The sequence below is a fragment of the Nocardioides sp. NPDC087217 genome (genome assembly GCF_044744805.1).
GTDB lineage: Bacteria > Actinomycetota > Actinomycetes > Propionibacteriales > Nocardioidaceae > Nocardioides.
The window spans coordinates 221,990-330,261 of sequence record NZ_JBIUZB010000001.1 but is presented as its reverse complement, the minus strand read 5'-3'; the positions used below and the strand labels follow the sequence as shown (position 1 = coordinate 330,261).

Sequence of the window (108,272 nt, the reverse complement as noted above, 5' to 3'; positions counted from 1 at the left end):
CGGCTCGCGTGACGGCTACCGCGACGCCGAGCCCGAGGCACGGGCCCTGGCCTCGGCGCTGACCGGCAACACGCCTGAGGCATTCTCCTGCGTCGTCAAGGGCGGTTCCGAGGAGGTCCCGGACAGGCTCAGCGGCGCCGGGCTCACCTCGCGTGCGGAGGCGCTGCGCGAGGACGTACGCAATGTCTACGGGGGCCTCCCCGAAGGCGGCTTCCAGCCCGGCGGGGTGACGACCGGACACATGGTCGGCTCGGCCCACTACGAGGGCCGCGCGGTCGACTACTTCTTCCGGCCCGTCAACGCCCGCAACAACATCAGGGGCTGGTCCCTGGCGCAGTACCTCGTCGCCAACGCCGACCGCCTCGACATCGAGACCGTCATCTACGACGACCGCATCTGGACCAAGTTCCGCTCCGGCGCCGGCTGGCGCGACTACGAGGTTCCGCCCCGCGGCGGCGACCAAGCCATCCTCGAGCACCGCGACCACGTCCACGTCGACGTAGCCGACTGACGCCGAGGCGTCACGTACGTCGGCCGAGAGGTCGCTCGCGTCGGCCGAGTGGGCACCCAGATGCCATCTCGTCCGACCGGGGTGACGCCTCGACCGACGGGGGTGACGCCTCGGCGGGTGGGGTCAGGCGAGGGTGACGACGATCTGGTCGCTGGTGACCTTGGGGGTGTCGGCCCACTCCTCGTCCTTGCCGGCGGACCAGGTGCGGCCGTCGTAGGCGATGGAGGTGGCGCCGAACTCGCTGGCCCGGGCGAGTACGTAGTGGGCGACGGCCCAGCCGTTGCGCTGGCCGGTCTCGCCGGCGTCGACGGGGATGACCACCGTGCTGCCGTCGACCCGGGCGCGGCCGACCATCTGGCCGAGCAGCTGGTTGACCTCGGTCTTGGTCGCCTGGGGCTTTCCGGAGCCGGCCTCGGGCTCGTCGATCCGGCAGGTCAGCGCGGCGGGGGAGTAGCCGCTGATCGCGGAGGCGATCGCGCGGCCCTCGCCCTCGTGGTCGGCGTACGCCTCGGGGTAGGCCGAGCGCTGCACCTCCTGCGCCGCCTCCGTGACCACCATGTCCTCGTAGCCCTCGATCTTCACCAGCGCGTCGTAGAACTTGTTGGTGGCGTAGACGGGGTCCTGGACCTGCTCCTCGGTGCCCCAGCCCATCGACGGGCGCTGCTGGAAGAGGCCGAGCGAGTCCCGGTCACCGTGGCTGATGTTGTAGAGCTTCGACTCCTGGATCGCGGTCGCGATCGCGATCGTGGCCGCCCGGGCGGGCAGGCCGCGCTTGAGCCCGAGCGCCGTGATCACGGCGGCATTGCCCATCTGCTCGGGGTCGAAGCGCGCCTCGTACTCGCCCGCGACCGCCGTGCACTGCTGCAGGTCGGGCAAGATCGAGTCCAGCTTGTCCGTCGCGGCCTGGACGACCCAGTAGATGCCGCCGGCGATCACGCTGAGCACCACCACGGCGGTGAGAAGCTTCTTCAAATCGGCACTCTGCTCTTCGGTGAGTGTCAGTTGGCGTGGAGAGCGGCGTTGAGCTCGATGCCCTCGCCCTTCCACGGAACTGCCTCGATGGCGCCGCTGACGGAGTTGCGGCGGAAGAGGATGTTGGAGGCGCCGGAGAGCTCGCCGGCCTTCGTCACGGTGCCGTCGGGAAGCGTGACCTTGGTTCCGTACGTCACGTAGCACCCGGCCTCGACGACGGCGTCGTCGCCCAGAGAGATGCCGATACCGGAGTTGGCACCGAGCAGGCAGCGCTGGCCGATGGAGATGACGGCCTTGCCGCCACCGGAGAGGGTGCCCATGATCGATGCGCCGCCACCGACGTCGGAGCCGTCGCCGACGACGACACCGCCGGAGATCCGGCCCTCGACCATCGAGGCGCCCAGGGTGCCGGCGTTGAAGTTGACGAAGCCCTCGTGCATCACGGTGGTGCCGGAGGCCAGGTGGGCGCCGAGGCGGACGCGGTCGGCGTCACCGATCCGGATGCCGCTCGGGACGACGTAGTCGACCATCCGCGGGAACTTGTCCACGCCGTAGACGGTCACGTGCTGGCCCGCGGCACGCAGCCGGGCGCGGGTCAGCTCGAAGTCCTCGACGGCGCACGGGCCGGCGCTGGTCCACACCACGTTGGTGAGCAGGCCGAAGATGCCGTCGAGGTTCTGCCCGTGCGGCTGCACGAGGCGGTGGGAGAGGAGGTGGAGCCGCAGCCAGACGTCCTCGGTGGTCTCGGGCGCCGTGTCGAGGTCCTTGACCTCGACGAGGGCGACCCGCTGGGTGACCTGACGCACCTCGTCGGCGCCCTCGAGCGCGGTCAGCTCGGCCGGCGCCGTCGCGTCGGCGGGCTTCTCGCCCAGCTGCGGCGCGGGGAACCACACGTCGAGCACAGAGTTGTCGGCGGCGTACGTCACGAGGCCGAAGCCCCAAGCTGCATTCGTCACGGGGCGCAGTCTAGTGGCCGAGCCTGAGCGGTCCCTTATCGACGGTCTCGACGTGCGAACATGTGGTGGTGAGCGAGCGTCAGCGAGTGAACCGACAAAACAACACGCGACCGCGTCCGTATTCTGGCGCTTGCGCTACGGAGGTGGTCGCGTGAGTAAGAAGAGCGCGCCGCCGATGCCCCAGCTCCTCCAGGCCGACGACGGCACCTGGACCCTGGAGATCCCCGGGGTGGCGACCAGCAAGGGGCACCCGGCGCCGGAGTGGGCGATGGCGAAGGGTGTGGAGGTCGTCCGCCGCGCCGCCTCCGACATCGTCCGCAGCTGGATCAACGGCAAGCCGGTGAGCGACGCCGAGAAGCAGGTGGTCCTGCTTGTCACCCGAGGTGACTCGCAGGTCTACGCCTGGCTCGACGCCGCCTTCGCCGACGACAGCCCCCGCTAGACCGCTAGCAGCAGCGCGCCTGCGGGTTGTGCTCCTTCTCGTCGGCCCGGTGGCGTTCGAACGCGCGCCGGCTCATCGGCTCGACGCCCTCGCGCTCGCACCGGGTGACGTACTCGTCCCACTTCGCCTCCCCGGTCGCCTGGCGGAGCAGCCGCCAGGCGCCGGAGAAGCGATCGGAGACACGCTCGGCGAGCAGACTCATGAGACCGGCGTCTTCTGGGACGCCTCCCACTCGCGTACGGCTTCCTTCTCCTCCTTGGTGGCGAAGAAGTCAGAGGGCGCGACGATCTTCGACTCGACCTTCGGGACCTCGGTGGTCGGCAGCGAACCGCCGGCGCGGATCGCCTTGACCACAGTCACCGCGGCACCGGCGACGATCACGATCACCAGCACGGCGAACGCTGCCTGCAAGATGCCGCTCTGGGTCGAGTTGTAGATGATCTGATCGACGTCCCCGGGGGTCTTCGCAACCCCGTAGAGCTCACCGGCGTCGCGTGCCTCGCGCGCGGCAGAGGCCTGGGCGAAGTAGCCGATCGCGGGGTTGTCGCTGAACACCTTCTGCCAGCTCGCCGTCATGGTGACGATGAGGTCCCAGACCAGCGGGATGCCAGGCACCCACGCGAACTTGGCCAGACCGTGCTTGAACATCAGCACCGTGGCCAGGGTCAGGGCGACGGCGGCGAGCAGCTGGTTGGCGATGCCGAAGAGCGGGAACAGCTGGTTGATCCCGCCGAGCGGGTCACCGACGCCGATCCAGAGCATGTAGCCCCAGGCCAGTACGACCAACGCGGAGGCCGACCAGGCCGCCGGCCGCCAGGAGGTGTCGGCGTAGCGCTTCCAGACGTTGCCGATCGTGTCCTGGAGCATGAACCGGCCCACGCGGGTGCCGGCGTCGACGGCGGTCAGGATGAAGAGCGCCTCGAACATGATCGCGAAGTGGTACCAGAAGGCGGCCAGGCCGCCACCGAACGCCTCGCTGAAGATCAGCGACATCCCGAACGCCAGGGTCGGGGCGCCACCGGTGCGGGAGATGATCGTCTCCTCCACGCTGGCCGCGGCTGCCTCGAGCTCGGCCGGGGTGATCGTGAAACCGAGCCCGTTGACGAAGGCGGCCGCGGTCTCCGGGGTGCCTCCGGTCGCGCCGGCGGCGGCGTTCATCGAGAAGTAGATGCCCTGGTCGATGACCGAGGCCGCGATGAGGGCCGAGATCGCCACGAACGACTCCATCAGCATGCCGCCGTAGCCGATCATCCGGACGTGGCTCTCCTTGGCGACCATCTTCGGCGTGGTGCCGGACGAGATGAGCGCGTGGAAGCCGGAGAGGGCGCCGCAGGCGATGGTGATGAAGACGAACGGGAACAGCTTGCCGGCGAAGACCGGACCCTCGCCGTTGGTGGCGAAGTCGGTGACGGCCTCGTTCTGCAGCACCGGAGCGGCGAGGATCAGGCCGACGGCCAGCAGCACGATGACGCCCACCTTCATGAAGGTGGAGAGGTAGTCACGCGGGGTGAGCAGCATCCACACCGGGAGGATCGAGGCGATGAAACCGTAGACGACCAGGCAGATCACCAGCGTCTCGTGGGAGAGGGTGAGGGCGTTTGCCAGGCCCATCTCCTCGACGTACCCACCGCCGATGATGGCCAGCAGCAGCAGCGCGACGCCGATGACGGTCACCTCGCTGACGCGGCCGGGACGCAGGTAGCGCAGGTAGAAGCCCATGAAGAGCGCGATCGGGATGGTGAGGCCGATCGAGAAGACACCCCACGGCGACTCCGCGAGCGCATTGACGACGACCAGCGCGAGCACCGCCAGGATGATGATCATGATCGCGAAGACGGCGATCAGCGCGGCCACGCCGGCGACGGTGCCGATCTCCTCGCGCACCATCTGACCGAGGCTCTTGCCGTCGCGGCGCATCGAGAAGAACATCACGACCATGTCCTGCACGGCCCCGGCGAAGATGACGCCGACGATGATCCAGATCGTGCCGGGCAGGTAACCCATCTGCGCGGCCAGCACCGGGCCGACCAGTGGGCCGGCGCCGGCGATCGCGGCGAAGTGGTGCCCGAAGAGCACGCGCCGGTCGGTGACGTCGAAGTCCTGCCCGTTCTCCAGCCGCTCGGCCGGGGTGGCCCGGGTGTCGTCGACCTTCAGCACCTTGTTGGCGATGAACTTCGAGTAGAACCGGTAGGCGATCGCGTACGAGGCCAGCGCGGCGAACAGGATCCACAGCGCCGAGACCTCCTCGCCTCGGGACAGGGCGAGCACGGCCCAGCAGACGGCGCCGACGACAGCGACGGCGCTCCAGATGACAACAGACTTCACGTTGGGCCCGGTCCGTGGGCCCGGGCTGGTGGGGTTGGCGGTCGACGTCGACATGGTCTCCCTCTGATTCAGCGCGCGGTAACGGTCGTTGTGACCGCTGTCTCAGCCTAGTCTCAGGAAACCGCCTGGTGGGCGGGGGAGGGGCTACTGCCCGGTACGCCCGTCGATGACCTCGCGCAGCAGGTCGGCGTGACCCGCGTGGCGGGCGTACTCCTCGATCATGTGGACCAGGATGTCGCGGATGCTGGTCGACTCGTCGTCGCGGCCGAGGTCACGGGTCTCGCCGAGCATCGTGTCGTCGATCGAGTCGAGCCACTCGTCGGCCGCCGCGACCTGCTCACGCCAGCTCGCGAACGCCTCGTCGACCGACTCCTGGGTCGGCTCCACCTTGTGGAACCCACCAGTGGGGTCGTCGGCGTCGAGGCGGGGGATCTCGAGGTTCTCCTTGAGTACGCGCTCGAACCAGCCGTGCTCGACCCGCGCCATGTGCCGGATCAGCCCGAGCAGGCTCAGGTCGCTCGGCGGCACGCTCTGCTTGGCCAGGTCCTCCGGACCGAGGTCCTGGCACTTGAGCTCGAGGGTGAGCCGGTAATGGCGCAGGTAGTCCCGGTACGTCGCCAGCTCTCCGACGGCCTGCTGGTCCTGGTGGCGTGGATCCTCGCCCTCGGGAAGCCAGATTCCGTCGAAGCCCACCTGTCGCTGATCACTGCTCATGGGCTCACCCTTGCGGAACGAGCGCCTTTCGGCCAATGATTTCAGCCGGAGAAGCTGGGCGGCCGCTTCTCCAGGAACGCGTTGATGCCCTCGCGGCCGGAGGCCGAGCCCCCGAGCGCGGAGATCGACTGCGCCTCGCGGCGCAGCCTCGACTCGGGGTTGGGGTCGGCGACGTCGCGGATCAGGTGCTTGGTGCTCGCCAGCGCCTCGGGGGAGCCGGCGAGGAGGGTCGCGACGACCTCGTCGACCGCGGCGGCGAGCTCCTCGGCCGATACGACGCGGGCGACCAGTCCGGCCTCGAGCGCCTCGGTCGCGGAGAGCATGTCCCCCAGCAGGGTCAGCCGGAGCACCCGGTGCAGGCCCAGGGTGTGCACGAGGAGCGACCCGCCGCCGTCGACCGACAGCCCGACCTTGGCGTACGCGAGGCTGAACTTCGCCTTGTCGGCGGCGATCACGATGTCGGCGGCCGCCGCCAGCGGGAACCCGACCCCTGCGGCGGTGCCCTGGACGGCGCTGACCACGATCGCGTCGCAGCGGACGAGCTCGGTGATGATCCGGTTGGCGCCCTCGGCGAGCTCGAGGATGAACGGCCCCAGGTCGTCGGCGGCGGCAAACCCGGCCAGGTCACCCCCGACGGAGAAGTACTTCCCCTCCGCCGCCAGCACGATCACCCGCGCCGAGTCTGCCTTCGCGCGCAGGATCGCCGCCAGCATCTCCGCGCCCGCCTCGGGCGTGAAGACGTTGCCCCGGTCCGGGTTGGTCATCGTGATGCGCGCGCAACCGTCGGCGTACTCGTAGCGAATCAGGCTCATGCGCGCATCCTGCCAGGTGCCGAGGTGGCTTTCAGGCCGGGCGGGTGAATTCTCCTCTGCCGTCGTCGCGCGTCGTTATCGTCGCTCCGTGGCATCACCATCCGAGTTCACCGTCGCCCCGATCCCAGCCTCTGACACCTACCCGCTGCGAGCGGCGGTGCTCCACGGAGGTGCACCTCCCGAGGCTGCGAAGGTGGCCGGTGACGACCATCCTGGCGTGATCACTTTCGCTGCTCGGGATGTCGACGGTGTCGTGGTCGGGTGTGCTGGATTGTTCCCGGAACGGTGCCCTGATCTGCCCGATCACCAGGGCCAGGGGTGGCGCGTCCGGAGGGTAGCGACGGCGCCCGAGTGGCGAGGCCGAGGCGTGGGCGCCGCCGTCGTGAGCGCGGCGATCGCCCATGCCGCAGATCGCGGCCCGGGCCTGGTGTGGTGCAACGCGACGACGTCCGGTCAACGCCTCTTCGCGCGTGCGGGATTCGAGCAGCTCGGTGAGCCGTGGGTGGACCAAGAGTTCGGGCCGAACGTGCGTATGTGGCGAACGGTCTCAATCCCGCCTGGGACAGAGGGTCCGACCTCGTGAATCTGTTCACGAGGTCGGACCCTCTGTCATAGGAAGCGCGGCTAGGGTCATCGCGTGATCTCGGACGAGCGATTCACGGTCAGGCGGGTTCCCGTCGAGGACACCTATGGGCTGCGGGCGAAGGTGTTGCGCAACGGAGGGCCGCCGGAGGCAGCGAGAGTGCCCGGGGATGACGGTCCCGAGGTCGCCACGTACGCGGCGGTGGATGTGGACGGGAGTCTGATCGGGTGCGTCGGGCTCTTCCCGGAAGCATGCCCTGACCTGGCCGAACACCCCGGGAAGGGGTGGCGGATCCGGGGGATGGCGACGGCGGACGGGTGGCGCGGCAAGGGTGTCGGAGCCGAGGTGCTGCGGGCCGCGCTGGACCATGTCGCGGCCAGAGGCGGTGGGCTGGTCTGGTGCAACGCACGTACGCCGGAGGTGCCGTTCTACAAGAGGGCCGGGTTCGTCGAGATCGGCGAGCCGTGGGACGACCCGGAGATCGGTCCGCACGTGCGGATGTGGCGCGCGGTGTAATCGGGTTCGCGTGGCGGGCGCCGGGCGGCGTACTCTCTTCCTTACAGGCGTTTGAGCCGTCATCAGCGGCGAGCCCCGGGAAGAAAGCCTCCAGGTGGATCGAAGGCAAGTAGAACCCGGCGGGAGTGGCCCGTCATAGCCGAGAATGAGTGGCCCTGGTTTCGACAAGCTCAACCACCGGTGGAGCGTGGCCGACCAGGGCAAGCAGGGTGGTACCGCGGTCGAAAAGATCGTCCCTGTGGTGAAGACAAGCCCACTACCACCCAGCAGGAGATGCGTCGATGGCCTATCCGAAGGTCAACTCAGCCACAGTCCCGGCCAGCCCACGCTTCCCGGAGATCGAGACGCAGATTCTCGATTACTGGAAGAAGGACGGGACCTTCCAGGCGAGCATCGACAACCGTGATGCCGGCGAGAACGGCGAGAACGAGTTCGTCTTCTACGACGGCCCGCCGTTCGCCAACGGCCTGCCGCACTACGGCCACCTGCTGACCGGCTACGTGAAGGACATCGTCCCGCGCTACCAGACGATGCGCGGCAAGCGCGTCGAGCGGCGCTTCGGGTGGGACACCCACGGCCTGCCCGCCGAACTCGAGGCGATGCGCCAGCTCGGCCTGAAGACCACCGACGAGATCGTCGAGATGGGCATCGACAAGTTCAACGCGGCCAGCCGTGCCTCGGTGCTGAAGTACACCGGCGAGTGGCGCGACTACGTCACCCGCCAGGCGCGCTGGGTGGACTTCGACAACGACTACAAGACCCTCAACCCCGACTACATGGAGTCGGTGATCTGGGCGTTCAAGACGCTCTACGACAAGGGCCTGGTCTACGAGGGCTTCCGCGTCCTGCCCTACTGCTGGCAGGACGAGACCCCACTGTCCAACCATGAGCTGCGGATGGACGACGACGTCTACAAGGACCGCCAGGACCCCGCGGTCACCGTCGGCTACGCGCTCGATGCCACCGGTGAGGACGAGGTCCTCGACAACGCCCACATCCTGATCTGGACCACCACGCCCTGGACCCTGCCGTCCAACCTCGCCGTCATGGTCGGCTCCGAGATCGACTACGTCGTGGTCGAGGGCCCGGTCCCGGGCACCGACAAGACGGCCAAGTACCTCCTCGCGGAGGCTCGCCTCGCGGCGTACCAGAAGGAGCTCGCTCTGCCCGATAAGGAGGGCGACGCCGACGAGCCGACGATCCTCGGACGATACAAGGGAGCCGAGCTGCTCGGCCGCACCTACCAGCCGCCGTTCTCCTACTACGCCGGTCACCAGAACGCCTTCCGGATCGTGGCCGCCGACGACGCCGTCACCACCACGGACGGCACCGGGGTCGTCCACACCGCCGGTGCGTTCGGTGAGGTCGACAAGGAGGTGACCGACCGCGAGAACATCGAGGCGGTCATGCCGGTCGGCAAGGACGGACGCTTCACCGCGCCGGTGGTCGACTACGCCGGTGTCCAGGTCTTCGACGCCAACCTGCAGATCATCGACCACCTCAAGGCGGTCACCCGCGGCGAGACCGGGGGATCGGTGACCGCGGGCACGATCCTGCTGCGGCGCGAGTCCTACAACCACTCCTACCCGCACTGCTGGCGCTGCCGTCAGCCGCTGATCTACAAGGGCGTCTCGAGCTGGTTCGTCGAGGTCACCAAGATCAAGGACCGGATGCTCGAGCTCAATCAGCAGATCCGCTGGGTGCCCGAGCACATCCAGGACGGCCAGTTCGGCAAGTGGCTGGAGAACGCCCGCGACTGGTCGATCACCCGCAACCGCTTCTGGGGCTCGCCGGTGCCGGTGTGGAAGTCCGACGACCCGGCCTACCCACGCCTGGACGTATACGGCTCGTTCGCGGAGCTGGAGCGCGACTTCGGCACCCTGCCGAAGGACGCCGAGGGCAATCCCGACCTGCACCGGCCGTACGTCGACGACCTGGTCCGTCCCAACCCGGACGACCCGACGGGCAAGTCGATGATGCGCCGGGTCTCCGACGTCCTCGACGTCTGGTTCGACTCCGGGTCGATGTCGTTCGCCCAGAACCATGTTCCGTTCGAGAACGAGGAGTGGTTCCAGCACCACTTCCCGGGCGACTTCATCGTCGAGTACATCGGCCAGACCCGCGGCTGGTTCTACACCCTGCACATCCTGGCGACCGCGCTCTTCGACCGCCCGGCGTTCTCGAGCTGCATCAGCCACGGCATCGTGCTGGGCTCCGACGGCCAGAAGATGTCCAAGTCGCTTCGCAACTACCCGGACGTCAACGAGGTCTTCGACCGCGACGGCGCCGACGCGATGCGCTGGTTCCTGATGTCCTCGCCCATCCTTCGCGGCGGCAACCTGGTCGTCACCGAGCAGGGCATCCGGGACTCCGTACGCCAGGTGATGATCCCGCTGTGGAACAGCTGGTACTTCTTCCAGCTCTACGCCAACGCGGCCGACCTGGAGACCACCGGCTCGACGGCGTCCGAGGACCCGCTGGACCGCTACGTCCTCGCCAAGCTGCGCGACTACGTCGCCGAGATGACCTCGGCGATGGACGACTACTACGTCGCCGAGGCCTGCGAGGCGACCCAGCGGTTCATCGATGTGCTCACGAACTGGTACATCCGGCGGAGCCGGGAGCGGTTCTGGAACGAGGACAAGGCCGCCTTCGACACCCTCTACACGGTGCTGGAGACGGTGACCCGTCTGGTCGCGCCGCTGCTGCCGCTGACCACTGAGGAGATCTGGCGTGGTCTCACCGGTGGCCGCTCGGTGCACCTGGCCGACTACCCGGTCGTCGAGGATCTGCCGGCCGACGCCGACCTGGTCGCCCGGATGGACGCGGTGCGCACGGTCTGCTCCTCGACCTCCGCCCTGCGCAAGGCGCGCAAGCTCCGCAACCGCCTTCCGCTCGGTGGCCTGACGGTCGTCGGTGCCGACATCGCCGGCTTCGAGGAGATCGTCGCCGACGAGGTCAACGTCAAGTCCGTACGGCTGCTCGCCGCCGACTCGGAGGAGGCCGGCACCTACGGCATCGAGCAGCGGCTCGCCGTCAACGCCCGTGCCGCCGGTCCGCGGTTGGGCAAGGACGTCCAGAAGGCCATCAAGGGCTCCAAGTCCGGTGACTGGTCGGTCTCCGAGTCCGGCGAGGTCGTCGCCGGTGGCCTGGCGCTGGTCGAGGGTGAGTACACCCTGGAGACCGTCGCCGGTGCCGCCTCCGACGACATCGCCGTCTCGATGCTGCCCAGCGGTTTCATCGTCCTGGACACGGTCGTCACCCCCGAGCTCGCCGCCGAGGGCCTCGCCCGCGACCTGATCCGCGCCGTCCAGCAGGCCCGCAAGGACTCCGGCCTCAACGTCGAGGACCGCATCACCCTCTCGGTGACCGGCTCCGAGACCGTACGCCAGGCAGCCACCACCCATGCCGACCTCATCTCCCGCGAGACCCTCGCCACGACGTACGACGTCGTCGACTCGCTCGAGGGCAACCCGGTCGACCTGGGCGACGGTGAAAAGGCCCAGATCGCGGTCACCAAGGTCTGAGCCTGCGACCCTGCGACGAAGGAGCAGGGTCGCAACGCGAAGAGACGAAGCGGGTCGAGATCCGCAGCGGCACAACCTAGGAGGGCCGGGGCCATATATCGGCTCCAGCCCTCCTAGGTTTCTGAGCGAACGGTGTCGGTGGGCACCGTTAGCGTCATCGGTGTGGGTGCTGTTGCCGACCTCGAGTGGTACTCGACCCTCCTGCAACTGCAGGCAGGGCTGGTCTCGCGCGCCCAGCTGACCGAGTCCGGCTGGACGAAGTCGGACATCAGGAGCGCCGTACGCCACAACGAGCTGCGCCGCGTGCACCCACGTGTCTATGTGAACCACACCGGCCCGCTGACGTTCGAGCAGCGCAGCTGGGCGGCGATCCTCTACGCCGGCAGGTCGGCGATCTGCGGGCCCACGTTGGCGGCGCCAGGGACGCAGCGGGAGAGCGATCCGATCCATGTCGCCATCGACCAGCAGCGCCGGGTCGACCCACAGCCGGGGATCGTTCTTCATCGCATGGTCGACCTCGCCGACCACATGTTCCCCGATGTCCTGCCTCGGTTGCGGCTTGAGGACAACCTTCTGCTGATGGCCGGCGAGGCCAACGACGAGATCGATGTGATCGGGGTGCTCGGTCGCGGCATCGGGCGCCGCGGCGTGAGCGTCGGCGAAATACGCATGGCGCTGAACCGGTTTCCGAGGCTCCGCCGACGTGCCTGGATTGCGGATGTGCTCAACGATCTCGCGACAGGAGCCGACTCGGTCCTCGAGCACGGCTACCTCGCCAAGGTGGAACGCGCCCACGGGCTTCCGCTCGGCACTCGCCAAGCGCTCAGACGCACATCGGGCGGCAACCAGTTCCGCGACATCGACTACGAGGCGTACGGGCTGGTGGTCGAGCTTGACGGTCGTATCGGTCACGACTCATGGGACGACCAGGGAAACGACGCCGACAGGGACCTCGACGACCTCGCCCTGGCGAACCGCATGACGGCCAGACTGCGCTGGCGGCAGATCTACGGGACGCCATGTCGCACAGCGACGAGGATCGCCAGAATCCTGGCGAGAAACGGCTGGAAGGAGCGCCCGACCCCCTGCGGCGACGACTGCCAGCTAGGAACCTAGGAGGGCTGTAGCCCATATCCGGCTCCTACCCTCCTAGGTCGGGCTAGGTTTGTCGCGTGCAGGGGCCGACGTTTCGTGAGCTGGCGATCCAGGCGTTGTCGTCGGTGGAGCGCGGCTACGACCTGCTGGCGCCGAAGTTCGACGCGACGCCGTTCCGGACGCCGGACTGGATGCTGGCCGCGACGATCACAGCGCTGCGGGAGTACGGGCCGTTCGAGCGAGGGCTCGACGTGTGCACCGGCACCGGGGCGGGGCTGGAGATGCTCGCGGAGGCGACCGCGGAGCGGCCGACGGGGGTCGACTTCAGCGTGGGGATGCTCGAGCAGGCCAGGGTGGCGCACCCCGACGCCGACCTGGTGCGGGCGGATGCTCGCGCGCTGCCGTTCGAGGCTGCGTACGACCTGGTGGTGAGCTTCGGGGCGCTGGGGCACTTCCTGCCGGAGGAGCGGCCGGAGCTCTTCGACGGCATCCATCGGGCGCTGAGGCCGGGCGGGGTGTTCGCGCTGCCGGTGAGTCGGGCGCCGGGGCCGACCCATCCGGCGTACTGGCTGCTCTCCGGCTTCGACCTGGTGATGCGGGTGCGCAACGCGGTGTGGCGGCCGAAGTTCGTCATGTACTACCGAACCCATCCCAGGCCGGCGCTCTTCGCCGACCTGGCCAACGCCGGGTTCATGGTCGAGACGACGCCGATGCCCGGTGTCGGCGAGCTGATCATCGCTCGCCGACCACCGGGCTGACGTCCGCTGACACCTCAGGCGCGGCGCGGGTTGCGCTCCGCCAGCCGGGCGGCGATGACGGGGACGATCACTACCGCGGCGATGAGGTGGGAGATCACCAGCATGATGTTGGTGGCGTAGGAGTCGGTGACCGCGATCAGGCTGGGGACGCACGAGAGCGCCGTCAGGGTCCAGGCGGTGCGCTTCCAGGTCGAGCGCGGACGCTTGGCGAAGCGGGCCAGGCAGACGGCGATGATGATGCCGATCAGGCCGAGCTCGGCGGCGGCCCAAGCGAGTCCGGTCGCGGGGATCGCGGCGGGATCGACTCCGGTGCCGGGCAACGCGACGTTGAACGGCACGCCGACCGCGCGGGCGATGAACTCGTAGACGCCGGTGACCAGGGCGCCGACAAGGACGGCGGTGACGCTGACGAGCCAGACCGGCATCCGCGCAGCGAACTGACCGCGGGAGGTGGTCGTGGCCTGGGTGTAGGTGCTGGTGCTCATGATGGTGCCTCTCGTCCGGTGGTGGTTTGTCGCGGTCCGTACGGCCGCTTCTCACTCACTCCACGAACGGCTCGACACCGATCCGACAGGTTCCGCGAAAAAAGTTCTGCACGACGAAGATCACACCCGTCATGTCTATGATTCAAACGTAAACCAAGTGAGCCTTGGTCGGCATGACCCGCAAACCTCGGATCGCGAAGCTGCTGAGCCCCCTGATCGGGCTGTTCGGCCTCCTGTTCATCGCCAGTGGCGCTGCCACCTACTACATGGCCCACACCCAGCTGAAGGCGCAGGAGATCACCGTCGCCGACGACGCCTCCTTCCTCGCCGGAGACAACGTCGACGGCCCGTTCTCGGCCTACGCCCAGGCGGCCACCGTCGAGAAGCACGCCCTCGGGATCACCAAGGGCAAGACGTACGCCGAGCTCGACCAGGAGGACCCGATCCGCGCAGTCGCCGCGGAGTCGTCGTTCGTACGCGCCTCCCTGCTGACCGCGGTGACCGCCTTCGGCCTCTCGGCGCTGGTCGCGGGCCTGGGCGTCGTCCTGCTCTTCGTCGCCTTCGCACTCGGGTCGCTGACCCGGGCCTTCGCGCCGGTGAAGGAGAAGGCCGAGGACGAGACCGACGGCCTCGAGCCGGCCACCGCCTGACCCCCCACCCATTCGCCAACGGGCCCGGGAAGGCATCGCCTTCCCGGGCCCGTTCTCCCGTTCTCAGCCCAGGCGCCGGAACGCGCGGACGGAGAGCGGGACGAAGATCGCCAGCAGGACGGCCGGCCAGGCGAGCGCCAACAGGGTGGCGTGGTCGGCGAGCACGCCGGAGGTGATCCCGGTCGGGTTGCCGAAGAGGTCGCGGCAGGCGGTGGCGGTCGCCGAGACCGGGTTCCAGGCGGCCAGGAAACCGAGCCATCCGGGCATCGTCTCGGGCGAGACGAACAGGCTCGAGCAGAACCCCAGCGGCCACACCAGCACCTGCACCATCGTCAGCGCACCCTCCATCCGCAGGGTCAGGCCGAGGAAGATGCCCAGCCACAGCATCGCCAGCCGCAGCCAGAGGAGGAGCCCGACCGCGGCGACCGCCTCGAGGAAGGAGCCCTCGATCCGCCACCCGATCAGCAGCCCGCCGAGCATGAGGACGCCCAGCTGGACCGCCGAGTTGCCCAGGTCGGCGATCGCCCGCCCCAGCGGCACCGCGAGACCGCTCATCGGCAGGGACCGGAACCGGTTGGTGACGCCGCGCTTGGTGTCCTCGGTGACCACGGCCATGGTGCCGTCGATGCCGAACATCATCGTCAGCGCGAGCACACCGGGCAGCAGATAGGGCAGGTACGACCCGCCGCCCGGCATCTCGATCGCGCCGCCGAACAGGTAGCCGAAGATCAGCAGCATCATGATCGCGAACAGGATCCCGAAGACCGGTCCCCACGGCTCGCGCTGCCAGTGCTTGAGGTCGCGGAGCGTGATCACCCAGGTCTGCGTCACGGTCTGTCGCAGGGTGGAGGCGATGGCGGTCATCGGGCGGCTCCTTCAGGATCGGGTACGTGGCCGGGGGTGGTCAGGTGGAGGAACACCTCGTCCAGGGTCGGTCGGCGCAGCAGCACGTCGTCGACGGCGATGCCGGCGGAGTCGAGAGTGCGTACGACCTCCACGACCGCGGCACCGCCGCCCGCCGTGCCCGCCTCGACGGTGACCTCGTGTCGGTCGGGGTCGACGACGGCGGCGGAGCCGAGGACGCCGGCCATCCGGGCGAGGTCGTCCGGGCCGGTCGCGGTGATGATCACCCGGTCGCCGCCCAGATCGCTCTTGAGTGCCGACGGGGTGCCCTCGGCGATCACCCGGCCCGCGCCGAGCACGGTGACCATGCCGGCGAGCTGGTCGGCCTCGTCCAGGTACTGCGTGGTCAGCAGCACCGTCGTCCCGTCGGCGACCACCTGCCGCACCATCTCCCAGACCTCGTGACGGCCGCGCGGGTCCAGCCCGGTGGTCGGCTCGTCGAGGAAGAGGATCCGCGGACGGGTGACCAGGCCGGCGGCGATGTCGAGGCGCCGCCGCATCCCGCCGGAGTATCCCGAGACCTTCCGGTCGCCGGCCTCGGTGAGGCCGAACGCGTCGAGGAGCTCCCCGGCGCGGCGTACGGCATCGGGCTTCGAGAGGCCGTGCAGACGGCCGAACATCACCAGGTTCTCCCGGCCGTGAAGTGCCTCGTCGAGCGCGGCGCTCTGCCCGACCAGGCCGATCGTGGAGCGGACCCGGGCGGGGTGGCGTACGGCATCGTGGCCGCCGACGCGCACCTCACCGGTGTCGGGCCGGGTCAGGGTCGCGAAGACGTTCACCGCGGTCGACTTGCCGGCGCCGTTGGGCCCCAGCAGCGCGTGCACGGTGCCGGCGGCGACCTCGAGGTCGAGACCGTCGAGCGACTGGGTGTCGCGGTAGCGCTTGCGCACGCCGCGTGCGGACAGAGGACTCGAGGTCATCGGCCCACCTCGATCCGGAACACGCCGCAGCGGCCGGCGACCGCCTCGAACGCCTCCGGTGTCACCGCCGTGACCACGCCGGCGTCGAGCATGATCTTCGCGCCGTCCGTCATCCGCTCCGGCCAGGCGCGGAGCACGGTCAGCGCCTCCTCGCGCTCCACCTCCACAAGACGCACCTCCTCGGTGGCCTTGCCGATCCGGAGAGTCGCTCGACCGGCGGCGGCACGTACGTTGCGGGCCCAGTCGGCTCCCGGAAAGCCCTCGAGCAGATAGCGGCGTCCGTCCAGGTCCAGGACCGAGAGCGGGGTGCTGCGGGGTTTGCCGCTCGCGCGGCCCGGCACGGTGAGCACCGGCAGCTCCTTCATCCCGAGCCCGGTCTTCGACAGGGTCATGAAGACCTTGTTCATCGGCTTGAGCCAGCGCGGCGGGACCGGCTTCGCGTCGTTCGGCATACACGTTCCTCCAATTTCGTACGTTGTACGAAGATGTCAACGGAGTGACTGTAGCATTTGTTCCGTACGACGTACGAAATTATTTCGGATGAGGTTACGATGAGCGACGTGCCGGACCAGCCAGACCAGTCGGATCCCTCCCTGCGCCTGCTGTGGCGCCATCGGGCGGGTGCGCGCGAGGAGCCGAAGACCAAGCGCGGCCCGAAGCAGAAGGTGAGCGTCGACGAGATCGTCGACGCCGCGATCGACCTCGCCGACGCCGAGGGTCTGGCCGCCGTCACGATGCGCGCGATCGCCCAGCGCTTCGGTCTGGGGACGATGACGCTCTACTCCTACGTGCCCAACCGGGACGCGCTGCTGGTCCTCATGGCCGACCAGGTGACCGGCCGCGCCGAGCTGCCGGAGCTGCCGGAGGATCCGCGCAAGCGCCTCGAGCTGGTCGCCCACCTCACCCACGACGAGCTCCGGGCCCATCCGTGGCTGCTCGAAGTGCAGGACGTACGCCCCTGGCTGGGTCCCAACATGAGCGACCGCTACGAGTGGCAGCTACAGGCCGTCGACGGTCTCGGGCTCTCGGACCTGGAGATGGACCAGACGGTCGCCGTGCTGGTCGGCTTCGCGGGCAACATCGTCCGCAGCGAGCTCATGAAGCGCCGCGCCGAGCAGGTCACCGGGATGACCGAGGCAGAGTGGTGGGAGGCCAACTACGACACGCTGAGCGAGGTCATGGCGGGCAGCCACTATCCGCTGGCCAACCGGGTCGGCACCGCCGCCGGCGAGGCCTACCAGGCGGCCACCGACCCCGCCCGCGAGCTCGACTACGGGCTGGCCCGGATCATCGACGGGGTGCTCGCGCACGCGGGCCGTTAGCCGACGCTGCGGCGGGCAGGGTCGGCGAGCTGCTGCGACAGGTGGGCCACCAGGTCGGCGGAGTCGTCGCGAGCGCCGTCGATGTACGTCGAGCGCCGGCGCCGCAGCACCGGGAGCCCGGTGACGTAGAGGCCAGGCAGGTCGGTGACGCCGCCGTCGTGGCGGATCGCAGCCTTGTGGTCGAAGACGTCGGCGTCGAGGAAGCGGTGGTCGGGCTTGATGCCGGTCGCCCAGACGACGGAGCCGATCTCGCCCGAGGTCAGCGAGAGCGACAGCAGCGGTTCGGGCACGCGGGTCGGCTCGAGCCGCTCGCCGGAGCCGCCGAAGGCATGGTCGATGCCGTTGAGCAGTCGGTTGGCTTTGAGGTCGGCAAGAGCCGCCGTGTTGGTCAGCGAGCCCGAGAAGAGCGCCTCGCCGTCGCGCAGTGCGGCCAGCTTGCCGACAACGCGTACGCCGGCGTCCTGCAGTGTGTTGAGGTCGAGCGTGGTGGTGCCGCCGACGAGCTGGAAGGAGGAGAGCCGTCGGGCGCGAGTGATGTCGTCGAGCTCGTCCCAGCGCTCGTCGAGGATGCCGGCCTCCTCGATCCAGGCGAAGATGTCGCGCCCGCGGTAGCGGCGCGGCACCCGAACGTGCTCGCCGACCGCGAGGGTGACCTGGCGACCCGATGCCTGCAGCTCCGCCGCGATCTGTACGCCGCTGGCTGCCGCCCCGACCACCAGCACGCCGCCGGGCGGGAGCTGCGAGGGGCGCCGGTAGTCGATGGCGTGCACCGACGGCAGTCCGCGTGGGAGCTCGGCGGCGGGGGCGGGCACGACGCCGCGTACGGATCCGGTGGCGAGCACGACCTGCTCCACCGACCACGGACCCGCGGAGGTCTCGACCAGAAAGCCGCTCCGGCTGGGGGAGAGGCGGCGGACCTCGACGTTCTCGTGCACCGGCGCCGCGATCACGCCGGCATAGCCGGTGACCAGCGAGGCGACCTGGGCGGCGGTGAGGAACTCGTCGGCCTCGGCGGGGCCGAGCAGCGGGTCGGCGAGCCCGGGAAGCCGGTTCATCCAGCCCGGGGTCAGCAGGCGGAGCGAGTCCCAGCGCTGGGTGCGCCACGAGTGAGCGACCTGCCCGCGCTCGAGGACGACATGGTCGATCCCTTCGGCGCTGAGCCGGTGGCTCACTGCGAGGCCGCTGTGCCCCGCCCCGATCACCGCGACGGTGGTGCGGCGAGACGAGGCACTCATCCTCACGAGACCGAGACGCTGACCGCGGTCGGGTTGGTGAGGATGTCGAAGACGGCCGAGCGCTTCTGCGACTGCGCGACCAGCGCCTCGACGTCCTCGGGGGAGGCGTCGGCGTCGATCGAGTAGTTCACGCGGACGCCGGTGAAGCCGTTGCGTACGTCCGCGTCGGCGCCGAGGATGCCACGGATGTCGTGGTCGCCCTCGATGGTCGCGGTGACGGAGTTGAGCTGGATGCCCCGCTGCTGGGCGACGGCGGCGACGCCGGCCGTCAGGCAGCCGCCGAGCGCGACCAGGACTGTCTCGACCGGCGTGGGGCCCTGGTTGTCGGCGGCGAACTGGGGCGGGTGGTCGCCGTCGGACTCGAACGAGCGCTCGGACTCCTGCTCCTCGCCGAGGCCGAAGAAGCCCTCGACCTTGCTCTTGGAGTGGGTGCCCTTGATCCACGTGTTGGTGGCGCGCCAGGTGAACTTGGCCGCCTCCGGCGTCTCCTGGAGGGCGGCGCGTGCGCCGAGCAGTGCGGCGACGTTGACGCCGTTGTCGACGGTGGTCTCTGTCATGTTGGTTCCTCGTTTCGATGGGTCTGGATGGGTCTGGATGGGTGTGGACGGGCGGTGGCGGCGAGTCAGGCCAGCGAGACGTTGACCGGGACCGCGCTGCGGAGCGTGTGGCCGACGGGCGAGCTGGCGAGCACCTTGGCGTGGAGCGCCTCGAGCTCCTCGCGGGATGCCTCGGAGGCGATGGTGACCACGGCGTCGATCGTGTCGAAGCCGGCGTGGCCCTCGGCGAGGCCGAGGAAGACCTTGAGGTCGACGTCGCCCTTGAGGTCGATGCGCAGGTCGTCGAGCTCGATCCCAGCGACCGAGGCGTTCGCGGCGTAGCCGACGGCGAGGCAGTTGCCCAGGGCGCCGAGAAGCTGCTCGACGGGGTTGGCGGCGGTGTCGCCGCCGCCCAGACCTGAGGGCTCGTCGGACTGCGTGGGCTCGAAGGATCGGATCTTCGCCTCGGACGCGAAGGCACCCTTCCAGGTCACGTGTGCAGCCCAGGTGGTGCGCGCCTTGGCGGGATCGTCCTGGATCGCCTGGACGAGGTTGCCGACGGCGGCGAGGTCGACGTCGTTGAGCTGTGTCGTTGAATCGATGCTCATGGGAACACTCCGGAGTCGAGGGAATGGCTTAATCGAGATATTAGACTAACTAACTCGACTAACGAAGGAATCTCACCGCGCGGTCCGGCGTGAGGTGATCAACCCGGTGTCGAACCCGGCCAGGTGCAGGCCGCCGTGGAAGCGGGCGTGCTCGATCTTGAGGCAGCGGTTCTGGACGACGGTCAGTCCTGCCGCGCGCGCCGCCTCCGCAGCCTCGTCGTTGGTCAGCCCGAGTTGGAACCACACGACCGGCGAGCCCAGCGCGACCACCTCGTCGACGACCGCGGGCAGGTCGCTCGCGCGCCGGAAGACGTCGACGATGTCGGGAGTCTCCGGGAGATCCGCCAGGCTCGAGTAGACCGGCTGGCCGAGCACCTCGCGACCCGCGGCGTTCGGGTTGATGAAGTAGAGCCGGTAGTCGGTGTCCTGGGTGAGGTAGGTGGCGACGTAGTAGCTCGACCGCGCGGTGTTGGGGGAGAAGCCGACGATCGCGATCGACCTCGTGGCCTGCAGCAGACCCTGCCGCTCGCGTGCGCTCGGCTCGTGGGGAATCTGTGGGATGGCCATCAGATCTCCTTCCTGGTCGAAGCGAAGCCCGAGACGGTTGGTACGGCGGCGGTCAGCGCCTGGTCGAGGTCGTAGATGATGTCGTCGGCGTCCTCGATGCCGACGCTGATCCGCACCAGCCCGGGGGCGACGCCGGCCTCGGCCAGTCGCGACTCGCTGAGCTGGCGGTGGGTCGTCGAGGCGGGGTGGATCACCAGGGTCTTGGCGTCGCCGATGTTGGCCAGATGGCTGGCGAGCTCGACCGACTCGATGAACCGCTCGCCGGCGGCGCGACCGCCCCGGACGTCGAAGGAGAAGACGCTGCCGGGACCCTTGGGCAGATACTTCTGCGCCCGCGCATGGTGCGGGTGCGAGGGCAGGCCGGCCCAGCGTACGTTCTCGACCCGGTCGTCGGCATCGAGCCACTCGGCGACGACCCGTGCGTTCTCCACGTGCCGCTGGACCCGCAGCGCCAGGGTCTCGACGCCGAGGGCGAGCTGCCAGGCGGACTGCGGGCTCAGCGTCGCGCCGACGTTGCGCAGGTGCTCGGCGCGGAGCCGGGTGAGGAAGGCGTACTCGCCGAAGTTGCCCCACCACGACAGGCCGCCGTAGTGCTCGACCGGCTCGTGGAAGAGCGGGAACCGCTCCGGCGAGTACTCGAACCGGCCGGACTCGACGACGACTCCGCCGAGCGTGGTCCCGTGTCCGCCGAGGAACTTGGTGGCCGAGTGCACCACGATGTCGGCGCCCCACTGGATCGGCCGAGACAGGTACGGCGTCGGGATCGTCGAGTCGACGACGAACGGCACCCCGTGCGCGTGCGCGACGTCGGCCAGCCCCTCCAGGTCGGCGATGTCGCCTGATGGGTTGGCGACGGTCTCGGCGAAGACGAGCTTGGTCTCGGGGCGGATCGCCGCGGCGTACGCCTCCGGATCGGTCGAGGAGACGAAGGTCGTGGAGACGCCGAAGCGGCGCAGGGTGACGTCGAGCTGGGTGACCGAGCCGCCGTAGAGCTGGGCGGAGGCGACGATGTGGTCGCCGGCGCCGGCGAGGGATGCGAAGGTGACGAACTCGGCAGAGAGTCCCGAGGCGGTGGCGACCGCCCCGATGCCCCCTTCCAGGGAGGCGAGCCGCTCCTCGAGCGCGGCCACGGTCGGGTTGCCGACGCGGGTGTAGATGTTGCCGTACTTCTGCAGCGCGAAGCGCGCCGCGGCGTCGGCGGTGTCGTCGAAGACGAACGACGCCGTCTGGTAGATCGGCAGCGCCCGGGCGCCGCTGACGCCGTCGGGGATGTTGCCGGCGTGGATCGCACGGGTGTTGAAGCCGTACGCGTGGTCACTCATGAACCAACTCCAGTTCGATCGTTGAGGAAGCTCCGGACGAGGTCGAGATAGCCGGGCGGGTCGAGCAGGAACGAGTCGTGACCCCAGGTCGAGGCGATCTCGTGGCGCTCGACGTCGACGCCGGCGCAGCGCAGCTCCTTCTCGATCAGGACCGAGTGGGACGTGGGGAAGCGCCAGTCGGAGTCGAAGGAGATGACCTGGAACCGGGTGCCCCGGATCCGCTCGGCGAAACCCTCCGAGGCGAACGGGTCGAAGTAGTCGAGGAGGCGGGAGAGATAGAGGTAGGAGAGCGCGTCGAAGCGGTCGACGAACGACCTCGCCTGGTGGTCGAGATAGCTCTCCACTTCGAAGTCGATCCCGAATCCCGGGGTGGCGCCGCGCCGCGACCGGCCGAACTTCTCCTCCAGCCCGGGCTCGGAGACGTACGTGACATGGCCCAGCATCCTCGCCACCGAGAGGCCGTCGGCGGGGACCACGCCGTGGTCCGGGTAGCGTCCGCCGAGGAAGTCGGGGTCGCGCAGGATCGCCTGCCGGGCGACGTTCGAGAGCGCGATGTTCTGAGCGCTCAACCGGGCCGAGGCGGCGACCAGGACCGCCCGCTCGATCTGGCCGGGGGCGTCGGCGGCCCACTGCAGGACCTGCATGCCGCCGAGCGATCCGCCGATGGCGGCGTGGAGCTTCTCGATGCCGAGGTGGGCCAGCAGCCGGCGGTGGACCGTGACCAGGTCGGCGACCGAGATCAGTGGGAAGTCGAGCCCCCAGGCGCGGCCGGTGGCGGGATCGGTCGAGGACGGACCGGTGGTGCCTCGGCAACCGCCGAGGAGGTTGGCGCAGACCACGAAGAACCGGTCCGTGTCGACCGGTCTCCCGGGGCCCACCATCGTCGGCCACCACTCCGTGACCTCGGCGTCGCCGGTGAGCGCATGGGCGATGAAGACGACGTTGTCGCGGGCGGGTGCCAGCTCGCCGTAGGTGGCGTAGGCGACGTCGACGGATCCCAGCGTGTCGCCGCCGGCCAGGTGTAGCGGGTCGGCCTCGTCGAAGAGGCGGGCGTGCCGCACGGTGGTCATCGACACCCTCTCTCCATTAAGTCGAGTCGTTAACTACAGAATGTAGCGTGCGTGTCGAGCCCGCGGATGGATGTCCGGCATCCAGGCAGCCAGGTCCCCCGCGTGATCTCTCATGGACGGCTGGTTGACTAGCGCCTGTGACAACCAGTCCTGACACTCCCGAGATCGACCTGACGACCGACGTGGTGACGCTGACCCGGCAGCTGATGGACATCAACTCGGTGAGCCTCAACGAGCTCGAGCTGGCCGACGCCGTGGAGCGGGCGCTGGCTGCGTACGACCACCTCGTCGTCGAGCGGCGGGGCAACTCGATCGTGGCGCGCACCGACCTCGGTCTCCCCGAGCGCGTGGTCATCGCGGGCCACCTCGACACGGTGCCGGTCAACGGCAACTTCCCGAGCCGCCTCGACGAGGCCACCGGCATCCTGCACGGCCTCGGCGCGTGCGACATGAAGTCGGGCGACGCGGTCATCCTCAAGCTCGCCGCGACGCTCCGGACGCCCAACCGCGACGTGACGTACGTCTTCTACGACGCGGAGGAGATCGAGGCCGTCCACAACGGTCTCGGCAAGCTCGCGGCCAGCGAGCCGGACCTGCTCGCCGGGGACTTCGCGATCCTGATGGAGCCCTCCAACGCCGGCGTCGAGGCCGGCTGCCAGGGCACCCTGCGGGTCGAGGTGCGCACCACCGGCGAGCGCTCCCACAGTGCCCGTTCCTGGCGCGGCGTCAACGCGATCCACAAGGCCGGCGAGGTGCTCCGCCGCCTGGAGTCGTACGTCCCGCGCAAGCCGGTCATCGACGGGCTGGAGTATCACGAGGGCCTCAACGCGGTCTTCGTCGCCGGGGGAGTGGCGGGCAACGTGATCCCCGACGAGTGCGTGGTGACGGTCAACTACCGCTTCGCGCCGGACCGGAGCGAGGAGGAGGCGCTGGCGTTCGTGACCGAGTTCTTCGAGGGCTACGACGTCACCCTGACCGACTCGGCCCCGGGCGCGCTGCCCGGCCTGGACCGCCCGGCGGCCAAGGCCTTCATCGAGGCGGTCGGCGGTGAGGTCGGACCCAAGTTCGGCTGGACCGATGTGGCGCGGTTCACGGTTCTCGGCATACCGGCGGTCAACTATGGTCCAGGTGACCCGATGTTCGCCCACAAAGCCGACGAGCACGTACGGATCTCCGAGATCACCGCGTGCGAGCAGGCCCTTCGTGATTGGTTGACCGCATGACCCGACGCAGCGGCTCCGGCCCACGCCCCACCAAGGGGCGCCCCGCCGGCAGCACCACCGACCAGCGACTGCTGGACAGCTCCGGCCACGGCGACTGGGTCCACACCGATCCGTGGCGGGTCATGAAGATCCAGGCCGAGTTCGTCGAGGGGTTCAACGACCTCTCCGAGGTCGGCCCAGCGGTTTCGGTCTTCGGGTCGGCGCGCACGCCGAAGGACCACCCGACCTATGCGCAGGCCGAGGCTGTCGGCCGAGGTCTGGCGGAAGCGGGCTTCGTGGTGATCACCGGCGGCGGTCCGGGCACGATGGAGGCGGCCAACAAGGGCGCCCTCGAGGCCGGTGGGGAGTCGATCGGCCTCGGCATCGAGCTGCCCTTCGAGGCCAGGCTCAACGACTACGTCAGCTTCGGGCTCAACTTCCGCTACTTCTTCGTGCGGAAGATGATGTTCGTGAAGTACTCCCAGGGCTACGTCGTCATGCCCGGCGGTCTCGGCACCATGGACGAGCTCTTCGAGGCGATGACGCTCTCCCAGACCAAGAAGATCACCCAGTTCCCGGTCGTGCTCATGGGCGTGAAGCATTGGGAGGGGCTGCTCGACTGGATGCGCGAGACGATGCTGGCCGACGGCCGGATCAAGCAGAGCGACCTGGACATGATCACCCTCACCGACGACGTGGACGAGGCGGTCGAGCTGATGTTGAAGGCGCGTGACTGACGCATGGGTTGGATCTTCGCGGCACTCATCGTGCTGGCTCTCGGAGGAGTCGCCCTCGTAGCCGCCGGGACAGGCGCGCCGATGGGGGAGGAGTACGGCGACCAGCCCGACGCTCTGGTGCCCCGCGACCGCGTCCTGGAGGCGGCAGACCTGCGTCACGTACGTTTCTCGGTGGCCTTCCGCGGCTACCGGATGGACGAGGTGGACGCTCTGATCGCCCGCCTTGCCGAGGAGGCAGAATGGCGTGAGTCGACCGCGGCCGGGGATGCCGGTGCCGAGGTCGGAGTCGGGGGACTCAGATCACATACGCCCGAGCCCGATTCGGGCTCGCCCGACGTCTAGGACAGAATCGCTGCCGTGAGCTTCGCTGCCGTACTCGTCTACGCCGTGACCGCCCTGGTCGCGGTGATCGTCGCGCTCACCTATCTGAAGCCACATCTCCTGCAGCCGCAGGAGGCGGGGCTGCCGTCCAAGATCCACCTGTACGCCGGTGCAGCCGGCCTCCTGGTCTGGGTCCTCTTCCTCGCCTCGCCGTCGTCGTTCTTCCTCGGCGGTGACATCCCGGGCGTGATCGGGCTCTTCGGGATCTGGCTCGCCGCGATCGCGGGTCTCTACCTGCTCGCCCGCCGGCTCAAGGAGCAGCGCGCCGCAGCCTCCGGTCACGACGACTACGGCTATGGCGACTACGACGACTACGCCGATGAGTACGCCGAGGACGGCTACGGCTACGACGAGGCCGGCTATGCCGAGCCCGGTTACGACGACTACACCGAGCCTGACGGCCGGGCGGGCTACGCGGACCCGCGCCGACCGGTCCAGCAGCCTGTTCAGCCTGTTCCTCAGCCGGTCGCCCAGCAGGGACGCCCTGCCGAACGCCGGCCCGAGCCCCGGCGAGCAGCCTCGGGTGTCGACGAGACCGCGGTGATGGCGCCGATCGAGCGTGACCCCTCGCCTGCGCCGCCGCCAGCCCCGGCCCCTGCTCCGGCCCCCGCCCCCGCCCCGGCTCCGACGCGGGACGGGCAGATCGGTCGCCGCGTGGCCGGGCGGCAGACACCGCCCCCGCCCGCACCGCAGCCCGCCCCGCAGCCGGCACCGCAGCCCCAGCCGTCGCCGCAGCGGCCTCCCCGGCGTGCTGCCGCGCCCCAGCCGCCGGCGCCCCAGCCGGCGCCGCAGCAGCCCGTACGTCACCAGCCCGTGCCCCAGCCGCCGGCCCCGGCGGGTCCCGCCCGGCCACGGCAGGACCGCCCTGCTCCCGCTCGACCCGCGCAGGAGCGGCGAGCCCCGGAGCAGCCGATGCGCGAGCGTCCGGCGCCTCAGCGTCCCGCCCCTCAGCGTCCGGCGCCTCAGCGGCCGGCGCCCGAGCAGCCCCAGCCGGGCCAGGGCGAGCCGGGCCGGAGCGGCCAGGACCCGTGGGGTCGCCGTCAGGAGCCGCCGCAGCGCCGCTCGCGCGGCTACGACGATCGCTACGACGACCGCCGCAACGACAGCCACGACGAGTTCGCCGACCGCCGCTACCGGCGCGACAGCAGCTACTCCGACTACCCGGGCCAGCAGCAGCCGAGCCCGCCGCGCGCACCGCGGCCCGCGCCCCGGCCCGCGCCCCAACCGGCACCCCAGCCCGCACCCCGGCCCGCGCCCCAACCGGCACCCCAGCCCGCACCCGCGCCTGCGCCGCCGCCCGCGCCGAGCCGGCCCGCCGGCCGCCAGCCGGGGCAGCGGCCCGAGACGTACGATCCCTACTCGTTCGAGTCCTACGGCCCCCGGGACCGGGGCCGCGACCGGACCGAGCCTCCTGCTCCGACCCCGCCCGCGCCCGAGGCGCAGCCGCGTCGACGGCAGCGGGGCCAGGGCTACGACGAGCCGGCCCACGCGGGCTACGACCAGGGCTACGACCAGGCGTACGCACAGGGCTACGACTACGACGAGGCCTACGACCGTGGCTATGACGATCGCTACGACGAGCGCTACGACGATGCCTACGACCGGCCCGCCGGAGGCGACCGTCGGGACCCGGACGGAGCCTTCCACGAGTCCTCCGGAGCGGCCATCGTGGTGCACCTCACGCTGGTGATCCTCGCGATCTGGCTGACCTGGGCCTACGGAACCTCGGTCATCTGACAGGTTCGAAGGCAGGTCAACCCGCCGAAACTCGCACCTTGCCGTCAGGTCTGCTGACCTGATGAGGGATAATGGACGTGCAATGCGCGCTCCGAGGCCATCCGGCAGGTGAGCGCCGACACGCGAGACACGGAAGAAGGTGCCGCATGGCGGCGATGAAGCCGCGGACGGGAGACGGTCCGCTGGAGGTCACCAAGGAAGGTCGGGGCATCGTGATGCGCGTCCCGCTCGAAGGTGGTGGCCGGTTGGTCGTCGAACTGAACGCCGAAGAGGCCGCCGCGCTCGGCGAAGAGATCAAAGGCCTTGGGCTGAACGCGTAGATGACCACAACGCTGCCGTCACCGGCTCTGCCGTCGCAGGTCGGGCCGCCCACCTTCACGCTCAATCCGCTCGGCCCGGAGAGCCTGGATGCCGAGATCATCGCGCTACCGGTCATCCCGGGCGAGGACGAGTTGGTCATCGGTCCCGGGGCCGCCGACCTCGGCGACCAACACGATCTCCTGGGTCATCTCGAGTTCGAAGGTGCCACCGGCAGTGCCGGTGAGGTGACGACGTACGCCGTCACCGGCTCCGGCACCCTGCGACAGATCCTCCTGATCGGTGTCGGCGCGCAACGTCGCGACGACTTCCGGCGGGCGGGGGCCGCGCTGGCACGCGCCGTGCGGGATCGGTCCGAGGTGGTCACGACCATCCCGGCGGCCGACCCGGAGGTCGGGCTGGAGCCGTTCGTGGCCGGTGCGACGCTGGGGTCCTTCCTCTTCCACTGGCGCTCCGAGGGGGCGCCGTGGAAACCGGTGGAGACGATCACTCTGGCCGACCTCGGCGACGACCAGGCGGCAGCGTTGGACCGGGCCCAGGCGATCGCGCGCGCCAGCTGGCGCGCGCGGTTCTTCTCCTCGGTCCCGAGCAACTTGAAGAATCCGGCCTGGCTCGCAGAGCAGGCGACGACACTGGCAGCCGAGACCGGCCTGAAGGTCACCGTCTGGGACGAGGACCAGCTCGCGGCCGAGGGCTTCGGAGGCATCGTCGCGGTCGGCCAGGGCTCGGCGACCCCGCCGAGGCTGATCCGGCTCGACTACACGCCCCGCAAGACGGGGCGGCTGAACTCGTTGAAGACGGTGCCGACGGTGGTGCTGGTCGGCAAGGGCATCACCTTCGACACCGGCGGGCTCAACATCAAGCCCGGCGACGGCATGCTCAACATGAAGCGCGACATGACCGGCGGTGCGGTGGTGCTCGCGGTGATGTCGGCGCTGGCCGAGATCGGCTGCCCGGTCAAGGTGGTCGGCCTCATCGCCGCCGCCGAGAACGCCATCTCCGGCTCGGCACTGCGCCCCGGCGACGTGGTCACCCACTACGGCGGCCGCACCTCCGAGGTCACCAACACCGACGCGGAGGGCCGCCTCGTGCTGGCCGACGCGATGGCGTACGCCGTGGACAAGCTCAAGCCGGCCGCCCTGGTCGACATCGCCACCCTCACCGGTGCGATGCGGGTGGCGCTCGGGCAGACGATGGCCGGCTACTTCGCCGACGACGACGCGCTGGCCACGCTGCTGGCCGAGGCGTCCGATGTCTCCGGTGAGACGCTGTGGCGGATGCCGTTGGTCGCCGACTACGAGGACAAGCTCTCCTCGAAGGTCGCCGACGCCGACAACGCACCCGGCGGGCCCGGCGCCATCACTGCCGCGCTCTTCCTCCACCACTTCACCGGTGGCATCCCGTGGGCCCACATCGACGTCGCCTGCGGTGATGCGTACGCCGACGTCCACGAGCTCACTCCCGGCCCCACCGGTTTCGGCGCCCGGGTCCTCCTCACCTGGCTCGCCGATGAGGATCCGCTGGCGCGCGTAGGCTCCTGACGCCCGCGAACCGGTCGCGACCCTGGGGAGGGTGATCCGAACGCTGTTCGGACAACCCTCCCCAGGGTTCGGCTACGGGTGGGTACGGGCGAGCTACGGGTGCGCCAGCACACTCGGTCCTGCGAACGTGGGTCGACCTCGGACCGTAGGTCACCTCTGTCGAAAGGACTCTTCATGAGAGCCAGACTTCTGGTGCTCGCCGCCGCATTGCTGCTTCCGCTCGGACTGCTCACGATGGCGTCGCAGCCGGCGCAGGCTGCGAGCGGGATCAGTGTGAACCTCGCCGAGATCAAGCAGTCGAACGCGGCGATGACCAGCAAGTACTCGTACTTGAGTTCACACCGCACTTGGACGGCGTGGAAGCCTCGTATCGCGCCCGTCAGCAACGAGATTTCCGATGTCCAGCAGGCCATCGGCTCCGGGCAGGCTGCTCAGACGGTCGCAAGCGCTCGCTCCGCATTCGTCACCTACGCCCGTGCGCATCGCTATGCCAAGGCGCTCAGCGTGCTTCGAAAGCTGATCGCGGCGGTCAACCGGATGATCGACAGCCACGACCGAGCCGACTGGTGCGCCACCCACTGGTGCTGACCTGAGCCCCTGTCCGGAAGCAGGCTCAGGCTTCGAGCTTCCGGGCGAGCAGGAGGCCGTCGCCCACCGGGAGCAGCAGCGGGATGAGGCCGTCGTTGTCGGCGACCTGCTGGTTGAGCTCGCGGATGGTGGCGGTCTCCTCGTCGCGTACGGACGGGTCCGCCACGCGGTCGTGCCACAGCGCGTTGTCGAAGGCGACGACGCCGCCGGGACGGAGCAGGCGCAGCGCTTCCTTGAGGTAGGCCGAGTATTCGGTCTTGTCGCCGTCGACGAACACCAGGTCGTAGTGGTTGTCCGTGAGCCGGGGGAGCACGTCGAGGGCGGCGCCGGCGATGCACCGCGCCTGCCGCTGGCCGAAACCGGCCTCGGTGAAGCTCTGCCGGGCCAGCCGCTGGTGCTCGGTCTCGATGTCGACGGTGGTCAGGACCCCCTCGGGGCGCATGCCGCGCAGCAGCCACAGCCCCGAGACACCGGTGCCGGTGCCGACCTCGACCACGTTCTTCGCATCCAGGACGGAGGCGAGGAAGCGCAGCGCCGCACCGCCGCCCGGCCCGATGGGTGCGACTCCGACCTCCTCGGCCCGGGATCGGGCGGCTGCGAGGAGGTCGTCCTCCGCGACGAACTCGTCGGCGTAGGTCCAACTTGCGGTCGAGACAGGGCTGGTCACACCGCAAAACCTAACCTGTTTCGCGTAACGGTGCGGGAACGCCTGATCCAACTTGTGCGTTGGAAGAGCACAGGAAGAGGAAAAATAGGAGCCTCACAGGCAACTCTCAGCCCTTCCGGTCCCAGGGGATCTACCGTAGGAGATGTCAGCGATCAGCGAGACAGACGACAGGAGCACCATGACCGCGGAGCCCACGCAGACCCCGACCCAAGAGCCGGGTGTTCCGACGTGGGACGAGATCGTGGAGAAGCACTCCGACCGGGTCTACCGGCTCGCTTACCGTCTCACCGGCAACCGCCACGACGCGGAGGACCTCACCCAAGAGGTCTTCGTGCGCGTCTTCCGCTCTCTCGACACCTACAGCCCCGGCACCTTCGAGGGCTGGCTGCACCGGATCACCACCAACCTCTTCCTCGACCAGGCCCGTCGTAAGCAGCGGATCCGCTTCGATGCCCTCTCCGACGAGCGCGCCTCGCGCTTGACGAGCAGCGGCCCGACGCCGGACGTGGCCTACACCGACCAGCGCTTCGATGACGACATCGAGCGCGCGCTGGCCACGCTGCCGCCCGACTTCCGGGCCGCGGTCGTGCTCTGTGACGTGGAGGGGCTCTCCTACGAGGAGATCTCCGAGATCCTCGGTGCCAAGCTCGGCACCGTCCGCTCGCGTATCCACCGCGGCCGGGCGATGCTCCGTGACAACCTCGCCCACCGCGCCCCGCGCGGCGGACGACTGCGTCACTCCGGGCCCAAGGTGTTGTGGGGCGGGGCTTCATGAGTCTTCTGGGCAACCACCTCGGCGCGCGCATCAGCGCCCTTCTCGACGGACAGCTCCCCGCAGCAGACGAGGAGCGGGCCTGGGCGCACGTGCACGAGTGCTGCGCCTGCCGCCGCGCGGTGGAGCGTGAGGGCTGGCTCAAGCGACGCCTGGCCGGCCTCAGCGTCGACCCCGGCGTCACCGCTCCGGCCGACCTCAAGGGCTCGCTCCGCGGCGGTGTCCTGGCCGCCTCGATGTGGCCCGCCGACGACCTCGACGAGACCTACTCCGACCCCCGGTCGATGCGGCGTACGTTGGTGATGGTCGCCGCCGGTGGCGGTGCTGTCGGTGCCGCTGTCTTCGGCATGTTCACCTTCGCCGCCGCGCCGGCTGACGCGCCGGTTCCCAGGAATCTCCCGGTCACCGCGGTCACCCAGGTCCCGGGCACTCCGGGCGCCCCCGTCGTCGCCCACGTACGCCGCTGAGCATCGGCCTGGCGACGCGACACGAGACCCGGGCTGCCCATTGTTGGGGCGAGTGGGAAGAATGGGTGTCGTGACGCAGGAACCACAAGACGACCAGTCGCGGCCGATCTCCCGTTGGGCACCACCGTCCGACGTGCCCCCGGCCGGGCAGTCGTCCCCCGACGCCCTTGTCGACGACGAGCGGGACACGGCCGAGGTGCCGTTGCCGGGCATGCCGAGACCTGCCGTGGAGCCGGTTCCGGCCGCCGACACCGCTCCGCTGCCGCCCATGGTGCCGCCGCCACCGCCGGGCGGTTCCCTGCCCGGGTTCGACAGCCCGCCTGCGCCACCACCGTCCTCACCCCGGACCGACTCCTCGCAGCGCCGCCGTATCCCCGGCCCGATCTGGGCGCTCGCGGCCGCCGTCGCGTTCCTGCTCGGCGTGCTGGGCGGCTATGCCGGCGGCGTACTCGAGGACCAGGACGACATGTCCAGCCTGGCCGGCGGTGGGCTCGAACCGGGCTCGATCGAGACCGACGCGCCCCTCGAGGGTGACGACGCCAGCATCGTGAAGGTGGCCGCGACGCTGCTGCCCTCGACGGTCCAGATCTTCGCCGAGTACCAGGGCGTCGAGGACGCCGCGACCGGCTCCGGCTTCGTCTTCGACCGGAACGGCCACGTGGTGACCAACAACCATGTGGTCGCCGACGCCGCCAAGGCGAAGGGCAGCATCGAGGTGGTCGACCACAAGGGCCGCCGGTACAAGGCCGACGTCGTCGGGCGCAGCGCGGTCTACGACCTCGCGGTCCTCGACGTTCCCGAGGTCAAGGAGCTCGAGCCGGCCTCGCTCGGCAGCACCTCACGGCTGAGGATCGGTGAGGGCGTCGTCGCCATCGGGTCGCCGCTCGGCCTCAGCTCCACGGTGACCTCGGGCATCGTCAGTGCGCTCCAGCGCCCGGTGAGCACCGGGCAGACCGAGGACGACACCTCCTACATCAACGCCGTCCAGACCGACGCGGCGATCAACCCCGGCAACTCCGGCGGTCCCCTGGTCAACCTCGTCGGCCAGGTGATCGGGGTCAACTCGGCCATCGCGACCGCCGGCGGGGGAGAGGGCGGAGAGGGCGGCAGCATCGGCGTCGGCTTCGCGATCCCGATCGACCAGGTCAAGGTGACCGCCGCGCAGATCCTGAAGACCGGCAAGGCGACCTACCCGATCGTGGGCGCCTCCGTCGACGTGCAGGCGGCCGATCACAACGGAGCGCTGATCTCGGTGGTCGACGCCGGCTCGCCGGCCGCCGCCGGTGGGCTCAAGGACGGCGACCGGGTCACCAAGGTCGGAGACGTCACCGTCACCGACGGGATCGGCATGATCGTCGCCATCCGTGCCCACCAGCCCGGGGAGACGGTCGAGTTCACGGTGATGCGCAACGGTGCCCGCCACGAGCTCAAGATCAAGCTCGAGGCGCAGACCGAGAACCTCGCCTAGACATCGACGCCACGCTCGGCCGCGACCAGCTCCCGCACAGCCGGGGCGATCTCGGCGCCGAGGCGCTCGGTGATGGCAGGGTCGTCGCCTCCGATGAGGTACGCGGAGAAGCCGTGCTCCAGGGTGAGACCGGCCAGATCCTCGACCCACTGGTCCACCGGTCCGTCGAGCAGCCCGCGGCTGGCCGGCTGGAGCGAGACGTTCATGACGTTGAGAAGACGGCGTACGTCGCCGGGCGAGCGGCCCGCTGAGACGGCCGCCTCGTCGATGCGATCGTTGAGGCCGGGAACCGCGGCCGGACCACCCTCGATGTACTCCATCGTGGGCAGCCACCCATCGGCGTGCGCACCGGTCAGCGCCAGCATCCTGGGCTTGTAGGAGCCGACCCAGATCGGGATGTCGTGGGCAGGGGCGGGTCCCCGCTTGACGCCGTCGGCGACGTAGTAGTCGCCGCGGAAGTGGACGCCGCCGGGGCTGTCGGTGTCCCACACGTCCCGGATGATGTCGATCGCCTCGCGCAGCGCGTCGACCCCCGCGCCGGCGCCGAGCCGGCGACCGCCCATCGCGGCGATCCCGTCCCAGAAGGCTCCGGCGCCCAGTCCGAGCTCGACGCGGCCTCCGGTCAGCCGGTCCAGCGATGCGACCGCACGGGCGAGCGTCGCGGGCGGGCGCAGCGGCAGGGAGAGGACGTTGCCGGCCAGGTGGATGTGCTCGGTGCGCGCAGCGGCGTACGAGATCAGGGTCCAGGCGTCGAGGAGCGCCGGCTGATAGGGATGGTCTTGGAAGGTGACCAGGTCCAGTCCGGCTCGGTCGGCGGTGACGGCGAGGTCGACGACGCGTTGCGGCGTCCGTGCGCTGGGGGTGACGAAGGTGCCGAAGAGTAGGTCGTGTCCGTAGTCGCTCATGCTTCCTCCGCCGGGTCGTTGTTCGAGTTGAAGTGTGGTGCGATGTTGAAGTTGTCGCGGAACAGGTTCTGCGGGTCGTAGCGTCGCTTGATCTCCCGCAGCCGATCCAGCGCCCGGGTCCCGAAGGCGTCGGCCAGCCGGTCCGGGTCGGTGTCGGTCTCGAAGCTGAGATAGAGACCGTCCAGATGGTTACGCAACCCGCCCCAGGCTGCGTCGAGCGCACGCCGGTTCCCGCCGAGCGCGGTCACCTGGAAGGCGGCATCACGATGCGGGAACGCGGTCTCGCCCGGGTCGACCTCGGCGATCGCACCGCCCATGGTGCGCAGCTGGAAGAACTGCACACCGCCCGTACGCAGCATGGCGGTCGCGTCGCGCGCGAACTCCGGGGTGAGCGCGCCGATCAGACCCGAGTGCGAGTGCGGCTCGCCATGGCCGTGGTGCCCGTCGCTACCGACGTCCGGCGCCTGGTTCATGACGTCGGTGTAGCGGGCCAGCACCACCTGCTGCTGGACGAGACTGCCGAGGCCGGCGAACGGGTTGAGCCGCTCGACGATGGTCTCGGGGTCGGAGGAGTCGACCAGCCCGTAGAGCTGGATCACCGAACCTCCTGGCCGCGGCGGGCCGGTCACCAGGAACACGGTGGTGTCGCGAGGCGCGGAGGTGGCGATCTCGCCGAAGCGGAGCAGCGCCTCCTCGAGGTCCGGAACGACCAGCATCAGCTGGGCGGAACCGACCTCGGCGACCTCGTGCGCCTCGAGCTCGAAGGCGGTGACGACGCCGAAGTTGGCCCCGGCACCGCGTACGCCCCAGAACAGGTCGGGGTTCTCGGTCGCGGTGGCGCGGATCATCGACCCATCGGCGAGCACCAGCTCGACCGCGATCAGATGGTCGATGGTCAGGCCGTGCTCGCGCGAGAGGAAGCCGATACCGCCCGCGGTCGCCAGACCGCCGACACCGACACCGCCGTAGTCACCGGAGCCGATCGCCCAGCCGTACGCGTCGAGGGCCGCGGCCACCTGCTTCCAGGTGGCTCCGGGGCCGATGCGGACCAGGCGCCGCGCCGGGTCGATCACCTCGATCCGGTTCATGGCGCTCAGGTCGATCACGATCCCGCCGTCGTTCGTCGAGCGCCCGCTCACGCCGTGGCCGCCGCTGCGGATCCCGAGGGGTAGGTCGGTGTGGCGGCGGGCGAAGCCGATCGCGTCGGACACCTCGGCCGGTGTGCGCGGCCGCAGCACCAGGCCTGGGCTCCCACCGCGCAGGTAGGTCGAGCGCACGCCGCGATAGCCCGGGTCGCCCGGCTCCACCGCGCCGGCCGTCAGGGTCGCCGGGATCTCGTCATAAGCGATCCCCGCCCGGCGCAGCGCACGCACCGCCGCGGGACGCCGGGGCCCGCCCGAAGCCGGGCCGCCGAGCTCGGCGAGCAGCCCCGCGGCCCGGTCGACCTCGGCCTCGGTCGTGGCCGGCACGACCACCGCACGGCCACCGGGGCCGCTCAGCTCGTCGGAGGTCAGCGAGGTCAGCGAGGTCAACGAGGTCAGCGAGTCCGCGGTCGCCCCTGCGGGAGCGACGATCCAGGCGGACGTGTCGGTGAGCAGGCGGGCGCCGGCAAGCTGGTCGAGGTTCTGCCTCGCTTTCTCGGCGACCTGTGGAGACCATCCGTCAGAGGCCGAGGGATCCGCCACGCCCGCCGCCTCGGTGCCGACACCGATCTGGATCGCCTTGGTGCTGCCGAGCAGCCAGGTGGCAACGGTCCACGGATCGTCGTCGCCGGGGTCGAGCACGACCAGGTCCAGGCCACCCTCCTCGGCTCGGCGGGCCAGGGCGAGCAGTCGTTCCGGGGCGAGGCCGGCAGCGAGGGCGACGCCCAGTTCGATCGTCATGCACATCCTCCAATACGCGGTGATGAAGATCGTATGTGAAACAGACGATTGGTTCAACAGCAGGAATTGCTAGGATGTTCCCGTGACCACGAACGCAGACGAGCAGACCGATGCCGACCTCGGATGGAGCCTCGGCACCCTGCTGCGCGGCTACCGGGAGCACGTCAACGCCGCGATCGGTGAGTTCCCGCACGGGCAGCGCGGCTACGAGACGATGTGCGCGGTCGTCCGGGGCGACCAGCCCAGCCAGCTCGCCCTGGCGACCCACCTGGGCATCGACCGCACGGTGATGACCTACCTCGTCGACGACCTGGTCGAGGCCGGACTGGTCGAGCGGCGTGCCAACCCCGCCGACCGTCGCCAGCGCCAGGTGGTCGCGACCGAGGCCGGCGCGGAGGCTGTCGCCGCGCTGTGCCGCCAGGTGGCCGCCGCCGAGGCGGGCGTGCTCTCCGGTCTGGAGCCCGAGGAGCGTGGCATGCTGCGCCAGTTGCTCCGGAAGGCGGCCGGCGCGGCCCCCGCGCACAGCCCGGAAGCCTGTGCGGTGGTCACCGGCGAGGACACCAGGGCGTGAAAAGACGCGAAGAGCTGCTCGGCAGCATGCCTGGCAGCTCTTCGCGTTGTTGTGGGGAAGGTTTAGTTGTGGGGGTTGAGGTTGCTTTGACTCAAGAAGCGTCCGGCGTGGCAGCAGGCGCGGGCGCCTCGGCCTCGACGAACGGGTGGTCGGCCACAAAGGCCTTGGTCTGCGAGTACATGTCATCGATGAACTTCTCGAGGACGCTGGACTCAACGCGCCACTGGCCGCGCCCGCCGATCTTGATAGCGGGGAGCTCACCACGGCGGACAAGGGCATAGACCTGTGCGCTCGAGGTGTTGAGCACCTCGGCGACGTCGGCAAGAGTCAGGAAGCGGGGGGTACCAGACATAAGGATCAGTCTCCCAGACTCTGCAAGCGGCCGTAAACCATCGCGCCAACCTGTTAGTCCGCATTAGGTACTGTTGCGCTGCTTTGTGGATGCGTGGTGGGTGAACCGTGAAGCAGAGACGCGCTATGCAGCGAACAGCAGATACAACCCACCAACAGTGAAGCCGACCATCGTGAGCAGAAGCGGGATCTGCCCGGTCACCAGGTGCTGCGGCGGAAGCACCTGGAGCGCCCGGATGTGGGCCGACCAGACTCCCAGCACGTGTCCGACGATCACCGCGGCCACCTTGATGACGGCCAGCAGCGTGGCGTGGAAGGCGAAGAAGTAGGAGACCGGCAGGTCCGCGGTTCCGAACCAGTCGCTTCCATTTCCGAACGGATCCGAGGCGTTGCGCAGCGTTGCCAGCCCGCTCTCCCAGAAGTAGCTGAGGTAGTGGGCCACGACGTAGCCGACGATGATCGGCACCAGCGACGGCGCCAGCTCGCCGGGCAGCGCCCGGCGCGGCACGTCACCGACGCCGGTCAGCATCGTCCCGGCGCAGTAGAAACCGGCTACGAGCAGCGGGAACGCGATCAGGGCGACGTTGCTGATCAGGTAGGCGGTGCTGCCCGAGATCTCCGGGTTCTGCACGAACTGGAGCCACGGCGGCGACTCCCGGTAGGAGTCGTAGACGATGGTGCCGAAGAGCACCGAGACGACCGCGACCAGCCCTGGCGTCGGACGCAGGGTGTCCAGGTTGCCGAGCGGGGTCCGCAGGACCAGGTTGCCGGCCTGCGTACGTCCCCACACCGACAGCCGCGCGGTCAGTGACGAGTAGACCTCGAACGGGTCGCAGCGCTCCAGGAACTCATCGCCGAAGAGCACGCCGCCGAGGATCATCACGGCCAGGTAGACGGCCAGCCAGAGGCGTACGGGGCCGAGATAGTTGTTCTCCGGGTAGACCAGCTCGAGCCAGGCGAAGGCGAGCAGCGTGAACGCCGCCGGCCAGTAGCCGAGCCGCTCCGGCAGGCGCAGCGGCGGATCGCCGGCACCGCGCAGCCACGTCAGTCCGGCCACGATCGTGCGGGCCGGGCTGATCGCCCGGAAGACCCGCCCGAAGAGCAGGGAGAACGGGACGAGGCCGACCCACAGCCAGACGTACGTCATCCCGAAGATGGGGTTGTTGGCGTTGTCGGAGCCGGCGAAGGCGACCAACACGAAGTAGGCGAAGATCAGCAGCCCGACGACGCGCCACAGTGCAGTCCAGGCGGGGGAGTCGACGACACGCCCGAGACGGGGAACCGGCCATCCGCGTGGGTTTCGTACGCCGACGACCTGGCCCTCGGCGGCGCGCTTGGTGGTCAGCACCAGCAGCCCGAAGGAGACGAGGAGGGCGAGGACTGCGCCCGCGATGACGTACTCGAGCGGCAGTGGGAGGTCCTGGCGACCACCCACGCCGTGGGTGAGGATCACTTGACCTCGAGGGTGACGATGGTCTTGCCGAGGGTGTGTGACTCCACCTCGTACTGACCAGGGATCTCGAACGCGCCCAGGCTGATCCGCGTGGTGCCCACGCCATAGGCGGCGGACTGCTCCGGGTCGGAGTGCACGTGGATCTCGCCGGCGGCGTCGGCGGTCACGTCGAGCTCGACTCCGTGGCCGACGGGGACGTCGATCTGGGTCCCGTGGGGGTCGACCGAGTCGCCGGAGAAGTTGATCTCGACGACCACCGGGTCGCTGTCTTTGCTGGGCTCGGTGGCGACGTCGTTTCCGCAGGCTGTCGCGATGCACGCGATCCCGCAGATTGCTGCCACGACCGCGATGATCCGGGCCGTGAGGCGCATTGCTCCCCCGTTTCGTGGGCTAAGTTCAAGCTGGCGTCTGCCACAATCGCACATGAACCAAAGAGGGGGCTGAGAGGGCATGAGCGACAGGTTGGGGCCGCGGGACGTGGCCTTCCTGGACGGAGAGACGCTGTCCGTTCCGCACCAGGTGGCGAGTATCGAGCTGATCGAACCGAAGGCCGAGGGCTTCGACTACGGCGCGTTCCTCGAGCACGTCGAGGACCGGCTGTCCTTCGTGCCCCGCTACCGCCAACGGGTCCGGGTCGTGCCCGGTCGCATCGCCTACCCGGTCTGGGCGGACGACGATCGTTTCGACCTCACCTACCACGTACGCCGCTCCGCGCTGCCGCGTCCGGGCTCGATGGATCAGCTCCTCGACCTCGCCGGACGGATCGTCTCCCGGCCCCTGGACCGCTCCCGGCCGCTGTGGGAGCTGTATGTCATCGAGGGGCTGGCCGGCGACCGGGTCGCGCTGATCACCAAGACCCACCAGGCGCTGGTGGACGGCGCCGAGACGGTCGACCTGGTCCAGCTGCTGCTCGACGACAAGCCCGAGGTCGGGCCGGTCGTGCCCGACCTGTGGGAGCCGCCGGAGCCGCAGTCGAGCGCGCGCCTGGTCGCCGGCGCGGTCTTCGACGCGGTCACCTCGGTCAGTGGCTTGACCGGCACGGCACGCAGCCTGGGCGGCTACGCCCTGGGACGGGTCACCGGGGTGGCCAAGGATGTCCAGAACGCGGGCGTCGGCATCGCCCGGGCGCTCAGCCGCCGCGCTCCGGAGCGGCCGACGCCGCTCAACGGGACGCTCTCCCAGCAGCGGCTCGTGGTCACGCTCCAGGCCGATCTTGCCGACTTCCGCCGCATCCGGGACACCCACGGCGGCACCGTCAACGACGTCATCCTGGCTGCCGTCACCGGCGGTCTGCGCGCCTGGCTGATGACCCGGCAGCAGTCCCTGGCCGGCGTACGCCAGGTGCCGGCGCTGGTGCCGGTCTCGGTGATCGACGAGGAGCTCGACCCCACCCAGCTCGGCTCCGCGGTGGCGCCCCACTTCGTGGTGCTCCCGGTCGCGGAGCCGTCGCCGGTGGTCCGTCTCCACCAGGTGTCCTACTCCTTTGAGCAGCACCATGCCCACGCCCGCACGGTCAGTGCGCAGCGGCTGGCCGGGATCAGCGGCTTCGCCCCGGCGACCTTCCACGTGATCGGCTCCCGGGTGGCTGCCGAGAGCGAGCACGACTACCTGCTCTCGGTGTGCAACGTGCCCGGCCCGCAGGAGCCGCGCTATGCCGCCGGTTCCCGGCTGGTCGCCTCCTATCCCATCCACCCGCTGACCGAAGGGCACACCCTCGCGATCGGGGTGACCTCCTACGACGGGCAGGTCTTCTTCGCGATCACCGCCGACCGCGACCTGGTGCCCGACGCGTCGCTGGTCGGCCAGTGCATCAGCGAGGCCCTCGACGAGCTCCTCGACACCGTCTCCGGACGCCGGTTCCGGGCGCCCCGGGGCCTGCGCGTGGTCAAGAACTCCGGCGAGTGAGGCAGAATCCGACCCGTGACCCGCATCTACGTACCCGCCACGCTCGAGCTCCTCGCTGACTGGTACGCCAAGGGCGAGCTGCCCGGCACCGCCGACGGCTACGCGGCCCCCGACGACAGCGAAGAGGCCGAGTACGCCGCCCTGATGAGCGCCGCCGACGACTCGGCGGCGCTCCTGGCCGGTCCGGGGCGCAGGGTCGTGATCGTCGTCGACGCTCCGGCCGCGCTGGGGGACCAGGTGGTGCCCCTCAAGCTCGTCGCCGCGGTCCACGCCGACCTGGCGGATCGCCCGGCCGGCGCGGACCCCGACGAGGATCTGGGCTGGTTCGCGACCCAGGAGATCCCCGACCTGATCGGCTAGATCACCCCTCGTTCCACCAGGTCTCGGTGTCGACGCCCTGATACGGCGGGACCTTGACGGTGCGGGCGCCGGCCTTGCCGCCGATGGTGACGGTACGGTAGCTGACGTTGTTCGACCGGGTCCGCTCGTAGAGGTTGCCGTCGGGGTTGACGGTGACCTTGATCCGGTACGTACCGTTCTTGACCTTGCTCAGGTCGAAGGCCTGGGTCTGGGCCTGGTTGTAGGTGTCACCCCAACCCGTCGGCATGCTCTCCCGCAGCCAGAGTGCGGACTTCTCGCCACAGGCCGACTCCAGGCCGGTCTGGCTGGGCCGCAGCGTCGCGCCGGGCACGGTCAGGTCCACCGGGTCGGTCGGCGCGAGGCACCAGGACTGCTTGCCGCTGGTGGAGACGACCTTGTCCTTGGCGTCGACCAGCTCGTACTTGGCGAAGTCGAGGAAGTGCCAGTGGTTGTGCTCGGGAGCCTCGTGGAACTCCATGGTGCCGGTCTTCTTGACCCCGACCTGCTTACCGCCACGGTAGAACATCTGGTAGGCGTCCATGACCGGCGCGGTGCCGCGGCGGAAGCCCTCCACGATCATCGGCGCGGGGCCGGCGTTCCACTCGTTGGCGGCGAAGTTGAGGCGGTCGGTTCCGCCTTCGTCGACCTCGGTCGAGATCTGCCACGCGGGCAGCGAGATGAGGTCGGGCAGGGTGTCCTTCTTGGGCTTGCCCGGCGTGATCTCGCCGCGGGCGCCGCCCAGCGGGAGCCGGCCGCGGCCGTTCTCGCCGCCCTCCAGCGTCTCTCGCGGCACCACGGTGCGGGCGCCCTGGTCGTCATCGGCTCCGTGGGCCGCCATGGCGCCCATGCCGACGCCTCCCTCACCGCCTTCTCCCTCGCAGTTGCCGTCGGGGCACTGGTCGACGATGACCAGGTTCTGCTTGGCGGTGCGGTTGGACTTCGACAGCCCGAGGAATTCGGCGACCGGCTTGTCGATGCTCATCGTCATGACGAGCTCGGTCTCGCCCTTGGTCTGGAAGCCGAGGTCGGAGACAGTCGGGACCGCCATGCCGCGCTCGATGCCGTACAGGACGCCCTTGGTGAACCAGTTGCCGCCGCAGAACTCGGGGTAGACCGGGCCGGTGGCGCCGTCGGTCTGCACCCGCTGCCGGTCGTAGCCGCCGGGGCAGAGCGGGCGCTTCTCGTCGAGGATCACCTTGCCGGACTTGCTCTTCAGGGTGACCCGGAGCCCGTTCTTGAAGCCCTTCATGCCGTCGACGATCGCGGCCGGCGCGGTCGTGGTGGTGCGCTTCTTGCCCCTGATGACGGTCTTGGTCAGCTTGACCGGCTTGTCATAGGCCGACTGCGTCGCGCGGAACTCGAAGCCCGCGTCGTAGGCGGCCAGCCAGACCGACGGCTGGACGTACGCCTCCCCGCCCCAGGCCTCGACCTCGACGGTGTCCGATGCGGCCACGAGCTTGAGTGCTCCGTTGCCGGTGCTGCCGCTCGCGGGACCGTAGTTCGCCGTCACCGTCGTCGTGACGACGAGCGCGGCTGCCACCAGCCCGATGCCGGCCGAGACCAGCTGCCGTGTGCGAGTACGAGGTTTGACCATCGAGATGCCCCTCCAGTGTGTGGCCCGAATCCCTCCTGATCCGGGGCCCGAGTACCGGCAACTTATTGCCGGCCACCTATTGGGACGGTTAACTTTTCGATCCGGTTGCATCGGATCGAGAGAATTACCGAGAAAGGTACGCCGCGCCGACCGCCTGCTCGAGGTCGAAGGCTTTGAGCATCAGCTCCTCGACGTACTCCTCGAGCTTGGCCCCGACCAGCGGCACGGGCACCTTGATGTTCAGCCGCACGCTCTCGGTGGTGCGTCCGTCGGACTCCGACAGCGAGATGTTGCCGCGCAGGGTGGCCAGACCGCCGGGGACGGTGATGTCGACGACGGCGACGGTGTCGGAGGACCAGACCTCGTTCTGATGGACGGTGAGGTCGCCGGAGACGATGCGCTTCGCGAAGGAGGGTACGCCGACGGTCGACTGCACCCGGTCGATCCGGACCTCCCGCGGCGCACCGCCGATGGTCACCCGGCGACGGAGCGCTCCCTGGGCGTCGGCGACCCGCTCGCGGAAGCCCGGATCAGCGAGCATCGCGGACACCTCGCCCATGCGGGCGTCGTAGACGAGCTCGTGCTGAAGGGTCGTCGTCATTGCCGAATCCTTTGGGGCTCTTCTGCGGGTTGGGACGGGGGATGAGGAGGCTCAGGCGGCGAGCCAGCGGGTGCCTACCTCATGCTCCTTCTCGAGTGCCTTCTTGAAGATCGAGAGGATGAGATCCTCCAGCTTTCCGCTGACCAGGGGCACATTCACGGTAGCGGTCAGGGTGACCGTCTCGATGGTCTTCGTGCCGTTCTCAGCCAGCCGTGCGATGCCGGAGAGCGAGCCCGGCTTGCCCGGAAGGGTGACCTTGAGGTCGCCGGAAGTGAAGTCGCCCGACCAGATCTCGTCCTGGTGCACCTCGATGGTGTCGCCGACGAACTTCTTCGCGAACCCGGGCACTCCGCTGACCGCCTGGGCGTAGCGGATGCTCACCGTCGAACCGGTGATCGCCACGCTCTTGGACAGCGCGTGCTGGGCGTCGCAGACCTGCTCGCGGAACGCCGCGTCGGCGAGCATCCCGGAGACGGCTGCGATCGGCGCGTCGTAAGCCAGGTCGATCGACAGCTTTTTGCTCATAACCACACATCATGACGCCTAGTGCGGCCAGAGTCATCAACAGAGCCGCCGAGAGAACGGACACATTCCAGGAGTATGCTCTTTACCCCCAGGGTGCTGGGAGGTCGTCAGCCTATGACTCACATCGGCGATTCCTTCGGATCCAGCCGCCTACTCAGAGCCCTCGCGGGATACCGTGACTGGTGTGTCAACGGAGACGCATATCAAACCTGTCCAAGCTCAGCAGAACGTCCTGCAGAACCGCCTGCCGAGCACCACCTACTTCCGCCATGTAGCCCCTGAGGAGCTCACCGGCCGCAGCGAGGCTGACCTCGCCGGCGCGGTGGGATCGCATCTGGCGCTGGCAGCGAACCGCCCGCAGGGCACCGCCGCCGTGCGCATCCTCACCCCGACCACCGCCGCAGACGGTTGGTCCGCCGGAGGCCGCAGCGTCGTCGAGATCGTCGTCGACGACATGCCCTACCTCGTGGACTCGGTCAAGACCGAGCTCTACCGTCGTGGCCTCGACGTACATCTCGTCGTCCACCCCGTCATCGACGTCGCCCGTGACGTGACCGGTGCGCTCGAGGGGGTGAACGAAGGCGACATCAGCGAGTCGTGGATGCACATCGAGATCGACCGTCTCGCGCCCGACGCCGCCAAGGAGATCGTCTCGGGCCTCGAGGGAGTCCTCGAGGACGTACGCGAGGTCGTCGAGGACGAGCCGAGGCTGCACCGCCGCCTGGCGGAGATCGCGGCCGGCCTGCGCTACACCCCGCCCAACAGCGTGCCGCGCGAGGAGGCCTCGGAGGCCGCCGAACTGCTGGCCTGGCTGGCCGAGGACCACTTCCTGCTGACCGGCTACCGCGAATACCGCCTCGACGGCGACTACCTGCGCGGTCGCTCCGGCACCGGCCTGGGCATCCTGCGCGCCGACCCGCCGCAGGCACCCGACCACGGCAAGATGCCGCCCAAGGTCGCCGCCCACGCCCGCGACAAGGTCATGCTCGTCCTGGCCAAGGCCAACTCACGCTCGACCGTCGGGGAGCCCGCCTACCTCGACCACGTCGGCATCAAGATCTTCAACGGCGCCGGTGAGGTGATCGGCGAGCACCGCTTCCTCGGCCTCTTCACCACGAAGGCGGCCCGGCAGTCGGTGACCCGGATCCCGGTCGTACGCGGCAAGGTCGCCGCGGTCCTCGACCACACCGGCTACGACGCCCGCAGCCACACCGGCAAGGCGATGCTCGACGCGATGGAGTCCTACCCCCGCGAGGAGCTGTTCCACGCCTCGACCGAGGAGTTGATGGACCTCGCCGAGGCCGCGCTGGGGGCGATCGAGCGTCGCATCCTGCGGGTGGCCGTCCGGCCGGACACGTACGGTCGCTATGTCTCGGTGCTCGTCTCGCTGCCGCGTGACCGCTACAACACGACGGTCCGCGAGCGGTTCTCGAAGGTGCTTCTCGACGCGCTCGGCGGCACCGACCTGGAGTTCACCGTACGCATCAGCGAGTCGACCACCGCCCGGGTGCACTTCGTGGTCCACGGCACCACCGAGTCGCTGGGGAAGGCCCTGGACACCCCGGGGCTGGTCGACAGCCTCGAGTCGCGGCTGCGCAAGGCCGCGCGGAGCTGGCGCGACGACCTGGTCAGCGCGGTCATCGCCCATGCGGGTGAGGACGGCGCCGCCCGGCTCGCGCACGTGCTCGACGCCTTCCCGGAGGCGTACAAGGAGGACTTCGACGCCGACACCGGCGCCGCCGACCTGACCCGGCTCGAGATGCTCTCGCACCAGGGCGAGGCGGTCGACTTCTCCTTCTACAAGGACCCGGAGAGCCCCGGCGGTTTCCGGATCAAGATCTTCCGCACCGGTGGCCCGCTCTCGCTGTCCCTGATGCTCCCGATCCTGTCCTCGTTCGGCTTCGAGGTCACCGACGAGCGGCCCTACGACCTCGAGGGCGTCGGCACGTCCGGGTCGGAGGAGTGGTTCATCTACGACTTCGGGCTCGCCTACCCCGGCACCCCGGTCGGCACGCCCACCCAGCTGGTCGCCGCGCTGCACCAGGCCTGGTCCGGTCGCAGCGAGATCGACGGTCTGAACGCGCTCGTCCTCGCGGGACTCGACCACGGTCAGGTCACCATGCTGCGTGCCTACGGCCGCTACCTGCGCCAGGCCGGCACTCCGAGCTCGTTCTTCTCGATCGGCAACGCGCTGTGCACCAACCCGGGCATCGCCCGGCAGATCGTGGAGCTGTTCGAGACCCGTTTCGACCCCACGCTCACCACACGTGACGAGACGAAGCGGGCCGAGGCGATCGTCGAGGCTCTCGACGACGTGGCGAGCCTGGACCAGGACCGGATCCTGCGCAGCTACGTCACCGCGATCCTGGCGACGACGCGGACCAACTACTACCGCGGGCGCAGCTACCTCGCGTTCAAGTTCGACCCGCAGCAGCTGCCCGACCTGCCGCTGCCGCGGCCGGCGTACGAGATCTTCGTCTACTCGCCCGACGTCGAGGGCGTGCACCTGCGCTTCGACGCCGTGGCCCGTGGTGGGCTGCGGTGGAGCGACCGGCGCGACGACTTCCGCACCGAGGTGCTCGGGCTGGCGAAGGCGCAGCAGGTCAAGAACACCGTCATCGTGCCGGGCGGCGCGAAGGGTGGCTTCGTCCCCAAGGGCGTGGCCGGTCCGGACGCGTACGTCACCTTCCTGCGTGGTCTCCTCGACGTCACCGACAACCGGGTGGACGGTGAGATCGTGCCGCCGCCCGACGTGGTGCGCCACGACGCCGACGACTCCTACCTCGTCGTCGCCGCCGACAAGGGCACCGCGACGTTCTCCGACCTGGCCAACTCGGTCGCGGCGGAGTACGACTTCTGGCTCGGCGACGCGTTCGCCTCCGGCGGCTCGGCGGGCTACGACCACAAGGCCATGGGCATCACCTCGCGTGGCGCCTGGGTCTCGGTGCAGCACCACTTCAAGCGGCTCGGCATCGACCCGCAGACCGATGAGATCACCGCGGTCGGCGTCGGGGACATGTCCGGCGACGTCTTCGGCAACGGCATGCTGCGTTCGGACCGCATCCGGCTCGTGGCCGCCTTCGACCACCGGCACATCTTCATCGACCCCACGCCCGACGCGGCGGTGGGTTTCCAGGAGCGGAAGCGGCTCTTCGAGATGCCCCGGTCGACCTGGGAGTCCTACGACACCTCACTGATCTCGGCGGGCGGCGGCGTGTGGTCGCGGCAGCTGAAGTGGGTGCCGATCAGCCCCGAGGTGCGGCAGGCGCTCGGTCTGGCGACCGCTGTCAAGCGGCTCACGCCGCAGGAGCTGATCAGCGCGATCCTGCGTGCGCCGGTCGACCTGCTGTGGAACGGCGGGATCGGGACGTACGTCAAGGCGTCCAGCGAGACCGACGCCGACGCCGGTGACCACGCCAACGACGGGGTCCGTGTGGACGCCGCCGAGCTGCGGGTGCGGGTCGTCGGTGAGGGCGGCAACCTGGGCATCACCCAGGCCGGCCGCGTCGAGTTCGCCCGCAAGGGTGGGCTGATCAACACCGACGCGATCGACAACTCCGCCGGTGTCGACACCTCCGACCACGAGGTCAACCTCAAGATCCTGCTGGACCGTGAGGTACGTGCGGGTTCGCTGACGCTGGCCGCGCGTGACGAGCTCCTCGAGGAGATGACCGACGAGGTCGCCGCGCTGGTGCTGGCCGACAACGAGGCCCACAACGTGACCCTGACCCGTGCGGTGGCCTCGGCCCCGCAGCTTCTGGAGGCTCACGAGCGCCAGATCGCGGAGTGGGTCACGGCAGGCCTGCTCGACCGCGACGTGGAGGGCCTGCCCTCCGCGACCGAGGTCGCGCGCCGTCTGGAGGCGGGGGAGGGGCTCACCGCCCCCGAGCTCGCCGTCGTGCTCGCCTGGACCAAGATCGAACGCCGGCGCGAGTTGGTCGCCGAGGGCGTCCCCGACCCGGCCGCGGACCCGGAGATGACGAAGCGCCTGGTGGCGTACTTCCCGACCGCGATCCGCGAGCGGTTCCCCGCGGCCATCGTGGATCACCCGCTGCGGTGGGAGATCTGGGCGACCTCGGCGGTCAACGAGGAGGTCAACCTCGCATTCGGGACGCTCGACGCGCTGTCACGGTGAGAACCGTGCCGGCGAGCAGGAGCGAGATGCCGAGCGCGGCGAACACCCACGACGGGCCGCCGGTATCCGGCAGCGAGCTCTGAGGTGAGGTTTCCGTCGGCGGTCCCGGGTTCGGGGCCGTCGGCGGATTCTCGTTTCCGCCGGGGATCGGCACGTCGGTCGGGTCCGGCGTGGGCGTGGGGTCCGGGGTCGGCGTGGGATCCGGGGTCGGGTCCGGGGTCGGGTCCGGGGTCGGGGTCGGGTCTGGTGTGGGGCTCGGCGAGGGGACCTCGTCGACCCTGAAGTCCTGTCCGCCCCGGATCTCGCCGGCCGAGGTGATCGTGACCGTACGCGAGGCCTCACCGACGACCCGCATCCCATCGGGTGCGGTGACGGTGATGGTGTAGTCGCCCGGCGGGAGACCCTCGACGATGTAGCCGCTCGCGTCGTCGGTGGTGGCGGTGACCGGGCCGTCGGGCCCGTCGACCGTGACGGTGACGCCTGCGACCGGGTCTCCGGTGGAGGCGTCGGTGACCCGGCCCGTGATCGTGCCGGGGCGGGTGAGGTCGAAGTCGACCCCGGTGACGTCGCTCGTGGCCACGGTGACCGGTCGCGTGGTGGCGCCGGTGTATCCCTCGGGTGCGTCGATCTCGGCGGTGTAGTCGCCGGGCGGCACGCCGTCGAGCCGGTAGTTGCCGTCGCCGTCGGTGACGGTGGTGATCGGGTCACCGCCGCCGGCGGGGACCAGGCGCACCTGGACGCCGCCGAGCCCGCTGCCGCCGCCCGTCACGGCGCCGGAGACGCCGGCCAGCTGGTTGACCACGAAGTCCTGGTCGGTGATGGGGGTGTCGTCGACGGTGATGTCGGAGCGGGTCGTGCCGTCGGGGCCTGCGGTGTAGCCCTCGGGCACCGTCAGGGTCACCGAGTAGCCGGTGCCGACCGCGTTGTCGTCGAAGAGGTAGCTGCCGTCGGTGCCGGTGGTCGTGGTGGCGGTGGTCCCGTCGGGCCGGGTGAGGGTCACCGTCGCGCCCGGGACCGGAGCGCCGGCGTCGTCGCGTACGGTGCCGCTGATCGCCTGCGGGATCACCTGCCGCACCTCGAAGTCGGCCCGGGAGGCGGGGTCGCCGTCCTCGCCGCGGTTGCTGACGGTCGCCTCGGTCTGCCCGACGATCGCGCATCCGTCGGGCTGGCTGAGCCGGACGGTGTAGCCGTCCTGGGTGGCGAAGTCGCCGAACGAGTAGGTGCCGTCGGCGGCGGGGCTCGTGGTGGCCAGCGTCTCCCCGTAGGGCGAGACGAGGGTGAGCACCGAGTTCTCGACCGGGCAGGACCCGGAGGTCGACACGTCGGCGATGGTGCCGCCGATCGGCCGCGCCCGGCTGACGAACCAGGTCTGGTAGACCGGGAACCCGGCCCGGCGGGTGAAGACGAAGGTCAGGCTGGTGAGCCGGATGTCGGGCTCGTACCAGCCGCTGGCGCCGTTGGTGTCGGTGGCGGTTGGGTTGCCGGTCAGCGTCGAGGTCGCCGGGTTCCAGGTCGGCTGGTCGGTGCCGCCGGCGTAGTTGAACGGCCCCTGGAACCACGAGGAGATCTCCGCGGCCGGGACGTCCTCGCCGTTCTCGTCGGTCGCCTGGACCTGGACCTGGTCGGAGTCGATGTCACCGAGCACGAACGCCCAGCCGGTGTCGGGCGTGGGGTTCTCGAAGGCGTACGTCGTGGTCGAGGCGCCTGTCGGGGTGTCGGCCTTCGGGCGCAGGTTGATGTAGGCCGAGCCGCGGCTCGATCCGTACTTCGCTCCGGGAGGCGTGCTGGCGTCGAGGAACGTGCTCGCGCCGCTGGGAAGTGCGACGTTGGCCCGGGAGTCGCTGGCCATCTGCGCCGCGGGGAAGCCCGCGGACCGCTGGGTCATCGTGGTGGAGTAGTCGTTGGACGTCCCGGAGACGGGCGCCCACTCGGCCCACGAGTCGGTCACGGCGTGAGCCGGTCCCGGGGACATCACCGTGACGAACACGCCGGCCAGAAGTGCCAACGCCAGACAGGCCCGGTTGAACATTGCGAGGGGATCCTTTGCTTCCGAGGAGCAAAACGTTGCGTTGGGGGACTTTGAGAAGGTTAGCCTTGCGGAACCGGATTTTTACGCTCTGAAGTGCGTGTGTGGCCGAGGTTGTCGTCGTTCGAGGGCAGGGTCTGCCATTCCGAGGGCCGCGGGATCGACCTCACCGAGCGGGCGAGCGTGGGGATGAGAGCGGCGAGAGCGACCAGCGCCGTGACCGCGAGGACCGCGGTGGTGCCGTCGGCGACGGCGAGCAGCGCTCCGGCCAGGGCGGGCGCCAGTGGGATCGAGAGCATGGAGACGAACTGGGCCGCGGACTGCACGCGTCCGACCAGCTCCGGTGGGGTGATCGCCATCCGGTACGCCGAGACGCCGGCGTTGCCGGCGGGGTTGAGGAAGAGGCCGACGGAGACCGCCAGGGCCATCACAGCCGGGTGGGTCCAGAACGCGAGCGGGATCGAGAGCGGCACGAAGCTCCATGCGACCAGGGCGGTGAGTCTGCCCGTCGGGATCTTGTCGATGAGCCAGGGAGCGACCAGCGCGCCGAGGATCCCGCATGCTCCGATCGCCGCCTCGGCCAACCCGATCTGCCAGGCCGGGAATCCGGCCTCGATCAGTCGTAGCAGGGCCATGAAGAAGAGCGCGTTGACGGCGAGGTTGGCGGCGGGCCCGAAGAAGAGCAGCGTACGTAGGAACGGCTGCTGCCAGCTGTAGCGCAGCCCTGCGACCAGGTCGGCCGAGGCCTTCTCGCGAGGCGCGCGGGCGAGGGCCGGCGGGGCCGAGAGGTCCGCTCGGACGCGTCCGAGGAGCAGCCAGCCGGCGGCGTACGCGATGGCGTTTCCGGCGAACGGCGCCCAGCGGGTGACGCCGAGCAGCACGCCGCCGAGCGGCCCGCCGAGCAGTCCGGCGATGTGCTGGCGTGCCTGCTGCTGGGAGAGGGCCGTCGGGAGGTCGTCTGCCGCGACGACCGATCTGATCGCTGAGTTCTCGGCCGGGAGGAAGAGCCCGTTGAGCGCTCCGGTGAGGAGGGCGACGAGGAGCAGGTGAGGGAGGGTGAGCGAGCCGAGGATCCCGGCGATCGCGAGCGAGGCGTACAGGACGGTGCCCGACCCGTGCGCAAACCGCATGATCCGCAGCCGATGGCGGCGGTCGGCGATCACCCCGGCGGGCAGCAGCATGCCCACCATCCCGATGAGGTGGATCGCCTCCGCGGACGCGGCCCAGAAGGCGGATCCGGTCATCGCGTAGGCGACCAGGGGCATCGCGAAGAGGCTCACCCGGGTGCCGAGCTCGGCGACGGTGGCGCCGATCCAGAGGGCGGTGAAGTCGTGGTTGCGGGCGAGCTCGCGGTAGGAGGGCATACCCGCACCATAAGGTGCGCAAGATGTGTTGCGCAATATGTGTTGCGGAATTCGGTAGACTGCGGCCATGGCTACGTACGACGACCCGCGGATCCTGCGCGCGATCGCCCACCCGACTCGCAACCGGGTGCTGCACGAGCTGTCCGCAGCGGGATCCCTCCGTGCCGCGGATGTCGCGCAGCGCACCGGCATCCCGGCCAACCAGGCCAGCTTCCACCTGCGCCAGCTGGCGAAGTACGGTCTGGTGGAGGTCGACCCCGACGCCGGCCGGGACAAGCGCGACCGTGTCTGGCGGCTCACCGACGACGACATCACCATCAGCCCGAGAGAGATGGTCCAGCAGCCGGGAGGCGAGGCGGCGTACACGGTGTTCCAGCGCAGCTCCGTCGCCTGGGGCCACCACCTGGTCGACGAGGCGTTCAAGGTCTCTTCGGAGGACGATCCCGCGAAGCGTTACGTGTCGGAGTCCTCCCTGCGGCTGACCAGCGACGAGGCCCTCCAGCTGCAGCAGGAGCTGAACCAGGTCGTGGCGCGCTACCGCGACACCGGCCGCCAGTCATCCGGCGAGGAACGGGACCTCTACTCGGTCTACCAGATCGTCCAGCCGATGCCGGACCTGGCCGGTGAGCCCGATCCGGGGGCGGCGACGTGAGTCATGTCTCAACGCGTGCCTCAGGCCTGCTCCTACTCGCGAGTCACCGAGAAGTTGGTTTACCGTCCGAAGTCGCGGCCATCCCAGGACGCCAGTAGGGAGATAGACGAACGATGAGCACGAGCCAGATCGCCGAGAAGCGCGAGGTCCGCGAAGCCAACCGAGTCGAGGGCCACAACGCCCGGTCCTGGCTCCTGGTCTCCGCGATGCGTACGGAGATTTTCGACGACGCCCAGCTGAGCCGAGCCGACCAGATCATCCTCGACATGGAGGATGCGATCGACACCTCGCTCAAGTCGCAGGCGCGCGAGAACGTGACCAGCTGGCTCAAGGGTGGCGGCCGTGCCTGGGTACGCATCAACGACTGGACCACCGAGGACTGGAGCGAGGACATCGCCGCGCTCGCCGGGATCGAGACGCTCGCCGGTGTGATGCTGGCGAAGACCGAGTCGCCGGACCAGGTGACCGACACGTTCCAGCGGCTGGGTGGCAAGACCCCGGTGATCCCGCTGCTCGAGTCGGCGCTTGGCATCGAGGACGCCGCGACGATCGCGCGCGCCCGGGGCGCGTACCGGCTCGCGTTCGGCTCCGGTGACTACCGCCGCGACACGGGCGCGGAGAACGACCCGCTCGCGATGGCCTACCCGCGGACCAAGCTGGTCCTGGCCTCGCGGATCGGCAACCTGTCCGGTCCGATCGACGGCCCGACGGTGGGCAGCAGCCACCCGCTGCTGCGTGAGCAGTCGGCCGACGGCGTCGCGATGGGTATGACCGGCAAGCTCTGCCTCGACATCGAGCAGCCCTCGGTGATCAACGAGTCGTTCAGCCCCTCCCCGTCCGACGTGACCTGGGCCTACGAGTTCCTCCACAAGTTCGAGGAGGGTGGCCGCGTGATCCGCGACGGCAGCGACAAGCCCCGTCTGGCCCGCGCCGAGACGATCAAGCGCCGCGCCGAGCTGTTCAAGATCAAGCCGGACACCGAGGCCTACGACGCCCCCACCTCGGGGCCGAGCGTCTACTGATCGACGCCGACCCGGCCCGTTCTGACCGGATTTCGCCGAGTCGGCTCGTCATGACGAGCCGACTCGGCGCTGAATCTGGTCAGGATGGGCCGGGTCGGCACGGCTCGGCTAGCGTTGATGTCGTGGATCTGCAGCAGCGCATCAATGACCGGGCCGGTGAGATTCTCCTGTTCGCCGTCACCCCGCCGAGGGTGACGACGGCACCCGAGAGGGTGCAGCAGATCGCGGAGGTCACGCTCGAGCGGATCCGGCCCCTCGATGTCGACGGGCTGATCCTCTACGACATCGACGACGAGTCCGATCGCAACCCCGAGGAGCGGCCGTTCCCGTTCGTACGCACCCTCGACCCCGCCGAGTTCCTCGAGCGCAACCTCGCCGGTCTCGACGTGCCGGCCGTCGTCTACCGGGCGACCGGGAAGTACGACGAGCCGACGCTGCGCGACTGGGTCAAGACCCAGGACCCGGCCAAGGCGCTGTCGGTCTTCGTCGGCGCCTCCTCGGGTGAGAAGCGGGTCGCCACCAGCCTGCGCCGCGCCCAGCAGATCCGGAACGAGGCCAACCCCGACCTGCTCCTGGGCGCCGTCGCGATCCCTGAGCGGCACACCGCCAAGGGCGACGAGCACCTCCGCCTGATCGCCAAGCAGGAGGCGGGCTGCTCCTACTTCGTCACCCAGGTCGTCTACGACGTCAACGCCGCCAAGAACCTCGTCTCCGACTACCGCTACGAGTGCGAGACCCGTGGCCTGCAGCCGGTGCCGATCGTGTTCACGTTCTCCGTCTGCGGTTCGATGAAGACCCTCGAGTTCCTCCGCTGGCTCGGCGTCGACGTCCCGCGCTGGATCGAGAACGAGCTGCGCCACGCCACCGACACCCTCGACGCCTCGCTCGAGCAGGCCGAGGCGACGGCGATCGAGCTGATGTCCTTCTGTCGTCAGCTCGGCGTGCCGTTCGGCATCAACATCGAGTCCGTCTCGATCCGCAAGGTCGAGATCGAGGCCTCCGTACGTCTGGCCGAACGGCTCCGGGGGAAGCTCGCGCGCTGAAGTCGGTCGGCGCGGAGTGGCTACAGCCCCGTACGCATCGCCCACAGCTCGGGGAACAGGATGATGTCGAGCTGCTTGCGCAGGTAGGAGACCCCCGAGGTCCCGCCGGTGCCGACCTTGAACCCGATGATCCGTTCGACGGTGGTCACGTGCCGGAACCGCCAGACCCGGAAGGCGGTCTCCAGGTCGGTGAGCTCCTCGCCGAGCTCGTAGAGGTCCCAGTGCTTCTCCGGGTCGCGGTAGACCTCGCCCCAGGCCGCCTCGACGGCGTCGGAGGCGGTGTACTCCTGCTTCCAGTCGCGCTCGAGGTGGTCGGCCGGGATGTCGAAGCCGCGCCGGGCCAGCAGGCGCAGCGACTCGTCGTAGAGCGACGGACGTCCGTACGCGGCCAGCACATCCTGCTCGTGCGGCCGTCCCTCGTGCACACGGAGCGTGTAGGCGGCCTTGTTGCCGAGCGCGAACTCGATGCAGCGGTACTGCCACGACTGGAAGCCGGAGCCGGTGGCCAGGTAGGGGCGGAACTTGTCGTACTCGGTCGGGGTCAGCGTCGAGAGGACGTCCCAGGCGTGCACGAGCTGCTCCATGATCCGGGAGACCCGGGCCAGCCCCTTGAACGCCGGGCGCACCGCATCCTCGGCGAGGAGGCGCTGAGCCTCGGTCAGCTCGTGCAGCGCGAGCTTCATCCACAGCTCCATCGTCTGGTGCTGCACGATGAAGAGCATCTCGTTGTGGTCGCCCGAGAGCGGGTGCTGCGCGCCGAGCACCTCAGGCAGGTGGAGGTAGTCGGAGTAGTCCATCGGAAGGTCCTGCGTGCTGCTCATGTGACTGCTCCTCGGGTCCAGAAGCGCTCGTCGCGCCATTCGTCGTTGTCCATCACCGAGACCAGGTGGTCGACGGCGTCCCAGACGTCGACGTAGCGGGTGTAGAGCGGGGTGACGCCGAAACGGAGGATGTCCGGCGTACCTGCTCGGAAGTCGCCGACCACACCGCGCTCGATGAGCGCCTGCACGATCGCGTACGCCCCGTCGTCGGCGACGCTCAGCGACAGCTGGCTGCCCCGCTGGGTGTCGTCCAACGGGGACTCGATGGCGAACCCGGGAAGCCGGGAGGCGACGAGGTGGGCGAAGAGCCGGGTCAGCGCGAGCGACTTCTCCCGGATCGCCTCGAGACCGCCGTACGCCTCGGCCGCCAGCAGCGTGTCGACCCCGCACTCCAGGGCGGAGATGCCGATGACGGCGGGGGTGCCGGACAGGTAGCGCGAGACCCCCTCCGCCGGCCGGTAGCCCGGCGACATCTCGAACGGCGCAGCGTGACCCATCCAGCCCGACAGCGGCTGTTCGAAGCGGTCGACGTGGCGGGGGTTGACCCACAGGAAGGCAGGCGAGCCGGGGCCGCCGTTGAGGAACTTGTATCCGCAGCCGATGGCGAAGTCGGCGTCGGTGCCCCGCAGGTCGACCGGCACCGCGCCCGCCGAGTGGCACAGGTCCCAGACGGCGAGGACGCCGTGCTCGTGCGCGAGCGCGGTCACCGAGGCCATCGAGTGCAGGTAGCCGGTGCGGTAGTTGACCTCGGTCAGCATCAGCACCGCGGTCCGGTCCAGCAGCCCCTCGATCTCGTCGGGGGAGTCGACCAGCACCAGCTCGTAGCCGCGGTCGCGGCACAGCGACGACGCGATGTAGAGGTCGGTCGGGAAGTTGCTCCGCTCGCTGACCACGACCCGGCGCTCAGGTGAGTCGACGGACGCGATCGAGAGCGCCGAGGCGAGGACCTTGTAGACGTTGAGCGAGGTCGAGTCGGCGACCACGACCTCGCCCTGACCGGCGCCGACGAGCCGGGCGATCTTGTCGCCGACGCGCTGGGGGAGAGTGATCCAGGACGCGGTGTTCCAGGACTCGATCAGCCCCTGGCCCCACTCCTGCGTGACCACCTCGGCCACCCGGCCGGCGGTGGCGCGGGGGAGTGCCCCCAGCGAGTTGCCGTCGAGGTAGATCGTCTTCTCGGGCAGGTCGAAGAGGTCCCGCAGCGGAGCCAGCGGGTCGGCCTGGTCGAGAGCGACCGCATCGTCGCGGTTCATGCGTTGATCTCCTTGATCGGCCTGAGCACGGCCCGCACGGGCGCGGCGTCGGCGGTGGTGAGCTTGAGGGGGAGCGCGATCAGCTCGTAGTCGCCCGCGGGAACCTCGTCGAGCCGCAGGTTCTCCAGGATGCGTACGTCATGACGGTGGGTCGCGAAGTGGGCCGGAAGATCCTTGGAAGAGGACGGGTCCAGGCTGGCCGCGTCGGTGCCGACCAGCTGCACCCCGTGGGCGGCCAGGAGATCGATCAGGGCCGGGTCGATCGCGCAGAAGTCGTCGTCCCAGGCCGTCGGCTGGGTCGCGTACGTCCGGAACAGCACGCGCGGCGGCAGGTCCGTGACGTCGATGTCGTCGACGGTGACCAGCGGCCGCACCCCCGTCACGTCGACCACGCGGCACGGACCGAGGAACGGCTCCAACGGCATCTCGCCTGCAGGCGTGCCGCCGTCGGTGAAGTGCAGCGGAGCGTCCGCGTGCGCGCCGACGTGGGCCGACAGGGTCAGCTCGGCGACGTTGACCGGGCAGCCGGGGCCGATCCGGAACGTCCAGCCGACCTCGGTCGCGTGGTCACCGGGGAAGACCGGCGAGTCGACGTGAACGGGTGGTGAGATGTCCCACAGTTGCGCCATGTTCCGCAGCCTAGACGACCCGATTTTCCGTCGACTCGGCGCGTCGTGACAGGTCATCCCGTCGAGTCGGCGCATCGTGACCGATCATCCCGCCGAGTCGGCGCGTCATGACGAGCCGACTCGGCGCGGGAGTTGGTGAGGACCGCCGACTCGGCGCTTCAGGCGGAGAAGAACTCCGTCGCCACCGGAGCCAACGCCGACGCCTTGACCATGTGGTCCTGCCCGTCGAGGACGACGTAGCGGCCCTCGGGAACGGCCTTGGAGATGGCCTGCTGGGCGTTGGTCATGTAGGTCGGGCTCTTGCTGCCCGCCACCGACAGCACGGGCACCGACACGTTCTTGAAGTAGCCGCCCGGCAGGGGCAGACCCTGCTGGAACGGCACGCACATGCCCAGGTCGTAGACGAGTGTGTGGGCGACCGGGGTGAGCTTCTTGAAGGCCGGGGTGAGACGCATGATCTTGACCGCGACCAGCGGCATGCCGACCACGCGCATGAACAGCTCGATCGCGGCGGCCCGCTTGCCCTTCTCCACCAGCTTCTCGACCTGCTGCGCCAGGTCGGCGTCGTTGGGGCGGTGGGTGTCGTCGAGGATGAGCGGCGCCTCGTAGGCGACGATCTTGTCGATCGGCAGCCCGGCCCGCGCGCCCTCCAGGGCGAGGAAGGCCCCGGAGCTCAGGCCCAGCAGATGGGCGTGCCCGCCGGCCGCCTCGATCACCGCCCCCAGGTCGGCGACCTCCTGCTCGACCGCCTCCATGGTGCCGGCGGCAGCAGGCTTGGCGATGTTGCTGTCGCCGCGGCCGCGACGGTCGTAGCGGTAGACGGTGAACCGATCCGAGAACGCGTCGGCCAGCTCCTTCGACGGCCCGAAGCCGCGGTAGCACATCGCCCCGTCGACCAGGACGAGCGCCGGGCCGGTGCCGACGACGTCGTAGGCGATCGTGGTGCCGTCGGCGGAGGTGGTGGTAGTGGTCATCGTTCTGCTCACTTCTGTCGCGGTGGTCGAGCCCCATGAGACCCGGTTGATACTGACGCGTCGGACGAGACCCCGTCGCTTCGACACGCGGCCGCACGTTTCTCGAGAAGCTCCTGTTCGCCGGCGTTGGTGGTCAACGAGGCCGCCTCGTCGAACGCCGCCGCGGCCTCGAGGTGCCGCCCGGCGCGGTGCAGCAGGTCACCACGTACGCCGGCGGGCAGATGCGACCCCGGAAGCGCTCCGTCGGGGAGTGCCGCCAAGATGGCCAGCCCGGCATCGGGACCGAAGGCGCGCCCGTGCGCCACGGCGCGATTGACCTCGATGATCGCGCCCGGCACGCCGGTCGCGAGCATGTCGTAGAGGCGCGCGATCTCGGCCCAGTCGGTGTCCTCGGCCCGCCGGGCGCGGCCGTGGCACGCGGCGATCATCGCCTGCACCAGGTAGCTCCCGCCGGGCGTGCCGGATGAGGCCAGTGCCGTCGCCCGGTCGACCGCGGCCAGGCCACGGCGCAGCAGCAGCTGGTCCCAGCGGGTCCGGTCCTGGTCCTCGAGCAGCACCGGGTGACCCTCGGCATCTGCCCGGGCCGCGAGTCGTGACCCCTGGATCTCCAGCAGCCCCTGCAGCGCCTGCGCGTCGGGGTCGCCCGGGGCGTGCGCGGCCAGCATGCGGGCCAGCCGCATCCCCTCCAGGCACAGCTCGGGCCGGGTCCACGACGGCCCCGACGTGGCCGCGTAGCCCTCGTTGAAGACCAGGTAGATCGTCTGCATCACGTCGCGCAGCCGTGCCGTCCGCTCCTCGCCGGTGGGCAGCTCGAACGAGGCCCCGACCTCGGCCAGGGTGCGCTTCGCCCGCGAGATCCGCTGGCCGACGGCCGACTCCTTGGCGAAGTAGGCCCGGGCGATCTCGGCGGTCGTCAGACCGCCCACGAGCCGCAGCGTCAGCACCGTGCGGGAGTCGGGCGCCAGCGCCGGATGGCAGGAGAGGAACATCAGCCGCAGCACATCGTCCTCGATGTGGTCGACCGCGGCAGCCAGGTCAGGCATCTCACCCTCCTCCAGTTCGTGGCCCAGCAGGGCGACCTTGCGGCGCAGCACCTCATCACGGCGGAACCCGTCGATCGCGCGCCGCTTCGCGATCGACATCAACCACGCGCCGGGGTTGCGAGGGATGCCCTCGTGCGGCCACTGCTCCAGCGCCGCGACGAGGGCATCCTGGGCGAGGTCCTCGGCCAGGTCGAGGTCGTGCGTCATCCGCGCCAGACCGGCGAGGAGACGTACGGACTCGTTGCGCCAGACCGCGACGATCGCGTCCTCGGTGGGTGAGCTCATTCAGCCGGGGTCGGCGGACCGAACAGCGGCCGCATCTCCACGGCCACGTCCTGCCCGGGCCACAGCTCCTCGTGGAGCTGGATCATCCGGCGTCCGAGCTCGATCGCCTCGTCGGGCGAGCGGACCTCGAAGAGCGAGAACCCGCCGGCGACCTCCTTGGCCTCCGCGAAGGGCCCGTCGATGTGGGTCACCTCCCCGGCGGTCAGCCGGATCTCCACCGCGGGACCGAGCCCGTCGGCGTCGAGCAGGATGCCGTCGGCGTACTGCTGCTTGATCTCGGCCTCCACCGCCTCGATCAGCGCGGCCGGGGGCGGCCCGGCCTCGGGGTCCATCTTCACGAACATCATGTAGCGCATCTGCGTCTCCTTGCGTGTCGGCGTCGCGTCCGTTGCGCGTCGTCGCCTACGCGTCGAGAAGAGCCTGCCGCTTTCGACACGCCCGCACCAGAGATTTCGGTACGTGTCGCCCTACGACGCCTTCGATGCCTTCGACTTCTTCGTCTTCTTCTCCTCGGCCTCCTCGGGGACCTCCTCGCCGCGCGACTTCTTGGCCGCGGCGACCGAGCGCTGCAGGGCGGCGAGCAGGTCGACGACCTCGCCGGAGGTCTTGGTGGAGGTGGGGGTCCGCTCGACCTCGCCGCCCTCGATCTTGGCCTTCACCATCTCCTCGACGGCGCTGGCGTAGTCGTCGGAGAACTCCTCGGGATGGAAGTCGCCCGCGAGGGTCTCGACGAGCATGTTGGCCATCTTGATCTCGGAGTCCTTGATCTCGCCGGCTTCGACCTTGAAGTCGGGCACCCGGATCTCGTCGGGCCACATCATCGTCTGCAGCACGATCACGTCGCCGTTGTCGGTCGGCCGCACCCGGAGCGCCGCGACCGTGGTGCGCTGCCGCAGGGCGACGGTCACCAGGGCGACCCGGTCGGCCTCGAGCAGGGCCTGGCGCAGCAGCGCGTAGGGCTTGACCCCGGTGTTCTCCGGCTCCAGGTAGTAACTCTTCTCGAAGAGCATCGGGTCGATCTGGTCGCTCGGCACGAACTTCTCCACTGCGATCTCACGCGAGGAGGTGGTCGGCAGGTTGGCGAAGTCGTCGTCGGTGAGCACGACCATCTCGCCGTCCTCGGTCTCGTAGCCCTTCGCGATCTCGGAGTAGGGCACTTCCTCGCCGTCGATCGAACAGATCCGCTGATAGCGGATCCGGCCACCGTCGGACTGGTGCACCTGACGGAAGGAGACGTCGTGGGACTCCGTCGCCGAATAGAGCTTCACGGGCACGCTGACCAGCCCGAACGACACTGCGCCCTTCCAGATCGCACGCATGGTGACTCCCTCCGCAACGGCAACAACGTCCCCAGTATCTGTCGGATCCTCCGATACCGGTACCCCATTCGCCCGCGACAGAGCCGTGACGCCGCTCTGCAAGAACCGTGCACATGCCTGAATCTGACCTGTCGTTTCCCGATGACGCCGTCACTTCGGCACATGTGTGCGAAAGTCGCCTCTCGCGTTCAGCGTCGGCTTGAAGAAGGAGACCGCCCGTGGAGCTCCGTGCTCGGACCATCTGGCTCATCGGCATCGGGTCGGTCCTCGTCTTCGTCGCCATGACGGTCGGGATCGCGCTCGCGATCTCCTGGGTGATCGCTCCGAGGGTGTACTCGGTCGACCCGGTCGTGGAGCAGCAGGTGATGAAGGACCTGGAGCCGTGGTCGGACGAGGTGATGGCGATCCAGGGCCCGCCGGGCACCACCCTCAACCTGGATGCCGGGGTCGTTGGTTGCCTCTATGACGACTCGAGCCAGACGGCCGATCAACCGAACGCAGGCATCTACTGGCAGGGCCCCTATGACCCCGTCGCCGCGAAGGACGGACCAGGAAAGGTCGCGCGTTCGGAGTTCGCGCTCCTGGTGGATCGCATCGAGGCGTTGGGGTGGCGGGTCGAGTCGGAGGGGTTCGTCGAGGGCGGGGAGTACGTGCCGAGCCGGATGGAGGCCGTTCTGGTTCGAGGATCCGGTGACGATCTGGTCCGTCTGGAGCTGACCACCGAAGGGTGGGACTACCGAGCGGTCCTGACGCTTCCGCATGCCTCGAAGGCGTGCCGGGTGGACGTCGACTGGCCGTGAGGATCGTGCCGATCTGCCGGGGGCACCGCCTGCGGGGAGGCAAGATGGACGCATGCGTCCCATGCTCGCCACTCCTGGCGCCCACGTTCCGCCGGGGGAGGAGTGGGTCCATGAGGTCAAGTGGGACGGCATCCGGCTCCTCGGTGACAGCCCGGAAGGACGTACGCGGACCCGCCTGACCACACGCAACGACAACGACGCCACCCCCGCCTGGCCCGAGATCGCGACCGGGCCGACGCGCGACATCGTCGTCGACGGTGAGGTGATCGCGCTCAACGATGCCGGGTTGCCCGACTTCCGGGTGCTGATGGATCGGATGCACAACCGCGATGTCGGCCGCGCCGCGAGGTTCGCGGAGCGGATCCCCGCGACGTACATGGTCTTCGATCTTCTCCGTCTCGACGGGCGGCTGCTCATCGAGGAGCCCTGGGCCGAGCGCCGCAAGATCCTCGAGGCGGTCCATGCCGATGGCGATCTGGGCTCGTGGCAGGTGCCGGCGACGTACGACGACGGCCGGATGCTCCACGAGGTGACGCGGGCGCAGGGGCTGGAGGGGATCGTGTCGAAGCGGCGCGGCAGCCGCTACCGGCCGGGGGAGCGGAGCAAGGACTGGATCAAGCTGGCCCACCGCTACCGGGCCTCGCTGGTGGTCGGCGGCTGGCGGCCTGAGGTGGGCACCGAGGGCGGCACCGAACGACTCGGCGCGCTGCTCGTCGGGCAGCCGACGCCCGAGGGGCTGATCTACCGTGGGCGGGTCGGCAGCGGCATCACCGGCAAACGCGCCCAACGGCTCGGGGAGCTGCTGCGCGAGGCCAGCCGGAGCCCCTTCGCCGGACCCGACGTCGATCCGGACGGGGGAGTGCCGTCGCTGGACGCTCGGGGCACCCACTGGGTCGAGCCGCTCCTGGTCGTCGAGGTGGAGACCCACGGCACTGCTGTCGCGTCGGCGAGCTACAAGGGCCGGCTGCGGCAGCCGAGCTTCATCGGCATCCGCGAGGACATCGAGCCGAAGGATCTGTGATGGTCGAACGAGAAGAGGTACGCGTCGAGGTCGACGGCCGGGTCCTGACCCTGACCAGCCTCAGCAAGGTGCTCTATCCACGTACGGGCATGACGAAGGGCGAGGTGCTCAACTACTACGCCCAGGTCGCGCCGGCGCTCCTGCCGCAGCTCCAGGACCGTGCCGTGACGAGGATCCGCTGGCCGCACGGCGTCGGCGACATGTCCTTCTTCGAGAAGAACGCACCGGCCGGCACGCCCAGCTGGGTCCGTACGGTCATCGTTCCGACAACGGGATCCCGAACCGCCGACCACAGGGAGGGAACACTCACCTTTCCGATCCTCGACAGCCTCGCCGCCCTCACCTGGGCCGCGAACCTCTCCGCGCTGGAGCTGCACGTCCACCAGTGGACGGTCGGCAGCGACGGCACCCCGGCAGGCGCGAACCGGATCGTGATCGACCTCGACCCCGGTGAGCCGGCCGGTCTGCAGGAGTGCTGCGAGGTCGCGCTGCTGGTGCGCGAGGCGCTGGCCGCCCGTGACCTTGCCGCGACGCCGGTGCTCAGCGGGAGCAAGGGCGTGCACCTGTACGCCGCCCTGCCCGAGCCTGTCGAGCCGGACGTCGCCACGGCGCTGGCCAAGGAGATCGCCGAGGACCTCCAGAAGGCCCACCCGAGCAAGGTGACCGCGACGATGACCAAGAGCCGCAGGTCAGGCAAGGTTTTCCTGGACTGGTCGCAGAACTCGGGATCGAAGACGACGATCTGTCCCTACTCGCTGCGGGGCAAGGGGATCCCCACGGTCGCGGCCCCGGTGACCTGGGACGAGGTCGCCGAAGGGGCCGAGGATCCGCTCGGTATCGACCAGCTCGGACCTAACAATGTGATCACGCGCTTATCTGAAAGGGGGGATCTCTTCACAAGCCCTACGGGGCTGTAACTATTGTTCTCTTCATGTCGAACTCCGTGCTTGTCGTAGAAGACCAAGAGGACATCGCTGCTCCCCTGGTGCGCACGCTCCAGCGTGAGGGCTATGACGTCACCTGGGTCGATTCCGGCAAGAAGGCGCTGGAGTTGCTGGCACCTCCGTACGACGCCGAGCTGGTGCTGCTCGACCTGGGCCTTCCGGACATGGACGGGCTCGAGGTCTGCAAGGCCGCTCGCGACAACGGCTACGAGGGCGGGATCATGATCCTCACCGCCCGTGACGCCGAGATCGACCTGGTCGTCGGGCTCGACGCCGGTGCCGACGACTACCTGGCCAAGCCGTTCGCGCTGGCCGTCCTCCAGGCGCGGGTCCGCGCCCTCCTGCGCCGCTCGGGCCCGGTCGAGCCCGGCGCCGACGACGACGCCCTGCGCATCGACGTGGCCGCCCACCGGGTCTACGCCGGCGAGCGCGAGGTGACCCTGACCGGCAAGGAGTTCGCGCTGCTGGCCGTCCTGGCCGCCTCCCGCGACAAGGTCGTCTCCCGCGACCGGCTGATGGCCGAGGTCTGGGACGAGAACTGGTACGGCTCGACCAAGACGCTCGACGTCACGGTTGGACGCCTGCGCCAGAAGCTCGAGGCGGCCGGTGTGCAGGAGAAGGTCGTCGCCGTCCGCGGCGTCGGTTTCCGTCTCGAAGCAGCGGAGTAAACGCAAGTTCGACACGGTGTCATATGCGTGTTCAGTGCGTGAGATGTTTCACAAACGACGGCAAAGTCACGCGTGAACACGCCGATTGTGCTTCAGATTCGGCCATTCGGGATTGGATCCGTTCCAGATCGCGTGTCACCTTGGATGAGCCGTGCAGAACGCACGACCGGCCCCGGTACACGCCGAATCCTGTCCCTCCGGACGCCGGCCCCTACTACTGAACCCCCTTTACCCTCACACTCAGCAGTACGTATGGGACAGGAGCGGGGGACCCAAGTTCCACGCGACTAACTCGGACGGTCGCTTGGGGTGAAGCCATCGCAACGATGGCCGGGCAACCTTCTAGCCCGAACCCGACAGCTCACCTCGCAGGCGTGGGAAGGAACTCACGCATGTCCAAGTCCGTATCTCATCCTGCCCATCGAGGCGCGCCCCGCCCGTTCCGGTCGCCGAACGTCTCGATCGCCCGGACGATCGCAGGATCCGTCAGTGGCCACGGCAAGCTCGTCGGCCGCATCACCCTCGCCAGCGGCATCGCCGCCGGTGCCCTGGTGGCAGTCCCCGCCGCCAACGCCGCGCCGGCCTCCCACGAGACCACCTCCGTCGAGTCGACCGTCGAGCCGGCCAAGGTGGTGGAGGCTCCGACTCTGGAGGCCTCGGCCACCCCCACGGCGATGCTCACCGACATCAAGCAGCTCGAGAGGGCTGTCGAGGTGCAGGAGCGCAAGGCCGAGGCAGCCCGCAAGGCCGCCGAGGCGAAGCGCAAGGCAGCGATCGCCGCCAAGAAGGCCGCGGAGGCGAAGAAGAAGGCCGAGGCTGAGGCGAAGGCCTTCGCCGCGAGCCAGGAGGGCAAGATCGAGCGGGCGATCAGCGTCGCCTCGGAGCAGATCGGCGACCCGTACGTCTGGGGTGCCACCGGTCCGAGCTCGTTCGACTGCTCCGGCCTGACGCAGTACGCCTTCAGCGCCGCCGGCATCGAGCTTCCCCGGGTCTCGCGGGACCAGGCCGCTGCACTGCCGACGATCCCGAACGACCAGATCCAGCGCGGAGACCTGATGTTCTGGGGCAGCCCCGTCTACCACGTGGGTATCTTCCTGCGCTGGGAGAATGGTCAGGCGATCATGCTGCACGCCCCCAAGCCGGGCGCCTCCGTTCGTGAAGAGGCTGCCTGGGACGGCTGGTTCGCCGGCTCGACCCACCAGGCCTGAGGCTTCTCGGGACCCATATATCCCCCTGGCGCTCGCCCTCCGGTTCCCCCACCGGAGGGCGAGCGCATATTTGCGGGGTCGGCGAATCGAGCGGCGCACCACGCGTCAAGTAACCTGTAAGACGTGGCAGGCCCCGAATTCGACACCGAGATCAAGCAGCTCCAGGCAACGATGCAGACCATCGGCCAGGTGCTGGACCTGGACGCGATGCGCAAGGAGATCGCCGACCTCGGCGAGCAGGTCGCCGCGCCCGACCTCTGGGACGATCAGGACAACGCCACCCGCGTCACCGGACGCCTCTCCCTGCTGCAGGGCGAGCTCAACAAGTTCACCGAGCTCCGCACCCGCATCGAGGACCTCGGCCTGATGGTCGAGATGGCCCAGGAGGAGGGCGACGCGGACTCGCTCGCCGAGTCCGAGGCCGAGCTGGGCCGGGTGAAGAAGGCCGTCGAGAGCCTGGAGATCCGCACCCTGCTCTCGGGGGAGTACGACTCCCGCGAGGCCCTGGTGACGATCCGCTCCGGCGCCGGTGGCGTCGACGCCGCCGACTTCGCCGAGATGCTGATGCGGATGTACGTCCGCTGGGCCGAGCGCAACAAGTACCCGGTCGAGGTCTTCGACACCTCCTACGCCGAGGAGGCCGGGCTCAAGTCCGCCACCTTCGCGATCCACGCCCCCTACGCCTACGGCACCCTCTCCGTCGAGGCCGGCACCCACCGCCTGGTGCGGATCAGCCCCTTCGACAACCAGGGCCGTCGCCAGACCTCCTTCGCCGCGGTCGAGGTCGTGCCCGTGCTGGAGCAGACCGACGAGATCGAGCTCGACGAGAACGAGATCAAGGTCGACGTCTACCGCTCCTCGGGGCCGGGTGGCCAGTCGGTCAACACCACCGACTCCGCGGTCCGGCTGACCCACATCCCGACAGGCACCGTGGTCTCCTGCCAGAACGAGAAGTCGCAGCTGCAGAACAAGGCCGCCGCGATGATCGTCCTCAAGGCCAAGCTCCTCGCGCTGAAGAAGGCCGAGGAGGAGGCCCATCTCAAGGATCTCAAGGGTGACGTCGCCGCCTCGTGGGGCGACCAGATGCGCAACTACGTGCTCAACCCCTACCAGATCGTCAAGGACCTGCGTACGACCTACGAGACGGGCAACCCGCAGGCTGTCTTCGATGGCGACATCGACGGGTTCCTCGAGGCCGGCATCCGGTGGCGCCGCGGCGCCGAGAAGGCCGAACAGAACTGACCCGATGGTTGCGCTGACGCGCACCAGGCTTCCACTCCCGGGCCGCGGCGCGGCGTACGTCTATGACGCCTACGGCCCTGAGGACGGGGTGCCGATGGTGCTGTTGCACGAGCTCGGTGGCAGTGCGAAACGGTGGCAGGGTGTGGTGCCGCCGTTCGCGGACGCCCACCGGGTGCATGCCTTCGACATGCGTGGACACGGGGACTCGGACTGGGCCTCGGAGTACTCCCACCGGCTCATCGCCGACGACGTCATCGTGGCGATGGACGCGCTCGGGATCTCGGGCGCCGTGGTCGTCGGGCACTCGACCGGCGGCAACGTCGCCCTCCTGGTCGCGATGCACCGGCCCGACCTGGTCTCCCGGCTGATCATCGAGGACGTGGTGCCACCCGCGCCGCGCCAGCGCAGGTCGCCCGGGCGCCCGGCACGGCCGATGCCCCACGACTGGGAGTGCATCGCGTCTCTGCTGGTCGAGGCGACGATGTACGACGCGTGGATGTGGGAACAGCTCGAGCTGCTGCCCATGCCGACCCTGCTCGTGGCCGGTGGCGGCAACAGCCACATCCCGCAGTCGGACCTGGAGAAGGTCGCCCAGCGGATCCCGCAGGCGGACCTCGTCCACTTCGACGTCGGTCACTTCGTGCACCGCAACCAGCCCGCCGAGTTCGCCGACACCGTCCTGGCCTGGCTCGCGTCGCGGTCCTGAATCTGAGGCGTCCCGCGTCGCGGGTGGGATCCCCATCCCTAAGGACCCCACCCGCTCTCGCCAGCCGGCTCTGCTCTGACTCAGTGCCCGCGGCGGCGCGCGCCGCCCGGTGAGGTGCCTACCCGGCCCGAGCGACTAAGTCGATTAAAGCACTCGACTTTGGGTTGGTGCAAACGACGCGCCGGGACCGGGTCTCGATCGAGAACCTCAGGCGTCAGCGGCGGCCGCGGTGAGGGTCACCAGGCACCAGCGGGAGGCGCGCTTCTGAACCGTCGCGGGCGCCTCGCCGGCCTTGCCGGTGAGCTCGCAGGAGAGCCAGGCGTCGCCGAAGAGGCCGCGGTGGACCACCTTCGTCTGCTTCTTCGCGTCGGTGCAGGTGAGGGCGACCGACGGCTTCCCGTACGCAGGGGTCGACGCGGCCTTGCAGCCCTTGGGCACGCTCTTGGTCATCTGCGTGGCCCAGTCCAGGGTGACCGGCGGTGCGAAGACCCAGGCCCGGGCCGAGGTGGCCGAGCCTTCCGGCCCGGTCCAGATGCAGCCGTACTCCTGCGCGACGTCGTTGACCTCACCCGAGATGGCGGTCTGGTCGCCGTCGCCGTAGGCCTTCTTCTCGGCGGCGGCGCCGCCGAGGGCCTCGGTCGCGTCCTCGGTCGGGACGCGGTCGCAGAACGCGCCGCGGCGTACCTGCATCGTGGTGGTGTCCGCGGTGCTGAGATCGCCCTTCACCTCGGCGACCTCGGGCTCGTCGTCTTTCAGGGTGAGTACGCCGACCCCGACCGCGATCACGGTGAGGACTACGGCACCGATGAGGATCCGGACTGTAGAGCGCACGCCGTCAGAGTACAGGGGCAGGTATCTCAGAGCCGAAGTGCTGAGCCCACCACCGTTGCACTACCCTCGGTGCGGTGATCCGCTTCGAGAAGGTCAGCAAGGCCTACCCAGGGCAGGCGCGCCCCGCCCTCAACAGCCTTTCGATCGACATCCAGAAGGGGGAGTTCGTCTTCCTCGTGGGCCAATCCGGCTCGGGGAAGTCGACGGCGCTCAAGCTGATGCTGCGCGAGCAGCGCCCGACCACCGGCCGGGTCTACGTCGCCGGCAAGGAGATCAACCGGCTCGCCGGCTGGAAGGTGCCGCGGCTGCGCCGCCAGGTCGGCACGATCTTCCAGGACTTCCGCCTCCTGGCCAACAAGAACGTCGCCGAGAACGTCGCCTTCGCGATGCAGGTGACCGGTCACTCCAACCGCGAGATCCGGGAGCGCGTCCCGGAGACGCTCGAGCTGGTCGGCCTCGACGGCAAGGGCGACCGGATGCCCGACGAGCTCTCCGGTGGTGAGCAGCAGCGTGTGGCCGTCGCCCGCGCGTTCATCAACCGGCCGATGATCCTGATCGCCGACGAGCCGACCGGAAACCTCGACCCCGGCAACACCGTCGGCATCATGCGCCTGCTCGACCGCATCAACCGGTCCGGCACCACGATCGTGATGGCGACCCACGACGTCCAGATGGTCGACCAGATGCGCAAGCGCGTCATCGAGCTCGAGCACGGCCACCTCGTACGCGACCAGGTCCAGGGCGGCTACGGTGCCCAATTCTGAGGCGCCAGTTCTGAGGCTTCAGCTCTGAGCTGACCCTGATTCTCGACCAGGTCCCACAACCCAGAAAAGGTTCCTCGACCCGCCATGCAGCTGCGCTATGTATTCACCGAGCTTCGCCAGGGGCTACGCCGCAACCTGTCGATGCACGTCGCGGTGGCCCTGACCCTGCTTGTCTCGCTCACCCTCGCCGGCGTCGGCCTGCTGCTGCGTGAGCAGGCCCAGCTGACCGAGGAGGTCTGGGGCGACGAGCTGCAGATCACCTTCTACATGTGCAACGGCGCCAACGACCGCAACCCGCAGTGCGCGGGGGCCGTCGACGACAGCCAGAAGAAGGTCATCACCGACGCCCTCGAGGACAACAGGTACGTCGACAAGATCGAGGAGGAGAGCCAGGAGCAGGCCTACGAGCGGCTGCAGGCTCTCGACGTCGAAGGCGTCAGCGGTCCCGACCCGGTGGTCAAGTCCAGCGACATGTGGGAGTCCTACTGGGTCACGATGACCGACCCGCACCATTCCGCGGAGATCATCGAGGCGGTCGCCGGCCTGGACGGCATCGACCACGTCGGTGACGTCCACGAGGTCACCGGGCCCATCCTCGCCGCCGTCGACGGGCTGCAGAGCGCGGCGCTGGTCGGCGCGATCGTGCTGGTCATCGCGGCGCTGCTGCTGGTCGCCAACACCATCCGGCTGGCGGCCTTCGCCCGCCGTCGTGAGATCGGGATCATGCGACTTGTCGGTGCCTCGACCCTCTACATCGCGCTGCCGTTCCTCCTGGAGTCGCTCGTGGTGGCCCTGGTCGGGATCGGACTGTCCGGGATCGCGCTGGCCGCGGTGATGTACTTCGGCGTCGAGCAGCGGCTCTCGTCCACCGCGGTGACCCAGTGGGTCGGCTGGGAGGAGTTCTTCAGCTCCTTCGCGATCGTCGCGATGCTCGGCATCCTGCTCACGCTCGTCCCGACACTCCTGCTCACCCGCAAATACATCAAGGTCTGACCCGGATCCCCTACCGTCGAGCCGTGCACGTCTTCCCCCGTGCCGGTTCGCTCGCCGCTGTGCTCAGTTGCGCCGTGGTGGCTGCCGTGCTGCTCTCGCCCACCCTTCCCTCCTCCGCCGACGAGAAGGACCGCCTCGAGCAGGAGCAGCGCGAGGTCCAGCAGGACCAGAAGGCCGCCGCCGAGGATCTCGAGCACTCCAGCGCCGGCCTGCGCAAGGCGTCGGCGACGTACGCCGCGGCCCGGAAGAAGCTCGACCAGGCCCAGACCCGCCTCGATGAACTCAACGCCAAGCTGGTCGAGGTGCAGGCCGCGCACACCAAGCTCGAGGCCGAGCTCGCTGAGCAGAAGCTGCTGCTCGCCGAGGCGAAGCGGGAGCTCGCCGAGGGCCAGGCCGAGGTGAAGGTTCAGCGCGAGGAGATGCGCGACGCGATCCTGACCCGGTTCACCGGGGGAGACCCGCGGCTCGCCCAGGCGGCGGCCCTGCTCTCCGGAGGCTCCCTCGAGGACTTGATGCGGCAGCAGACGTACGTCGACGCGGCTTCCGCGGGGCAGGACGCCACCCTCCAGCGGATGGAGGCGACCGAGACGATGCTCGTCGTCCGCGAGGGCGAGGTGCAGGAGGCGACCGACGCCATCGCGGCCAAGGAGAAGGAGGCCCGGCAGCTGGTCGCCGAGGTCGACTCGCTCCGGGACCAGGCCGCCGCGGCCCACGCCGAGATGTCCACGCTCGCCGACCAGGCGGCCACCGCGAAGCAGTCGGCCGAGGCGGCCCGGGAGGCGGACGCCGCCGAGTTGCGCAAGCTCGAGGCCGAGGAGTCGGCGCTGCGTACGAAGATCCGGTCGCTCGCCTCGGCGAGCTCCGGCTCCGACCGCAACGTCGGGTCGGTCGGCGGGCTCTTCGGACCGCCGGTGACCGACACCTACGTCACCTCGCCCTACGGCATCCGCAAGCACCCGATCTACGGCTACGTCTCGCTGCACAACGGCACCGACTTCTCCGCGCCCTGTGGCCGCCCGCTGCTCGCCGTCGACTCGGGGCAGATCATCTCGACCTCGTACTCCAGCGTGTGGGGCAACCGACTGCACCTGTATCTCGGCAAGGTCAACGGGCACTCCTACACCGCCGTCTACAACCACATCTCGAGCTACGCGAGGACCTCGGGGTCCGTCGGACGGGGTGAGACGGTGGCGTACGCAGGGACCACCGGCTGGTCGACGGGCTGCCACCTGCACTTCACGATCCTGCGCGACGGCACTCCGGTCGACCCGGCACCACTGCTGGGCTGAACTCTGGCGGCTGAGCCCTGGGGGGTATCGTCTCCTGCTCGTCCGGTCATCCCCCACTGCCACCGGAGGCATCGCTGTGCACCCCGCGCGACTCGGCGCCATCCGTCTGACCCGTTCCCTGCTCGCGCTGCTCATCGGCTGCGTGCTCGCCGGGACGCTGATCACCCCGCTCGCCCGAGCCGATGACTCGCTCGAGGACCAGCAGGAGCAGATCGAGAAGGAGAAGGAGGCGGCCCAGCACGCCGTCGAGCATTCCAGCGACGCTCTGCAGCGGGCCACCAGGGCCCTGGCCGCCGCCCAGAAGAAGCTGGCCGGCGCCCGGGCCCGGCTCGAGAAGACCGACGTACGCCTGCGGGCGGCCGCCCGTGAGCACCGCCGTGCCGAGGCGTCACTGGAGCGGCAGCGAGCCGTGCTCGAGGCCGCGCGTACGGACCTGCGCACCGCGCGGAAACGGGCGACCGAGTCCCAGGAGCACCTGCGCGACACGATCCTGGAGGAGTTCACGGCCGTCGGCGACCCGCGGCTCCAGGAGTTCTCGGCGCTGCTCGAGGGTGCGACGCTGGAGGAGCTGATGCGGCGGCGCAACTACACCGACGCGGTGACCTCCTCGAAGGCCAGCACGCTGGAGCGGCTGCAGGCCGGGGAGCGACTGGTCGCCCGTCGCGAACGCGGCCAGCGCCGGGCCACCGAGGCGGTGGCGGCCACCGAGAGAACCGCTGCCAGGAAGGTCGCCGAGGTCAAGCGGCTCCGAGCCCGCGCGGCCGAGGCCCGCGACGAGATCTCGGCCCTGGTGACGCGGACCGCGGCGGCCAGGACGAAGGCCGTCGAGCTCGCCGAGGAGGACCGCAAGGTCCTCGCCGAGCTCGAGAAGCAGGATGCGGCGCTCAAGGAGAAGATCGCCGCGCTCGCCGAGGGCGCGCAGAACCGGACCGTCGACACGCTCGTGGGGATGTTGGCGATGCCCGTCGCGGACTCCTACGTCACCTCGCCCTACGGGATGCGCACCCACCCGACCACGGGGGAGTACAAGCTGCACGACGGCGTCGATCTGCACGCCCCCTGCGGCACGCCCCTGCGGGCTGCCGAGTCGGGCACGGTCATCGCGCAGGAATGGAACGACGCGTACGGGAACCGTCTGCATCTGTTCCTCGGCAACATCAACGGGCACTCCTACACGGCCGTCTACAACCACCTCGAGGCGTACCGGAGCGATGTCGACGACACGGTCGCGCGCGGCGATGTCATCGGGCTCGCCGGGACGACCGGTTGGTCCACCGGATGCCATCTGCACTTCATGATCCTCCGGGACGGAGAGATCATCGACCCGATGCCGCTGCTGGGTCTGTGACTCGGTCCCTAAACGTTTCGCGGTCATGACCCTGCGCCTGAGAGAATGGAGGAATGGCGAAGGAGCAGGGGCGCAAGATGATCGCGCAGAACAAGAAGGCGCGACACGACTACCACATCGAGGACACCTACGAGGCCGGCATGGTCCTGCAGGGCACCGAGGTGAAGTCGCTGCGTGAGGGTCGCGCCTCCCTGGTCGACGGCTTCGTCGACATCGACCGTGGCGAGGCCTGGATCCACGGGATCCACATCCCCGAATACCTCAACGGCACCTGGACCAACCACTCCGCGCGCCGCAAGCGCAAGCTCCTCCTGCACCGTGCTGAGATCGACAAGATCGAGCGCAAGGTCTCCGAGAAGGGCCTCACCGTCGTCCCCCTCGCCCTCTACTTCCTCAACGGTCGCGCCAAGGTCGAGATCGGCGTCGCCAAGGGCAAGAAGTCGTGGGACAAGCGCAACACCATCGCCGAGCGTACGGCCAAGCGGGAGGCCGAGGTCGAGGTCGGTCGCAAGCTCAAGGGGATGAAGGGATAACCGAGTGGGGAATGCTGCCCGGGGACTGTAGTGTTGTCCTGTTGCCTGGTTGCAGGCATTGATAACTCAAAAGGGGCTGATCGGTTTCGACTTGGGACGTTGCTCCCAGGGGAAGCGGGTCGAGGAGCCAGCGTCATCTCGTAAACGATCGCTGGAAACCAATAACTGCCAACGCTAAGCGCAGTTCCTTCGCTCTCGCCGCCTGACGCGGTGATCGAAGCGTCTGACCGAGTATCCGTCTCCGGCTCGGATCCAGGCGTCATCTAGGAGACTCCACCTCATGCACATGCCGACGGGGCATGAGGGACATCTAGTCGGCTGAGCCTGTCGGGGACGTGTCTGCGTCGAGCCCCGGGGATGAGAGAACGCCACCCACAGACTGCACCCGGAGAAGACCTGGCACGGCGCTCGAGGACCGGGGTTCGATTCCCCGCAGCTCCACTCGATCGAGGGCGATGTGTGCTCGCGTAAAGCGCGAGCCACGTCGCTCTCGTCATTTGTCCGCGCTTCGCGCGGGGGCGGGGGCTTCGCCACCCGCACCCCCTTAGTTCCGTGTGGCTGATGTTTCGGTGGGCGGAAGACTTCCTGTTGTTCATCTCCCTGGCGAGATGACTTCTCTTGCGTGCGCGATAGGGTTGTGAGGCGTACGTCACATGGAGGTAAGGATGTTCGAGGAAGGACAGCTCTACTCACCCGTCACCGTGGGCGAGGATGGGCAGGTCGAGGTGCATCTGGGGGACAACCACCCCGGGTTCGCAGACCAGGACTACCGGGCACGACGCAGCGAGATCGCTGGCGCGGCGCTCGGTTGGAAGCCGGGGCAGCCGGTGCCCCGGATCGACTACACAGACACGGAGAACGAGATCTGGCGCACGGTGTGCCGTGAGATCGCGCCGCTGCACGCGAAGTACGCCTGCCGCAACTACATCGCGGCCGTGGAGGCCCTCAACCTCCCTCAGGACCGGGTGCCACAGCTCGACGAGGTCAGCGCCGGTCTGAAGCCGCTGACCGGCTTCGAATACGTCCCGGCCGCGGGGATCGTCCCGCTGGAGGAGTTCTACGGGAGCCTGGCCGACGGGCAGTTCCACTCTACGCAGTATCTGCGTCACCACGCCGTGCCGCTCTACACCCCGGAGCCCGACATCATCCACGAGGTGATCGGCCACGGGAACCTCCTCGCCGACCCTCAGGTCGCCGAGGTCAAGCGCCTGGCCGGCGCCGCCGCGCGTCGTGTCCAGACCAGGGAGGCGCTCCAGGTCGTCGCCGACGTCTTCTGGTTCACCATCGAGTTCGGCGTGCTGTACGAGGACGGTGACATCAAGGCCTACGGGGCCGGGCTGCTCTCCTCCTACGGCGAGATCGAGGAGATGCACGAGGTGGAGGTGCGTCCGCTCGACTTCGCCCAGATGGCGACGGTCGACTACGACATCACCCACTACCAGCCGGTGCTCTTCGCGGCGGAGTCGTTCAGCCACATGGTCGATGAGGTCGGCAACTTCTTCGCGACCTGCGACGACGACACGCCACAGCGTCTCGGCGCCGTCTAGACCGTTTCGACCGGTTCCGAGGCGTTAGCCTCGGAAGATGATCGACGGCTTCCGTAACCGCGCGCTGGAGGCGGCGCTCGCCGCCGCTGACGCCGACGCGGTCGGTGCCGCGCTGCGTACGGGGCAGGTTGTCGTTCCCCAGCTCGACGAGGCCCGGATCAGGGTCTTTCCCGGGGATCGCGGCAACCGGCCACCGTACGAGGCGATGCTCTTCTCCTCCCAGGAGGCGCTGGAGACCTTCCTCGCCGAGGACACCCGCCGGCGGGCGCAGCTGCGCAACGCCGACGGGCTGCGGGAGTTCCTCACCGCCAACATCGAGGAGATCGCGTACGTCACCTTCGACCCTGCCGGGCCGAACCGGTTCCGGGCGGGCATCAAGGACGTGCTCAAGGCGATCGGTCCCAAGCCGCACGTCGACCTGCGGCTGCCGAAGGCGCAGGAGTGGTACGTCGTGGACATGTCCGACGAGGACGTACGCGACTACCAGCTCGCCGACCTGGCCGCCAAGGTCCTCCCGAAGGTGCAGCGGTCCAGGGTCGAGCAGCCCGACTGGGCACAGTGGATGGCTGCCGCCAAGGACGCGGCCGTCGAGCAGGGCGCGGCGTTCCTGGCCTACTGGCTGCAGCGGGTCGGGCGGCGCCCGGCCGGGCTGGCGGTCGCGTTGAGCCGACCGGCCCCGTTCGGCATGGTGCGGCACCCGCTTCAGGCCGAGACGACGACGGTGGGGGAGCGGTGGGTGGCCTCGCCCGACCGGCTCTACGAGTCGCGGCTGATCTACTCCTTCCCGCACCCCGACCTCGCCGACCTGGCCCTGCCGACCGTCGACCTCGTGGTCGCGACTCTGTCGTGGGGAGACGAGTCGTGAGCTGTGTCTTCTGCGACGTCGTCGCCGGTGACCTCGCGGCCGAGGTCGTCTTCGAGGACGAGGGCTTCCTGGCCTTCCTCGACCATCGGCCGGTGCAGAAGGGCCACATCCTGATGGTGCCCAGACAGCATCTCGCCACGCTCCTCGATCTCCCTCCTGACCTGCACGAACGCTTCGTCGCCAACGCCCAGCGCCTGGCCGCAGCGGTCGTGGACGGACTCGGCGCCCAGGGCAGCTTCGTCGCGGTCAACAACGTGGTCAGCCAGTCCGTCCCACACCTCCACCTGCACGTCGTCCCCCGCACCCGCGGCGACGGCCTCAAGGGCTTCTTCTGGCCCCGCCACAAGTACGCCGCCGGTGAGCAGAAGGAGTACGCCGACCGGCTCCGTGCCGTGCTGGGCTGACTCCGGGCTGAGTTCACCGAGGCGTACGGCTTCGGCCATCAAGGCGTCGGGGCGAGGTCGGGGAGGGCCGATTCACTCGAGATCAGTTGTTGTCCACTGATCCCGGGAGTGCGCAATGTCGCTGTCGTCCGTCGCGTCCAAGACCTTCACCTCAACACTGGCCGGCGTCGCGCTGGCAGCAGGCACGATGATCGTTCCGGTCGCGGTCAACGCCGTCGAGGCCAACCGGGCCGACGACATCACCGTCACCGCCCACCGTGGGGCGAGCGCGTACGCCTCGGAGAACACCCTCGCTGCCTTCGCCGTCGGCATCGAGCAGCGTGCCGACTGGATCGAGTCGGACGTGCAGGCCACCAAGGACGGCGAGCTCGTGCTGATGCACGACACCACCCTGTCGCGCACCACCGACGTCGAGCAGCGCTTCCCCGGCCGCTCGCCGTGGAACGTCAAGGACTTCACCCTCGCCGAGATCAAGACGCTGGACGCCGGCTCCTGGTTCAGCGAGAAGTACGCCGGCGAGCCGGTGCCGACGCTGAAGGAGATGGTCGAGCAGGTGCGGCCGACACGGTCCGGGATCCTGATGGAGCTCAAGTCGCCGGCGCTCTACCCGGGGATCGAGAAGAAGGTCGCGGCCGAGTTCGACTCGTTCCCGGGCTACATCGAATCCGCCGTCGCCGCCGGCCGTCTAGCGGTGCAGAGCTTCGACTTCGGCTCGATGAAGACCTATAAGGGCATCCAGCCCGAGGTGCCGGTCGGCCTGCTCGGCACCCCGGCCTACGCCGACCTGGACAGCTACACCTGGGCCGACCAGATCAACCCGCACTTCGGCTCCTTCGACGCGGGCTACGTCGCTCGGGTGCACGCGCTCGGGATGCACATCCACTCCTGGACGGTCAACGACGCCGCGACCATGAGCGCCGTCCTGGACCGCGGTGTCGACGGCATCATCACCAACAACCCCGACGTGCTCCGTGAGGTGATCGCCGGGCGGCGTACCCCGTCCCTAGACTTGGGCGATGCCGCCTGAGTCGCTTCGGCAGATCGTCACGCCGCGTTCACCGCACACCGGCCCCAGAGACTCCCGGGGCCGGTGTGATCTGGGCATGACCACGCTGAACCCCACTCGCATGCGTACTCTCGCGCTTGCCGCCGCCGCGGCGCTCGCCGCCGGGACCGTTCTGGTCTCGCACCCCGCCTCCGCGACGGCCCCCACCACGACCGCCATCCAGGCGGCCAAGCACAAGCAGGCCGACCCGATCGTCTTCGGTCACCGCGGTGCCTCCGGCTACCGGCCCGAGCACACCCTGGCGGCGTACGACCTGGCCATCCAGCAGGGTGCCGACTTCATCGAGCCCGACGTGGTCTCGACCAAGGACGGCGTGCTCGTCGCCCGCCACGAGAACGAGATCTCCGGCACGACCGACGTCGCCGCCCACCCCGAGTTCGCGGCTCGGAAGACCACCAAGACCATCGACGGCAACGCGCTGACCGGCTGGTTCACCGAGGACTTCACCCTCGCCGAGTTGAAGACGCTGCGCGCCAAGGAGCGCATCCCGGGCGACCGTCCGGCCAACACCGCGTACAACGGCCTCTACGAGGTGCCGACCCTCGACGAGGTGCTCGACCTGGTCGACGCCAAGGAGGCCGAGACCGGCCGCACCATCGGCGTCGCGCCGGAGACCAAGCACCCGACGTACTTCGACTCCATCGGTCTCTCGCTGGAGGAGCCGCTCGCGAAGAGCCTCAAGCGCCACGGCCTCGGCGGCAAGCGCGCCGCGGCGGTCATCCAGTCCTTCGAGGTCAGCAACCTCAAGGACCTGAACCGCATGGTCGACACCAAGCTGGTGCAGCTGATCGACTTCGGCGGTGCGCCCTACGACCAGGTGGTGGCCGGGACCGGCGTGACCAACGACTACCTGGTCACCGACAAGGGCCTGCGCGGCATCAAGCGGTACGCCGACCAGGTGGCGCCGTACAAGTTCTACTTCATCCCGCGCAACGCGGACGGCACCCTGGGCGAGGCCACCGACCTCGCCGACCGCGCCCAGCGCGTCGGGCTGCCGACCGTCATCTGGACCATGCGCGCCGAGAACAAGTACCTCCCGACCGAGTGCCGCGTCGGCACCGACCCGATCGCGATCGGTGATCTCGGCTGCGAGGTCGGTCCCTACCTCGACGCCGGCGTGGACGCGTTCTTCACCGACCACCCCGACCTGGGCGTGGCCGCGCGCGACGCTTGGCTGGCGAACCAGTAGTGGCTACCAATCAGTAGACACCTCGCGACATGACGTACGGCCCTCGCTATTGTCGGCGGGGGCCGCACGTGTTCGTGGGCCTGGTCACAACCAAAGGAGTTTGAGTCATGGGTCGTTTCGACGGACGCGTCGCAGTCATCACCGGTGCAGCGCGCGGGATCGGTTTCGGAGTCGCCACGCGTTTCGCCGAGGAGGGTGCCTCGGTCGCGATCATCGACCTCGACGAGGCCGCCGCCGCTGAGGCTGCCGCCAAGCTTCCGCTGGCCGAGGGCGCCAAGTCGGTCGGCATCGGCGCCAACGTCGCCGTGCCTGCGGACACCGAGGCCGCGGTCGCGCGCGTCGTCGAGGAGCTCGGCGGCCTGCACATCCTGATGAACAACGCCGGCATCACCCGCGACAACCTGCTCTTCAAGATGACCGAGGACGACTGGGACCTGGTCATGAACGTCCACCTCAAGGGCCACTTCCTGATGTCGAAGGCCGCGCAGGCGGTCTTCGTGAAGCAGAAGTACGGCAAGATCATCAACGTCTCCTCCACCTCGGCCACCGGCAACCGTGGCCAGGCCAACTACTCCGCGGCCAAGGCCGGCGTGCAGGGCTTCACCCGCACCCTCGCGCTCGAGCTCGGCCCGTTCGGCGTCAACGTGAACGCCATCGCGCCGGGGTTCATCGCCACCGAGATGACCGACCAGACCGCGGCCCGCCTCGGGCTCGACGTGGACGAGTTCCGCAAGCTCTCGGCCGACGCCAACCCGGTCAAGCGCGTCGGCGAGCCCGCCGACATCGCCGCCGCCGCGGCCTTCCTGGCCAGCGACGAGGCGTCGTACATCACCGGCCAGACCCTCTACGTCGACGGTGGCGCCACCGTCGCCTGAGTCCTCCGAAGAAGGAACCCCGGGCGCGGGCCCGTTGACCGCAACGATTACCGTCTGACACTCGTCTTGGTACTGAGCCGATTCAGATGGAGATTGATGATGCGTACGTCCCGCCCGGGGTTCCTCCTGCGAGCAGCGGCGACGCTGACCGCCGCGGGTCTGGTCCTGACCGGCTGTGGGTCCTCTGAGGAGCCCACGGATGCGAAGCCGTCGCCGTCCGCGCCCGCCGAGCCCGACCACGAGCCGCTGACGGGCGTCGAGCTCCCCGAGGGGCAGACCGCCGCACGCAAGCACCCCGCCTACATCGTCAAGATCGACAACACCGCGGCCAGCGACCCGCAGTACGGTCTCGCCAAGGCCGACATGGTCGTCCAGGAGCTGGTCGAGGGTGGCGTGACCCGGCTGGCCGTCGCGTACTACTCCCAGCTTCCCAAGGAGGCGGGTCCGGTCCGTTCGATGCGGGCGACCGACGCGGGTATCGCCGCGCCGATCAACGCCAAGATCATGACCAGCGGCGCGGCGCCGTACACCTTCGCGCAGCTGAAGAAGCACGACATCTCGTGGATCGACATGTCCACCCCCTACGTCGTACGCGACACCAGCAAGCCCCACGACTTCCTGCACAGCGTCGTCGGCAAGGTCGCGAAGGCCGGCAACGCGGCCGCGAAGGACGGCAAGGCGAAGCGGCCCGGCGACTTCATGCCCTGGGGCGACGCGACCACCAAGCTGGCCGGTGGCAAGCCCGCCAAGGCCGTCGACGTGAAGTTCTCCCAGGCGCGCACGGACAACTGGGTCTTCAGGGGCGGCAAGTACCGCCTGCAGAACAACTACATGTCCAAGAGCGGCCAGTTCCTCGCCGACACCGTCGTGGTCGCGCAGACCAAGACCACCATCGCCCCCTACAAGGACCCGGGCGGCGCGATCGTTCCGGTCTCCCACTTCACCGGCCGGGGCAAGGCGTGGATCATGCGCGCCGGCCAGATCGTCGAGGCGACCTGGGTGAAGAAGGGCGAGAAGGGCGCGGTGACGTTCACCGACGCCAGCGGCGCCGCGATCGAGATCCCGCCGGGCAAGGTCTGGCTGGATCTGATCCCGAAGGGCAACGGTCAGGTCGAGCCCGGCGGCGTGATCGTCAAGTAGTGCCCAGAGATCGGGCTCTCAGCGCATGTCCTCGACCTTGACGCCCTGCTTCGCCAGGGTCTGGACCCCGGTCAGCAGGTAGGTCACGGCCAGCTCGATGCGCTCGGCCGCGTCCTCGGGATCGCTGGCCTCGGTGACGGACTCGCCGGCCGCCGACATCGCCCCGAAGAAGAGCCGGGCGAACGTCGCCACCATCTCGTCGTCGACGGTCCGGTCACCGGCCCGAAGGACGGCGGCGACGATGTCCTCGACGACGGTGAAGGTGGAGCGCTCCTCCTGCTCGCGGTAGCGCTGGTAGCCCAGGACGGCCGGACCCTCCTGCACGACGATGCGGCGGTAGGTGGGCTGCTGGACGGCCTCCAGGAACGTACGCAGCCCGGCCCGGGCCTGCTCCCAGGGGTCCTTCGTCTCGCGCATGGCGGCATCGATGCTCTGCGCGGTGGCGGCCTCGACCTTCTCGAAGACGACCTCGTAGAGCGCCTGCTTGCCACTGAAGTGGTGGTAGAGCGCACCCTTGGTGACCTCGGCTCCGGCCACGATGGCGTCCAGCGAGGTGCTCGCGTAGCCGTGCTCGGTGAAGAGCCTCTCGGCGACCTCGACGAGCGTCTTCTTGGTCGAGGCGGAGAACTGCTGCCTCCGTGACATCCCCGGCACCGACGGAAGCGGAGGAACCTTGGGGACGAGCTTGCTCACGGACGACTTTGCCACCCGTCCACTCTAACGGCCGTGTTCGGAATCACCGTCCCAGGTGTTGGCCATACCGTCAGTATGTCCAATACTATAGGTACGTACTCACGGTATGTGAGTGCTCACCTTCCGCAAGGAGCCGACAAATGAGCTGGACCAGCCATCACAAGCGCGGGGAGATCCTCCGCGGCGTGGTCACCGTCATCGACGAGCGTCGAGACGGTCTGCTGCCCATGGATCTTCCCGGCGTCACCGACACCTTCACCGACGAGCTCGACCTGCTCGCCGCCCTGCAGCTGCGCTGGCACACGCGCCTTTCTGGCCGCATCGAGTCCGAGCTCGCCAACCAGCCGATGGACCTCGAGGACGCTGTCGTCCGGGCCTGGCACGGTGCTGCCGACGACCTGCCCGGCATCCGCACGGTCCTGGACCGCTACCACGCCCTTCCGGTCGACGACGCGATGGCCAACGCGCTGGCCAAGGCGCAGGCCAAGGAGCACCTGACCCTCGCGGTCATGGCCGGCCGCGGCGCCTTCGCCGACGCCGAGTGCGTCCGTCTCGGCTCGATGATCGAGGCGCGTGCCCGTGCCGAGTACGCACCGGCCGTCGAAGTCGTCGAGCGCGGGCCCTTCGCCGGCCTCGTCGACATGCTCCGAGCGGTCCGCTCGGCAGCCTGAAGCTGAGTACGGGCCGTCTGACCAGGCCCCGGGCGCCGGTGCGCTCCCTCCGCGGACTCCCTCCGCACCTCCCTAAGTGCCGGCCCCGGGGCCTTTCCTGTCTCGTCCCGATCAGCGGGCATTGTTGGTTTCTTGTTGCGGATGGCGTGACCGAGGTGGTGCGATCATGGCGTCATGACGGAGCAGAAGGACGTACGCGCCGGGCGGCTGCTGGTAGCCACCCCGGAGCTTCGCGACCCCAACTTCGTCGACACCGTGGTGCTCTTGATCGAGGTCAACGACGACGGTGCGCTCGGCGTGGTGCTGAACCGGCCCTCACCCGTGCCGGTCGCCGAGGTGCTGCATCCGTGGGCGACCTCCGTCGCCGATCCCGACGTCCTCTTCCAGGGCGGCCCGGTGAGCAAGGACTCCGCGATCGCGGTCGCGCTCCTGGTCGACTCCGACGACCCGCCGCTGGGCTTCCGCCCCGTCGTCGGACGCCTCGGGCTGCTCGACCTCGACACGCCCGTCGAACTTGTCGACGGCACCTTGTCGCGGCTGCGCATCTTCGCCGGATACGCCGGCTGGGGCGCGGCTCAGCTCCAGGGCGAGGTGGACGAAGGGTCCTGGTATGTGGTCGACGGCGAGCCGTACGACTCCTTCCTCGACGACGTGAGCTCGATGTGGGCAGCGGTGCTCCGGCGCCAGCCCGGTGAGCTGGCCTTCCACGCCACGCGACCGCCCGACCCCGAACTGAATTAGCGGGCTAGTAAGGTTGGGGGCATGGGCATCCTGGGATTCGGCACGAAAGAAGCCGTCAAGGAACGGGAGGACATCCGCGAGCAGGACGTCCCCACCGAGGAGGGTGACCACGACCGCTACTCCCACTACGTGGAGAAGGACAAGCTGACCGAGGCGATGGTCATGGGCACGCCCGTGGTCGCGCTGTGCGGCAAGGTGTGGGTGCCGAGCCGCGACGGGTCCAAGTTCCCGGTCTGCCCCGACTGCAAAGAGATCTTCGAGGGGATGCCGCCTAGCGGTGGCGAGGGCGACGACGAGTGAGCGAGCGTCAGCGAGCGAGCCGTAGAGTCAGCACTTCGCCGGGTGCGTACTCTGGCGCTTGCGCTACGGACACGGCGAAGTGAGTAGCGCCGAGCTTCCCGGCGCCCTCACACCCGCGTGGCCCAACAAGGCCGCGTGGGGCACTGCGCCCAAGCTGCGTGCTTGGCAGCAGGAGGCGCTGTCCAAGTATCTGTCCGAACAGCCCCGTGACTACCTCGCCGTCGCGACACCCGGGGCCGGAAAGACCACCTTCGCGCTGACCGTCGCCGCCGAGCTCCTCGGCCGCAGGCTGGTCGACCGGGTCACCATCGTCGCCCCCACCGAGCACCTCAAGGTCCAGTGGGCCGAGGCCGCCGCGCGGGCGGGGATCCCGATCGACCCGACCTACTCCGCGGGCCAGGGCAAGACCTCGGCCGACTACGTCGGGATCGCGGTGACGTACGCCGGGGTGGCGGTCAACCCGCTCGCGATGCGGATCCGCACCGAGCGGTTCAAGACACTTGTGATCCTCGACGAGGTGCACCACGCCGGCGACGCGCTCTCGTGGGGCGAGGGGGTCCGGGAGGCCTTCGAGCCGGCCGCGCGGAGGCTGGCGCTGACCGGAACGCCGTTCCGCTCCGACACCAACCCGATCCCGTTCGTCACCTACGCACCCGGCGAGGACGGCATCCCGCGCTCGGCGGCCGACTACACCTACGGCTACGCCGAGGCGCTGCGCGACCACGTCGTCCGCCCGGTGCTGTTCATGGCCTACTCGGGACAGATGCAGTGGCGCACCCGGGCCGGCGACGAGATCGCCGCCCACCTCGGCGAGCCGCTGACCAAGGACCTGACCTCGCAGGCGCTGCGGACCGCGCTCGACCCGGCCGGATCGTGGATCCCATCCGTGCTCGCGGCCGCCGACAAGCGCCTGACCGAGGTGCGGCGCCACGTCCCGGACGCGGGCGGGCTCGTCATCGCGACCGACCAGGATTCGGCGCGCTCCTACGCCAAGACGCTGAAGACCATCACCGGGCAGAGCGCGACCGTGGTGCTCTCCGACGAGAAGGCCGGCTCGAAGAAGATCGCCAAGTTCTCCGAGTCCGACGACCGCTGGATGGTCGCGGTCCGGATGGTCTCCGAGGGCGTCGACGTGCCCAGGCTCGCGGTCGGGGTCTACGCGACCACCACCTCGACGCCGCTCTTCTTCGCGCAGGCGGTGGGGCGCTTCGTACGTGCTCGTACGCGGGGTGAGACCGCCTCCGTCTTCCTGCCGTCCGTCCCGAACCTGCTCGGCTTCGCCTCCGAGCTGGAGCTGCAGCGCGACCACGTGCTCGGCAAGAAGGTCACCAGCGAGGACGACATCTTCGCCGCCGAGGACGCGCTGATGGCCGCGGCCAACGCCGAGGAGGGCGCCTCCGAGGAGGAACTGGGAGCCTGGGAGGCCATGGGCTCCGAGGCACGCTTCGACCGGGTGCTCTTCGACGGCGGCGAGTTCGGCCACTCCGGCGAGGTGCACGTCGGTTCCGAGGAGGAGATGGACTTCCTCGGCATCCCCGGGCTGCTCGACGCCGACCAGATGAAGACGCTGCTCCAGCAGCGGCAGAGCGACCGGGCCCGCAAGCAGAAGTCGGCCTCCGCGCCGGTCGCTGCCGACGAGCCCGTCGCCGCGGTCGCCGCCCACGAGCAGCTCGCCGTGCTCCGCCGCGAGCTCAACGGCCTGGTCGCCGCCTGGCACCACCGCACCAAGACGCCCCACGGGGTCACCCACAACAGGCTCCGCAAGGAGTGCGGCGGCCCGCCGGCCGCGGTCGCCAACGCCGACCAGCTCAAGGCCCGCATCGACACCCTGCGCGACTGGGCCGCCCGCGGCTCGGCCTGAGGTAGTTCGGGACGATGACGGCGCTCGAGATCGCGGTGACATCGGTGGCCGGCGCGCTCGCCGCGCGTGCGGGCGGAGCGAACCGGATCGAGCTCTGCTCCGCCCTCGAGGTCGGTGGCGTCACCCCGTCGCAGGGCCTGGTCGAGGGAGTCCTCGACGAGGTCGGCGGCGTCGACGCCGATGACGGCTGGCAGGGCGTCCATGTGCTCGTCCGGCCTCGGCCGGGCGGGTTCGGCTACTCCTTCGAGGAGCGCTACCTCCTGCGGCGCGAGGTCGAGACGGTCCTGGAGGCAGGAGCCGACGGGATCGTGATCGGCGCGCTCACCCCGCACGGGGAGCCCGACGTGGAGCTGGTCCGGGAGCTGGCGGATGCTGCCGCTGTGTACGAGGCGACGGTGACGTTCCACCGGGCGATCGACCTCAGCGCCGACCCGGTCGCGGCGATCCGGGCGCTGGACGGCGTGGTCGACCGGGTGCTGACCTCAGGTGGTGCGCCGGCCGCTGCGGCAGGGGCCGCGACGATCGCCGAGATGGTCGCGGTCGGCGGGCCGGACGTACTGGCCGGAGGTGGGGTGACCGTGGACGCCATCAGGGCGCTCGCGGAGCTCGGCGTCGAGGGCGTGCACCTCTCCGCCAAGCGACGGGTCGTCACGACCGGCGGGGTGGCGCTGGGAGTCGCCGACGACGGCGGTCACTGGGTGACCGATCCCGATGTGGTCGCCGCAGCGGCCGCCGCCTTGGCCTAGGCGGGGGAGTCGCCCTCGACCAGGTCCCGCAGGACGGCGACGGCGCCCTCGAGATCGGCCTGGGTGCGGTGACGCGACTCCAGCCGCTCGGCGATGAGGTGGGAGATGCGCTCACGTACGTCGGCGAGGTCGGCGCGGCCGGCGTCGGTGAGGGTCACCAGGCTCGCCCGCGCGTCGGCCGGGTTGGGCTCCTTGCTGACCAGGCCGGTCTCCACCAGCTGGGCGATCTGGGCCGACATGGTCGGCTGCGAGCAGCCGTCGGCGCGGGCCAGGTCGGTGATGCCCAGCGGCCCGATGGCGTCGAGGATCGTGAGGACCCGGACGCTGGCCGGAAGGTCAAGCGCTCGGCGGACCAGGCGCATGAGCCGCGCCGCGTAGACGACGAGGTCGCTGGAGAGGTCCAGGGTTTTCGCCGAAGCGGAGCCCGAGGCGGTCGGGGCTTCCGAGGGAAGCAGCTGCTGTGAAGGCATCGATCGGAATCCAGAGTTGGGGGTTGCGGCGCGGTGAACGGGTGGAGACTATCTGAGAATGACTACGGAACGGCACACCTGGATCGCGTTCCTGCGCGCCATCAACCTCGGTGCGACCCGGAAATTCCCGAAACAGGCGATCTCAGCCGCCGTGGTGAGGGCGGGCGGAACCGACGTCGAGACCTACATCAACACGGGCAACGTACGCTTCGACCACCCGGTCGGCGACCGGGCCGAGATGGAGGCGATCCTGGAGGAGGCCTTCGCGGCCGACCGATTCTTCGAGGTGCCGACGATCTGCGTGACGCCCGCTGAGCTGAAGGTGATCGCCAACGACGCCGCGGCGGTCGGGATGGGTCACGAGGGCAAGCAGTTCGTGTTCCTGTGCAAGGAGCTCACCGACTCCGGCTCCCGGGACGCGCTGGTCGCCCGGGCGGGGGAGGGCGAGCGGGTCTACGTCATCGGCCGCGCCGTGCACCTGCTCACCGAGGGTTTCCATCAGACGAAGATCACCAACGCCGTCGTCGAGCGCCACATCGCCATCAGCACCAACCGCAACGTCAACGTGATCCGCACGCTCGCCGACAAGTGGGCGTGAGCCATGCTGCGCCTCGATCCGGTCAGGCGGAAACCTCGGTCTCGGCAGCCTCGACCACCGATCGCCGAGTGATCTCGAAGTCTGCCGGGTCGAAGCGGCTGATCCGGCGGACCAGCTCCCCGGTGGACCACGGCCAGGAGAAGCTGTTGCGACCGTTGGCGTCGATGAAGTAGCTGTGGCAGGACGCGCCGCTGTAGGCGGTGCCGGCGAGCGCGGCCTGCACGTCCGCGACGTACGCGGCCTGGGCCTGTGGGCTGACGTCGAGCTTCGTCCAGCCCTGTGCGCGGGCGGTCGTGATGGCTTCGGTGATCATCGCCACCTGCGACTCTGCGACGGCGAAGGCCGAGCCGTGGCCGGTGCCGAGGCTCGGGCCGAGCACCACGAACGCGTTGGGGAAGCCGGTGACCGAGGTGCCCTGGTAGGCCTCGGGGGAGCCGGCCCAGTGCTCGGCGAGCGTGCGGCCGTCGGCTCCACGGATCAGGTCGGCGACCGGCATGTCGAGGATGTGGAAGCCGGTGCCGAGGATGATCGCGTCGACCTCCGCCGTGCTGCCGTCGGTGCCGATCACGCGTGCGCCCTCGACCCGTTCGACGCCGGTGGCGTGCACCTCGACGTTCGGCCTCGTCAGCGACTGGAGGTAGTTGTTGGAGAAGAGGATCCGCTTGCAGCCGAGCAGGTAGTCGGGCGTCAGCTTCGCCCGGAGCTCCTTGTCCCGGACGACGGCGCGCAGGTAGGCCCGGCCGATCTGCTGCAGGCCCTGCATCAGCGGCTGCGGGCGGCGGAAGGCGATACCGACGGCCTCCATCGCGGCGTACTCGACCGCGCCGAGCGCCTTCTCGAAGAAGGGCACGTGGTGCTTGACCCACTTCTCCGCGTCCGGCACCGGATGGTCGACCTTGGGCAGCACCCAGTGGGCGGTGCGCTGGAAGAGGTGCAGGTCGGCGACCTGCTTCTGGACCTCGGGTACGAACTGGACCGCCGACGCCCCGGTGCCGATCACGGCGACCCGCTTGCCGTCGAGGTCGACGTCGTGCCTCCACCGGGCCGAGTGCCAGACGTCGCCGGGGAAGTCGGCCAGACCGGGCAGGTTCGGGATCTTCGGCTCGTTCCACGGCCCGGCGGCGGCGACCAGGAAGCGGGTGGTGATCTCGCCGTCGGTGGTGTCCAGGCGCCACCCGGCGGACTCGGCGTTCCAGGTCGCGCCGCGGACCTCGACCCCGAAACGGGTGATGCCCTCGAGGCCGCGATCCCGGGCCACGCCGTCGATGTAGGCGAGGATCTCCGGCTGGTTGCCGTAGACCCGGGACCAGTCGCTGTTGGGCGCGAACGAGAACGAATAGAGGTTGGACGGTACGTCGCACGCGCACCCCGGGTAGGTGTTGGCCCGCCAGGTGCCACCGTAGGTGTCGGCCTTCTCGAGGATGACGACGTCCCCGACGCCCGCCTCGCGCAGCTTGATCGCGGCCGCGATACCGGAGATGCCGGCGCCGATGACGACGACCTCATGGTGGGTGCTCATGCGGTTGCTCCTTCGCTGGTCAAGCCTGCCGAGATCGCCGCCGCAGCCGATGGCCAGTGCGCGTCGTCGGGTCATATTCGGATACTAACGGTATTTGAATACCGACGGTAGCCCGAACTGGTAAGATCTGAGCCGTGGGCCGGATCACGCGCAAGGAGTCGCACGCGCAGACGCGTGAGCGACTCATCGCGACCGCGCACGGGATGTTCCTCTCCGACGGCTACAACGCGACCTCGCTCGACAAGGTCGCCACCACGGCGGGCTTCTCGAAGGGCGCGGTCTACTCGAACTTCTCGACCAAGCACGAGCTCGGCCTGGCCGTGCTCGACGTGATCCACCGGGAGCGAGCGCAGTCGTTGGCGGACGCCGTCAGCGGCGTCGACAACGTCGAGGGCAGGATCGACGCCTTCGCGGCGTGGGCGGAGGCCAACATCGGCGACGTCGGCTGGACCGCGCTCGAGGTCGAGTTCGCGACCAGCACCCGCCGCGTCCCCGAGGTGAGCCAGCAGCTCGCCGGCCGGCGCCGCGAGCTCACCGCCGCCATCGCCGGCCTCATCGAGCAGCAGGCCGCCGACCTCGGCCTCACCCTGGCCTCACCGGCCGAGGACGCCGCTGTCCAGCTGCTCTCGCTCGGCATCGGGCTCGGTGTCCAGCGCGCGTTCGACCCCGACCTCTCGGTCACCAGCCTGGTCGACCTGCTGCGGTCGCTGCTGGAGAGCGCGACGCCCGCGTCGTAGGTGGCGCGAGTCCCTAGTGGGCCGGGGCGCCGTTGCGCTCGGGGGCCGGGAAGGAGACCCGGTTCAGGTGGCGTACGGCCGGACTCAGCAGCGTCGCCAGCGAGATCACCACGTAGCCGATGCCGGCGATCGCGAGCATGTTCTCGATCCCGTACGCAGCCGCCAGCGGCCCCATCGCCAGCTGCCCGACGGGGATGGCGATGTAGGTGCCGAGCTGGTCGTAGGAGGACGCCCGGGAGAGCAGATCGCTGGGGACGTTCTCCTGCATCGAGAGCTGCCAGCCGAGACTGAAGACCTGGATGCCGGCGCCGGAGAGGGCGGCCGCGGGCAACAGCACGGCGAGGTCGGTGGAGAAGCCGAGGGCGGCGATCGGCAGCCCGAACAGGGCCATGCCGATCATGCCGTAGAACAGCGGCCGCTCGAGCCGCACCTTCATCAGCACGAGGGTCGCGGCGAGCACGCCGATCCCCTGGAAGGTGAGGATCAGGCCCCAGCCGCCCGCGCCCAGGCCCGATCCCTCGGCCCGCTGCGGGCCGAGCGTGAGGAGTCCGCCCTCATAGAGCGCATTGAGCATGGTCGCGGCGCCGACACAGAGCCACAGCCAGCTCGTCGAGCGGAAGTAGTCCCACCCCGTGCGCAGATCGCCGATGACCGAGGCCTTGCCGACCGCGCCGCTGATCTTGACCGGCAGCAGCAGCAGAGCCGCGATGATCCAGGTGGCGGCGTCGAGCGCGAGCGCCCAGCCCGCGCCGACACTGAGGACGAGCAGGCCGGCGGTGCCGGGACCGGCGACCGCGACGATCGCGCGGGTCAGCGACATCAGCACGTTGGCCTCCTGCAGCATGGTGCGAGGCACCACGAGCGGGATGATCCCCTGCTGGGCGGGCAGGCCGGCGGCGGAGACGATGCCGTTGAGCGCGGAGAGTGCGATCAGGTGCCACAGCTCGGCGACACCTGCGATGACGAGGACGGCGACGGCCGCCTGGCTCAGGCCCGAGACCAGGTTGGAGGCGAACAGGATCCGGGCTCGGCCCATCCGGTCGGCGAGCACGCCGCCGATGAGCATGAAGACGATCATCGGGATGGTGCGGGCCGCGAGGACGGCGCCGATCGCGATCGGCGCGTCACTGATCTCCAGGACCGCGAAGGCCAGGGCGACGGGCGCCATGAAGTTGCCGACCAGGTTGATCGATCGTGACGCGAAGAACCAGCGGAAGTGGGGTTCGCGAAGGGGGGCTGTCGCCGAGATCCGAGCCATTCGAGAGAGAATAGACCTTCGGGTGATTTCTATCTGCCCAAAATTCTCAATTCTGTCACGAGACCGTTATCCCGGCCGATCGCATCTCCTCGATGGCAGCCGAAGTGCTCGCCGCAGCCACGCCGGCGGCCAGGTCGGCGAGCAGCGTGGTGTGGAAGCCGGCGGCTCGCGCGTCGAGCGCGGTGGCACGTACGCAGTAGTCGGTCGCCAGCCCGCACACGTCGACCTCCTCGACGCCGTGGGCCCGGAGCCAGTCGGTCAGATTGGCGCCGCCGGTGGCCGCGCCCTCGAAGCCGGAGTAGGCCGCGGCGTACTCACCCTTGCGGAAGATCTCGTCGAAGGTGACCGGGTCGAGGTTGTGGTGGAAGGCCTCTCCGTCGGTGCCGACCACACAGTGCGCCGGCCAGGAGTCCACGTAGTCCGGCGGGTTGCCGAAGTGGTCGCCCGGGTCGATGTGGTGGTCCTTGGTGGCCACGACCAGCCCGTACGTCTGCTCCGGGTCCTTGCTCGCCGCCCGCTCCCGCAGCAGTTGACCGATGTCGTAGGCCACCCGGGCCCCGCCGTCGACCGGCAGGGACCCGCCCTCGCAGAAGTCGTTCTGTACGTCGACCACGATCAGTGCACGCGTCATGCCCGCCAGCCTAGACCGGCCCGGCGAGACCGGCCCCGCGAGACATCACTGGAAGAGCGTCGGGATCGCCGGATCGCCCTTCAGGAGCGAGTGGGCGATGACGGGGAGCTCGGCGACCGAGGCGCGGTGACGCTCGCGTGCGGCGTCGAGGGGCTCACGGCCCACGACCTCACCGTTCTTGACCAGCTGGGTGAGCAGCGGCCGGTCGTTGCCGTCGCCCTCGGGTGCGGTGCCGATGCCGATCACCTCGGCGTCGGCGACGTCCTTGCGGTTGCGGCGGCGCAGGGCGTACTTCCGGCCGCCGATCGACGCCTTGGACGCGCTCTTCTTGGCGACCGGCTCGAGGTCGCCGGAGGCGCCCTCGCGGGCGACCAGCTTGTAGACGAACCCGGCGGTCGGGTGGCCGGAGCCGGTGACCAGCTGGGTGCCGACGCCGTAGCCGTCGACCGGGGCGGCCGCGAGGCCGGCGATGGCGTACTCGTCCAGGTCGCTGGTGACGATGATCTTCGTCTCGGTGGCGCCGAGGTCGTCGAGCTGGCGGCGTACGTCATGGGCGAGGAGCCCCAGGTCGCCGGAGTCGATCCGCACCGCGCCGAGCTCGGGACCGGCGATCTCGACCGCCTTCGCCACCGCCTCGGCGATGTCGTAGGTGTCCACGAGCAGCGTCGTGCCCTTGCCGAGGGAGGCGACCTGAGCCTCGAAGGCCTGCTCCTCGGTGTCGTGCAGGAGGGTGAAGGCGTGCGCGGAGGTGCCGGTCGTGGGCACGCCGAAGCGGGCGCGGGCGGCGAGGTTGGAGGTGGCGGTGAAGCCGGCCACGTAGGCCGCGCGGGCGGCGGCGATCGCGGCCGCCTCGTGGGTGCGGCGCGAGCCCATCTCGATGCACGGGCGCTCACCGGCCGCGAGCGTCATCCGGGAGGCCGCGGTGGCGATGGCCGAGTCGTGGTTGTAGATCGAGAGGAGCACGGTCTCCAGGACCACCGCCTCGGCAAAGCTGGCCTCGACCACGAGCAGCGGCGAGTGCGGGAAGAAGGTCTCGCCCTCGGCGTACCCCCAGATGTCGCCGGTGAAGCGGTAGCCGGCCAGCCATTCCAGGGTCGGGCCGTCGACGACGCCCTCCAGGACGGCCAGCTGCTCCGAGCCGAAGCGGAACGCCTCGAGGGCGTCGAGCGCGCGCCCGACCCCGGCCACCACGCCGTAGCGCCGCCCGCCGGCCAGGCGCCGGGGGAACAGCTCGAAGACGGCGCGACGCTCCGCGGTGCCCGCCTTCAGGGCGGCCTGGAGCATGGTCAGCTCGTAGTGATCTGTCAGGAGCGCGGTCGAGTCCGCTGTCGAGTCCACGGGCATATCGTGGCACCACGGGCACAGTGTGTGAGCGCGCCCGCGCGCAACGGACCGACTTGGAGTGCGGTATCGAGTCCACTGGCGCCTACGTGGCACGATGGGTCTCATGAGCGCGCCAAGCCCCGTGGAGCTCGACGAGCCGGAGATCGACGACGTCGTCGCACCGTCGACCCCATGGGTGACCATCGTCTGGAACGACCCGGTCAACCTGATGTCGTACGTCACCTTCGTCTTCCAGAAGTACTTCGGCTACTCCAAGAAGAAGGCGGAGAAGCTGATGATGGAGGTGCACAACGACGGCAAGTCGGCCGTCTCCTCCGGGTCACGCGAGGAGATGGAGCGCGACGTGCAGGCGATGCACGAGTACGGGCTGTGGGCGACGCTGGAGAAGCAGGATTGATGGGCGGGTTCAGCTACCACCGCCGCAGCAAGCAGATCATCGCGACCTTCTCCGGGTTCGAGGCCGACCTGCTCCGTTCGTTGGCCTCGCAGCTCGTCGAGCTGTTGCGCAACGAGGTCGCCGCACCCGCCGAGAGCGACGACCCGCTCGAGGCCCTGCTCGACTTCTCGGGGCCGACCACCGAGCCCGAGGACCCGGTCCTGAAGCGGCTCTTCCCCTCTGCCTACGGGAACGACGAAGAGGCCGCCGGGGAGTTTCGGCGGTTCACCGAGGGTGGGCTGCGCGACGGCAAGGCGCGGGCCGCGTCCACGATCATCGACTCGCTCGAGGAGGCGGGCCTCCCGCCCGAGCTCGACGAGGACGGGCTGGTCATCGACGTCGAGCTGCCGATCCCCGACGCCGAGGCGTGGATGCGCTCCTTCACCGACATCCGGCTCGCGCTGGCGACCCGGCTCGGGGTCGAGGAGGGCGACGAGGACTTCTGGGACTCGCTGCCCGACGACGACCCCGCCGGCCAGGTCTACGGCATCTACCAGTGGGTCGGGATCCTGCAGGAGACCATGGTCGAGGCGCTGTGGGCGGCGTCCTGACTAGGGCGAGCGTTCGGCCGTACGACTGTCCAGCAGGGTGACCAGGATCCGGGTGAGCGTCCTCCGGTCCTCCTCGGGCAGGGGCTGCAGGAGCTCGTCGGCCGCCTGCTGACGAGCATCCTCGATCAGTCGTCCCAGGCGTACGCCTTCCTCGGTGGCGACCACGCAGACCGCCCGACGGTCGGCAGGATCCGGCTGGCGCACGACCAGGCCGTGGAGTTCGAGGCCGTCGATGACCTCGGTGGCCGACCGAGGGACGATGCGGAGCCTCTCGGCGAGCGCCGAGAGACGCATCGGCTCATCGGCGGCGAGCACCATCCGCAGGGCGCGGGCCTGCGAGGGGGTGACGCCCCAGCGGGCGGTCGCGTCGCCGAAGCGGCGGCGCAGGGTGCGCGCTGCCGCCATCAGCAGGTCGGCGGTCTCGTCCACAGGAATAATCCTAACGCCATCGTGCGTTGGCCTCATTGTGAGCCAACCTCAGTAAATAGGATCGAGGTGTTCGAATGAGTGAGCCGCACCCGTACAAACCTTCCGGCGAATCCGGCGAATCCGGCCGATCCGGCCGTGATCCCGGCAGCAAGCGCGCCGATCGCGCCCAGCTCGAGGCCAAGCCGGTCTCGCTGCGGCGGATCGCGCGCCTCTTCGCGCCCTACCGTGGGCGCCTGCTTCTCGTCGTGGCGCTGATCGTGGTGAGCTCGGTGATCGGTCTGGCGCAGCCGTTCCTGGTCAAGCACGTCATCGACACCGCCCTGCCCGAGCGCGACACCACGCTGCTCGTGCTCAGCGTCGCCGCGATGGTGCTCGTCGCGATCGCCTCCGCCGCCCTCGGAGTGGCCCAGACGCTGATCTCGACCGAGGTCGGCCAGCGGGTCATGCACCGGCTGCGTACCGACCTCTTCGGGCACCTGCAGCGCCAGTCGCTGGACTTCTTCACCCGTACGCGGGGTGGCGAGGTGCAGTCGCGGATGGTCAACGACATCGGCTCGATGCAGTCGGTGGTCACCTCCACCGCGACCTCGATCGCGGCCAACGTCACGGTCGTCGTCGGCACCGTGGTCGCGATGATGGCGCTCAACTGGCGGCTCGCGCTGATCTCGCTGGTGGTGCTGCCGCCGGCGGTGTGGACGACCCGCAAGGTGGCGCAGATGCGCTACGCGGTCACGACGCAGCGTCAGGCGAAGATGGCCGACCTGCACGTGCAGGTCGAGGAGGGGCTCTCGGTCAGCGGCATCCTGCTGACCAAGACGCTCGGTGCCGCGCCGGCCCTGGCCTCCCGTTTCGAGCAGACCTCCCACGACCTCGTCGGGCTGGAGGTACGCAGCCAGCTCGCCGGGCGGTGGCGGATGGCGACGATGCAGGTGGTCTTCGCCGCGGTTCCGGCCGCGCTCTACCTCGCCGCGGGCTTCCCGGCGACCTCCGGTGCGCTGACCATCGGGACCCTGGTCGCCTTCGTCTCGCTCCAGGGCTCGCTCTTCCGGCCGCTGATGGGTCTGCTCAACGTCGGGGTCGACGTGACCTCCTCCCTGGCGCTCTTCTCGCGGATCTTCGAGTACCTCGACCTGCCGGTCGAGATCGACGACCCGGACTCCCCGGTGGCTCTGGGTGAGGCTCGCGGGGAGGTCGTCCTCGACGACGTCGGGTTCTCCTACGACGGGTCGCAACCCGTCCTCGAGCACATCTCGCTGCGGGTGCCCGCCGGCGGCTCGCTGGCGCTGGTCGGGGCCACCGGATCGGGCAAGTCGACGCTGGCCGGGATGGTCGCGCGGCTGCACGACCCGACCTCTGGCCGGGTGCTGCTCGACGGGGTCGACCTGCGCGACCTGACCCTCGCCGACCTGGCCGCCAACGTCGGCATGGTCACCCAGGAGACCTATCTGCTTCATGCGAGCGTTCGCGACAATCTGCGCCACGCGCGCCCCGAGGCGAGCGACGCCGAGATCGAGGAAGCTGCTCGTGCGGCCCGGATCCACGACCTGATCGTCGGGCTCCCCGACGGCTACGACACGCTCGTCGGCTCCCGCGGCCACCGGTTCTCCGGCGGTGAGCAACAGCGGCTGGCGATCGCTCGCACGCTGCTGCGCGACCCGCGCGTCCTCGTGCTCGACGAGGCCACCTCCGCGCTCGACAACACCACCGAGCGGGAGGTCCAGGCCGCCCTGGACCGCCTGGCGGAGGGGCGTACGACGATCACCATCGCCCACCGCCTCTCCACCGTTCGCGACGCCGACCAGATCGCCGTGCTCGACCAGGGCCGGGTCGTCGAGGTCGGCACCCACGAGGAGCTGCTGCTGCGCGCCGGCGCCTACGCCGACCTCGTACGCGGCGGTCTGACGGCGGCTGCCTAGCACGGATCCGGTGCGCGATGCGGACGGCGTCCGAGGGCCGGTCACGTTCAGGATCCGGTGCTCGGGCGCATACGCTGAGCAGCGTGCTGACCATCGACCAGGCGACGTACGACGCGATCGTCGCCCACGCGAAGCGCGACCATCCCGACGAGGCGTGCGGGATCGTCGCGGGCCCTGAGGGGTCCGACCGGCCGGAGCGGTTCATCGAGATGATCAACGCCGCCGGCTCGCCGACCTTCTACGAGTTCGACTCGACCGATCTGCTCCAGCTCTACAAGGAGATGGACGCGAACGACGAGGAGCCGGTGGTCGTCTACCACTCCCACACGGCCACCGAGGCCTACCCCTCGCGCACCGACATCGGGCTGGCGATGGAGCCGAACGCTCACTACGTGCTGGTCAGCACCCGAGAGCACGGAAATGACGAGGGTCCGGTCGAGTTCCGGTCCTACCGGATCGTCGACGGCACCGTCACCGAGGAAGAAATCAGCATCGTCCCGACGTTGTCGTGACGCGCAACACCTACATCTAGGAGAACGAACCCATGGCCATCGAGGTCAAGATCCCGACCATCCTCCGCACCTACACCGCCGGTGAGAAGGCAGTCAGCGCCGAGGGCAAGACCCTGAGCGCGCTCATCGACGACCTCGAGGCGAACCACTCCGGCATCAAGGAGCGCCTCATCGACAACGGTGACCTGCGCCGCTTCGTCAACGTCTACATCAACGACGAGGACGTACGTTTCATCGGCGGTCTTGACGCCGAGCTCAAGGACGGCGACCAGGTCGTCGTGCTTCCCGCCGTCGCCGGCGGCTGCTGAACCCTTCAGCCCAGAATGCCGCGGTCGTACGCTCGTGCGACCGCGGCTGCTCTGTCTGTGACCCCCAGCTTGTCGAGGATGTGACCCAGGTGGGTCTTGACCGTCGCCTCGCTGACGAAGAGCTTCGCGGCGATGGCGCGGTTGGTCGTGCCGCGCGCGACGAGGGTGAGCACCTCGCGCTCGCGGGGGCTCAGCTGGGCCGTCGGACCGGGTGAGCGCAGCCGGGAGGCGAGCCGGGTCGCTACCGCGGGGGAGAGGACGGTCTCGCCGGCCGCCGTCGCGCGGACGGCCTCGACCAGGTCCGGTGTCGGCGCGTCCTTGAGCAGATAGCCGGTCGCACCTGCCTCGATCGCGGCGACCACGTCGGAGTCGGTGTCGAACGTCGTCAGGACCAGTACGCCGGTCTGCGACTCCAACGCCCGGAGCCGCTCGATCACCTCGACCCCGCCGGTGCCGGGCATCCGCAGGTCCAGCACGAGTACGTCCGGCTCTAGCTCCTCGACGAGGGCCAGTGCCTCCGCCCCGTCGCCGGCCTGGCCGACGACCTCGAAGCCTTGCGCGCGGAGCACCCCGACCACCCCGTCGCGTACGACGGGATGGTCGTCGGCGACCACGATCCTGATCTGAGTCATGCGGGTCCTCGGGGGAGTGCGGGGATACTGGCGGAGACGGCGGTGCCGGCGCCGGGGGCGGACTCGAGGGTGAAGGTGCCGGCCAGGCGCTGCGCCCGCTCGCGCATCACGCCCAGCCCGAACGAGGACGAGCGGCGCGGAGCGGCGGGGTCGAAGCCGGAGCCGTCGTCGCGCACGTCGAGGATGACGTCGGCATCGTCGAAGGTGAGAGTGACGCCGACCCGGGAGGCGTCGGCGTGCTTGGCGACGTTGGCGAGCGCCTCCTGGGCGATCCGGAGCAGCGTCGCCTCGACCTCGGAATGCAGCGCCGTGGCCTCGCCGACGACGACGAAGGAGGCCTCGACGCCGTGGTCGTCGCGCCAGCTCGTGACCAGACTCGAGAGGGCGTCGGCGAGGCCTGCTTCGGCCAGCTGGGCAGGGGTCAGGTCCTGCACCGACCGCCGGGCCTCGACCAGCGCGGTGCGGGCCATCTCGGTTGCCCTGGCCACCCGGCGGCGTACGTCCTGGGCATCCGCGGAGCCCTCGGCGGCCTGGAGCTGGGCCACGACGCCGGCCAGGGACTGGGCGATGGTGTCGTGGATCTCGCGGGCGAGGCGCTCGCGCTCGTCGCGTACGCCGGCCGAGCGTGACTGGGCGAGCAGCTCCTGCTGGAGCCGGGCGTTCTCGGTGAGTGCTTCCTCGAGACGGTCGATCGTCGCGGCGCGCTCCCGGCTGACGGCGTCGAGGTGCTCGCTGTAGCGGCCCATGAGCGAGGCGAGACCGAAGTTGAGCACGAACAACAGCGGCAGCAGCAGGCTCTGCCATGGGTTGTCGTATGGGGGCGGACCTCCGGTCTGGCCCATCGCCATGATCACTGCGGTGGCCGCCATCGCCACCCATCGCCACCGACCGCGGAAGGAGTCGAAGGCGTCCAGGAACCCGATCCAGGCGAAGATGCAGAACAGCGGGTGCATCGCTGTCAGCACCGCGGCCAGTGCCGTGCGGCCGATGTAGCCGACCGGATGGGGGCGGCCGTAGACGTACATCCATCGCCACGTCCACACCGCGGTCGCCGCCACGAGGATCCCGAAGATCACGCGCGCGCCGGGCGACTGCGGCCCGATCTCGGGGAAGGTCGCGACGCAGATCGCCGAGGCGAGCGCGAGCAGCACGAAGGGCAGCACCTTGAGATTGCGCTCCCAGCGCTGCTCGTGCTCGACGGCCGAGGTCATGTGGAGGACCTTCTCATTCCCAGCGGAAGGCGCGCACGGCAATCAGGTACAGCACGACCGCCCAGCCGCCCATCAACGCCAGATCCACCAGTTGCGGGAAGGCGCCGCCGGCGGCGTCGTTGAGCGCGTTGGAGGCCGCGCCGTAGGGCGTGAACGAGATGATGTCGCGGGCGGTGCCGCCGAAGGCCTCGACCGGGAAGTAGACCCCCGCGGTGAACATCGACGGGAAGAAGACCACCATCCCCACCACCTGCCCGGTCTTCGCGTTGGGGGAGACCGCGGTGATCGCGGCGCCGATCCCGAGCGAGACGGCCAGTGCCAGGACGTAGGCGGCGACGTATCCGAGGAGCGACTCCGGGAGCGGGGTCCCGAACGCCACCCGGCCGAGCACGATCACGATCACCGAGGACGCCGCGACCGCGATGGCGTGCACCAGCACCTGGCCGAGCAGGATCGAGGCGGGGCGGGCCGGCGTGGTCCCGAGCCGCCGCAGGACCCCGCTCTCGCGGTAGCCGGTCAGCGTCGGCGGCATCGTCATGATCGCCGCCATGATCATCGAGAGCAGCACGGTGACCGGGACGTAGACATCGATCAGGCTCCGGCCGCCGAGGTCGGCACTGTCCTCGCGGAAGCTCGGGATCAGCCCGAGGACCCCCAGCAGCAGGCTCGGGAACAGGACGATCCAGAAGAGCGAGAGCCGCTCGCGCGCGAAGAGCCGGGACTCCGTACGGATCACGGCAACGGTCGGGCTGGTCATCGGAGCGCCTCCTGGCGAGTGTCTGTTTCGGTGAGGTCGAGGTAGGCGGCGTCGAGGCTGCCCGCGGCGACCCGGAGTCGCTGCGGGGTCACGCCCTGCGCACGCAGCATCTCGACGACCGCGAGCGCGACCCCTTCGGCGCCCTCGACGGTGACGGTGCCGTTCTCGCTGCGTGCGGCGGTGACGCCGTCGAGATCGCGCAGCGAGGCCAGGTCGATCGCGACCGCGGTCTCGAACGTGGTGATCGTGGCGGCGGAGGCGGAGTCGATGAGCCCGGCCGGGGTGTCCAGCGCCCGGATCCGGCCGGCGTCGACGATGGCGATCCGGTCGCAGAGCGTCTGCGCCTCCTCCATCGAGTGGGTGACCAGCAGGACGGTCACACCCCGGTCGCGTACGTCTCGCACCAGGTCCCACACCTCACGGCGGGCCCGCGGGTCAAGGCCGGTGGTGAGCTCGTCGAGGACGACGACCCGCGGCCGGCCGATCAGCGCCAGCGCGATCGAGAGCCGCTGCTGCTGACCGCCGGAGAGGTTCTCGAACCGCTGCCCGAGGTGGATGCCGAGACCCAGCCGCTCGGCCAGCGGCGCCCACGGCTCAGGGTCGGGGTAGAAGGCGCTCCACAGCTCCAGCGCTTCCTGAACGGTGATCTTCGGCTGCAGCTTGGCCTCTTGGAGCTGTACGCCGAGCACCTCCGTCACGGCGGCGCGATCCGTCCACGGGTCGATGCCGTGGACCCGGATCCGGCCGCGGTCCCCGACCCGGAGGCCGGCGATCGACTCGACGGTTGTGCTCTTGCCGGCTCCGTTGGGGCCGAGGATGCCGAAGATCTCTCCGGTCTCGACGTGAAGGCTGATCTCGTCGACCGCCACCTTGTCGCCATAGGTCTTGCGCAGGCCGTCCACGACGACCGCTGGTTCTCGCTCCTGATGCATACCTTCAGCCTGGTCGGTGACGCGGTCTCACGGATCGGGCGATCGGCGCGAGTGGGCATCAGTCGATCGGTTGATGCGACGATGGACCCCATGCGCTACGACAACCTGCTGGCGTCGGTCGGGGGCACCCCGTTGGTGGGGCTGCCCCGCCTCTCGCCCTCTCCCGACGTACGTCTGTGGGCCAAGCTCGAGGACCGGAACCCCACCGGCTCGATCAAGGACCGCCCGGCTCTTCGCATGGTCGAGGAGGCCGAGAAGGACGGCAGGCTCCGCCCGGGCTGCACGATCCTGGAGCCGACCTCCGGCAACACCGGGATCTCGCTGGCCATGGCGGCCAAGCTCAAGGGCTACCGGATCGTGTGCGTGATGCCCGAGAACACCTCCGAGGAGCGGCGCCAGCTGCTGCGGATGTGGGGCGCCGAGATCGTCTCCTCGCCCGCCGCCGGTGGCTCCAACGAGGCGGTCAGGGTCGCCAAGCGCCTCGCCGCCGAGCACCCCGACTGGGAGATGCTCTACCAGTACGGCAACGCCGCCAACGCGCGCGCCCACGAGGAGGGCACCGGCCCCGAGCTCCTCGCCGACCTTCCCTCGATCACCCACTTCGTCGCCGGACTGGGCACGACCGGCACGCTCATGGGCGTCGGCCGCTTCTTCCGCACCGCCAAGCCGGACGTACGCATCGTCGCCGCCGAGCCGCGCTACGGCGAGCTCGTCTACGGGCTCAGGAATCTCGACGAGGGCTTCGTCCCCGAGCTCTACGACGCGTCCCTGATCGACGCCCGCTTCTCGGTCGGCCCCCGTGACGCCGTACGTCGCGTCCGCGAGCTCCTCGAGCTCGAGGGCATCTTCGCCGGCATCTCCACCGGCGCCATCCTCCACGCCGCCCTCGCCCAGGCCGCCAAGTCCCTCAAGGCGGGCGAGAAGGCCGACATCGCCTTCGTCGTCGCCGACGGCGGCTGGAAGTACCTCTCCACCGGGGCGTACGAAGGCACCATCGACGACGCCGAGGAAGGCCTCGAGGGCCAGCTCTGGGCCTGACCGCCGGTGACGGGCGTCAGCGGCAGAAGGCGTAGACGACGAGGCCGTGGTCCTCGCCGGAGAAGACCTGGTCGAGGGCCTTGCCGGTGAGGTGGGCGTCGACGTAGCGCGGGGCGGGGCCGGTGGCGACGATGGCGTGGCCGGGGAGTCTGCCGGTCATGTCGCGTGGGGCCTCGGCGCTCCAGCAGTCGTGCTTCTCGATGAGCGCGGCGGGGCTGCCGGGGGCCATCGGGCGCCCGGACCAGACGCTGCCGGCCTCGGGCTCGGCGCCGAGCTGCACCAGCGCTACGGCGACGGCGGATGCGTACATCGCCCAGATGCCGAGCGCCAGGAACCCCGTGCGTCCGAGGAAGGCTCTCACTCCTGGGCAACGCGGCAGCGGGCCCCGGGGTTACGGGCGGTGGCCGGAGGCGGCCACGTCGTGGTCGTGGATCCAGGCGAGATGACGGTCGTACGCATCGCCTGACGCGAGCCGCTTGTTGCGGGCCTGCGCGCGAGGACCGTCGGGGAGGTGGAGGACGTCGGCGGCGGCCAGCGAGGCGATCTGGATGCGGCGGGTGCGGTCGCGGCGGCGTACCTCGTAGGTCGTTCGGGCTCGGTCCGTGTCGTCGTCGGTGGCGAGGCAGTCGGCGAGGACGATCGCGTCCTCGATCGCCTGGGCGGCGCCCTGGCCGTGGTGGGGGACCATCAGGTGCGCGGCGTCGCCGAGCAGCGTGACCCGGCCGCGCGACCAGGTGGCCAGGGGTGGACGGTGGAAGAGGCCCCAGTGCTCCGAGCACGGTGCCGCGGAGATCATCTGGACCACGGCCGGATGCCAGCCGGCGTACGCATGGACATGCTCGTCCGGGTCGGCCGGCCAGGACCACGAGTCCGCTGCCCAGGGCCCGAGCTGCCGCTTGACCAGCAGGAACGCGTGGTCGCCGTCGCCGACCGGATGATGCATCAGGTGGCCGTCGGTCCCCGTCCACACCTGCACCCGGCCGGGATCGGGGAGCAGTGTGAGCTGCGAGCGCGGGACGATCCCGCGCCAGGCGATGCACCCGGAGAACTGGGCGTCGTCGTAGCCGACGACGTGCTCGCGCAGCATCGATCCGGCGCCGTCGGCGCCGATGACCAGGTCGGCCTCGACCGACTCGCCGTCGGCGAACTCCAAGGCCACGGGGCCGTCGCCGGGATCGGCGAGATCCACCAGACGGTGGCCGAGGTGGAGCCCTTCGGTGCCGAACATCTCGCTCAGAAGCGCGTGCAGGTCGGCGTGACCGATGCCGTAGCAGGGCGCCCCGGCACGGTCGGCGTACTCGGCGGCGGAGAGCACCCGGCCGATCGCGGCTCCGGTGTGGCCGTCGCGCCAGACCCAGCCATTGACGGTCGCCGCCGCCTCACCGAGATCCGGCTCGAGTCCGATGCGCTCCAGGAGCCGGGTCGCGTTGGCCGGTAGCAGCACGGCGTCGCCGGCCGGGCGTGGGTCGGTCGCGGCCTCGTACACCTCGACCTCGATGCCTCTGCGGCGCAGCTCGACGGCGAGAGTCAGGCCGCCGATGCCGGCGCCGATGATCGTGACCCGCCGGGCACGACGATCCCTGCGTAAAGCTGCCCGAGCCATCCGGGTGACTGACATCGCACGCTCCTTGGGGAGGTTACGTTCGAAACGTACCTCAGGGGCGTGTGTGCTCGTGGACGGTTACGGCAAACATCATTTGACGTCGAGCGTCTGCTCCGTGCCGATGTCGCTGGTCCCGATGGGGCCGAGGCCGAGGAGATCCAGGGCCAGGTTGCCAAGGTCGGCGTTGCGTACGGGCTGGGGGCCGTCGTAGTCGGGCCGGTCCTTGCCGGGGTCGCGGTAGTCGTCGGCGTTGAGCTCGTAGAGGTCCGTGCCGGCGCCGGCGTCCGGGCCCCACACGATGAACGGGATCCGGTAGTTCTCGTAGACCTTCTCGGAGTGGTTGGTGATGCCCGGCTTGAAGCCGTGGTCGGCGGTGAGGATGACGTCGAGCTCCTTCGTCAGCCCCGGATCGGCGTCGATGACGTCGAGGAGCTCGCCGACCTGGGCGTCGGACTCCTCGACGGCCTCCAGATACTCCGGCGACATCCCGCCCGAGGCGTGTCCGGCGGCGTCGGGAAGGGACAGATGTACGAAGGTGAGGTCCCGCCGCTCGTCGGCGAGATCCTCGGCGGCTTCCGGGACCAGCTCGTCGTGGTCGTCGATCGGCACGTAGAGGTCGATGTCGTCCTCCCAGGCCCGCTGCCACAGCTCGAACTTCTGCTTCGTCACGAAGACCCCGGTGCTGAGCCCGGCCTCGTGGGCGACGGTGAACACCGACTCCTCGTTCTTCGAGATCGACTTCGACGGGTCGCCGACGTTCCAGGTGACCCCGTGGCCGCCGTCGTCGGCGTCGATCGGGTCGCCGGTGACCATGCTGGTGTGGTTGGGCAGGGTGATGTTCTTCTCGTAGGCGGTGCGCGCGTTGAGCGTCGAGGCGCCCTCGTCGATCAGCCGGTGGATGTTGGGCGTCTTCGCCGGCCCCAGCTTCGCGAGCGCATCCGGGTTGAGCCCGTCGATCGAGATCGCGAGCACCTTGCGGCCGACCTGGGTGGGCTCACGCTCCGCACGGACGCGGCCATCGCCCCTGTCGCCATCGGCACCGCCACCGCCACCGCCGTTGTCCCGGTCGGGCAGGGCGGTGAACGCCACGACGAGCACGACGACGAGGAAGATGCCGAAGGAGACGAGAGGGAAGAGGCGACGCACCGGCACACCCTAAGTGAACCCGATGGCACCCCGGGCGAACGCTCAGCGAATGTCTAGTGACTGAGTTGAGTTCAGCGTGCTGCCGGGGATCGGGCCCAGACCGAGCAGGTCCAGGGCCAGGTTGCCGAGGTCGCCGTTGCGGATCGGCTGCCTGCCGGCGTACGTCGGCCGGGTCGTCCCCGGCGCTAGGTAGTCGGGGTTGAGCCGGTAGAGCGAGGCGCCGCGGGCGACGCCGGGGCCCCACACGACGAACGGGATCCGGTAGTTGGAGTAGAGGTGGGCACCGTGGTCCCTGGCGGCGGCCTTGAACCCGTGGTCGGCGGTGAGGATGACGTACGTCGACCGCTTCAGCGTCGTCGAGGCGTCGATCGTCTTCAGCAGCCTGCCGATGCGGGCATCGGTGCGGATCACCGAGGCGCGGTAGGCCGCGCTCATCCCGCCGTCGCGGTGGCCGTAGTGGTCGGGGGAGCCCAGATGGACGAAGGTGAAGGCACGCTTGTTGGTCGCCAGGTCGGCGGCCGCCCGGTTCACCAGGTCGGCGTCGCTGTCGACCACGAACCGGTCGATCGAGGGCCAGGAGCGGTCGAAGATGCCGAACTTCGACTTCGACGCGAACAGGGCACTGCTCCGGCCGGTGCGCTCGACCTGGCTGAAGACCGATGAGACCGGGTGGCCGGCGGCCTCCTGCACCGTCATCCAGCGGCGGTCGTCGTTCCAGGTGACCCCGTGGCCGTGCGCGGACCGGGTGATCCGGCGGCCGGTGACCATCGAGGTGTGGTTGGGCAGGGTGACGTTCTGCTCGTACTCGCTGCGCGCCTGGCGGGTCGAGGCGCCGCCGCGCATCAGCCGGTAGATGTTGGGCAGGTTGCCCGGGCCGAGCTTCTCGACCGCGGTCACGCTGAGGCCGTCGACGGAGATCGCCAGCACCCGCTTCGTGGTCGCCGCCTGCGCGGGCCGCCCGGGCAGCTCGACGACCGCGAAGGTGACGCTCAACAGGGTGATCAGGACCATCAGCACCAGCGAGCGCCGAGAAATCGTCATAACCGGACGTTAACAACACTGATCCGGCCCGCTCATGAACGTGAGATGGATCTCGGGTATGTCTCGAGTGACCCCCAGCACTGCGAAGTTGCGCTGTTTGGGCCTAGCCTTGACGATCGTGCAGTCCGTCTCGTCCCTGGGTTCGCCCTCGCCCCTGGGTTCAGCCCAGCCCGACCGCGACGCCCCGATCGGGATCTTCGACTCGGGCTTCGGCGGTCTCACCGTGGCGCGATCGGTGATCGACCAGCTCGCCCACGAGTCGATCCTGTACGTCGGCGACACCGCCCGCGCGCCCTACGGGCCCAAGCCGATCGCCGAGGTGCGCGAGTACGCCCTGGAGTGCCTCGACCATCTCGTCGCGCAGGGCGTGAAGGCGCTGGTGATCGCGTGCAACTCGGCCTCGGCCGCGATGCTGCGCGATGCCCGGGAGCGCTACAAGCCGCTGCCCGTCGTCGAGGTCATCCTGCCGGCGACCCGCCGTGCCGTCGCGGCGTCCCGCACGGGCCGGATCGGGGTCATCTGCACCCATGCGACCGCCGAGTCGATGGCGTACGACGACGCCTTCGCCGCGGCTCCCCACGTCTCGCTGCACACCCAGGCGTGCCCCCAGTTCGTCCCGTTCGTCGAGGCCGGCATCACCGGCGGCGACGAGCTCCTGGCCGCCGCCCACGAGTATCTGGACCCGCTGACCAGCGCCGGGGTCGACACGCTGATCCTCGGGTGCACCCACTATCCGCTCCTGACTGGTGTGATCTCCTATGTGATGGGCGACAACGTGACGCTGGTCAGCAGTGCCGAGGAGTCGGCGAAGGACGTCTACCGCGTCCTCGCCGAGCACGACCTGATGCGCGAGGGCGGCGAGCCGACCTACACGTTCCTCACCACCGGCAACCCCGCCGAGTTCAAGGCGATCGGTGCCCGGTTCCTGGGCCCGGAGCTCGCCGCCGCCCAGCAGTTCGCCGGAGGGATGGGATGACCTCCGGGATGCGGCTGACAGTGATCGGATGCTCGGGCTCCTATCCCGGGCCCGACAGCCCCGCCTCCTGCTATCTCGTCGAGGCCGACGACGAGGACGGACGTACGTGGCGGATCGTGCTCGACATGGGCAACGGTGCGCTCGGGGTCCTGCAGCGCTACATCGACCCGCTGCTGATCGACGCGGTCCTGCTCTCGCACCTGCACGCCGACCACTGCGTCGACATGACCTCCTACTACGTGCTCCGCAAGTGGCACCCCACCGGCCCGCAGCCGCCGATCCCCGTCTACGGCCCCAAGGGCACCGGCCGGCGCCTGGCGAAGGCCTACGACCTGCCCAAGCGCCCCGGGATGCGCGAGGAGTTCGCGTTCTCGACCTACACCGGGCCGATCCATCTCGGTCCGTTCGTGATCACCCCGACCTCCGTGGAGCATCCGGTCGACGCGTACGGGCTCCGGATCGAGGCGCACGGCAAGGTCATCGCCTACAGCGGCGACACCGCCGAGACCGAGGCGCTGCTCGACATCGCCACAGACGCCGACCTGTTCGTCTGCGAGGCCGCCTTCCGCGACGGCGTCGACAACCCGCCCGGCGTGCACATCACCGGCGTCCACGCGGGGGAGTACGCCACCAAGGCTCATGTGAAGAAGCTGGTCGTCACTCACGTCCCGCCCTGGCACGACCCCGCCGACGCCCTCCGCGAGGCGCGCTCGGCGTACGACGGTCCGACCGAGCTGGCGGCGACGGGGGCTGTGTACGAGGTCTGAGGTCGGGCAGGGATACCCGGTTAACCGGGTATCCCTGCACTTCTCGGGCATTGCAACACCTGAGAAGTGCAGGAAAAGCCTGAGCGGTGTGACGCGTGTGGTCGGTGAGGCGAGCGGCTCAGACCAGGCCGGCGTCGTGGACCGTGATCGCGATCTGGACGCGGTTGGTGGCGCCGAGCTTGTCGAAGAGGCGCGAGACGTGCGCCTTGACGGTCGGGATCGAGAGGTAGAGCTCCTTGGCGATCTCGGCGTTGCTTAGCCCGCGCCCGACGGCGAGGGCGACCTCGTGCTCGCGCTCGGTGAGCGCCTCGAGCCGGCGGCTGGCGGCAGCGGCGCGCTCGCCGGTCGGCTCGGCGCGGAGCCGGGTGATCAGGGTGCGGGTCGCCTTGGGGGAGAGGATCGGCTCGCCGGAGGCGACCGCGCGGATCGCCGCGACGATCTCGGGCGGGGGCGTGTCCTTGAGCAGGAACCCGTCGGCGCCGGCGGCGAGGGCGTCGACGACGTACTCGTCGGCACCGAAGGTGGTCAGCACGATGACCCGCGGCGACCGAGACTCGGTGAGCACCCGCCGGGTGGCCTCGAGGCCGTTGATGCGCGGCATCCGGATGTCCATCAGCACGACGTCAGGAGCGGACGTGCGGACCAGAGCGAGCGCCTCCTGGCCATCGGTCGCCTCGCCGACGACCTCGATGTCGGCCTGACCTCCGAGCATCAGCCCGAGGGCCGAGCGTACGAGCGGGTCGTCGTCGACGATCCCCACCTTGATCTTGGCCGGACTCTCTGGGCTGGTCCCTGGGCTGCTCACTGGCCCCACGGTAGCCATGCTTCGAGGATGAAGACATCCTTTTCCGTGCGGTGCGCGAGGCGTCCACCCGCCAGGTCGACGCGCTCGGTGAGCCCGACCAGGCCCAGCCCGGCGCCGGGCGTGTTGGAGTCGAAGCCGAGCCGGTTGCGCAGCAGCACCTCGATCCCGTGCTCCTCCGAGCCTTGCAGGGACACCTTCAGGGCCGCCCCGGGCGCATGTTTGCGGGCGTTGGTGATGCCCTCCTGCACGACCCGGTAGATCGACCGCCCGACCGCCTCCGGCGGCGAGCCCTCGACGTCGTCGTCGAAGGTGATGTTCATGCCGCCCTCGCGGGCCTCCTCGACGAGGCGGCCGAGGTCGGCGTACGTCGGCTGGGGCGCGGTCTCGGGATCCTCGCCGTTGCCGCGCAGCACGCCGAGAACGGTCCGGAGGTCGTCGAGCGCCCGGTGGGCACCGTCGCGGATGGTGCCGACCTCGGCCCGCAGCTGGTCGGCGGAGAGGTCCTCGCGGTAGGCGAGCGCGCCGGCCTGCATGGAGATGTGGGAGATGCGGTGGGCGAGCACATCGTGCATCTCGCGGGCGATCCGCCGGCGCTCGGTCTCGCGGGCCTGGGAGACGCGCAGCGCCTGCTCGGCCTCGGCGGTCTCGGCGCGGAGCCGGAGCGTCGCGATCAGCTCACGGCGGGAGCCGATGTACATGCCCCACGCGACCATTGCGGCGATGATCACCACGTTGGCTCCGAGGTTGAAGCCCCACAACGGGATGCCAGGGATCTCCTCTGCGGGGGTGGTCTCCATCACCGCGAACCAGAACATGCCGGCGGCGACGTTGAGCAGGGAGATCGGGATGATCTCGCGCCAGCGGCGCCGGGTCGCCAGCGAGACCAGGGCGAGGCTTGACGCTCCGGCGGAGAGGATCGAGAACGCCCCGGCGACGATGGTGAACGTGGCGATCGCCACCGGCCAACGGCGGCGCCAGAAGACCAGGACCATGCAGAGGACGCCGAGGCCGAGGTCGAGCAGGAAGCGCCACTCCGGCCACCCGTCGGTGCTGGAGATCAAGCCGATGGCGCTGATCCCCAGAGCGAGGAGATACCGCCACACGTGCCCCCACAGGCTCAGGCGTGGCTGATAGGCCTCAGGTGACGGTTGCTGCACGGCGTACACGCTAGTCAACCGAGGTCGGGGACACAGGATCCCGCGGTCGCGCCAGGACCCATACTTTCGTCGGGTCGAGGGTCATCCGTATGTCCGATGCAGTCTGCGCCGGAGGCACGGCAGGATGTACGACATGATCAAAGTCGAAGGACTGACGAGGGTCTATGGGACCTTCACCGCGGTCGACGACGTGTCGTTCACCGCCGAGGCCGGCAAAGTCACCGGCTTCCTCGGCCCGAACGGCGCGGGCAAGTCGACCTCCATGCGCATCATGGTCGGACTGACCAACCCCACCAAGGGTCGGGCAACGATCAACGGCAGCCTCTATGCCGACCTCCCCAACCCGGGCCGCCACGTCGGCGTGCTGCTGGACGCCAGCGCCCAGCACGACGGCCGCACCGGCCGAGAGGTGCTCACGCTCGCCGCGATGACGATGGGCCTGCCCAAGTCGCGCGTCGACGAGATGCTCGAGCTGGTCTCGCTGACGCCGTCGGAGGCGAAGCGCCGGATCAAGAACTACTCGCTGGGCATGAAGCAGCGTCTCGGCATTGCGCACGCGCTGATCGGTGACCCCAAGGTGCTGATCCTGGACGAGCCGGCCAACGGCCTGGACCCTGCGGGTATCCGCTGGATGCGTGGCCTGCTGAAGGAGTACGCCGACCGCGGCGGCACCGTCCTGCTCTCCTCCCACCTGCTGCACGAGGTCGAGCAGATCGCCGACGAGCTGATCCTCATCGGCAACGGTCGCATCGTGGCCGAGGGCACCAAGGACGCCATCCTCGCCGGCCAGGGCACCGCCGGCCAGGCGCTGGTCACCTCCCTGGACAACGAGGCGCTCACCGTCGCGCTCAAGGCCAAGGGCTACAGCGTCGAGCCGATCGGCACCGGCATGCGGGTCTCCGCCGCCCCGGCGGAGGTGGGCAAGGCCGCTCTGGAGGCCAACGTCGTGCTCACCGACCTGCGTGACGGCGGCGCCGGGCTCGAGGACATCTTCCTGCAGCTCACCGCCGATACCCAGCGCGAGAGCACCACCCAGATCCACGCCGAAGGAGTCTCCGCATGAGCGCCGTATCCGTAGCGCCGTCGACCCCGTTGCCGACGGCCACCAAGGTGCCTTTCGGCCGCCTGGTGCTGGTCGAGTGGCGCAAGATGACCGACACGCGTGCCGGCCGGGTCATGCTGATGATCACCGGTGGTCTGATCGCCCTGGTCGCGGGAATCATCCTGCTCGTCACCGCACTGTCCGACATGGCAGCGCTGCCCGCATCGACCTGGATGAGCGCCCTTTCCTTCCCGGTGTCGCTCCTGGTGCCGGTGCTGGCGATCATGATCGTGACCCAGGAGTGGGGTCAGCGCACCCACATGGTCACCTTCACCCTCGAGCCCAGCCGGCTCAAGGTCGTCTTCGCGAAGCTCGTCGCGGTCTTCGTCCTCGGCATCGTGACCATGGCCATCGCGGTCGGCATCGGTGCGATCGGGACGGTGGCGGGAGCGGCGATCGCCGGATCGGACGCGAACTGGAACGTGACCGGTGAGGCGCTCGCGTGGACCCTGGCGACGCAGGTCCTCTACCTGCTCATGGGCTTCGGGTTCGCGATGCTGCTGCTCAACACCCCGGCCGCGCTGGTCATC

114 protein-coding genes, 1 other RNA gene and 1 riboswitch (2 of these 116 running past the window's edge) are annotated in these 108,272 nt (G+C 69.6%); of the genes, 63 read left to right on the top strand and 52 right to left on the bottom strand.

Features of this window, described 5'->3' with window-relative positions; translation table 11 throughout:
- Nucleotides 1–511, top strand: the 3' end of a protein-coding gene (locus ACIO3S_RS01700; RefSeq protein WP_400458765.1) for a hypothetical protein. It extends 521 nt beyond the left edge of the window; only the last 511 of its 1,032 coding nucleotides appear in the window; its start codon lies off the left edge, out of view; it ends in the stop codon at nucleotides 509–511.
- 123 nt (nucleotides 512–634) lie between these two features.
- Here the strand turns inward: ACIO3S_RS01700 and ACIO3S_RS01695 are convergent, their stop codons facing one another.
- Both ACIO3S_RS01695 and dapD read right to left on the bottom strand, forming a co-directional pair.
- Nucleotides 635–1,483 (bottom strand): hypothetical protein, encoded by an 849-nt coding sequence (locus tag ACIO3S_RS01695; protein WP_160024787.1) that lies wholly within the window; start codon nucleotides 1,481–1,483, stop codon nucleotides 635–637.
- A 26-nt stretch (nucleotides 1,484–1,509) separates the two neighbouring features.
- A complete protein-coding gene (gene dapD / locus ACIO3S_RS01690) occupies nucleotides 1,510–2,439 on the bottom strand; it encodes a 2,3,4,5-tetrahydropyridine-2,6-dicarboxylate N-succinyltransferase (protein ID WP_400458764.1) in 930 nt (309 codons plus the stop codon).
- Between the two features lie 151 nt (nucleotides 2,440–2,590).
- Between dapD and ACIO3S_RS01685 the strand changes: the two genes are divergently transcribed.
- Nucleotides 2,591–2,881: a hypothetical protein gene (locus ACIO3S_RS01685; protein ID WP_400458762.1), complete on the top strand. Its 291-nt coding sequence runs from the start codon at nucleotides 2,591–2,593 to the stop codon at nucleotides 2,879–2,881.
- A 4-nt stretch (nucleotides 2,882–2,885) separates the two neighbouring features.
- Here ACIO3S_RS01685 and ACIO3S_RS01680 read toward each other — a convergent pair whose 3' ends face one another.
- The 4 genes from ACIO3S_RS01680 to ACIO3S_RS01665 form a co-directional block, all read right to left on the bottom strand.
- Entirely contained in the window at nucleotides 2,886–3,083 is a 198-nt protein-coding gene (locus ACIO3S_RS01680) for a YbdD/YjiX family protein (RefSeq protein ID WP_400458760.1), read from the bottom strand.
- The gene (locus ACIO3S_RS01675) at nucleotides 3,080–5,260 is read right to left on the bottom strand and encodes a carbon starvation CstA family protein (RefSeq protein WP_400458758.1); all 2,181 of its coding nucleotides are present in this window, start codon (nucleotides 5,258–5,260) and stop codon (nucleotides 3,080–3,082) included. Before ACIO3S_RS01675 ends, ACIO3S_RS01680 begins: the two co-directional genes overlap by 4 nt.
- Nucleotides 5,261–5,350: 90 nt before the next feature.
- Nucleotides 5,351–5,920: a DinB family protein gene (locus tag ACIO3S_RS01670; protein ID WP_400458756.1), complete on the bottom strand. Its 570-nt coding sequence runs from the start codon at nucleotides 5,918–5,920 to the stop codon at nucleotides 5,351–5,353.
- Between the two features lie 41 nt (nucleotides 5,921–5,961).
- Nucleotides 5,962–6,732, bottom strand: a complete 771-nt coding sequence (locus ACIO3S_RS01665; RefSeq protein ID WP_400458754.1) for an enoyl-CoA hydratase/isomerase family protein — start codon at nucleotides 6,730–6,732, stop codon at nucleotides 5,962–5,964.
- Between ACIO3S_RS01665 and ACIO3S_RS01660 the strand changes: the two genes are divergently transcribed.
- The 5 genes from ACIO3S_RS01660 to ACIO3S_RS01640 all read left to right on the top strand — a co-directional run bounded on the left by ACIO3S_RS01660 (nucleotide 6,731) and on the right by ACIO3S_RS01640 (nucleotide 13,211).
- Nucleotides 6,731–7,315, top strand: coding sequence for a GNAT family N-acetyltransferase (locus ACIO3S_RS01660; RefSeq protein WP_400458753.1), 585 nt, complete (start codon nucleotides 6,731–6,733; stop codon nucleotides 7,313–7,315). The genes ACIO3S_RS01665 and ACIO3S_RS01660 overlap by 2 nt on opposite strands.
- A 54-nt stretch (nucleotides 7,316–7,369) precedes the next feature.
- Nucleotides 7,370–7,831 carry a GNAT family N-acetyltransferase gene (locus ACIO3S_RS01655; protein ID WP_400458751.1) on the top strand — a complete coding sequence of 154 codons (462 nt, stop codon included), beginning with the start codon at nucleotides 7,370–7,372 and terminating at the stop codon, nucleotides 7,829–7,831.
- A gap of 281 nt (nucleotides 7,832–8,112) precedes the next feature.
- Entirely contained in the window at nucleotides 8,113–11,358 is a 3,246-nt protein-coding gene (ileS, locus tag ACIO3S_RS01650) for an isoleucine--tRNA ligase (RefSeq protein ID WP_400458749.1), read from the top strand.
- 162 nt (nucleotides 11,359–11,520) lie between these two features.
- Nucleotides 11,521–12,474: a type IV toxin-antitoxin system AbiEi family antitoxin domain-containing protein gene (locus tag ACIO3S_RS01645; protein WP_400458747.1), complete on the top strand. Its 954-nt coding sequence runs from the start codon at nucleotides 11,521–11,523 to the stop codon at nucleotides 12,472–12,474.
- Nucleotides 12,475–12,530: 56 nt separating this feature from the next.
- Nucleotides 12,531–13,211, top strand: coding sequence for a class I SAM-dependent methyltransferase (locus ACIO3S_RS01640; RefSeq protein ID WP_400458746.1), 681 nt, complete (start codon nucleotides 12,531–12,533; stop codon nucleotides 13,209–13,211).
- Nucleotides 13,212–13,225: 14 nt separating this feature from the next.
- Here the strand turns inward: ACIO3S_RS01640 and ACIO3S_RS01635 are convergent, their stop codons facing one another.
- Nucleotides 13,226–13,696: a DUF6069 family protein gene (locus ACIO3S_RS01635; protein ID WP_400458745.1), complete on the bottom strand. Its 471-nt coding sequence runs from the start codon at nucleotides 13,694–13,696 to the stop codon at nucleotides 13,226–13,228.
- A 173-nt stretch (nucleotides 13,697–13,869) separates the two neighbouring features.
- On the opposite strand from ACIO3S_RS01635, the gene ACIO3S_RS01630 reads away from it, so the two are divergent.
- Nucleotides 13,870–14,346, top strand: a complete 477-nt coding sequence (locus ACIO3S_RS01630; RefSeq protein WP_400458743.1) for an aromatic ring-opening dioxygenase LigA — start codon at nucleotides 13,870–13,872, stop codon at nucleotides 14,344–14,346.
- Nucleotides 14,347–14,409: 63 nt separating this feature from the next.
- Here the strand turns inward: ACIO3S_RS01630 and ACIO3S_RS01625 are convergent, their stop codons facing one another.
- Genes ACIO3S_RS01625 through ACIO3S_RS01615 form a run of 3 tightly spaced genes read right to left on the bottom strand, consistent with a single transcriptional unit; the run spans nucleotide 14,410 to nucleotide 16,621 of the window.
- Nucleotides 14,410–15,210, bottom strand: a complete 801-nt coding sequence (locus ACIO3S_RS01625) for an ABC transporter permease (protein ID WP_400458741.1) — start codon at nucleotides 15,208–15,210, stop codon at nucleotides 14,410–14,412.
- Nucleotides 15,207–16,169, bottom strand: coding sequence for an ATP-binding cassette domain-containing protein (locus tag ACIO3S_RS01620; RefSeq protein ID WP_400458739.1), 963 nt, complete (start codon nucleotides 16,167–16,169; stop codon nucleotides 15,207–15,209). Before ACIO3S_RS01620 ends, ACIO3S_RS01625 begins: the two co-directional genes overlap by 4 nt.
- The gene (locus ACIO3S_RS01615) at nucleotides 16,166–16,621 is read right to left on the bottom strand and encodes a nitroreductase/quinone reductase family protein (RefSeq protein ID WP_400458738.1); all 456 of its coding nucleotides are present in this window, start codon (nucleotides 16,619–16,621) and stop codon (nucleotides 16,166–16,168) included. The genes ACIO3S_RS01620 and ACIO3S_RS01615 overlap by 4 nt, the downstream gene beginning before the upstream one ends.
- Nucleotides 16,622–16,729: 108 nt before the next feature.
- Here ACIO3S_RS01615 and ACIO3S_RS01610 point away from each other — a divergent pair, with 108 nt between their 5' ends.
- The gene (locus ACIO3S_RS01610) at nucleotides 16,730–17,491 is read left to right on the top strand and encodes a TetR/AcrR family transcriptional regulator (RefSeq protein WP_400458735.1); all 762 of its coding nucleotides are present in this window, start codon (nucleotides 16,730–16,732) and stop codon (nucleotides 17,489–17,491) included.
- Here ACIO3S_RS01610 and ACIO3S_RS01605 read toward each other — a convergent pair.
- From ACIO3S_RS01605 to ACIO3S_RS01580, 6 genes are all read right to left on the bottom strand, one after another.
- Nucleotides 17,488–18,726, bottom strand: a complete 1,239-nt coding sequence (locus ACIO3S_RS01605) for an NAD(P)-binding domain-containing protein (protein ID WP_400458734.1) — start codon at nucleotides 18,724–18,726, stop codon at nucleotides 17,488–17,490. The two genes, ACIO3S_RS01610 and ACIO3S_RS01605, sit on opposite strands and share 4 nt — an antisense overlap.
- A gap of 2 nt (nucleotides 18,727–18,728) precedes the next feature.
- Complete coding sequence (locus tag ACIO3S_RS01600; RefSeq protein ID WP_160024770.1) at nucleotides 18,729–19,283, bottom strand: OsmC family protein; 555 nt, start codon at nucleotides 19,281–19,283, stop codon at nucleotides 18,729–18,731.
- A gap of 65 nt (nucleotides 19,284–19,348) precedes the next feature.
- Nucleotides 19,349–19,870 carry an OsmC family protein gene (locus ACIO3S_RS01595; protein ID WP_400458731.1) on the bottom strand — a complete coding sequence of 174 codons (522 nt, stop codon included), beginning with the start codon at nucleotides 19,868–19,870 and terminating at the stop codon, nucleotides 19,349–19,351.
- Nucleotides 19,871–19,942: 72 nt separating this feature from the next.
- A complete protein-coding gene (locus tag ACIO3S_RS01590; RefSeq protein ID WP_400458730.1) occupies nucleotides 19,943–20,437 on the bottom strand; it encodes a CoA-binding protein in 495 nt (164 codons plus the stop codon).
- A complete protein-coding gene (locus ACIO3S_RS01585) occupies nucleotides 20,437–21,759 on the bottom strand; it encodes an O-acetylhomoserine aminocarboxypropyltransferase/cysteine synthase family protein (protein ID WP_400458728.1) in 1,323 nt (440 codons plus the stop codon). Before ACIO3S_RS01585 ends, ACIO3S_RS01590 begins: the two co-directional genes overlap by 1 nt.
- Nucleotides 21,756–22,829, bottom strand: coding sequence for a homoserine O-acetyltransferase (locus ACIO3S_RS01580; protein WP_400461047.1), 1,074 nt, complete (start codon nucleotides 22,827–22,829; stop codon nucleotides 21,756–21,758). Before ACIO3S_RS01580 ends, ACIO3S_RS01585 begins: the two co-directional genes overlap by 4 nt.
- Before the next feature lie 137 nt (nucleotides 22,830–22,966).
- On the opposite strand from ACIO3S_RS01580, the gene dapE reads away from it, so the two are divergent.
- The 7 genes from dapE to ACIO3S_RS01545 all read left to right on the top strand — a co-directional run bounded on the left by dapE (nucleotide 22,967) and on the right by ACIO3S_RS01545 (nucleotide 29,333).
- Nucleotides 22,967–24,052, top strand: coding sequence for a succinyl-diaminopimelate desuccinylase (gene dapE, locus ACIO3S_RS01575; RefSeq protein WP_400458726.1), 1,086 nt, complete (start codon nucleotides 22,967–22,969; stop codon nucleotides 24,050–24,052).
- Complete coding sequence (locus ACIO3S_RS01570; protein WP_160024764.1) at nucleotides 24,049–24,768, top strand: TIGR00730 family Rossman fold protein; 720 nt, start codon at nucleotides 24,049–24,051, stop codon at nucleotides 24,766–24,768. Before dapE ends, ACIO3S_RS01570 begins: the two co-directional genes overlap by 4 nt.
- 3 nt (nucleotides 24,769–24,771) lie before the next feature.
- A complete protein-coding gene (locus ACIO3S_RS01565) occupies nucleotides 24,772–25,110 on the top strand; it encodes a DivIVA domain-containing protein (protein WP_400458724.1) in 339 nt (112 codons plus the stop codon).
- A 15-nt stretch (nucleotides 25,111–25,125) separates the two neighbouring features.
- Entirely contained in the window at nucleotides 25,126–26,886 is a 1,761-nt protein-coding gene (locus ACIO3S_RS01560; protein WP_400458723.1) for a hypothetical protein, read from the top strand.
- Between the two features lie 146 nt (nucleotides 26,887–27,032).
- Entirely contained in the window at nucleotides 27,033–27,206 is a 174-nt protein-coding gene (locus tag ACIO3S_RS01555; protein ID WP_008358749.1) for a DUF3117 domain-containing protein, read from the top strand.
- Nucleotides 27,207–28,745 carry a leucyl aminopeptidase family protein gene (locus ACIO3S_RS01550; protein ID WP_400458721.1) on the top strand — a complete coding sequence of 513 codons (1,539 nt, stop codon included), beginning with the start codon at nucleotides 27,207–27,209 and terminating at the stop codon, nucleotides 28,743–28,745. It abuts the gene before it with no gap.
- Nucleotides 28,746–28,919: 174 nt separating this feature from the next.
- Nucleotides 28,920–29,333, top strand: coding sequence for a hypothetical protein (locus tag ACIO3S_RS01545; protein WP_400458719.1), 414 nt, complete (start codon nucleotides 28,920–28,922; stop codon nucleotides 29,331–29,333).
- Between the two features lie 25 nt (nucleotides 29,334–29,358).
- Here the strand turns inward: ACIO3S_RS01545 and ACIO3S_RS01540 are convergent, their stop codons facing one another.
- On the bottom strand, nucleotides 29,359–30,000 hold the full coding sequence (locus ACIO3S_RS01540; RefSeq protein WP_400458717.1) for an O-methyltransferase: 642 nt from the start codon (nucleotides 29,998–30,000) through the stop codon (nucleotides 29,359–29,361).
- A gap of 178 nt (nucleotides 30,001–30,178) precedes the next feature.
- Between ACIO3S_RS01540 and sigE the strand changes: the two genes are divergently transcribed.
- The 3 genes from sigE (at nucleotide 30,179) to ACIO3S_RS01525 (ending at nucleotide 32,707) form a co-directional block, all read left to right on the top strand.
- Nucleotides 30,179–30,775, top strand: a complete 597-nt coding sequence (gene sigE / locus ACIO3S_RS01535; protein ID WP_400458715.1) for an RNA polymerase sigma factor SigE — start codon at nucleotides 30,179–30,181, stop codon at nucleotides 30,773–30,775.
- On the top strand, nucleotides 30,772–31,239 hold the full coding sequence (locus tag ACIO3S_RS01530) for a hypothetical protein (protein ID WP_400458713.1): 468 nt from the start codon (nucleotides 30,772–30,774) through the stop codon (nucleotides 31,237–31,239). Before sigE ends, ACIO3S_RS01530 begins: the two co-directional genes overlap by 4 nt.
- Before the next feature lie 70 nt (nucleotides 31,240–31,309).
- Entirely contained in the window at nucleotides 31,310–32,707 is a 1,398-nt protein-coding gene (locus ACIO3S_RS01525; protein ID WP_400458712.1) for a S1C family serine protease, read from the top strand.
- Here ACIO3S_RS01525 and ACIO3S_RS01520 read toward each other — a convergent pair.
- The gene (locus ACIO3S_RS01520) at nucleotides 32,704–33,612 is read right to left on the bottom strand and encodes an LLM class flavin-dependent oxidoreductase (RefSeq protein WP_400458711.1); all 909 of its coding nucleotides are present in this window, start codon (nucleotides 33,610–33,612) and stop codon (nucleotides 32,704–32,706) included. The two genes, ACIO3S_RS01525 and ACIO3S_RS01520, sit on opposite strands and share 4 nt — an antisense overlap.
- A complete protein-coding gene (locus ACIO3S_RS01515; RefSeq protein ID WP_400458710.1) occupies nucleotides 33,609–35,495 on the bottom strand; it encodes an FAD-binding protein in 1,887 nt (628 codons plus the stop codon). The genes ACIO3S_RS01520 and ACIO3S_RS01515 overlap by 4 nt, the downstream gene beginning before the upstream one ends.
- Before the next feature lie 82 nt (nucleotides 35,496–35,577).
- Between ACIO3S_RS01515 and ACIO3S_RS01510 the strand changes: the two genes are divergently transcribed.
- Nucleotides 35,578–36,066 (top strand): MarR family winged helix-turn-helix transcriptional regulator, encoded by a 489-nt coding sequence (locus ACIO3S_RS01510; protein ID WP_400458708.1) that lies wholly within the window; start codon nucleotides 35,578–35,580, stop codon nucleotides 36,064–36,066.
- 91 nt (nucleotides 36,067–36,157) lie between these two features.
- Here ACIO3S_RS01510 and ACIO3S_RS01505 read toward each other — a convergent pair whose 3' ends face one another.
- The 3 genes from ACIO3S_RS01505 to ACIO3S_RS01495 form a co-directional block, all read right to left on the bottom strand.
- Nucleotides 36,158–36,418, bottom strand: coding sequence for a helix-turn-helix domain-containing protein (locus ACIO3S_RS01505; RefSeq protein WP_091049065.1), 261 nt, complete (start codon nucleotides 36,416–36,418; stop codon nucleotides 36,158–36,160).
- Between the two features lie 123 nt (nucleotides 36,419–36,541).
- A complete protein-coding gene (locus tag ACIO3S_RS01500; protein WP_400458707.1) occupies nucleotides 36,542–37,870 on the bottom strand; it encodes a hypothetical protein in 1,329 nt (442 codons plus the stop codon).
- Nucleotides 37,867–38,241, bottom strand: coding sequence for a hypothetical protein (locus ACIO3S_RS01495; RefSeq protein ID WP_400458705.1), 375 nt, complete (start codon nucleotides 38,239–38,241; stop codon nucleotides 37,867–37,869). The genes ACIO3S_RS01500 and ACIO3S_RS01495 overlap by 4 nt, the downstream gene beginning before the upstream one ends.
- A 79-nt stretch (nucleotides 38,242–38,320) precedes the next feature.
- Between ACIO3S_RS01495 and ACIO3S_RS01490 the strand changes: the two genes are divergently transcribed.
- Nucleotides 38,321–39,775 carry a wax ester/triacylglycerol synthase family O-acyltransferase gene (locus ACIO3S_RS01490; protein WP_400458703.1) on the top strand — a complete coding sequence of 485 codons (1,455 nt, stop codon included), beginning with the start codon at nucleotides 38,321–38,323 and terminating at the stop codon, nucleotides 39,773–39,775.
- A gap of 15 nt (nucleotides 39,776–39,790) precedes the next feature.
- The gene (locus ACIO3S_RS01485) at nucleotides 39,791–40,135 is read left to right on the top strand and encodes a DUF6912 family protein (RefSeq protein WP_350716145.1); all 345 of its coding nucleotides are present in this window, start codon (nucleotides 39,791–39,793) and stop codon (nucleotides 40,133–40,135) included.
- Between the two features lies 1 nt (nucleotide 40,136).
- On the opposite strand, the gene ACIO3S_RS01480 is transcribed toward ACIO3S_RS01485, so the two are convergent.
- The 3 genes from ACIO3S_RS01480 to ACIO3S_RS01470 all read right to left on the bottom strand — a co-directional run bounded on the left by ACIO3S_RS01480 (nucleotide 40,137) and on the right by ACIO3S_RS01470 (nucleotide 42,855).
- Nucleotides 40,137–41,729 carry a lysyl oxidase family protein gene (locus ACIO3S_RS01480; protein WP_400458701.1) on the bottom strand — a complete coding sequence of 531 codons (1,593 nt, stop codon included), beginning with the start codon at nucleotides 41,727–41,729 and terminating at the stop codon, nucleotides 40,137–40,139.
- Between the two features lie 124 nt (nucleotides 41,730–41,853).
- A complete protein-coding gene (locus ACIO3S_RS01475) occupies nucleotides 41,854–42,330 on the bottom strand; it encodes a DUF2505 domain-containing protein (protein ID WP_160024749.1) in 477 nt (158 codons plus the stop codon).
- Nucleotides 42,331–42,381: 51 nt separating this feature from the next.
- Entirely contained in the window at nucleotides 42,382–42,855 is a 474-nt protein-coding gene (locus ACIO3S_RS01470; protein WP_400458699.1) for a DUF2505 domain-containing protein, read from the bottom strand.
- A gap of 184 nt (nucleotides 42,856–43,039) precedes the next feature.
- On the opposite strand from ACIO3S_RS01470, the gene ACIO3S_RS01465 reads away from it, so the two are divergent.
- A complete protein-coding gene (locus ACIO3S_RS01465) occupies nucleotides 43,040–46,990 on the top strand; it encodes an NAD-glutamate dehydrogenase (RefSeq protein ID WP_400458698.1) in 3,951 nt (1,316 codons plus the stop codon).
- Here the strand turns inward: ACIO3S_RS01465 and ACIO3S_RS01460 are convergent.
- Complete coding sequence (locus tag ACIO3S_RS01460) at nucleotides 46,950–49,019, bottom strand: collagen binding domain-containing protein (RefSeq protein ID WP_400458697.1); 2,070 nt, start codon at nucleotides 49,017–49,019, stop codon at nucleotides 46,950–46,952. The two genes, ACIO3S_RS01465 and ACIO3S_RS01460, sit on opposite strands and share 41 nt — an antisense overlap.
- Before the next feature lie 59 nt (nucleotides 49,020–49,078).
- Nucleotides 49,079–50,380: an MFS transporter gene (locus ACIO3S_RS01455; protein ID WP_400458696.1), complete on the bottom strand. Its 1,302-nt coding sequence runs from the start codon at nucleotides 50,378–50,380 to the stop codon at nucleotides 49,079–49,081.
- 67 nt (nucleotides 50,381–50,447) lie between these two features.
- On the opposite strand from ACIO3S_RS01455, the gene ACIO3S_RS01450 reads away from it, so the two are divergent.
- The 3 genes from ACIO3S_RS01450 to ACIO3S_RS01440 all read left to right on the top strand — a co-directional run bounded on the left by ACIO3S_RS01450 (nucleotide 50,448) and on the right by ACIO3S_RS01440 (nucleotide 53,097).
- Nucleotides 50,448–51,032: an ArsR/SmtB family transcription factor gene (locus ACIO3S_RS01450; RefSeq protein ID WP_400458694.1), complete on the top strand. Its 585-nt coding sequence runs from the start codon at nucleotides 50,448–50,450 to the stop codon at nucleotides 51,030–51,032.
- A 113-nt stretch (nucleotides 51,033–51,145) separates the two neighbouring features.
- Nucleotides 51,146–52,054: an HpcH/HpaI aldolase/citrate lyase family protein gene (locus tag ACIO3S_RS01445; protein ID WP_378834219.1), complete on the top strand. Its 909-nt coding sequence runs from the start codon at nucleotides 51,146–51,148 to the stop codon at nucleotides 52,052–52,054.
- Between the two features lie 122 nt (nucleotides 52,055–52,176).
- The gene (locus tag ACIO3S_RS01440) at nucleotides 52,177–53,097 is read left to right on the top strand and encodes a methylenetetrahydrofolate reductase (protein ID WP_350716160.1); all 921 of its coding nucleotides are present in this window, start codon (nucleotides 52,177–52,179) and stop codon (nucleotides 53,095–53,097) included.
- Nucleotides 53,098–53,117: 20 nt separating this feature from the next.
- On the opposite strand, the gene kynA is transcribed toward ACIO3S_RS01440, so the two are convergent.
- The 7 genes from kynA to ACIO3S_RS01405 form a co-directional block, all read right to left on the bottom strand.
- Nucleotides 53,118–53,918 carry a tryptophan 2,3-dioxygenase gene (kynA, locus tag ACIO3S_RS01435; protein WP_400458691.1) on the bottom strand — a complete coding sequence of 267 codons (801 nt, stop codon included), beginning with the start codon at nucleotides 53,916–53,918 and terminating at the stop codon, nucleotides 53,118–53,120.
- Nucleotides 53,915–55,171: a kynureninase gene (gene kynU, locus ACIO3S_RS01430; RefSeq protein WP_400458690.1), complete on the bottom strand. Its 1,257-nt coding sequence runs from the start codon at nucleotides 55,169–55,171 to the stop codon at nucleotides 53,915–53,917. Before kynU ends, kynA begins: the two co-directional genes overlap by 4 nt.
- Nucleotides 55,168–55,800 (bottom strand): arylformamidase, encoded by a 633-nt coding sequence (gene kynB / locus ACIO3S_RS01425; RefSeq protein WP_400458689.1) that lies wholly within the window; start codon nucleotides 55,798–55,800, stop codon nucleotides 55,168–55,170. Before kynB ends, kynU begins: the two co-directional genes overlap by 4 nt.
- A 158-nt stretch (nucleotides 55,801–55,958) precedes the next feature.
- Nucleotides 55,959–56,774 carry an alpha/beta fold hydrolase gene (locus ACIO3S_RS01420; RefSeq protein WP_400458687.1) on the bottom strand — a complete coding sequence of 272 codons (816 nt, stop codon included), beginning with the start codon at nucleotides 56,772–56,774 and terminating at the stop codon, nucleotides 55,959–55,961.
- 8 nt (nucleotides 56,775–56,782) lie between these two features.
- A complete protein-coding gene (locus tag ACIO3S_RS01415; RefSeq protein ID WP_400458685.1) occupies nucleotides 56,783–58,102 on the bottom strand; it encodes an RNA polymerase sigma factor in 1,320 nt (439 codons plus the stop codon).
- A complete protein-coding gene (locus ACIO3S_RS01410) occupies nucleotides 58,099–58,458 on the bottom strand; it encodes a YciI family protein (RefSeq protein WP_350664182.1) in 360 nt (119 codons plus the stop codon). Before ACIO3S_RS01410 ends, ACIO3S_RS01415 begins: the two co-directional genes overlap by 4 nt.
- 111 nt (nucleotides 58,459–58,569) lie before the next feature.
- On the bottom strand, nucleotides 58,570–59,421 hold the full coding sequence (locus ACIO3S_RS01405; RefSeq protein ID WP_400458683.1) for a Ku protein: 852 nt from the start codon (nucleotides 59,419–59,421) through the stop codon (nucleotides 58,570–58,572).
- 218 nt (nucleotides 59,422–59,639) lie between these two features.
- Here ACIO3S_RS01405 and ACIO3S_RS01400 point away from each other — a divergent pair, with 218 nt between their 5' ends.
- The 7 genes from ACIO3S_RS01400 (at nucleotide 59,640) to ACIO3S_RS01370 (ending at nucleotide 66,010) form a co-directional block, all read left to right on the top strand.
- A complete protein-coding gene (locus tag ACIO3S_RS01400; RefSeq protein WP_400458681.1) occupies nucleotides 59,640–60,221 on the top strand; it encodes a hypothetical protein in 582 nt (193 codons plus the stop codon).
- Between the two features lie 52 nt (nucleotides 60,222–60,273).
- Entirely contained in the window at nucleotides 60,274–61,242 is a 969-nt protein-coding gene (locus ACIO3S_RS01395; RefSeq protein ID WP_400458679.1) for a DNA ligase, read from the top strand.
- A complete protein-coding gene (gene ligD, locus ACIO3S_RS01390) occupies nucleotides 61,242–62,159 on the top strand; it encodes a non-homologous end-joining DNA ligase (protein ID WP_400458677.1) in 918 nt (305 codons plus the stop codon). The genes ACIO3S_RS01395 and ligD overlap by 1 nt, the downstream gene beginning before the upstream one ends.
- A 14-nt stretch (nucleotides 62,160–62,173) precedes the next feature.
- The gene (locus ACIO3S_RS01385; RefSeq protein ID WP_176884042.1) at nucleotides 62,174–62,854 is read left to right on the top strand and encodes a response regulator transcription factor; all 681 of its coding nucleotides are present in this window, start codon (nucleotides 62,174–62,176) and stop codon (nucleotides 62,852–62,854) included.
- Between the two features lie 213 nt (nucleotides 62,855–63,067).
- Nucleotides 63,068–63,241: riboswitch (cyclic di-AMP (ydaO/yuaA leader) on the top strand.
- Between the two features lie 5 nt (nucleotides 63,242–63,246).
- Nucleotides 63,247–64,062 (top strand): C40 family peptidase, encoded by an 816-nt coding sequence (locus tag ACIO3S_RS01380; protein WP_400458675.1) that lies wholly within the window; start codon nucleotides 63,247–63,249, stop codon nucleotides 64,060–64,062.
- A gap of 123 nt (nucleotides 64,063–64,185) precedes the next feature.
- Complete coding sequence (gene prfB / locus ACIO3S_RS01375) at nucleotides 64,186–65,304, top strand: peptide chain release factor 2 (RefSeq protein WP_400458673.1); 1,119 nt, start codon at nucleotides 64,186–64,188, stop codon at nucleotides 65,302–65,304.
- A gap of 4 nt (nucleotides 65,305–65,308) precedes the next feature.
- Entirely contained in the window at nucleotides 65,309–66,010 is a 702-nt protein-coding gene (locus ACIO3S_RS01370) for an alpha/beta fold hydrolase (protein ID WP_400458671.1), read from the top strand.
- A gap of 207 nt (nucleotides 66,011–66,217) precedes the next feature.
- Here the strand turns inward: ACIO3S_RS01370 and ACIO3S_RS01365 are convergent, their stop codons facing one another.
- Complete coding sequence (locus ACIO3S_RS01365) at nucleotides 66,218–66,841, bottom strand: hypothetical protein (protein WP_400458670.1); 624 nt, start codon at nucleotides 66,839–66,841, stop codon at nucleotides 66,218–66,220.
- 74 nt (nucleotides 66,842–66,915) lie between these two features.
- On the opposite strand from ACIO3S_RS01365, the gene ftsE reads away from it, so the two are divergent.
- From ftsE to ACIO3S_RS01300, 13 genes are all read left to right on the top strand, one after another.
- Nucleotides 66,916–67,605, top strand: a complete 690-nt coding sequence (ftsE, locus tag ACIO3S_RS01360; protein ID WP_008358693.1) for a cell division ATP-binding protein FtsE — start codon at nucleotides 66,916–66,918, stop codon at nucleotides 67,603–67,605.
- Nucleotides 67,606–67,689: 84 nt separating this feature from the next.
- Nucleotides 67,690–68,598: a permease-like cell division protein FtsX gene (ftsX, locus tag ACIO3S_RS01355; protein ID WP_400458668.1), complete on the top strand. Its 909-nt coding sequence runs from the start codon at nucleotides 67,690–67,692 to the stop codon at nucleotides 68,596–68,598.
- 23 nt (nucleotides 68,599–68,621) lie between these two features.
- Nucleotides 68,622–69,887, top strand: coding sequence for a murein hydrolase activator EnvC family protein (locus ACIO3S_RS01350; RefSeq protein ID WP_400458666.1), 1,266 nt, complete (start codon nucleotides 68,622–68,624; stop codon nucleotides 69,885–69,887).
- A gap of 76 nt (nucleotides 69,888–69,963) precedes the next feature.
- The gene (locus tag ACIO3S_RS01345; protein ID WP_400458662.1) at nucleotides 69,964–71,235 is read left to right on the top strand and encodes a peptidoglycan DD-metalloendopeptidase family protein; all 1,272 of its coding nucleotides are present in this window, start codon (nucleotides 69,964–69,966) and stop codon (nucleotides 71,233–71,235) included.
- 53 nt (nucleotides 71,236–71,288) lie between these two features.
- Nucleotides 71,289–71,768, top strand: a complete 480-nt coding sequence (gene smpB, locus ACIO3S_RS01340; RefSeq protein ID WP_350716188.1) for an SsrA-binding protein SmpB — start codon at nucleotides 71,289–71,291, stop codon at nucleotides 71,766–71,768.
- Nucleotides 71,769–71,840: 72 nt separating this feature from the next.
- Nucleotides 71,841–72,212: a transfer-messenger RNA gene (gene ssrA, locus ACIO3S_RS01335) on the top strand.
- Nucleotides 72,213–72,433: 221 nt separating this feature from the next.
- The gene (locus tag ACIO3S_RS01330; protein ID WP_350716189.1) at nucleotides 72,434–73,315 is read left to right on the top strand and encodes a phenylalanine 4-monooxygenase; all 882 of its coding nucleotides are present in this window, start codon (nucleotides 72,434–72,436) and stop codon (nucleotides 73,313–73,315) included.
- A gap of 37 nt (nucleotides 73,316–73,352) precedes the next feature.
- Nucleotides 73,353–74,180, top strand: a complete 828-nt coding sequence (locus ACIO3S_RS01325; protein ID WP_400458659.1) for a hypothetical protein — start codon at nucleotides 73,353–73,355, stop codon at nucleotides 74,178–74,180.
- Nucleotides 74,177–74,584 carry an HIT family protein gene (locus tag ACIO3S_RS01320; RefSeq protein ID WP_400458657.1) on the top strand — a complete coding sequence of 136 codons (408 nt, stop codon included), beginning with the start codon at nucleotides 74,177–74,179 and terminating at the stop codon, nucleotides 74,582–74,584. Before ACIO3S_RS01325 ends, ACIO3S_RS01320 begins: the two co-directional genes overlap by 4 nt.
- 115 nt (nucleotides 74,585–74,699) lie before the next feature.
- Nucleotides 74,700–75,611 (top strand): glycerophosphodiester phosphodiesterase, encoded by a 912-nt coding sequence (locus tag ACIO3S_RS01315; protein WP_400458655.1) that lies wholly within the window; start codon nucleotides 74,700–74,702, stop codon nucleotides 75,609–75,611.
- Nucleotides 75,612–75,687: 76 nt separating this feature from the next.
- Nucleotides 75,688–76,839, top strand: coding sequence for a glycerophosphodiester phosphodiesterase (locus ACIO3S_RS01310; protein WP_400458653.1), 1,152 nt, complete (start codon nucleotides 75,688–75,690; stop codon nucleotides 76,837–76,839).
- Between the two features lie 107 nt (nucleotides 76,840–76,946).
- Nucleotides 76,947–77,714, top strand: a complete 768-nt coding sequence (locus ACIO3S_RS01305; RefSeq protein ID WP_400458651.1) for an SDR family NAD(P)-dependent oxidoreductase — start codon at nucleotides 76,947–76,949, stop codon at nucleotides 77,712–77,714.
- Nucleotides 77,715–77,813: 99 nt separating this feature from the next.
- Complete coding sequence (locus ACIO3S_RS01300) at nucleotides 77,814–78,854, top strand: DUF3048 domain-containing protein (protein ID WP_400458649.1); 1,041 nt, start codon at nucleotides 77,814–77,816, stop codon at nucleotides 78,852–78,854.
- A gap of 18 nt (nucleotides 78,855–78,872) precedes the next feature.
- On the opposite strand, the gene ACIO3S_RS01295 is transcribed toward ACIO3S_RS01300, so the two are convergent.
- Nucleotides 78,873–79,562 carry a TetR/AcrR family transcriptional regulator gene (locus ACIO3S_RS01295; protein ID WP_350664140.1) on the bottom strand — a complete coding sequence of 230 codons (690 nt, stop codon included), beginning with the start codon at nucleotides 79,560–79,562 and terminating at the stop codon, nucleotides 78,873–78,875.
- Nucleotides 79,563–79,687: 125 nt separating this feature from the next.
- Between ACIO3S_RS01295 and ACIO3S_RS01290 the strand changes: the two genes are divergently transcribed.
- The 5 genes from ACIO3S_RS01290 to ACIO3S_RS01270 all read left to right on the top strand — a co-directional run bounded on the left by ACIO3S_RS01290 (nucleotide 79,688) and on the right by ACIO3S_RS01270 (nucleotide 83,866).
- Nucleotides 79,688–80,218 carry a hypothetical protein gene (locus tag ACIO3S_RS01290; protein WP_400458647.1) on the top strand — a complete coding sequence of 177 codons (531 nt, stop codon included), beginning with the start codon at nucleotides 79,688–79,690 and terminating at the stop codon, nucleotides 80,216–80,218.
- Between the two features lie 174 nt (nucleotides 80,219–80,392).
- On the top strand, nucleotides 80,393–80,959 hold the full coding sequence (locus ACIO3S_RS01285; RefSeq protein ID WP_160024716.1) for a YqgE/AlgH family protein: 567 nt from the start codon (nucleotides 80,393–80,395) through the stop codon (nucleotides 80,957–80,959).
- 21 nt (nucleotides 80,960–80,980) lie between these two features.
- Nucleotides 80,981–81,259 (top strand): DUF3039 domain-containing protein, encoded by a 279-nt coding sequence (locus ACIO3S_RS01280; protein ID WP_160024715.1) that lies wholly within the window; start codon nucleotides 80,981–80,983, stop codon nucleotides 81,257–81,259.
- 79 nt (nucleotides 81,260–81,338) lie between these two features.
- Nucleotides 81,339–83,120 (top strand): DEAD/DEAH box helicase, encoded by a 1,782-nt coding sequence (locus ACIO3S_RS01275; RefSeq protein ID WP_160024714.1) that lies wholly within the window; start codon nucleotides 81,339–81,341, stop codon nucleotides 83,118–83,120.
- Nucleotides 83,121–83,134: 14 nt separating this feature from the next.
- Nucleotides 83,135–83,866: a copper homeostasis protein CutC gene (locus ACIO3S_RS01270; protein ID WP_400458645.1), complete on the top strand. Its 732-nt coding sequence runs from the start codon at nucleotides 83,135–83,137 to the stop codon at nucleotides 83,864–83,866.
- On the opposite strand, the gene ACIO3S_RS01265 is transcribed toward ACIO3S_RS01270, so the two are convergent.
- On the bottom strand, nucleotides 83,863–84,336 hold the full coding sequence (locus ACIO3S_RS01265) for a MarR family transcriptional regulator (RefSeq protein WP_160024712.1): 474 nt from the start codon (nucleotides 84,334–84,336) through the stop codon (nucleotides 83,863–83,865). The two genes, ACIO3S_RS01270 and ACIO3S_RS01265, sit on opposite strands and share 4 nt — an antisense overlap.
- Before the next feature lie 58 nt (nucleotides 84,337–84,394).
- Here ACIO3S_RS01265 and ACIO3S_RS01260 point away from each other — a divergent pair, with 58 nt between their 5' ends.
- Nucleotides 84,395–84,934 (top strand): DUF1697 domain-containing protein, encoded by a 540-nt coding sequence (locus ACIO3S_RS01260; RefSeq protein WP_160024711.1) that lies wholly within the window; start codon nucleotides 84,395–84,397, stop codon nucleotides 84,932–84,934.
- A 22-nt stretch (nucleotides 84,935–84,956) separates the two neighbouring features.
- On the opposite strand, the gene ACIO3S_RS01255 is transcribed toward ACIO3S_RS01260, so the two are convergent.
- A complete protein-coding gene (locus tag ACIO3S_RS01255; RefSeq protein WP_400458642.1) occupies nucleotides 84,957–86,453 on the bottom strand; it encodes a flavin-containing monooxygenase in 1,497 nt (498 codons plus the stop codon).
- A gap of 134 nt (nucleotides 86,454–86,587) precedes the next feature.
- On the opposite strand from ACIO3S_RS01255, the gene ACIO3S_RS01250 reads away from it, so the two are divergent.
- Nucleotides 86,588–87,190, top strand: a complete 603-nt coding sequence (locus ACIO3S_RS01250; protein WP_400458640.1) for a TetR/AcrR family transcriptional regulator — start codon at nucleotides 86,588–86,590, stop codon at nucleotides 87,188–87,190.
- A 13-nt stretch (nucleotides 87,191–87,203) separates the two neighbouring features.
- On the opposite strand, the gene ACIO3S_RS01245 is transcribed toward ACIO3S_RS01250, so the two are convergent.
- The 3 genes from ACIO3S_RS01245 to ACIO3S_RS01235 are packed head-to-tail and all read right to left on the bottom strand — an operon-like array spanning nucleotide 87,204 to nucleotide 90,417.
- Nucleotides 87,204–88,448, bottom strand: coding sequence for an MFS transporter (locus ACIO3S_RS01245; protein WP_400458638.1), 1,245 nt, complete (start codon nucleotides 88,446–88,448; stop codon nucleotides 87,204–87,206).
- Between the two features lie 55 nt (nucleotides 88,449–88,503).
- Nucleotides 88,504–89,079, bottom strand: coding sequence for an isochorismatase family protein (locus ACIO3S_RS01240; RefSeq protein ID WP_378834358.1), 576 nt, complete (start codon nucleotides 89,077–89,079; stop codon nucleotides 88,504–88,506).
- A gap of 45 nt (nucleotides 89,080–89,124) precedes the next feature.
- Entirely contained in the window at nucleotides 89,125–90,417 is a 1,293-nt protein-coding gene (locus ACIO3S_RS01235) for a nicotinate phosphoribosyltransferase (RefSeq protein ID WP_400458636.1), read from the bottom strand.
- Nucleotides 90,418–90,526: 109 nt separating this feature from the next.
- On the opposite strand from ACIO3S_RS01235, the gene clpS reads away from it, so the two are divergent.
- Both clpS and ACIO3S_RS01225 read left to right on the top strand, forming a co-directional pair.
- On the top strand, nucleotides 90,527–90,820 hold the full coding sequence (clpS, locus tag ACIO3S_RS01230; RefSeq protein WP_400458634.1) for an ATP-dependent Clp protease adapter ClpS: 294 nt from the start codon (nucleotides 90,527–90,529) through the stop codon (nucleotides 90,818–90,820).
- Complete coding sequence (locus ACIO3S_RS01225; RefSeq protein WP_091049194.1) at nucleotides 90,820–91,410, top strand: DUF2017 domain-containing protein; 591 nt, start codon at nucleotides 90,820–90,822, stop codon at nucleotides 91,408–91,410. The genes clpS and ACIO3S_RS01225 overlap by 1 nt, the downstream gene beginning before the upstream one ends.
- On the opposite strand, the gene ACIO3S_RS01220 is transcribed toward ACIO3S_RS01225, so the two are convergent.
- Nucleotides 91,411–91,839: a MarR family winged helix-turn-helix transcriptional regulator gene (locus ACIO3S_RS01220; protein WP_400458632.1), complete on the bottom strand. Its 429-nt coding sequence runs from the start codon at nucleotides 91,837–91,839 to the stop codon at nucleotides 91,411–91,413.
- A gap of 74 nt (nucleotides 91,840–91,913) precedes the next feature.
- On the opposite strand from ACIO3S_RS01220, the gene ACIO3S_RS01215 reads away from it, so the two are divergent.
- The 3 genes from ACIO3S_RS01215 (at nucleotide 91,914) to ACIO3S_RS01205 (ending at nucleotide 94,575) form a co-directional block, all read left to right on the top strand.
- Nucleotides 91,914–93,755, top strand: a complete 1,842-nt coding sequence (locus ACIO3S_RS01215) for an ABC transporter ATP-binding protein (RefSeq protein WP_400458630.1) — start codon at nucleotides 91,914–91,916, stop codon at nucleotides 93,753–93,755.
- A gap of 83 nt (nucleotides 93,756–93,838) precedes the next feature.
- Nucleotides 93,839–94,267 carry a M67 family metallopeptidase gene (locus tag ACIO3S_RS01210; protein ID WP_160024702.1) on the top strand — a complete coding sequence of 143 codons (429 nt, stop codon included), beginning with the start codon at nucleotides 93,839–93,841 and terminating at the stop codon, nucleotides 94,265–94,267.
- 32 nt (nucleotides 94,268–94,299) lie between these two features.
- A complete protein-coding gene (locus ACIO3S_RS01205; protein WP_008358635.1) occupies nucleotides 94,300–94,575 on the top strand; it encodes a MoaD family protein in 276 nt (91 codons plus the stop codon).
- A gap of 5 nt (nucleotides 94,576–94,580) precedes the next feature.
- Here ACIO3S_RS01205 and ACIO3S_RS01200 read toward each other — a convergent pair whose 3' ends face one another.
- Genes ACIO3S_RS01200 through ACIO3S_RS01185 form a run of 4 tightly spaced genes read right to left on the bottom strand, consistent with a single transcriptional unit; the run spans nucleotide 94,581 to nucleotide 98,107 of the window.
- The gene (locus ACIO3S_RS01200) at nucleotides 94,581–95,207 is read right to left on the bottom strand and encodes a response regulator (RefSeq protein ID WP_400458628.1); all 627 of its coding nucleotides are present in this window, start codon (nucleotides 95,205–95,207) and stop codon (nucleotides 94,581–94,583) included.
- The gene (locus tag ACIO3S_RS01195; RefSeq protein ID WP_400458626.1) at nucleotides 95,204–96,418 is read right to left on the bottom strand and encodes a sensor histidine kinase; all 1,215 of its coding nucleotides are present in this window, start codon (nucleotides 96,416–96,418) and stop codon (nucleotides 95,204–95,206) included. The genes ACIO3S_RS01200 and ACIO3S_RS01195 overlap by 4 nt, the downstream gene beginning before the upstream one ends.
- 13 nt (nucleotides 96,419–96,431) lie before the next feature.
- Complete coding sequence (locus ACIO3S_RS01190) at nucleotides 96,432–97,175, bottom strand: ABC transporter permease (RefSeq protein WP_400458624.1); 744 nt, start codon at nucleotides 97,173–97,175, stop codon at nucleotides 96,432–96,434.
- On the bottom strand, nucleotides 97,172–98,107 hold the full coding sequence (locus ACIO3S_RS01185; protein WP_400458622.1) for an ABC transporter ATP-binding protein: 936 nt from the start codon (nucleotides 98,105–98,107) through the stop codon (nucleotides 97,172–97,174). Before ACIO3S_RS01185 ends, ACIO3S_RS01190 begins: the two co-directional genes overlap by 4 nt.
- Nucleotides 98,108–98,197: 90 nt before the next feature.
- Between ACIO3S_RS01185 and ACIO3S_RS01180 the strand changes: the two genes are divergently transcribed.
- Nucleotides 98,198–99,145 (top strand): PLP-dependent cysteine synthase family protein, encoded by a 948-nt coding sequence (locus tag ACIO3S_RS01180; protein ID WP_400458620.1) that lies wholly within the window; start codon nucleotides 98,198–98,200, stop codon nucleotides 99,143–99,145.
- 16 nt (nucleotides 99,146–99,161) lie between these two features.
- Here the strand turns inward: ACIO3S_RS01180 and ACIO3S_RS01175 are convergent, their stop codons facing one another.
- The 4 genes from ACIO3S_RS01175 to ACIO3S_RS01160 form a co-directional block, all read right to left on the bottom strand.
- Nucleotides 99,162–99,506 (bottom strand): hypothetical protein, encoded by a 345-nt coding sequence (locus ACIO3S_RS01175; protein WP_400458618.1) that lies wholly within the window; start codon nucleotides 99,504–99,506, stop codon nucleotides 99,162–99,164.
- A gap of 30 nt (nucleotides 99,507–99,536) precedes the next feature.
- Nucleotides 99,537–100,763 (bottom strand): FAD-dependent oxidoreductase, encoded by a 1,227-nt coding sequence (locus ACIO3S_RS01170; RefSeq protein WP_400458616.1) that lies wholly within the window; start codon nucleotides 100,761–100,763, stop codon nucleotides 99,537–99,539.
- A 75-nt stretch (nucleotides 100,764–100,838) separates the two neighbouring features.
- Nucleotides 100,839–101,894, bottom strand: coding sequence for an alkaline phosphatase family protein (locus ACIO3S_RS01165; RefSeq protein ID WP_400458614.1), 1,056 nt, complete (start codon nucleotides 101,892–101,894; stop codon nucleotides 100,839–100,841).
- Nucleotides 101,895–101,936: 42 nt separating this feature from the next.
- Nucleotides 101,937–102,935, bottom strand: coding sequence for an alkaline phosphatase family protein (locus ACIO3S_RS01160; protein ID WP_400458612.1), 999 nt, complete (start codon nucleotides 102,933–102,935; stop codon nucleotides 101,937–101,939).
- 118 nt (nucleotides 102,936–103,053) lie between these two features.
- On the opposite strand from ACIO3S_RS01160, the gene murI reads away from it, so the two are divergent.
- A complete protein-coding gene (murI, locus tag ACIO3S_RS01155) occupies nucleotides 103,054–103,911 on the top strand; it encodes a glutamate racemase (protein ID WP_160024693.1) in 858 nt (285 codons plus the stop codon).
- Between the two features lie 8 nt (nucleotides 103,912–103,919).
- Nucleotides 103,920–104,678, top strand: a complete 759-nt coding sequence (locus ACIO3S_RS01150; RefSeq protein ID WP_400458611.1) for an MBL fold metallo-hydrolase — start codon at nucleotides 103,920–103,922, stop codon at nucleotides 104,676–104,678.
- A 118-nt stretch (nucleotides 104,679–104,796) separates the two neighbouring features.
- Here the strand turns inward: ACIO3S_RS01150 and ACIO3S_RS01145 are convergent, their stop codons facing one another.
- Nucleotides 104,797–105,483 carry a response regulator gene (locus ACIO3S_RS01145; protein WP_400458609.1) on the bottom strand — a complete coding sequence of 229 codons (687 nt, stop codon included), beginning with the start codon at nucleotides 105,481–105,483 and terminating at the stop codon, nucleotides 104,797–104,799.
- On the bottom strand, nucleotides 105,480–106,640 hold the full coding sequence (locus ACIO3S_RS01140; protein ID WP_400458608.1) for a sensor histidine kinase: 1,161 nt from the start codon (nucleotides 106,638–106,640) through the stop codon (nucleotides 105,480–105,482). The genes ACIO3S_RS01145 and ACIO3S_RS01140 overlap by 4 nt, the downstream gene beginning before the upstream one ends.
- A gap of 133 nt (nucleotides 106,641–106,773) precedes the next feature.
- Here ACIO3S_RS01140 and ACIO3S_RS01135 point away from each other — a divergent pair, with 133 nt between their 5' ends.
- Together ACIO3S_RS01135 and ACIO3S_RS01130 are read left to right on the top strand one after the other, a co-directional pair.
- Entirely contained in the window at nucleotides 106,774–107,703 is a 930-nt protein-coding gene (locus ACIO3S_RS01135) for an ABC transporter ATP-binding protein (RefSeq protein WP_400458606.1), read from the top strand.
- Nucleotides 107,700–108,272, top strand: the 5' portion of a protein-coding gene (locus ACIO3S_RS01130; RefSeq protein ID WP_400458605.1) for a hypothetical protein. It continues 264 nt past the right edge of the window; only the first 573 of its 837 coding nucleotides appear in the window; its start codon is at nucleotides 107,700–107,702; its stop codon lies beyond the right edge, outside the window. The genes ACIO3S_RS01135 and ACIO3S_RS01130 overlap by 4 nt, the downstream gene beginning before the upstream one ends.

What these genes read in the sequence shown, in the direction of transcription:
- ACIO3S_RS01680 (WP_400458760.1), bottom strand. Translation starts at nt 3,083, where the DNA reads ATGAGTCTGCTCGCCGAGCGTGTCTCCGATCGCTTCTCCGGCGCCTGG.
- ACIO3S_RS01675 (WP_400458758.1), bottom strand. Translation starts at nt 5,260, where the DNA reads ATGTCGACGTCGACCGCCAACCCCACCAGCCCGGGCCCACGGACCGGG.
- ACIO3S_RS01670 (WP_400458756.1), bottom strand. Translation starts at nt 5,920, where the DNA reads ATGAGCAGTGATCAGCGACAGGTGGGCTTCGACGGAATCTGGCTTCCC.
- ACIO3S_RS01660 (WP_400458753.1), top strand. Translation starts at nt 6,731, where the DNA reads ATGCGCGCATCCTGCCAGGTGCCGAGGTGGCTTTCAGGCCGGGCGGGT.
- ACIO3S_RS01665 (WP_400458754.1), bottom strand. Translation starts at nt 6,732, where the DNA reads ATGAGCCTGATTCGCTACGAGTACGCCGACGGTTGCGCGCGCATCACG.
- ileS (WP_400458749.1), top strand. Translation starts at nt 8,113, where the DNA reads ATGGCCTATCCGAAGGTCAACTCAGCCACAGTCCCGGCCAGCCCACGC.
- ACIO3S_RS01635 (WP_400458745.1), bottom strand. Translation starts at nt 13,696, where the DNA reads ATGAGCACCAGCACCTACACCCAGGCCACGACCACCTCCCGCGGTCAG.
- ACIO3S_RS01630 (WP_400458743.1), top strand. Translation starts at nt 13,870, where the DNA reads ATGACCCGCAAACCTCGGATCGCGAAGCTGCTGAGCCCCCTGATCGGG.
- ACIO3S_RS01625 (WP_400458741.1), bottom strand. Translation starts at nt 15,210, where the DNA reads ATGACCGCCATCGCCTCCACCCTGCGACAGACCGTGACGCAGACCTGG.
- ACIO3S_RS01620 (WP_400458739.1), bottom strand. Translation starts at nt 16,169, where the DNA reads ATGACCTCGAGTCCTCTGTCCGCACGCGGCGTGCGCAAGCGCTACCGC.
- ACIO3S_RS01615 (WP_400458738.1), bottom strand. Translation starts at nt 16,621, where the DNA reads ATGCCGAACGACGCGAAGCCGGTCCCGCCGCGCTGGCTCAAGCCGATG.
- ACIO3S_RS01605 (WP_400458734.1), bottom strand. Translation starts at nt 18,726, where the DNA reads ATGAGTGCCTCGTCTCGCCGCACCACCGTCGCGGTGATCGGGGCGGGG.
- ACIO3S_RS01600 (WP_160024770.1), bottom strand. Translation starts at nt 19,283, where the DNA reads ATGACAGAGACCACCGTCGACAACGGCGTCAACGTCGCCGCACTGCTC.
- ACIO3S_RS01595 (WP_400458731.1), bottom strand. Translation starts at nt 19,870, where the DNA reads ATGAGCATCGATTCAACGACACAGCTCAACGACGTCGACCTCGCCGCC.
- ACIO3S_RS01590 (WP_400458730.1), bottom strand. Translation starts at nt 20,437, where the DNA reads ATGGCCATCCCACAGATTCCCCACGAGCCGAGCGCACGCGAGCGGCAG.
- ACIO3S_RS01585 (WP_400458728.1), bottom strand. Translation starts at nt 21,759, where the DNA reads ATGAGTGACCACGCGTACGGCTTCAACACCCGTGCGATCCACGCCGGC.
- ACIO3S_RS01580 (WP_400461047.1), bottom strand. Translation starts at nt 22,829, where the DNA reads ATGACCACCGTGCGGCACGCCCGCCTCTTCGACGAGGCCGACCCGCTA.
- ACIO3S_RS01570 (WP_160024764.1), top strand. Translation starts at nt 24,049, where the DNA reads ATGACCCGACGCAGCGGCTCCGGCCCACGCCCCACCAAGGGGCGCCCC.
- ACIO3S_RS01565 (WP_400458724.1), top strand. Translation starts at nt 24,772, where the DNA reads ATGGGTTGGATCTTCGCGGCACTCATCGTGCTGGCTCTCGGAGGAGTC.
- ACIO3S_RS01555 (WP_008358749.1), top strand. Translation starts at nt 27,033, where the DNA reads ATGGCGGCGATGAAGCCGCGGACGGGAGACGGTCCGCTGGAGGTCACC.
- ACIO3S_RS01550 (WP_400458721.1), top strand. Translation starts at nt 27,207, where the DNA reads ATGACCACAACGCTGCCGTCACCGGCTCTGCCGTCGCAGGTCGGGCCG.
- ACIO3S_RS01545 (WP_400458719.1), top strand. Translation starts at nt 28,920, where the DNA reads ATGAGAGCCAGACTTCTGGTGCTCGCCGCCGCATTGCTGCTTCCGCTC.
- sigE (WP_400458715.1), top strand. Translation starts at nt 30,179, where the DNA reads ATGACCGCGGAGCCCACGCAGACCCCGACCCAAGAGCCGGGTGTTCCG.
- ACIO3S_RS01530 (WP_400458713.1), top strand. Translation starts at nt 30,772, where the DNA reads ATGAGTCTTCTGGGCAACCACCTCGGCGCGCGCATCAGCGCCCTTCTC.
- ACIO3S_RS01520 (WP_400458711.1), bottom strand. Translation starts at nt 33,612, where the DNA reads ATGAGCGACTACGGACACGACCTACTCTTCGGCACCTTCGTCACCCCC.
- ACIO3S_RS01515 (WP_400458710.1), bottom strand. Translation starts at nt 35,495, where the DNA reads ATGACGATCGAACTGGGCGTCGCCCTCGCTGCCGGCCTCGCCCCGGAA.
- ACIO3S_RS01505 (WP_091049065.1), bottom strand. Translation starts at nt 36,418, where the DNA reads ATGTCTGGTACCCCCCGCTTCCTGACTCTTGCCGACGTCGCCGAGGTG.
- ACIO3S_RS01495 (WP_400458705.1), bottom strand. Translation starts at nt 38,241, where the DNA reads ATGCGCCTCACGGCCCGGATCATCGCGGTCGTGGCAGCAATCTGCGGG.
- ACIO3S_RS01490 (WP_400458703.1), top strand. Translation starts at nt 38,321, where the DNA reads ATGAGCGACAGGTTGGGGCCGCGGGACGTGGCCTTCCTGGACGGAGAG.
- ACIO3S_RS01480 (WP_400458701.1), bottom strand. Translation starts at nt 41,729, where the DNA reads ATGGTCAAACCTCGTACTCGCACACGGCAGCTGGTCTCGGCCGGCATC.
- ACIO3S_RS01475 (WP_160024749.1), bottom strand. Translation starts at nt 42,330, where the DNA reads ATGACGACGACCCTTCAGCACGAGCTCGTCTACGACGCCCGCATGGGC.
- ACIO3S_RS01470 (WP_400458699.1), bottom strand. Translation starts at nt 42,855, where the DNA reads ATGAGCAAAAAGCTGTCGATCGACCTGGCTTACGACGCGCCGATCGCA.
- ACIO3S_RS01460 (WP_400458697.1), bottom strand. Translation starts at nt 49,019, where the DNA reads ATGTTCAACCGGGCCTGTCTGGCGTTGGCACTTCTGGCCGGCGTGTTC.
- ACIO3S_RS01455 (WP_400458696.1), bottom strand. Translation starts at nt 50,380, where the DNA reads ATGCCCTCCTACCGCGAGCTCGCCCGCAACCACGACTTCACCGCCCTC.
- ACIO3S_RS01450 (WP_400458694.1), top strand. Translation starts at nt 50,448, where the DNA reads ATGGCTACGTACGACGACCCGCGGATCCTGCGCGCGATCGCCCACCCG.
- ACIO3S_RS01445 (WP_378834219.1), top strand. Translation starts at nt 51,146, where the DNA reads ATGAGCACGAGCCAGATCGCCGAGAAGCGCGAGGTCCGCGAAGCCAAC.
- kynA (WP_400458691.1), bottom strand. Translation starts at nt 53,918, where the DNA reads ATGAGCAGCACGCAGGACCTTCCGATGGACTACTCCGACTACCTCCAC.
- kynU (WP_400458690.1), bottom strand. Translation starts at nt 55,171, where the DNA reads ATGAACCGCGACGATGCGGTCGCTCTCGACCAGGCCGACCCGCTGGCT.
- kynB (WP_400458689.1), bottom strand. Translation starts at nt 55,800, where the DNA reads ATGGCGCAACTGTGGGACATCTCACCACCCGTTCACGTCGACTCGCCG.
- ACIO3S_RS01420 (WP_400458687.1), bottom strand. Translation starts at nt 56,774, where the DNA reads ATGACCACTACCACCACCTCCGCCGACGGCACCACGATCGCCTACGAC.
- ACIO3S_RS01415 (WP_400458685.1), bottom strand. Translation starts at nt 58,102, where the DNA reads ATGAGCTCACCCACCGAGGACGCGATCGTCGCGGTCTGGCGCAACGAG.
- ACIO3S_RS01410 (WP_350664182.1), bottom strand. Translation starts at nt 58,458, where the DNA reads ATGCGCTACATGATGTTCGTGAAGATGGACCCCGAGGCCGGGCCGCCC.
- ACIO3S_RS01405 (WP_400458683.1), bottom strand. Translation starts at nt 59,421, where the DNA reads ATGCGTGCGATCTGGAAGGGCGCAGTGTCGTTCGGGCTGGTCAGCGTG.
- ACIO3S_RS01395 (WP_400458679.1), top strand. Translation starts at nt 60,274, where the DNA reads ATGCGTCCCATGCTCGCCACTCCTGGCGCCCACGTTCCGCCGGGGGAG.
- ligD (WP_400458677.1), top strand. Translation starts at nt 61,242, where the DNA reads ATGGTCGAACGAGAAGAGGTACGCGTCGAGGTCGACGGCCGGGTCCTG.
- ACIO3S_RS01385 (WP_176884042.1), top strand. Translation starts at nt 62,174, where the DNA reads ATGTCGAACTCCGTGCTTGTCGTAGAAGACCAAGAGGACATCGCTGCT.
- ACIO3S_RS01380 (WP_400458675.1), top strand. Translation starts at nt 63,247, where the DNA reads ATGTCCAAGTCCGTATCTCATCCTGCCCATCGAGGCGCGCCCCGCCCG.
- ACIO3S_RS01370 (WP_400458671.1), top strand. Translation starts at nt 65,309, where the DNA reads ATGGTTGCGCTGACGCGCACCAGGCTTCCACTCCCGGGCCGCGGCGCG.
- ftsX (WP_400458668.1), top strand. Translation starts at nt 67,690, where the DNA reads ATGCAGCTGCGCTATGTATTCACCGAGCTTCGCCAGGGGCTACGCCGC.
- smpB (WP_350716188.1), top strand. Translation starts at nt 71,289, where the DNA reads ATGGCGAAGGAGCAGGGGCGCAAGATGATCGCGCAGAACAAGAAGGCG.
- ACIO3S_RS01330 (WP_350716189.1), top strand. Translation starts at nt 72,434, where the DNA reads ATGTTCGAGGAAGGACAGCTCTACTCACCCGTCACCGTGGGCGAGGAT.
- ACIO3S_RS01325 (WP_400458659.1), top strand. Translation starts at nt 73,353, where the DNA reads ATGATCGACGGCTTCCGTAACCGCGCGCTGGAGGCGGCGCTCGCCGCC.
- ACIO3S_RS01315 (WP_400458655.1), top strand. Translation starts at nt 74,700, where the DNA reads ATGTCGCTGTCGTCCGTCGCGTCCAAGACCTTCACCTCAACACTGGCC.
- ACIO3S_RS01310 (WP_400458653.1), top strand. Translation starts at nt 75,688, where the DNA reads ATGACCACGCTGAACCCCACTCGCATGCGTACTCTCGCGCTTGCCGCC.
- ACIO3S_RS01305 (WP_400458651.1), top strand. Translation starts at nt 76,947, where the DNA reads ATGGGTCGTTTCGACGGACGCGTCGCAGTCATCACCGGTGCAGCGCGC.
- ACIO3S_RS01300 (WP_400458649.1), top strand. Translation starts at nt 77,814, where the DNA reads ATGCGTACGTCCCGCCCGGGGTTCCTCCTGCGAGCAGCGGCGACGCTG.
- ACIO3S_RS01290 (WP_400458647.1), top strand. Translation starts at nt 79,688, where the DNA reads ATGAGCTGGACCAGCCATCACAAGCGCGGGGAGATCCTCCGCGGCGTG.
- ACIO3S_RS01285 (WP_160024716.1), top strand. Translation starts at nt 80,393, where the DNA reads ATGACGGAGCAGAAGGACGTACGCGCCGGGCGGCTGCTGGTAGCCACC.
- ACIO3S_RS01280 (WP_160024715.1), top strand. Translation starts at nt 80,981, where the DNA reads ATGGGCATCCTGGGATTCGGCACGAAAGAAGCCGTCAAGGAACGGGAG.
- ACIO3S_RS01270 (WP_400458645.1), top strand. Translation starts at nt 83,135, where the DNA reads ATGACGGCGCTCGAGATCGCGGTGACATCGGTGGCCGGCGCGCTCGCC.
- ACIO3S_RS01265 (WP_160024712.1), bottom strand. Translation starts at nt 84,336, where the DNA reads ATGCCTTCACAGCAGCTGCTTCCCTCGGAAGCCCCGACCGCCTCGGGC.
- ACIO3S_RS01260 (WP_160024711.1), top strand. Translation starts at nt 84,395, where the DNA reads ATGACTACGGAACGGCACACCTGGATCGCGTTCCTGCGCGCCATCAAC.
- ACIO3S_RS01255 (WP_400458642.1), bottom strand. Translation starts at nt 86,453, where the DNA reads ATGAGCACCCACCATGAGGTCGTCGTCATCGGCGCCGGCATCTCCGGT.
- ACIO3S_RS01245 (WP_400458638.1), bottom strand. Translation starts at nt 88,448, where the DNA reads ATGGCTCGGATCTCGGCGACAGCCCCCCTTCGCGAACCCCACTTCCGC.
- ACIO3S_RS01240 (WP_378834358.1), bottom strand. Translation starts at nt 89,079, where the DNA reads ATGACGCGTGCACTGATCGTGGTCGACGTACAGAACGACTTCTGCGAG.
- clpS (WP_400458634.1), top strand. Translation starts at nt 90,527, where the DNA reads ATGAGCGCGCCAAGCCCCGTGGAGCTCGACGAGCCGGAGATCGACGAC.
- ACIO3S_RS01225 (WP_091049194.1), top strand. Translation starts at nt 90,820, where the DNA reads ATGGGCGGGTTCAGCTACCACCGCCGCAGCAAGCAGATCATCGCGACC.
- ACIO3S_RS01215 (WP_400458630.1), top strand. Translation starts at nt 91,914, where the DNA reads ATGAGTGAGCCGCACCCGTACAAACCTTCCGGCGAATCCGGCGAATCC.
- ACIO3S_RS01205 (WP_008358635.1), top strand. Translation starts at nt 94,300, where the DNA reads ATGGCCATCGAGGTCAAGATCCCGACCATCCTCCGCACCTACACCGCC.
- ACIO3S_RS01200 (WP_400458628.1), bottom strand. Translation starts at nt 95,207, where the DNA reads ATGACTCAGATCAGGATCGTGGTCGCCGACGACCATCCCGTCGTACGC.
- ACIO3S_RS01195 (WP_400458626.1), bottom strand. Translation starts at nt 96,418, where the DNA reads ATGACCTCGGCCGTCGAGCACGAGCAGCGCTGGGAGCGCAATCTCAAG.
- ACIO3S_RS01190 (WP_400458624.1), bottom strand. Translation starts at nt 97,175, where the DNA reads ATGACCAGCCCGACCGTTGCCGTGATCCGTACGGAGTCCCGGCTCTTC.
- ACIO3S_RS01185 (WP_400458622.1), bottom strand. Translation starts at nt 98,107, where the DNA reads ATGCATCAGGAGCGAGAACCAGCGGTCGTCGTGGACGGCCTGCGCAAG.
- ACIO3S_RS01180 (WP_400458620.1), top strand. Translation starts at nt 98,198, where the DNA reads ATGCGCTACGACAACCTGCTGGCGTCGGTCGGGGGCACCCCGTTGGTG.
- ACIO3S_RS01170 (WP_400458616.1), bottom strand. Translation starts at nt 100,763, where the DNA reads ATGTCAGTCACCCGGATGGCTCGGGCAGCTTTACGCAGGGATCGTCGT.
- ACIO3S_RS01160 (WP_400458612.1), bottom strand. Translation starts at nt 102,935, where the DNA reads ATGACGATTTCTCGGCGCTCGCTGGTGCTGATGGTCCTGATCACCCTG.
- ACIO3S_RS01150 (WP_400458611.1), top strand. Translation starts at nt 103,920, where the DNA reads ATGCGGCTGACAGTGATCGGATGCTCGGGCTCCTATCCCGGGCCCGAC.
- ACIO3S_RS01135 (WP_400458606.1), top strand. Translation starts at nt 106,774, where the DNA reads ATGATCAAAGTCGAAGGACTGACGAGGGTCTATGGGACCTTCACCGCG.